Source organism: Sphingomonas sp. Leaf9, from assembly GCF_001421355.1.
Taxonomy (GTDB): Bacteria; Pseudomonadota; Alphaproteobacteria; order Sphingomonadales; family Sphingomonadaceae; genus Sphingomonas.
The window spans coordinates 338829-449554 of the sequence record NZ_LMKC01000004.1; the positions used below are offsets into that span (position 1 = coordinate 338829).

Below are 110726 nucleotides of genomic sequence, written 5' to 3' on the forward strand. Positions count from 1 at the left end.
GGGGTGTCGGCATCCACCGCGGTTGCGTTGCGAGGCGCCCCCCCTCCACCCCTCGCTGGCGCGAGCGGTCCCCCTCCCCGCGGAGCAGGGAGGATCTGGAGGTCGAACACCGTCACCTTCCGGGTCGCGAGGACGACCTCTTCCCCCTTGCGGGCAAGATCATATGCGCGCTCGCCATCGACCTTCAGCGCGGAATAGATCGGCGGCACCTGCTCGATCGGCCCGGTGAAGCGCGCCAACACCGCCGCGACGTCGGCAAACGTCGGCCGCACCGGCGACTCGGCGATCACCTTGCCCTCAAGGTCCAGCGTATCGGTCTGCGCCCCGAAGCGGATCGTGAAGTCATAGCGCTTCGACGCATCGAGCATCCGCCCGGCCAGCTTCGTCGCCTCACCGATCGCCACCGGCAGCACGCCGGTCGCCAGCGGGTCGAGCGTGCCGCCATGGCCGACCTTGTGCTTGCCATAGCCGCCCTCGCGCAGCGCGCGCTTGACCGCCGAGACGATCTGGGTCGATCCCGGCCCCAGCGGTTTATCGATGATGATCCAGCCGTGCATCAGCGCATCGCCTCACAAAAATGGCGGCGGCACAGCGCGACATAGCGGTCGTTGCCGCCGATCTCGGTCTGTTGCCCGTCGCGTACCGCCCGACCTTCGCTGTCGACGCGGAGATTCATCGTGGCCTTGCGACCGCAGGTGCAGACCGATTTCAGCTCGATCAGCGCGTCGGCGATCGCCAGCAGCCGCGCCGACCCTGCGAACAACGCGCCGCGAAAATCGGTGCGCAGGCCATAGGCGAGGACCGGGACGCCGAGGTCGTCGGCCACCTGCGCCAGTTGATCGACCTGGGCCGCCGACAGGAACTGCGCCTCATCGACCAGCACGCAGCCGACCGCGTGCTGGCGGTGCTTTGCGGCAATGCTTTCGAGCAGGTCGGTGTCGGCATCGAACGGCGTCGCCGGCGCGGACAGGCCGATTCGCGAGCCGATCGTCCCTGCCCCCTCACGCGTGTCGATCGCGGCGGTGAACAGCATCGTCGTCAGCCCGCGCTCGCGATAGTTGAAATCGGCCTGCAGCAGCGTCGTCGATTTACCCGCATTCATCGACGCGTAATAGAAATAGAGCTTGGCCACTCAGTCCTCGGTCCCGCCCTCGTCGCCGCTACCTTCCAGATCGCGCGCGACCTTGGGATCGCGCAACAGCTGCTCGATGCGCGTGCCTTCGTCGAAGCTCTCGTCGATCAGGAACTTGAGTTTCGCGGCGTATTTCAGGTTCACCCGCCGCGCGACCTCCGACTGGAGATAGGCGGTGTTGGTGCGCAGCGCCTTCAGCACGATCTGTTCGTCCTTCCCGAGCAGCGGCTTCACGAACACGGTCGCATGGCGCAGGTCGGGCGACATGCGGACTTCGGTGACGGAAACAAGATGCTTTTCCAGCACGTCGTCATGCACGTCGCCGCGCGCGAGGATTTCGGACAGGATGTGGCGGACCTGTTCGCCGACGCGCAGCAGGCGGACGGAGCGGGTTTCGGGCGTGGTGTCTGACATGATCTAACCGAATTGACAGTGGAACCAGTGGCTGTCGAGTCGCTGGCACCAGATGGTGTGGCTGTTGGGGAAACTGCGGCGGATATCGGGCGCGACCGGCCCGCCATTCCAGCCGCGCGCGGCGGCCATGCGGTCGGTCGGGTCGTGAACGATAGCGGCCCAGTCGCCATCGAAACCGATGATGGTGCGAAAGGCGGTGCGCGGCGGGGCCCGCAACATTCCGGTGATACCCGTCGGCATCGATCCACCGATCAACGCTGCATCGAAGGCGGCACGGTCTGACCGGAGCGTCAACCAGGACGGCGCGACATGCGACCAATAGAGTGCATGATTGGCTGCGAACGCCGCGAACGGCAGCGAGATCACTGGAATAAACAGGAAAAGGAAGGCCGGGATGCCCGCCGATCGCCAGCGCCATGCCTGAACCGCGCCTTCCAGCATGAGCGCCGGCCACAAGGTGCCGAACACCGGCACGACGATCAGCATCGCCGTGCCGGATAACGCGTTGGCGACGAACAATGCCGCCGCCCCGCCGATCACCCACGCAACCGCAAAACGGAGCCGGGGGCGGAGGGTGGCGGCAAGGGTTGCCCCCTGCCGCCTGTCACTCACAGCGTACGATCGCGCAGTTCGACTTCGTAGGTTTCAAGGAAGTCGCCCGCCTTGATGTCGGTGAAGTTCTGCGTGAACGTGACACCGCATTCCAGACCGGCGCGCACTTCGGGAACATCGTCCTTGAAGCGACGCAGCGACGCGATCTCACCCTGATAGATGATGACGTCGTTACGCGTGATGCGTGCCTTGAGCGCCTTGCGGATGATCCCTTCGACCACCAGCAGACCCGCGGCCCGACCATGCTTGCCCGCCGAGAAGACCTCGCGGATTTCGGCGCGGCCGACGACGGTTTCGAACGCTTCGGGACCCAGGGTACCGGCCATGCCCGCACGGATATCGTCGGTCAGCGTGTAGATGACGTCGTAATATTTCAACGCCACCTTGTTCCGCTCGGCGATCTCGCGTGCCTTGGCGTTCGGACGGGTGTTGAAGCCGATGATCGGCGCACCCGATGCCGCTGCCAGCGTCACGTCGCTCTCGGTGATGCCGCCCACGCCCGAATGCAGGATGCGCACCCGGATATCGTCGGTCGAAATCTTGTTGAGCGACCCGACAATGGCTTCGACCGACCCTTGCGTATCGGCCTTCACCACCAGCGGATATTCGATCGCCTGCTTCGACTTGAGCGCGGAGAACATGCTCTCGAGGCTGGCCGGCGCCTGGGTCGTGCGCTTCTGGAGCAGCACGCTCTGGCGATATTCGGCGACCTCGCGGGCACGGCCCTCGCTCTCGACGACCTGCAGCGGATCGCCCGCCATCGGCACGCCCGACAGGCCCAGCACCTCGACCGGGGTCGACGGGCCAGCTTCCTTCACCTGACGCCCCTTGTCGTCGATCAGCGCGCGGACCTTGCCGCTTTCCGCGCCGACCACGAACACGTCGCCGACCCGCAGCGTACCGCGACGAACCAACACGGTCGCAACCGGACCACGGCCCTTGTCGAGCTTCGCCTCGATCACGCTGCCTTCGGCGGCGCGGTCGGGGTTGGCCTGCAACTCGAGCAGTTCGGCCTGGAGCTGGATCTTCTCGATCAGCTCCTGCAGGCCGGTCTTCTTGAGCGCCGACACTTCGACGTCCTGGGTTTCGCCGCCCATTTCCTCGACCTGCACGTCATGTTCGAGCAGGCGTTCGCGGATGCGCTGCGGGTTCGCCTCGTGCTTGTCGACCTTGTTGATCGCCACGATCATCGGCTTGCCGGCGGCACGCGTGTGATGGATCGCCTCGATCGTCTGCGGCATCAGCCCGTCGTCGGCGGCGACCGCGAGGATCACGATATCGGTCACGTCGGCACCGCGTGCGCGCATTTCGCTGAACGCTTCGTGGCCGGGCGTGTCGAGGAAGGTGATCTGCGACTTGTCCTTCATCGTCACTTGGTACGCGCCGATATGCTGGGTGATGCCACCGGCCTCCCCACGCACCACGTCCGTACCGCGCAGCGCGTCGAGCAGCGAGGTCTTGCCGTGGTCGACGTGACCCATGATCGTGACGACCGGCGGACGCGGACGCAGCGATTCTACCGCATCCTCGACCGTGTCGAGCGCGAGGTCGATATCCGAATCGCTGACGCGCACGATGTTGTGGCCGAATTCGGTCACCAGCAGTTCGGCGGTATCCTGATCGATCGTCTGCGTCATCGTGACGGGCGAACCCATCTTGAACAGCATCTTGACCAGGTCCGCGCCCTTTTCCGCCATGCGGTTGGCGAGTTCCTGCACGGTGATCGTTTCCGGCACCTGCACGTCGCGGACCTGCTTGATCTGCGGTTCACGCGGGCCGCCAAAGCCACGCTTTTCCTTTTCACGGGCGCGCTTCAGCGCGGCGAGGCTGCGCGAACGCGCCCCGTCGTCGCCAAGGGCGCGGGTGACGGTCAGCTTGCCCGACTGGCGACGGTCATCGCCCTTGCGGTCACGCGACGGTGCGGCACCGCGTGCCGGTTCGTTGCGACGCGGAGTCGCCTGACCGGTACCCGACGGGGTCGGACGCGCGGTCTGGCCACCGGCGGCGGGACGGGCAGCCGGAGTCGTAGCGGCGGCGGCGGCAGGCGCGGGGGCCGGCTCGGGCTTGGGCTGCGGCTTCGGGATTTCCGGACGCTGTACCGGGGTAAAGCGACGCGGTGCCGGCCGGTTGGGATCGGCGGTCAGGATGATCGGCTGCGGCGCGGGGGCCGGAGTCGGGGCCGGACGCGGTGCGGGCTTGGCCTGCACCGGTGCCGGGGCGGGCTTTGCCTCGACCGGCGCGGGCGCGGGGGCAGGCGTCGGCGCAGGGGCCGGCGTTTCCGCGACCGGCGTCGGTGCTACCGGCGGAGGCGTCGGTTCGGGCGCGGGCGTCGGCGCGGCTTCGACCGGCTTCGGCTCGGGCGCCGGAGCAGGTGCGGGCGTTTCCACGACAGGCGCCGGGGTCGGCTCGGCAGCCGGGGCCGGAGCCGGCGTCGGCTCGGCGGCGGCGCGCGCCTTTTCCTCGACGCGGGCACGTTCGGCCTCGGCGGTTTCCCGCGCGATCCGTTCGTCGCGACGACGATGTTCCTCGGCCGCGTTCATGCGTGCCTCCTCGGCCTCGCGCAGCAGCTTGGCCTGCAGTTCGAGCCGCGACAGGCCGGCATTGGCATTGCTGCTCGCCGCCGGGCGGGGCGCGGGTGCTGCCGGAGCAGGTGCCGGTGCACGCTGCGGGGCGGGTGCCGCCGCTGCTGCCTCGGGCGCAGCCTGCTGCTCGCCGCCCTGCTGTTCCTCGCCGGGACGGCCGAGCACACGGCGGCGCTTCACCTCCACGACCACCGTATTGGAACGGCCATGGCTGAAGCTCTGCTTCACCTTGCCGGTCTCCACGGTGCGCTTGAGGCCGAGCGGCGCGCGGGTGCCCAGCTTCGGCTTGTCGTTGTCGATGTCGCTCATCCGGTTACTCAGAGTCCTGCTTCAATTGGTCGACGCCCAGGTGACCGGCATCGTCCATGCCGGAAAATTGCGCGGTCGATGCGCCCTGCGAAGGTGTTTCGCAAGCCGCAGGGATAGGTTCGGGTCCGATAAAGTGCAGCCAGCGGGACAGCGCGTCATTGGCTCGCTGTGCCGCTCGTGCGTCGGTCAGTCCGACATGTACCACATTTTCGCGCCCAAGCGCCAATGACAATATGGTGCGTGGGACCGGCAATGCCAATCCCCTGCGCCCCGATCCTTCGTCATCGGTGCCGACACGCCATGCCTGGGCCAGTTTTCCGGCGCCGTCGGGTGCGGCGTCGGAGGCATGGTACAGCGCGTACAGCTTGCCGCTGCGCGCCGATTTCTCGATGGCGGTGCCGCCGATCACGACATAGCCCGATTTCGCCTCCAGCCCCAACCGGTCGAGCGCATGACGCCGCAGCGCATCCTCGATCAACTGTGGCAGGTCAGCGGGAATCGCCAGCGTCGCGCCCTTGAACGCGCGCGCCAGTGCACCCTTCAGCTTGCCCTTAGCGATTGCCGTTTCCAGCTCGGCACGGGTCACGCCGATCCACGCGCCACGGCCGGGGGCCTTGGCACGGACATCGGGCAGGATGTCGCCATCCGGCGACAGGGCAAGCCGCACCAGCCCGTCGCGTGCGCCATGCTCACGCGACAGGATGCAGCTGCGCTCCGGGCCTTCGGTCAGCCGCGCGGTGTCATTGTTCGGATTCCGCAACGGCGTCCTCCGAAGTCTCTGCTGCAACGTCCTCATCGGCGAACCAATGGGCACGGGCGGCCATGATGATCTCGCTGCCCTGCTCGTCGCTCAGGCCATATTCGGCCAGGATGCCACCCTTGGGCGCTTCGCGCTTCGGGGCGTCGTCGCCGCGACGGCGGGGTTCGGCCTTCTTCTTTTCAACCAGCTCGTCGGTCGCCAGGTCGGCGAGGTCGTCGAGCGTCTTGATGCCCGCCTTGCCCAGCGTGACCAGCATCGCTTCGGTCAGGTACGGCAGTTCGGCCAGCGCATCCTCGACGCCGAGCGCGGTACGCTCTTCGCGCGATGCCTGTTCGCGACGCTCCATCGCTTCCTGCGCACGGCTTTGCAGCTCCTGTGCGAGGTCTTCGTCGAAGCCTTCGATGCTCGCCAGTTCGTCGATCTCGACATAGGCGACCTCTTCCAGCTCACCGAACCCTTCGGCGACCAGCAGCTGCGCCAGCGTCTCGTCGACGTCCAGTTCCTTCTCGAACATGCCCGAGCGTTCGACGAATTCCTTCTGCCGCTTCTCCGACGCATCGGCTTCGGTCAGGATGTCGATCGCCTTGCCGGTCAGCTGGCTGGCAAGCCGCACATTCTGGCCGCGACGACCGATGGCGAGGCTCAGCTGATCGTCGGGAACGACGACCTCGATCCGGTCCTCTTCCTCGTCCAGCACCACGCGCGCCACGTTGGCGGGCTGAAGCGCGTTGACAACGAAGGTCGCGGTGTCGGGCGACCACGGGATGATGTCGATCTTTTCGCCCTGCATTTCCTGCACGACGGCCTGCACGCGGCTGCCCTTCATGCCGACGCAGGCACCGACCGGATCGATCGAGCCGTCATGCGAAATGACGCCGATCTTGGCGCGGGAACCCGGGTCGCGGGCGGCGGCCTTGATCTCGATGATGCCGTCGTAGATTTCGGGCACCTCCTGCGCGAACAGCTTCTTCATGAAGTCGGGGTGCGCGCGGCTGAGGAAGATCTGCGGCCCGCGGTTTTCGCGGCGGACGTTCAGGATCAGCGAGCGGACACGGTCGCCGACGCGCACCGCTTCGCGCGGAATCTGCTGGTCGCGGCGGATGACGCCTTCGGCACGGCCGAGGTCGACGACGACGTGACCGAATTCGACACGCTTGACGACACCGGTGATGATCTCACCCTGGCGATCCTTGAACTCTTCGAACTGGCGCTCGCGCTCGGCGTCGCGGACCTTTTGCAGGATGACCTGCTTCGATGCCTGCGCCTGGATGCGGCCGAATTCGATCGGGGGCAGCGGATCGACGATATAGTCGCCGACGACGGCGCCCTTCTGCAGCCGCTGTGCGTCCTTCTCGCCGATCTGCTTGAAATGGTCGTCGACCAGCTCGGTCACTTCGAGTACGCGCCACAGGCGCAGGTCGCCGGTGTTCGGATCGAGCTTCGCGCGGATGTCGTTTTCCGAGCCATAGCGCGTCTTGGCGGCGCGCTGGATCGCGTCTTCCATCGCCTCGATCACGATGGCCTTGTCGATCATCTTTTCCGATGCGACCGCATTCGCGATCGCGATCAGTTCCGCCCGGTTGGCGGTGACGGCGGTGGCCATGTCAGTTCTGTCCTTCTGCGTCAGCCGGTTCGTCGTCGGCAGGTTCGTCTTCGAATTCGTCGGCGCCCTCGGCAGAGAGCGGCGCAGTCGCCTTCAGCAAGGCGTCGGTAATCAGCAGCTTCGCATCGATGATCGCCGAAAACGGCACGGTCATCGCCTTATGCTTGCGCACGTCGATGCTGATCTGATCGCCGTCGGCGCCCAGCAGGATGCCGGTCAGCTGCTTGCGATTGTCGATCGGCGCGTCGAGCGTCACGCGCGCCTCGAACCCCTTCCAGTCGTCGTAATCGGCGAGGCGCGTCAGCGGCCGGTCGATACCGGGCGACGAAACTTCCAGCCGATACGCCTCCTCGATCGGATCGTTCTCGTCCATCAGGTCGGAGATGCGGCGCGACAGTTCGGCGCAGTCGTCGATGGTCAGCTGGCGCGTGTCGGGCCGTTCGGCCATGATCTGCAGCGTCGGGTCCGACTTGCCGCCCATCATCTTCACGCGCACCAGCGCGAAACCGAGCGCCTTCGCCTCGGGTTCGATCAATCGCGTCAGTTCGGCGATATCCGCCATGCCGTCTCCATCAGATGCGCCGCTTCGTTGCCGGCTCCTTTGGGAACCGGCCTCGGCACGTTGGCGATGTCGAGGAAGCAACGCTCATATATGTAAAAAACCATGTCTGGGCAAGGGCCGCCGGATCGGCCGTGCCCGCCGGCGCGTTGCCGTGGGCAAGAACGATATTGCGAGAGGATTTTTTACGATGCTGCCGATCCATGCGCTGATTCCCGCCGCGATGTTGCTGGTCGCGTGCAATGGCGGCGGTAGCGATGCGCCGGGTACGGTGTCGCCCGCCCCCACCGCCACGCCGACACCGACACCGACCGCGACCACCCCGACCGGGGGCGTGCCGTTCGCGACTCGCGAGGTGACGACCTTCAACGCGCCATGGGCGATGACCTTCCTGCCCGACGGGCGGATGCTGGTGACGGAGAAGGGCGACACGCTGGTGTTGGTCAGCGCCGATGGCAGCCAGAAGACGACCGCCGCGACGATTCCGGTCGATTCGGCCGGGCAAGGCGGGCTGATGGACGTCGTGCTCGCCCCCGACTTCGCCAGCAGCCGGCGGGTGTATCTGAGCTATTCGGTCGCGGGCGACGGCGGAAAGGGCGTGGTGTTGGCGCGCGGCGTTCTCGACGGCAACCGCGTGACCGGCATCACCGAACTGTTCCGCGCCACCCCGTTCGTCAGCGGCGACGGCCATTATTCGGGCCGCATCGCCTTTGCCCCCGATGGCCAGCACCTGTTCTTCACCAATGGCGAACGGCAGAAATTCGATCCCGCGCAGGACCCGAAGGCGACGCTGGGCAAGGTGCTGCGCCTGACGCTCGACGGAAAGCCGGCGGGTGATCCGGGGCTGACTGCGAAGGGGTTCCATCCGGCGGTGTGGTCCTATGGCCATCGCAACCTGCTGGGGATCGCCTTCGACCGGCAGGGTAATCTGTGGGAGCAGGAAATGGGGCCGAAGGGCGGCGACGAGGTGAACCTGATCGTCGCGGGGCGCAACTACGGCTATCCGCTGGTGTCGGAGGGCGATCATTATGACGGCCGTCCGATCCCGCGCCACAGCACCCGCCCCGACCTGGAGGCACCCAAGGTCGCGTGGAACCCGGTGATCTCGCCCGGCGGGCTGATCGTCTATTCGGGCAAGCTGTTCCCGCAATATGCCGGCGACCTGTTCATCGGCGGCCTGTCGAGCGAGGCGCTGGTCCGGGTCAACGTGAACGGTACCAATGCGGCCAAGGGCGACCAGTGGCCGATGAACGCTCGCATCCGCGAGGTCGAGGAAGGCCCCGATGGCGCGATCTGGGTGTTGCAGGACGGCGCGAACGCCAAGCTGCTGAAGCTGACGCCACGGTGATCACGCGGCTGCCGCCGCCCGACCCCGCCCCGCTGGCGCCGTTCGCGGCGGTGTTCGATACGCCGGGGTTCGCGTGCGGATCATGGGGCGGCGGCGGATCGTCGGATGGGATGGTGGAGATGTCCTATTTCCAGCTGTCGCGGGAAGCGGGGGCATTTGTCGTCGCCGCCTACGCCGCACATTGGGTTCGCCCCGATATCGCATGGCCCGACTTTGCCGCTGGCCCCGACTATCGCGCGCTGCGGGGCGATCCGACGCGAATCGCGCTTGCCGACGCCCATCGGCTGGCGGAACTGTTGACGACCCTGATCCGGGGCGACCGGTTCAACGAAGGGCTGCTTGCCAGCGCCTTCGACGGCGGCACCCTGCCCGCCGTTGCCCGGCGGATGGCGGTCCTAGCCGAGCAGGCGTAGCGTCGCCGGGTCGCGCTCACCGCCGTAAAAGGCATCGAGGATCGCGGTGAAATGTCGCGCACCCCCAGCAGCCTCGAACAGCGTCATCGACGACCGTAGTTTCATCGCATCGACGTCGCCAAGGATGGCGGCGATGTCGGTCCCGCGATGCCCGAGCAACGCGTCCACCGATTCGACCAGCCGGGCACTGAGCAACGGATGCGCGAGATAGGCCCGCGCTTCGGCACGGTCGGCGATGGCGTAGGCCTGCGCTATCGCGCTGTGCCCCAGCCCGCGAATCTGGGGAAAGACGAACCACATCCAGTGGCCGCGCTTCGCACCCGCGCGCAGTTCGGCCAGCGCGGTGGGATAGCTGTCGCGTTGGGCGTCGACGAAGCGGGCGAGCGGATCGGTCATGTCGCTGACATGGGAGACCCTGCCGCCCATCGCAAATTCTGACAACGTTGACGGTTGATCCGGCGATACGGATACGATTAGCATCGCGTCCTCGATAAACATGCCTTGGGAGGGGTTATGCACAAGGGTTGGATGGTGGCCGCAGCGGTCGCCATGGTTGCCGCGCCGGTCGTCGCGCAAACGGCCGAGGATTTCGCCGCAAAGGTCATCAACGCGCCGCTGCCTGCGAGCCTGAACGTCTATGGCCTGCCCAAGCCGCCACTGGCGCGCGTGAAGGAGGTCGATGGCGGCAAGGTCATCCGCCTCGCCATTCCGGGTGCGGACAAGGATGCGTGGAAGATCCAGCTCCAGTCGCCGACCAACGCGCCGGTGGCAAAGGGCGACCGCCTCGTCCTCGCCTTTCACGCGCGGGCCAGCGGGATGACGCCGGGCGCCAAGGCGCGAATTGCGGTCGCCGGTATCCAGCTGAACAAGGAACCCTATAGCCAGGTCATCGGCGGCCCGATCGAGGTCGGCGAGGCATTCGAATTCCACCAGGTCGCGGGCAAGGCCGATCGCGACTATGCGGCGGGCGAGCTGATGGCGTCGCTGCAACTGGCGACGGGCAAGCAGGTGTTCGAATTCGGGCCGATGTTCGTCATCAACCTCGACAAGAAGTGACGTGGCAGCGGCGCGGGGTCAGCCCCGCGTCGCCGTCAGGAAATAGTCGAGCGAGATATCGTCCGACAGCGTGAAGCCCCGCGCCGCCGTGAACGAAAGGCCGCTGGGCGGCGAGACCGTCATCCCCGCTGCCGCCAGATGCGCGGTCAGTTCCGGGGGGGTGAGGAATCGGTCCCAATCATGCGTGCCGCGCGGGATCATGCCGAACCCTTCGGCGACGGTAATCATCGCGAGGCGCGACAGCGCGGTGCGGTTGGGCGTGGAGACGACCAGCAGCCCGCCCGGTGCCACCGCGTCGGCCAACCCGCGCGCAAAGGCGACGGGGTCGGCGACATGCTCGATCACCTCCAGCGAGGTGACGAGATCGAACTGCCGCCCGGCGATCGCCTCCACGCCGCCCGCCAGATATTCGATCGACAGACCAGTGAGCGCGGCATGAGCGGCGGCGGCACCGATATTTTCGGGTGCGGCATCGACGCCGGTCACCTGCCCGCCCAATCGCGCGAGCGGTTCGGCGAGCAACCCCGCGCCGCAGCCGACATCGAGCACGGTCTTGCCCGCCAGCGGGGTGAAGCCCGCGGTATCGCCGTCCCAGTGCGAATCGATCGCCGCGCGGACAAAGGCCAGCCGCACCGGGTTCAACCGGTGGAGCATCGCCGAGCTGCCCTTCGGGTTCCACCAGTCGGCGGCCATCTCGCCGAAATGGGCGGCTTCACGAGCCACGACGCTTGATTGCGTCGACGTGGCTTTTGGCGACATAAAGATTGCTTCGCTTGCGTTCGTCATGGCGCTCTCCTATCAGCCGCCGCCATTCCCCCCAAGGATGAATGGCAAAACGCATGGCGCGGATCGTGATGAAGTTCGGTGGCACCTCGATGGCGGGGATCGAACGTATTCGGAGCGTCGCCGCGCGCGTGAAGCGCGAGGTGGAGGCCGGCAACCAGGTCGCGGTGGTCGTGTCCGCCATGGCCGGCGATACCGACCGGCTGGTCGGCTTTTGTCGCGAGGCGTCGGCACTGTACGACCCGCGCGAATATGATGCCGTCGTGTCGTCGGGCGAACAGGTGACCAGCGGGCTGCTGGCAATTGCGTTGCAGGCGATCGGCGTGCCGGCGCGCTCGTGGCTCGGCTGGCAGCTGCCGATCCGCACCAGCGACGCGCATGCCACCGCCCGGATCGAATCGATCGACACGACCGCGCTCGACGAATCGCTGAACAAGGGCGAAGTGGCGGTCATCCCCGGATTCCAGGGCGTGACCGACGCCAACCGCATCACCACGCTGGGCCGCGGCGGGTCGGACACGTCGGCAGTGGCGATGGCGGCGGCGATGCAGGCCGACCGCTGCGACATCTACACCGATGTCGACGGCGTCTACACCACCGACCCGCGCATCGTACCGCGCGCGCGCAAGCTGGCGCGGGTGACGTATGAGGAAATGCTCGAGCTCGCCTCGGTGGGCGCAAAGGTGCTCCAGACCCGCTCGGTCGGGCTGGCAATGAAGGAAAAGGTCCGCGTGCGGGTGCTGTCGTCGTTCGACGATACCCGCGACGAGGATGGTTATCGTGGAACGCTGATCGTCGGCGAAGAGGAAGTGACGGACATGGAACGGCAGCTCATCACCGGTATCGCCCACGACAAGAACGAGGCGAAGATCACGCTGGTCGCGGTGCCCGATCGCCCCGGCGCGGTGGCATCGATATTTGCGCCGCTGGCCGGCACCGGCATCAACGTCGACATGATCGTGCAGAACATCGCCCATTCGACCGGATCAACCGACGTGACCTTTACCGTGCCGTCGGCCGAACTGGCCCGCGCGCTCGACACGCTGGAAAAGGCGAAGACCGACATCGGGTTCCAGAAGGTGCTGCACGACACCCGCGTCGCCAAGGTGTCGGTGGTGGGCGTCGGCATGCGCAGCCATGCCGGTGTCGCCTCTACCATGTTCACCGCGCTGGCCGATCGCGGGATCAACATCCAGGCGATCACCACGTCGGAGATCAAGGTCAGCGTGCTGATCGAAGAGGATTATACCGAACTGGCGGTGCGCGTGCTGCACACCGCCTACGGGCTGGACGCCGAATAGGTCAGTCGGCCACGGTCACTTCTTCGACCGTGCCGGTCGTACCATAAGGATAGACGGCGGCGGAGAATGCTCCACTGACGTACAATACTTTGCCGCCCGGCATCTGCTGAACGAACCCCTGCTGGAACCGATCAAGGCGCTCCCAGCGGTTCAGCCGTTCCAGCTGGGCGCGGTCCATCATCGTTGCGGTGACGGCATCGCAGGGCTCTTCCCAGAATACGCCCTCCGCCTCTCGCCCGGCATAGACGAAGCGGATGTCGCACACAGCGTCGCCGCCGACGAGCGTCCGGTCGCGCTTTCCCAATACCTGTGACACCGTGTAACGATTCGAGCTGCGTGGCGCCGGGCCGGGCGCGCCGGTCGGTCGAAGCGCATCCGCTTTGTTTTCGGCTAGGCCGGCTTCGGCCGCGGCAGTCGATCTGGCGTCGTTCGACAATCGCCGTTCGCCTGTCGCACGGCCAGCAACCGCTTCGCTTCCGTCGTTGCCGGGCGGCGGTGGGACCGCAGCCGAACAACCGGCAATCGCCGCGCTGCACAGGACCGCTGCCATCGCTGTGACACAACGGTGCACCCAACCGCCGTCAGTTCGGGTCATGTTCGACGCGCAGGTGGTTGTTCGCCGGATTCGGAAAGGTTTCAAACAGGACATCATAGTCGTTCCCCAACCGTTGGCGGACTGCCACCTGCAAGGCTCGCCCCTGCGCCACGGTAATATTGTTGCCGCGGAAATCGAGTGCCCGATCGGCATAGTGGAGGGATCGACGACCGTGATGGCTGTCGTTCCCGGACGTGATGACCGGGGTCGGCAGATTCTGTTGCACAGCGATCTCGGCAACCGCACGGATCACTAGGCTCATGGCAGGATCAAGGCGCCCGATCCGAACTCCGGCATTTTTCACCTGGACGCCGTTCGCTGCGGCTACGGCATTCCCATCGATCGTGTTAGCCGTTGCCGGCGGCCGATGGTCCGGCTCCGCAGTTTCGGACAAAACCACGCGAAACCGGCCAGGGCGGCGGCGTTGCAGTTCGGGCACAGTGCCATGATAGTGGACGGCATCGCCACGACCGAGCCGTGGACCATCCAAAGCGTTTATCCACTTGAGGTTCTTTGCATCCGAATATTTCGGGTTGGCATAATTCAAATGCGTATCGACGATCGATGCCCGCCCCGCGGCTCGCAGTGCGAGATAATCATCTACTGTCTGATGAACTCGCGTACTGATCGAGCTTGCGGGATACTGCTCTACGGAACGGCGTCCATGCCGTCGAGAAATGGGGCCATTGATGTCCGAGAACTGGAACGGAGCGTTCACTACGCTGGCAACGGTTGATCCCCAACGGCCAGATGCCGTGCGATTCAAAATGGTATCAATGATGCCGTGCGCCTGCGCAGCACCGGCCCATTGTACCCATTCGGTCTGCACCGTCTTTTTGATGTTCAAGACATCAATCGCCGTCAGCTCCAGACGCCCGCCGCCGATCTGGGTCGTTTGTCGGGAAGGCCGCGGCGCTGTCCGGCGCGTTGGAGGCGATAGCGCACCTGGAAGCAGCAACCGCTGACCGATGCCGATCCGATCGGGATTGCGAATCCCGTTGAGACGGGCGAGCGTCCGAACACCGGTGCCATAGCGTCGTGCGATAAGCGACAGGGTTTCTCCCTGCCCTACGATGTGAATACGTCCGCCTGCCATAGCGTACTCGCTTCGTCAGCTCAGCCCTGCTCCCTGAACGCGCGGAGCGAACTGCGTATCCGCCGTTGGCTACTCGCCGATCAGGTGGACCGCGACGCGCCGCCGGTGCGCGGCTCTCCGGTGTTCGAACAGGTAGATACCCTGCCAGATGCCCAGCACCGGGCGGTAACCGACCACCGGAATCGACAGCGACACGCCGGTCAGCGCGGTGCGCAGATGTGCGGGCATGTCGTCCGGCCCTTCCTCGGCATGGGCATAGCGGTCGCTTTCGGGCGCGATGTGGCGGAAATAGCGCTCCAGATCGTCGCGCGCCGTCTCACTGGTATTTTCCTGGATCAGCAGCGAGGCGGAGGTGTGGCGGCAGAACAGGGTGAGCAGCCCGTCGGCGATGCCGGTCGATTCGACCCAGTGGCGCACCTGCCCCGTTACCAGCACCAGCCCCTGCCCGTTGGTGACCACCACCAGCTCGCCATGTTCCTGTCGCATCATCGTCCCTGCTTGCCCGAAGCGGTCGCCCCGCGCTAGGCGGGAGCCATGACCAACGCATCGATCGGCGCCGAGCGCCTGGCGCGCCGCATGGCGCGCGGCTGTGAATTCCTTGGCTCCGACACCGCGATCCTGTGCGGCGCGATGTCGTGGGTGTCCGAACGCAACCTGGTGGCCGCCATCTCCAACGCCGGCGGGTTCGGCGTGATCGCGTGCGGGGCGATGACGCCCGAGCTGCTGGATGCCGAGATTACCGGGACCAAGGCGCTGACGGACAAGCCGTTCGGCGTGAACCTGATCACGATGCACCCGGCGCTGTTCGACCTGATCGACGTGTGCGGCCGCCACCGCGTCACCCATGTCGTGCTGGCCGGCGGCCTGCCGCCCAAGGGGTCGCTGGAGGCGATCAAGGCGACGGGGGCTAAGGTCATCGCGTTCGCCCCTGCCCTCGCGCTTGCCAAGAAGCTGATCCGGTCGGGCGCCGATGCGCTGGTGATCGAGGGGATGGAGGCCGGCGGCCATATCGGCCCCGTCTCTACCAGCGTGCTGGCGCAGGAAATGCTGCCCGAGGTCGCCGAGCAGGTCCCGGTGTTCGTCGCCGGCGGGATCGGCCGGGGCGAGGCGATCGCCGGCTACCTCGATATGGGTGCGGCGGGCGTGCAGCTCGGCACGCGATTCGTCTGCGCGACCGAATCGATCGCGCATCCGGCGTTCAAGAAGGCGTTCCTGCGGGCGTCGGCGCGCGATGCCGTGGCCAGCGTGCAGATCGATGCGCGGCTGCCCGTCATTCCGGTGCGCGCACTGAAGAATGCCGGGGGCGAGCTGTTCACCGCCAAGCAGCGCGAAGTGGCGCAGTTGCTCGACGAAGGCAGCGTCGCGATGGCCGAGGCGCAGTTGCAGATCGAACATTATTGGGCCGGGGCGCTGCGCCGTGCGGTGATCGACGGCGATGTCGAGCATGGCAGCCTGATGGCCGGGCAGTCGGTCGGCATGGTGACGAAGGAAGAACCGGCGGCCGAGATCATCGCCACGCTGATGGCGGAGGCCGCGCAGGCGCTGGAAAAACGGGCGGCCTGAACCCCAAAGTTCACAAAGTTCACACTCGCCACGGTTTCGCACGCGGCGTGGCGTTTACCGTGGCGGGGGTCACGCGGTCACGATGCGAAAGAGCGTGACCGGAGTGTCGCAGGGCGTGGGGCTGTAGGAAAGCCCGGCATGAACGTCACCCCGGACTTGATCCGGGGTCCCGCTTCTTCTTCTGGCGCTGGGCAAGGCAGCGGGACCCCGGGTCAAGCCCGGGGTGACGTTAGTGGGAGGGTCAGGCCGCTTCCTCTTCGCGCAACCATGCCAGCGCTTCCTCACGCGAATCGAACATCGGCAGGTGGGGCAGCGCGCGCTTCGCCTGCATCGACAGCAGCGCGCTGTTGCGCACCAGCGCGATCTTGCGCGAGGTCGTGCGCGAACGGTCAGCGATGGCGCCGATCGCGGCGAGGACGTCGGGCGACTGGACCGCGAAGCCGGTGATGTCGAACAGCGCGACCTGCTCCCCCGGCCGGACGCCGAGCGACGGCAGCCGCATCACCGCGTCGCGAATCGCCGCGCCGAAGCGCCCGACGGTGCCGAGGTCCCAATGCCCGAACAATGCGAAGTCCAGCATCCACGGCGCGGAAGTGATGGCCCCGCGAAAGGCGGGATCGTCGGCGATCTGCATGGTTGTCCTGTAGCGTGGCGGCGCACAGCGTCGTGCGCGGCACGAAATGTCACAGGATATTGTTTATAAAGCGTTTCCTGCCGAATCGTATCCGGTTCAGTAGGCGCGGCGGATCGCGAACTCGACCGCTTCGATCATCGCATCCTTCGCCGGACCATTGGGGAAACGCCCGATCGCATCGATCGCCCGCTGGCCATAATGGCGGGCGCGCGCCAGCGTGTCGTCGACCGCACGGGTCGACCGGATCAGGGTGATCGCGTGCGCCAGATCGGCGTCGCTCGCCCGCTTGCCCGACACCGCGTCGCGCCAGAACGCCCGCGATTCCTCGTCGCCGCGCGCATAGGCGAGGATGACGGGCAGCGTCATCTTGCCCTCGCGGAAATCGTCGCCCGCGTCCTTGCCCATGGTATCGGCGTCGGACACGTAATCGATCGCGTCGTCGACCAGCTGGAACGCGATGCCGAGGTTGCGGCCATAGGCGTCGAGCGCGGCTTCGTCGGCGTCGGAGCGATCGGCGACGATCGCGGCGATGCGGCACGCGGCGGCGAAGAGCGCGGCGGTCTTCGCCCCGATGATGTCGAGATAGCGATCCTCGGGCGTGTCGATCCGGCGGATCGCGGTCAGCTGGTTGACCTCGCCCTCGGCGATCACGGCGGAGGCACCCGACAGGACGCGCAGCGCCTTCAGGCTTTCCGCCTCGACCATCAGTTCGAAGCTCTTGGAAAACAGGAAGTCACCGACCAGCACGCTGGCCGGATTGCCCCAGATGATGTTGGCAGTGCGCTTGCCCCGGCGCAGATCCGACCCGTCGACCACATCGTCGTGCAGCAGCGTCGCGGTGTGGATGAACTCGACCGCCGCCGACAGCAGGTGATGGCGCGTGCCGCCATAGCCGATCAGCCGTGCACTCGCGAGCGTCAGCATCGGCCGCATCCGCTTGCCCCCGCCGGCGATCAGGTGACCGGCCAGTTCGGGGATCAGCGGGATTTTCGACTGCATGCGATCGAGGATGACCGCGTTGACGCGATTCATGTCGTCGGCGACCAGCGCCATCAGCGGATCGAGCGAGGGGTCGGTGCGCTTGTCGAGGCGGTGCAGGGTAGCCGTCATGTCCCAAGCGATGTGGCCGTTCGCACACGCGAACGCAAGGGAAAGGCGGGTTGCAACCCACGTCCCGTCGCGCGAAAGGGGCAGTCCCCGGCTCCCGCCGCCGATCAGGAAGGACATCATGCCCGACGCGACGCTGCAACGCTTCCGCCAGAGCATCGACAATATCGATGCGGCGCTGGTCTTCCTGCTCGCCGAGCGGTTCAAGGTGACGCAGGCGGTGGGCCACTACAAGGCCGAGAACGGCCTGCCTCCCGCCGATCCGGGGCGCGAGGAATCGCAGATCGCGCGGCTGCGGTCGCTCGCCCGCGATGCCGATCTCGATCCCGAATTTTCCGAGAAGTTCCTGCGCTTCATCATTGACGAGGTGATTCGCCATCACCAGTCGCTGCAGGACGACGGGGCGGCACGGTGAGCGACGACCGCATCGTCTTCGCGCCCGACGATGTCGACCTGACCCGATCGCCGCTGCGGCGGGGCATCGCCGAGCCGACCTTCGTGCTGGGGGCGTTCAACCCGGCGCTGACGCGGTTGCCGAACGGCAACCTGCTGCTGCTGGTGCGGGTCGCCGAGGCGCTGAGCGAACCGGTGCGGGACGGCCATGTGCGCTCGATCCGCTGGACGGCCGGACGCTATGTCCTCGACGCATTTCCGGCGGATGCGGCGGATGTCAGCGATCCACGCTTCTTTTCGTTGAAGGGCGGGGCGTACCCGTTCCTCGGCCTCACGTCGCTGTCGTGGCTGTTGCCGGTCGAGCTGTCGGCCGATGGGCAGCGGGTGGTGGCGGTGCATTACGACCGCGCGGTCGAACCGTCGGCGCCTTACGCGCAGTACGGCGTCGAGGACCCGCGCATCGTCCTGATCGACGGCACCTACTGGATGACAGTGTGCGGCGTGTCGGGTGGGCGGCTGTGCACCGTGATGTACCGGTCGGAGGACGGATTCGATTGGCGGTCGCAGGGGATCGTGCTGGACCATGGCAACAAGGACATGGTGCCGTTCGAGGGGCGGGTCGGCGATCGCCATGTGTCGCTGACGCGGCCCTTGTCGGATGCGTGGTTCGTCGCGGCCCCCGATGGGGCGGAGGGCAGCGGGCCGAGCATCAACCTGGCGACCTCCCCCGACATGCTGCACTGGCGGCCGTTGAGCGAACCGGCGCTGCGGCCGTTGAAGGGGGCGGCGGCGTACAAGCTGGGCGGGGGCACGCCGCCGGTGCGGACGCAGCGCGGGTGGATGCTGCTGTATCACGGTGTCGAGAAACAGGGCGCGGTCGGGGTGTATCGCACCTATCGCGCGCTGATCGATGCGGAGGCACGCACGGTGCTGGAGCGCGACGAATCGCGACCGGTGCTGGAGGCGGCTTCGGCACTGATCGCGCCGATCGCGCATCAGGCGTATCTGCCGCAGCCGGTGGTGTTCACCACGGGCATCGTGGCGGATGGAGCGGACTGGATCGTGGCGTCGGGGGAAGCGGACCTGGCGTGCCGGTTGACGCGGATTGCGGGCGCGCGGCTGGACTGATCTCCTCCTCCATCATTCCCCACCCCGTTCGCTTCGAGCGCAGGTTCGAGCTTGTCGAGAACCGAAGTCGAGAAGGGGTTGCCCCGAACGGCCAAGTTCTCGACGGACGCTTCTCGACAAGCTCGAAGCTGCTCGAACCGAACGGGAGAGAGCTACACCCCCAGCCACACCCGCAGCGGATTGGCCGGGTCCGCGACCAGCTTCACCGTCAGCGCCAGCGACACGACCACCAGCAGCGGCCGGATCGCCTTCCCGCCGAAACGGATCGCCAGCGCCGCGCCGAGCTGTCCCCCGGCGATGCTGGCGACCGCCATGGCGAGGCCCAGCGTCCACCACACATGGCCGCCCGCGACCAGCACCGCGACGCCGGCCAGGTTGCTGGCGAGGTTCAGCAGCTTGGTATGCGCCACCGCCCGCGTCGCGCCCATGCCGGCGGCGGTGACCAGCAGCAACGTGAAGAACGATCCGGTGCCGGGGCCGAAAAACCCGTCATAGGTGCCGATCCCTGCCACCGCGAGCAGCAGCCCGGCGGGTGCGAGCCGGACATGGGTGTCGACATCGGACAGGCGCGGCCCGAACAGGAAATACAGCGCCATCACGACCAGCAAGATCGGCAGCAGCCCGGCAAGGAAATGCGGGTCGATCCGCTGCACCAGCGCCGCGCCGACCGCCGCCCCGCCGAACGAGGCGAGTGCGAGCCGCCACGACCGGTGGAGGTCGATATGCCCCTTGCGCCAGAAGGCGAAGGTTGCACCGGCGGTGCCGAACGCGCTTTGCAGCTTGTTGGTGCCGAGCGCCACGACCGGCGGGACGCCGGCGGCGAGCAGCGCCGGGATGGTGATGAGCCCGCCCCCGCCCGCCATCGCATCGATGGTACCGGCGCAGAACGCGACCAGCATGAGCAGGGCGATGAGTTGGGTGTCCATGGCGCGGGGCGTAGCGTGGATGCCGCGCGCGGGGAACCTCCCGGCCCGTATCCCGTCGTCATTCGACGTCGACCTTTCGACGAAGCGCCCCTTCCGTCACCCCGGACTTGATCCGGGGTCCCGCTATTCACAGCGGTTGGAAAAGAAGCGGGACCCCGGATCAAGTCCGGGGTGACGATGGAAGAGGGCGGATTCTGGAAGGATGGCGCATGGCGGTCAAAGACCCCAACCTGCGCCGCCTGCCGTCCAGATCAAATTCGTGGACAGGTGGGGAGCTTCTGTTGCCCGGTGCTCCCCGTACCGCTGGAATCCGATTCTGTTGCCCGGTTCGGTCCAACCGCGCTATTTTAGAGTAACTTCAGGCCGTGAGGCCCTTAGTTACGCTGCAATCGCGAGTGCTTCGTTATCGTTGGCACTTGTGTGTATGGGCCGTTGCGGTGGTCCCATTCCGAACGAAAACAGCGCTTTTCAACACACGTCGATCCTGGTTCGGCCCCGTCAGAAACGGTGTCCAGAAACACCACCTTATGGTGGAGCCGCCGGGTACTGCCCCCGGGTCCGCTGCGTCTATTGCACGCCGCAGTTTATCGTCATAGCCGGCTGGAAGCCGACAAAAGGGCATATAGGCGTTCGGAAGCGCTTTGAAAAGAAGCGGACTTCCCTTGCGCGCGATGCGGTGGCATGGGCAATCGGATCATGCTGACCCAGCGTTCCCGCTATGCGCTTCGCGCGATGCTGTTTCTGGCCGAACAGCCTGCGGGCGAGGCACCGATGCCGATGCACCGCATCGCCACCGCCGCGAATGTGCCGCGCAAGTTCCTCGAACTGATCCTCGCCGACCTGCGCGAGGCGGGGTTCCTGTCGTCGACGCGCGGCAAGGCGGGCGGCTACCACCTTGCCCGGCCGGCGCACCTCATTTCGCTGGGCGAGATCATCCGCGTGATCGAAGGACCGCTGGCGCTGGTGCCGTGCGTCAGCCGCACCGCGTACCGCCCGTGCGGCGATTGCAAGGACGAGGCGAGCTGCGCCATCCGCCACGCGATGGCGCGGGTGCGCGACGAAACCGCGCGCATCCTCGATGGCACCAGCTTGGCAGCGGCGGCTGCGCAGGAACTGGCCGCGGCCTGACCCTCCCGTACCCCTGCGCAGGCGGTGGTCCAGGGTTCCACGCATTGCCGCCGCGTTCCTGGCGCTGGACCCCCGCCTGCGCGGGGGTGCGGCATTATTCGGGCAGCTTCTTTCCGGCGCGCAGTTCGTCGCGGATTTCGCGCAGCAGCGCGACTTCGGGCGGATCGGCGGCGGGGGGCACGTCGCCGGTCTTCTGTTCCTGATGCACCGTCGCGATCGCACGGTTCACGAACTTCACCAGCAGGAACACGATGAACGCGAGGATCAGGAAATTGATGATCACGCTGACGAACTGGCCATAGCCGAACAGCGGCACGCCGGCTTCCTTCAGCGCGGTGTAGTTGTCCGGGCTGCCCGTATAGGTCGCGGGGATCGGGCCCAGCTGGACGAAATAGCTCGAAAAATCGAACCCGCCGAACAGCCAGCCGATGACCGGCATGATGATGTCGTCGGTCAGCGATTTGGTGATCGTGCCGAACGCCGCGCCGATGATGACGCCGACCGCGAGGTCGAGCACGTTGCCGCGCGCGACGAAGGTGCGGAACTCCTTGAGCATGGACTTGGACCCTCCCGTCTCTGCTTGAGGGCGCCATAGTGCTTCGATACGATGGCAATAGGCAAGGTTCAGGTGGGAAGACATGCACATGCGGCGGGCGATGATGGTGATGGCGGCGGTGCCGCTGGCGGCGTGCGGCGTAAACAGCGTGCCGACCGCCGAGGAAGAGGTGAACGCCAAATGGGGCGAGGTGCAGAACCAGTATCAGCGCCGCGCCGACCTGATCCCCAACCTGGTCGCGACGGTGAAGGGGTTCGCGAAGCAGGAAGAGCGCGTGCTGACGCAGGTGACGCAGGCCCGCGCACAGGCGACGTCGATCAACGTCACTACCGACGACCTGTCCGACCCGGCAACCTTTCAGAAGTTTCAGGCAGCGCAGAACCAGCTGACCCAGGCGCTGGGCCAGTTGCGCACCGTGGTCGAGGCGTATCCGCAGCTGACCAGCAACCAGAATTTCCTGGCGTTGCAATCGGAGCTGGAGGGGACCGAGAACCGCATCACGAATGCGCGGCGCTACTACAACGAAGCGGTACAGGCCTATAACACGCGCATCCGCACCTTTCCCGACGCGATCGGGGCCAAGGTCTTTTACGGCGCAAAACCCAAGCAGAGCTTCCAGGCGCAGGCCGGGGCCGAGGTCGCGCCGCAGGTCGATTTCGGCAACGCGAACTGACGCGTAGCCCCATGCGGCGCATCCTGTTCGCCCTGTGGATAACGTTGTGGACAATGGTTGCGCTGCCGGCGGCCGCGCAGACATTTCCGAAGTTTTCCGGGCTGGTCGTCGACGACGCCAACGTCCTGCCGGCGGAGACCCGTGCCGACCTGACGCAGAAATTGCAGGCTTTACAGCGGGATACCAAGCGGCAGCTGGTCGTCGCCACGATCGGCGACGTGCAGGGCTATCCGCTGGAGGAATATGCCAACAAACTGCTGCGCGCCTGGGGGGTCGGTCTGAAGGGTGTGGATAACGGCGTCATCCTTCTGATCGCGCCGAACAATCCCGCCGGGCAGCGCGGACCACGGCTGGAGGTCGGCTATGGACTGGAGCCGGTGCTGACCGACGCGATGTCGCGTACGATCATCGAACAACAAATGATGCCGAAGCTGAAGTCGGGCGATGTTCCGGCGGCGATGACGGCGGGCACCGATGCGGTGATCGCGCTGCTGCGTGCCAGCCCGGAAGAGGCGCAGGCAAAGGTCGATGCCGCCGCCGACGCGTTCGACCGGGGGCGTCGCCAGCAGACATCGGACCCGGATGGCGGTGCGGTGATCGGCATCGTGTTCTTCATCGGGGTCGGCCTGTTGATCTTTGGTATCCTTGCCGTGTCGCGCCGGCGGCGGCGGGGCCCATGGGGCCAGCCGCATCGGAGCAGCACGGCGGGCGATGTCGCGCAGGTCGTGCTGTGGTCGATCGCCGACGAATTGGCGCGCAGTGCCGCGCGCGGCGGCAGTCGTGGCGGGGGATGGTCCGGCGGATCGTCGCGCGGCAGTTCGGGTGGCGGCTGGAGCGGTGGCGGCTTTACCGGCGGGGGTGGCGGCTCCGGCGGCGGCGGCGGCGCGTCGGGGAATTGGTGATGCAGCTGACCGATACCGATCGCGTGCGCATCCGCGATGCCGTGGCCACCGCAGAGGCAACGACCGAAGGCGAGATCGTCGTCGTGCTCGCCCGGCGGTCCGACGCCTATCATGATGTCGGGCTGCACATGGCGGTGCTGGCGATGTTGCTGGTGCTGGCCGCGACCGCGCTGTGGCCGGGATGGCTGCTGGCGTTCCATGGCTGGGCCGAGCCGTGGGGCGATGCCCCTGCCCCGCTGTTCCTGCTGACGACGATGGCGTGGGTGCAGGCCGCGGTGTTCCTGATCGTGCGCTATGGCTGCGCGTGGATGCCGCTGCGCATGGCGCTGACCCCGGCGTCGACCAAGGCGCGGCGGGTCCATACCCGCGCGCTGCTGCTGTTCCGCGCCGCCGCCGAACGCCGCACGGTGGCGGCGACCGGCGTGCTGCTCTACCTCTCGCTCGACGAACATCGTGCCGAACTGATCGCGGAGGCCGCGATCCACGACCGGGTGGACCAGGCGGTGTGGGGCGACGCGCTGGCGGCGTTGCTGGTCGCGCTGAAACAGGATCGCCCGGCCGACGGCATCGTTCAGGCGGTGGGCGCGATCGGCCAGGTGCTGACCGAACATTTTCCGACAGGAGACAGGCAAATGAACGAACTCCCCGACCGGTTGATCGAACTATGATCGACGCCGATGCACCCGAAGAGGTGATGTGGGCGGGCCGCTTCATCACCGCGAAAAAGCGCGGCCGCTGGGAATATGTCGGCCGGGCGAACGGCATCGGCGCAGCGGTGATCGTCGCGGTCGATGACGGTCATGTCCTGCTGGTCGAACAATATCGCGTGCCGCTGGGCCGCAACTGCATCGAACTGCCCGCCGGGCTGGTCGGCGACGATGCCGCCGGCGAAGCGGCGGCGGTGGCGGCGACGCGCGAGCTGGAGGAGGAAACCGGCTATCGCGCGGGCACGATGGTGTCGCTGGGCGAATATCATTCCTCGCCGGGGATGGTGTCGGAGAGCTTCACGCTGTTTCGGGCCGGTGCGCTGGTGAAGGTCGGCGACGGCGGCGGGGTGCCGGGGGAGGATATCGTGGTCCACCGGGTGAAGCTGGCGGACGTGGCCGCGTTCATCGCGGACCGGCGCGCGGCGGGCAAGGCGGTCGATGTGAAGCTGTTGTTGCTGTTGGCGCCGTATCTGTTGGGGTGAGCCTCCTTTCGTCACCCCGGACTTGATCCGGGGTCCCGCTTTGTTGGCGGTTGGCGACGAAGGAAGAAGCGGGACCCCGGGTCAAGCCCGGGGTGACGGGTGGGGATAGGTTCGCTGCCTACGCTCCGCTCTCGTTTTCCGATTCTCCCGTGTGCTTCGAACCAAACGGAAGCGCGGTGGGGAGGGAGAGATCAGCCCTTGGCCGCAGGCGTCGCCGCCGGCACGCGGCACGGTACGATGTTCTTCGGTTCCGGGCGTCGCCCGTCCGGCGTGAACATCGCGATATAGCCGCCGGCCGAGGGCATCTTCTGCAGCTCGACCAGCCGATATCCGACCGCTTCGAATTCGCATTTCAGCAGCGCGGGCGGGGTGCCGTGGTTCTGCGTGCGGCGGTCGGCGTCGACCACCACCACCTGCCCGCCGGGACGCAGGCTGGGGCGCAGGTTCCACAGGAACGCGTATGGCTCGGCGATCTCGTGGTACATGTGCACCATCAGCACCCGGTCGAAGCTGCCGATCGGCAGTTTCGCATCGTCCGGTTCGCCCAGCCGGACGCTGACATTATCCAGCCGTTCGCGCGCCACGCGCTGCGCCAGCGCGTCGCGAATCTGCGGAATGATATCCTCGGCCAGCACGCGGCCGTCGGCACCGACCCGCTGGGCGAGACGGATGGTGTAATAGCCCTCGCCCGCGCCGATATCGGCGACGGTCATGCCGGGCGCGATGCTGGCCTTGTCCATCACCAGTTCGGCTTCGTTCAACCGGTCGCGCGATTCCTCGGTCGACCAGCGTGCCGACACGATCGTCGCCACCGGCCGGTCGGCCCGGGGGAACACCGGCTTGTCCTCCCGCTGCGCATTGGCGATCGGGTTCGGCTGCGTCGCGTCGCAGCCGGCCAGCATCAGCAGCGCAAGCGGAAGGGCGTGGCGCATCTCAGTCGACATCCTCGACATCGACCGATTCGCCGGTCACCCGCTGCGACAGCGCGGCGGCCATGAACGGGTCGAGCGCGCCGTCGAGCACGTCGCCCGGCGCGGTGGAGACGACGCCGGTGCGCAGGTCCTTCACCATCTGATACGGCTGCAGCACGTACGAGCGGATCTGGTGGCCCCAGCCGATATCGGTCTTGGTCGCGTTTTCGGCATTGGCCTCCGCCTCGCGGATCGCCAGCTCGCGCTCGTACAGGCGGGCGCGCAGCTGGTTATAGGCCTCGGCCTTGTTCTTGTGCTGCGAACGCTGGTTCTGGCACTGCACCACGATGCCGGTCGGGATATGCGTGATACGCACCGCCGAATCGGTCGTGTTGATGTGCTGACCACCGGCACCCGACGCGCGGTAGGTATCGATGCGCAGGTCGCTTTCGTTATATTCGACCTCGATATTGTCGTCGATCACCGGATAGACCCAGATCGATGCGAACGAGGTGTGGCGGCGCGCGGCGCTGTCATACGGGCTGATGCGGACCAGGCGGTGGACCCCGCCCTCGGTCTTGGCAAAGCCGTAGGCATTCTCGCCCTTGATGAGCAGCGTCGCCGACTTGATGCCCGCCTGTTCGCCCGAATGCTGATCGACCAGCTCGACCTTCATGCCGCGACGTTCGGCCCAGCGGGTGTACATGCGTTGCAGCATGCCGGCCCAGTCCTGGCTTTCGGTCCCGCCGGCACCGGCGTTGATCTCGATATAGGTGTCGTTGCCATCGGCCTCACCCGACAGCAGCGCCTGTACCTTGTCATGGTCGGCGCGCTTCGCCAGTTCGGCAAGGTTCGCGACGCCTTCCTCGGCCATCTCGCTGTCGCCCTCGGCATCGGCCATCTCGATCAGCTCGACGGTGTCGGACAGGTCGCGTTCGATATCGCGGGTGGCGGTGATCGCCTCGTCCAGCCGGCGGCGTTCGCGCATTACGTCCTGTGCGGCCTTGGGATCGTTCCACAATGCCTGATCCTCGACGCGCGCGTTCAGCTCGTCCAGCCGGCGCAGCGCGCGGTCCCAGTCGAGAAAGCGGCGCAGCAGCGCGAGGGCATCGTTGATCTTGTCTACATGGGCTTGCGCTTCGGCGCGCATGGGGAAAACTCCGGGGATAAGTAATCAGGGGGAATGCCGCCGATATGGGCGGCGCGCTAGTAGATTCCCCCTTCGCGTTGCAAGAAGTCGCTGTCGCGCGGCTGCGCCTGTTGCGCGGGGCGCGCGGCGCGGGTCGGATCGCGGGTAACGGGCGCGCGCGCTTCGCCAAGGCGTCCGGTGGCGCGGCGTGCCTCGGTCTCGGGCTTGAACGCTTCCCAGATGATCCCGGCCTTGGGATCGGTCGTCGGCCAGCCGCCATAGACCGGGCGGCCGCTGGCGCGGTCGATGCGGACCATGCGGATGCCCGCCGGCGCGCGGAACGGCAGCACCTCCATGTCCTGATACGCCTTGACCGCGAAGCTCTTGTAGATCGGCGCGGCGATCGTGCCGCCCTGTGCATAGCCGCCCAGGTTACGCGGCGTGTCGAAGCCCAGATACAGCCCGGCGATCATCTGCGGCGATCCGCCGACGAACCACACGTCGGTCGGCCCGGTCGAGGTGCCGGTCTTGCCCATGATCGGCCGGTTCAGGTCGCGCAGCGTGGTCGCGGTGCCGCGCTGGATCACGCCTTCCATGATGTGCACCATCTGGTACGCGCTCATCGCGTCGACCACCTGTCGCGCCTTGATCTGCGGGCGGGGCATCGGCTTGCCGTCCCAGTCGGGCGCGTTGCAGCGGTCGCAGGCGCGCCAGTTTTCGGGCAGGATCACCTTGCCGCGCCGGTCCTGCACGAAATCGATGACGGTGGGGTCGAGTTCGCGGCCCTGGTTCGCCAGGATCGAATACGCGTTGACCATGCGCAGGACCGTCGTCTCCCCCGCGCCCAGCGCATAGGAGAGGTACGGCGGAAACTTTTCATCGCTGACGCCGACGCGCTGGATCAGGTCGTTCACCTTGTCCATGCCGGTCTGTGCCGCCGCGCGCACCGTCATCAGGTTGCGCGACTGCTCGACGCCCCAGCGCATGGTGTGCGGGCCCGCCCCGCCGCCGCCGAAGTTGCGGAAGCATTTCTGGCCCAGCCGCCCGCCCTGGTTCACGCAGAACGGGCCGTCGACGATGATCGACGCCGGGGTCATCCCCGCCTCCAGCGCGGCGGCATAGACGATCGGCTTGATCGTCGATCCGGGCTGGCGCATCGCCTGCGTCGCGCGGTTGAACGACTGGATGCGGCTGTCGAAGCCGCCCTGCATCGCGAGGATACGGCCGGTGCGCGGGTCCTCGACCACCATGCCGCCCGACACGCGCGGGACCGAGCGCAGCGACCATTGTGAGCCGGCCGGCGCCACCGCGAGGATATCGCCGGGCTGGATCGCGGCGAAGGCGGTGCCGCCGACCCCGCGCACCGGCATCACTGCATTGCCACGCGGCAGGACGCCGGTGCGCCCGTCGGCAAAGCCGATCCGCGCCTCGCCGCTGTCCTTTGCGATGACGATCGCTGCCTGCCAGTCCTGATAATCGAGGGCGATGTTGGTGTTGAGCAGCACCGACTGCCAATTATCCTCGTCGACCTGCGCGCGCGGCTTGTTCAGCGGGCCCGACCAGCCGCGCCCCGAATCGAAGCGGATGAGGCCGGCGCGCAGTGCGTCCTGCGCATCCTGCTGCAGCTTGGGGTCGAGCGAGGTGCGCACCCACAACCCGCCGGCATAGACGCTGTACGGGCCGTCCTTCGCATTCTCGCCGAACTGGTTCATCAGCTGGCGGCGCACTTCCTCGATGAAATAGCCGCCGGCGGTTTCCTTGCGCGGGGTCTGGCGCGGGATGGTGCCGAGCGGCTGGGCGACCGCAGCTGTGCGCTGGCTCGCGGTGATGAAGCCGTTGCGCTCCATTTCGCCCAGCACCCAGTTGCGCCGCTTGATCGCGCGGTCATAGCCGCGTTCAGGCGTGTAGTTGGACGGCCCCTTGGGCAGGATCGCCAGATACGCCATTTGCGGCAGCGTCAGCTCGCGCAGTTCCTTGCCGAAATAGGCGTGGGACGCCGCCTCCACGCCGAACGCGTTGCGGCCGAGCGCGATCTGGTTGAGATAGAGTTCGAGGATCTGCTGCTTGGTCAGCGCGCTTTCGATGCGATAGGCGAGCAGCGCCTCCTTCGCCTTGCGGACATAGCTGACCTCATTGGTCAGCAGCAGGTTCTTTGCCACCTGTTGCGTGATTGTCGACGCGCCGATCGGGCGGCCGCTCCGCGTCAGGTTGCTGAACATCGCCGCGGCGATGCCGGGATAATCGACGCCGTGGTGTTCGAAGAAGGTGCGATCCTCGGCCGCCAGGAACGCGCGGACCAGCAGCGGCGGATATTCGGCATAGGACAGCTGCACGCGGCGTTCGCGGGCATAGCTGTGGATCGGATCGCCCTCGATCCCGCGCACATTGGTTGGCAGCGGCGGTTCATAGGCGCGTAGCGAATCGACCGACGGCAAGGTGCGCCACAGCAGCAGCCAGATGAGGAACACGCCGATGCCCGCCAGCAGCAGCGCGACGGCAGGCAGGCGGAACCACCACCGCCGCCGGATACGGGCGAAACGGGCGCGCCGGCTGGGGCGCGCGGTGTCGGGGGTGGCTTCGGTGTCGGATACGCTCATCGCCCGCGCGGTTTAGCAGGTTTGGCCGTGGGGGAAAGGGAGAGGCCGCGCGACGGCGAACATGCCACGACATGTGAAATCGTTCGTGCTGAGTAGGGGCTGAGCTTGTCAAAGACCCGTATCGAAGCACTGGTGGCGACGGTCCTTCGATACGCCGCTTCGACAAGCTCAGCGGCTAATCAGGACGAACGGGGTGAACAGGCAACCAGAGTCATCGATCCGCCGCCAGCGCGTCGGACAGCAGCGCCCGGACGGCGCGCAGTTCGGTGATGCGCGCGGCGCGGCGGGGGGCCGGGGCGACCGGCAGCGGGGCCTTCGCCTCCTGCGCCAGCAATTGCTGCACGCCGCGCACGGTGTAGCCCTGTTCACCGAGCAGAGTGTGGATACGGCACAGCAGCGCGACATCCTCCGGCCGGTAATGGCGGCGGTCGCCGGCACGGGTCAGCGGCTTGATCTGCGGGAAGCGCCCTTCCCAATAGCGCAGCCGGTGCTGCGGTACCCCCAGTTCGCGCGCGACCTCGCCGATCGAGCGATAGGCGCCGGCCGATTTGTCGACGGGGGGCGCCAATCCGGCCCGATCAGCTCGCCGCGACGATGCGGTCGCGCATCATCTGGCTGGCGCGGAAGGTGAGGACGCGGCGCGGGGCGATCGGCACTTCGATCCCGGTCTTTGGATTGCGGCCGACACGTTCGCCCTTGTCGCGCAGGACGAAGCTGCCGAAGCCCGAAATCTTGACGTTCTCGCCCTTGGACAGTGCTTCGCACATCGCGCCGAGAATCTGTTCGACCACGCGGGCGGAATCGGCGCGCGAAAGGCCGATTTCGCGGTGCATTTCCTCGGCGAGATCCGCGCGGGTCAGCGTGCCATCGGTTGCCATCGGTTCTTCTTCCCCTTCGAACAATGTCGAAGCGCTAGCACGGCGTATACGAAGATTCAAAAATACGAAAGGATTACCAACGTACTACGGCGGCGCCCCAGGTGAAGCCACCCCCCATCGCCTCCAGCACGACGATATCGCCGCGCTGGATCCGGCCGTCCTTCACCGCGACGTCGAGCGCGAGCGGAACGGAGGCGGCCGACGTGTTGGCATGGCGGTCGACGGTGACGACGACCTTTTCGGGCGCGAGGTTCAGCTTGCGCGCGGTCGCATCGAGGATGCGGGCATTGGCCTGATGCGGCACGACCCAATCGACATCGGCCGGGGTCAGCCCGGCCAGCTCGAGCGATTCGCCCATGACGGCGGCGAGGTTCACCACCGCGTGGCGGAACACTTCCTTGCCCTTCATGCGCAGCTTGCCGACGGTGCCGGTGGTCGACGGCCCGCCATCGACATAGAGCAGGCCATTGTGGCGGCCATCGGCGTGGAGCCGGGTCGACAGGATGCCGCGCCCGTCCGCCTCCTCGGTCGCCTCCAGCACGATCGCGCCCGCGCCGTCGCCGAACAGGACGCAGGTCGTGCGATCCTCCCAGTCGAGGATGCGGCTGAAGGTTTCGGCCCCGATGACGAGCGCTTTGGCGTGAACGCCGGCGCGCAGCATCGAATCGGCGACCTGCACCGCATAGAGGAAGCCCGAACACACCGCCGCCACGTCGAACGCGACGCAATCGTCGATGCCGAGCGCCGCCTGCACCTTGGTCGCGGTCGCCGGAAACGTCTGGTCGGGGGTGGCGGTCGCCAGCACGATCAGGTCGATCTGCGCGGGGTCGAGGCCCGCGGCGGCGATCGCTTCGCGCGCGGCATCGGTGGCGAGCGTCGAGGTCGTCTCATGCTCGGCGGCGATGTGCCGGAAACGGATGCCGGTGCGCTCGACGATCCATTCGTCGGTGGTATCGACCCGCGCGGCCAGTTCGGCATTGGAGACGCGATGGGCGGGGAGCGCCGATCCGGTGCCGGTGACGATCGCGCGAATCATGCTGCCTGTGCCTCGATTGCGGCCAGATCGCTGGCGATGCTGCGGGTCAGGTCGTCGCGGACCATTTTCGCGGCGACCTGGATCGCGTTGGACACGCCGATCGCATTGGCGCTGCCATGGCTCTTCACCACCAACCCGTTGAGGCCAAGGAAGACCGCGCCGTTATGGTTGTTGGGGTCAAGATGATGGCGCAGCAGGTCGGTCGCGGGCTTCGAAATCAGGAACCCGATCTTCGAACGCACCGACGAACGGAACGCGCGCTTGAGCAGGTCGCCGACGAAGCGTGCCGTACCCTCGGCGGTCTTGAGCGCGATGTTGCCCGAGAAACCGTCGCACACGACGACATCGACCTGTCCGCGCGACAAGCGATCCCCCTCGATATAGCCCGAAAAGGTCATCGGCAGATGCGGCGACGCGCGCAGCGTGGCTGCCGCCTCCCGCACGCTGTCGATGCCCTTCAGCTCCTCGGTGCCGATGTTCAGCAACGCGACGCGGGGGCTTTCGAGGTCGAGCGCGGTGCGGGCATAGGCTGCCCCCATCACCGCGAACTGGACGAGGTTGCGGGCATCGCACTCGGCATTGGCGCCAAGGTCGAGCATGACCAGATCATTGTCGCCAAGGCTAGGCAGCAGCGCCGCCAGCGCCGGACGATCGATGCCAGGCATGGTGCGCAGCGCGAGCTTCGCCATCGCCATCAGCGCGCCGGTATTGCCCGACGACACTGCGGCGGCGGCGCGACCCTGCTTCACCAGGTTGATGGCAATCCCCATCGACGTGGTTTTCGCACGGCGAATCGCCTGGCTGGGCTTGTCGGAAGAACCGACGACCTCAGGCGCGTGGACGATCTCCGACGCGGCACTGAGGTTCGGGTGCGATTCGAGACCGGCGCGAATCGCCGCCTCGTCACCGACCAGCAGGAAGCGCATCGATTCGTGGCGTCGCCGGGCATGGGCGACGCCAGCGAGCATGGTGGCAAGCCCCTCGTCACCGCCCATCGCGTCGATGGCGATCCAGGAACCGTCAGCCATGCGTGCTTTCCTGTCCGGTTGAGCGGTTTACGCTTCGACCGAGACGACTTCGCGACCGTTATAATGGCCGCAAGCGGTGCACAGGTTGTGCGGACGCTTCAGTTCGCCACAGTTCGGGCATTCCTGGAACGACTCGATGCTCAGCGAGTCGTGGCTGCGACGCATACCGCGCTTCGAGGGCGAGGTCTTTCTCTTGGGAACTGCCATTTCGGCACCTTTATCACTTGGGTATCAGTTGGTTTCGCTACCAACTGACGACGCGGCCCAGGCAAGTGCCGAACCGCATAACTGCGACCGGCGACCCGCCGGACCGGCAGACAGGCTGGTCGCGAAGCGAACCGCGCCTATAGCGTTTTCGTGCGCGGTTGCAAGCATTGGGTTGGACTTCGCCGCCACCAATGCCGACGATATCCCTGCGCAGGCGGGGAGACGGTGCGGCGCTACTTACCCATTACCGCGTCACCGACAAACGGATTCGTCGCGCGTTCGTGACCGAAGGTGCTGCCGGGACCATGGCCCGGTACGAAGGCGATATCGTCGCCCAGCGGCCACAGCTTGGTGACCACCGATGTGAGCAGCGCCTGATGGTCCGACAGCGGAAAGTCGGTGCGGCCGATCGATCCCTGGAACAGCACATCGCCGACCAGCGCGAATCGGGCTTCCTCGTGAAAGAAGATGACATGGCCCGGCGTGTGGCCCGGCGTTTCGTACACCGACAGCACCGCTTCGCCCACGGTCACCGTATCGCCCTCGACCAGCCAGCGGTCGGGTTCGAAGGGGACACCGCGCAGGCCCCAGCGCTTGCCGTCTTCGTCCAGCCGGGCGATCCAGAAGCGATCCGCCTCGTGCGGGCCCTCGATCGGCACGCCCAGCTGCTCGGCGAGCGGCTTCGCCTCGCCGCAATGGTCGATATGACCATGGGTCAGCAGGATTTTCTCGATCGTCACGCCCTGCTGCTCGGCGGCGGCGAGCAGGCGCGGCAGGTCGCCGCCGGGATCGACGAATGCGCCGCGCATCGTCTTCGTACACCACAGGAGGGTGCAGTTCTGCTGGAGCGGGGTCACCGGGATGATCGCCGCGCGGATCGGGGATGGGGTCATCGCACAGGCCATATCGCTTAACGCTGCGTACACAAAGGTGTCACGATGCTTGCCCCGCGCGCGCGCAACCGGCAAGCGTGGGCGGATGTTCGACACGACCCGGCCCTTCGTGCTGTTCGACGATGCCCGGCCGGGCGGAACCGCACGGCTGTACCGCGCACCCACGCGCCTGATCTGCGCCGACCGGGTGGACGAAGTCGCAGGCGCGCTGACCGCGCTGCAGGCGGCGACGGCGGCGGGTCAGAGCGTCGCGGGCTATCTGACCTATGAAGCCGGGGCGGCATTGGTGCCGGGGGCGCCGGAGCGCCGCGGCGACGGGCCGCTGCTGTGGTTCGGAGTGTTCGACGCGGCCGAGACGGTCGATCTGGGCGACCATCTGCCCGATCCGGCGGGGGCGTGGATCGGTTCGGTCGCGCCCGACATCGCCGCCGATGCCTATGCCGCGCGCTGTGCCGACATCCTCGACCTGATCGCGGCGGGCGATATCTATCAGGCGAACTTGACCTTCGGCGCGACCGTGCCGCTGATCGGCGATCCACTGGCGCTCTATGCCGCGATCCGCCCGCGCGCCGCCGCCGGGCATTGCGCGGTGGTGTGGACCGGCACCGACTGGCTGTTGTCCTTTTCACCCGAGCTGTTCTTTGCGGTCGAGGGCGGTCGGATCACCGCGCGGCCGATGAAGGGCACCGCGACGCGCGATCCCGATCCGGCGCGGGACCGCGCCGCGGCGCAAGCGCTGGCGACCGATCCCAAGCAGCGCGCCGAAAACCTGATGATCGTCGACCTGATGCGCAACGACCTGTCGCGCGTCGCGAAACCGGGCAGCGTGCGGGTGCCCGAGCGCTTCGTCGTCGAAACCTATCCCAGTATCCATCAGCTGATCTCTTCAGTCACCGCCGAGCTTGCGCCTGACAAGGATGCCGTGGATGCGCTGGCGGCGCTGTTTCCCTGCGGATCGATCACCGGTGCGCCGAAACGGCGCGCGATGCAGGCGATCGATGCGGTCGAGGGCCGCGCACGCGGCATCTATACCGGGTCGATCGGCTGGATCGACGGCGCGGGCGATGCGTCGTTCAACGTGGCGATCCGCACCCTGCACCTGCCCGCCGGCGCATCCCACGCAACGCTGGGGCTGGGATCGGGGGTCGTCGCCGATTCGGTGGCAGACGCCGAATGGCGCGAATGTCTGGCCAAGGCGCGCTTCCTTGACGCGCCCACGGCGCGGTTCGACCTGATCGAGACGATGGCGTTCGATCCGCATAGCGGCATTCCGCTGCTGGAACGGCATCTGGCGCGGCTGACCGACAGCGCCCGCGCGCTGGGCTTTGCGTTCGACCGGCATGCGACGCGCAACGAATTGCAGGCGGCGACCTTTCGCCTGCGAATCCCCTCGCGCGTGCGGCTGTTGCTGTCGCGCAGTGGAGCGATCGCGGTCGATGTCACGCCGCTGCCCACTGCCCCGGCCGGACCGGTCGATGTCGCGCTGGCCCCGTTGCCGCTCGACACGCGCGACCTGCGCCTGGCGCACAAGACCAGCGACCGGCGTTTCTGGCCCGCCCCGCCCGCCGGATGTTTCGAAACGATCTTCCTCAACGACCGCGGCGAGCTGACCGAGGGCAGCTTCACCTCGATCTTCGTCGATGGCGGCGCGCAGTTGCTGACCCCGCCGCTCGACCATGGGCTATTGCCAGGCGTGCTGCGCGGCGAACTTATCGCGCGGGGCGAGGCGGTCGAAATGCCGCTGGCCCCGGCCGATTTGGCGCAAGGATTTTACATCGGTAACGCGGTTCGCGGATTGATTCGTGCGCGGTTGGTTGCGGAGGCGGATCGGGAGGGCTAGAGCGCCGCCATCTGTTCCTTCTCAGCATCGGACGTCCCATGAAGCCCTCCGCCGCGCTCGATCGCATCAACCCGTCGCCGACCCTCGCCATCACGTCGAAGGTCCTCGAACTGAAGCGGCAGGGCGTCGACGTCATCGGCCTGGGCGCCGGCGAACCCGATTTCGACACGCCCGATTTCGTGAAGGACGCCGCGATCGAGGCGATTCGCGCCGGCAAGACGAAATACACCAACGTCGACGGCACGCCCGAGCTGAAGGAAGCGATCGCCGCCAAGTTCAAGCGCGACAACAGCCTGACCTATGCCGCGAATCAGATTTGCGTGAACGTCGGCGGCAAGCACACGTTGTTCAACGCGCTGGTCGCGACGGTCGATGCCGGTGACGAGGTGATCGTGCCCGCGCCCTATTGGGTGAGCTATCCCGACGTCGTGCAATTCGCAGGCGGCACCCCTGTGTTCATCGCCGCCGGGGCCGACCAGAACTACAAGATCACGCCCGAACAGCTCGAAGGGGCGATCACCGCGCGGACCAAGTGGGTCATCCTCAATTCGCCATCCAACCCGACCGGTGCCGGTTACACCCGCGACGAACTGCGCGAGCTGGGCAAGGTGCTGGAACGGCACCCGCATGTGTGGATCTTTGCCGACGATATGTACGAGCACATCGTCTATCCCGGCTTCGAATTCGCGACGATCGCCGAGGTGAACCCGAGCCTGTACGACCGTACGCTAACGGTGAACGGCTGTTCGAAGGCCTATGCGATGACCGGTTGGCGCATCGGCTATGCCGGCGGTGCGGCGTGGCTGATCAAGGCGATGGCGAAGCTGCAGTCGCAGTCGACCAGCAATCCCTGTTCGATCGCACAGGCCGCCGCCGTCGCCGCGCTGAACGGCGACCAGTCGTTCCTGGCCGAGCGTAACGATGCATTCCAGCGCCGCCGCGACCTGGTGGTGGCCGAACTGAACGCGATCGATGGCGTCACCTGCCCCACGCCCGAAGGTGCGTTCTATGTCTATCCCGACATTTCCGGGCTGATCGGCAAGACGACGCCGGGCGGCAAGCGGATCGATACCGACGAGGATTTCGTCGGCTATCTGCTGGAGGATGCGCGGGTCGCGGCGGTGCAGGGCGCGGCGTTCGGCCTCTCGCCCGCGATGCGGATCAGCTATGCCACGTCGGACGACCTGCTCCGCGAAGCCTGTGTACGTATCCGTACGGCCTGTGCCGCGCTGCGGTAATTCCGCTGTAGAAACGGACTATTAGGGGCTGGTCCCTATCACGATCCGCATTGTGATAGGGACCGCATGCTGCTCGATATCTCCACCCTGTATGTGATGGTCGCGCTGTGTTCGGTCGTAGCCGGCATCGTGCACCTGACCGCTGCCGCCGGGGGACGGTTCGGTTCGTGGGCAAACTGGTGGGGCGGCGGGCATCTGTTGCTCGGGGTCAGCGCGGTCATGCCGCTGCTGCGCGGCCTGGGCGTGCCCGGCCTCCTGACCATCGGCAATACGGCAGCCGCGCTCAGCTATGGCGCGATCTATGTCGGCATGCACCGCTTCGCCGACCCCGCCGCGCCGATCCGGCGATGGATCGTGCTGACGGGAATCGTTGCGCTGCCGCTGCTGTTCTGGTCGTTGCCGCAGGATTTTGGCGATCGCATCGCCTATCTGAACGTCCTGCGGTCGCTGTTCGACGTTGCGACGGTCCTGCTGGCGATACGTATCGCGCGTCGCGAAATGCTGCGCACCGGATGGATCGTGGCGGTGATGTTCGCCATGACCGTGCCGATGTTCCTTGGCCGGGCGTGGTTCGCAGCCACCGGACAATTGGGCGGCGATCCGACCGGCATGCATGGCGGGCCGGCGGCGTGGATGGCGGCGGGGGCGATCGCCTTCATCATGTTCCGCGGCTTTTCGCTGCTGACGATGGATGCGGAACGGTGCGAACGGCGGCTGGCGACGCTGGCCGAACGCGACGGACTGACCGGCGCGGGCAACCGCACCGCGTTCGACCGGGCGCGGTCGGGGTGGCGCGGCGACGGTGCGGTGCTGATGATCGACCTGAACCGGTTCAAGGCGCTGAACGATCGCCATGGCCACATGACGGGCGACGCGGCGCTGAAGATCGCGACGCGCGCGGCGGTCTGTTCGATCCCGATGTCGGGCCGGGTATTCCGCTGGGGCGGCGACGAGTTCGTCTGCGTCCTCCCGGGCCTGAACGATGCCGCGGCACAGGCGATAGCCGGGGAAATCGCCGCCCGCTTTACCCAGGGTACCACTGCACTGATCGGCCCGGACGAGGTGGCGGACCTGAGCGTCGGCTGGGCCACGGGACCGTTGGTGATGGTCGACACGCTGGTCGGACAGGCCGATGCGCGAATGTATGCCGAAAAGCGGCGGGGCCGGTCGGCATCACCGGTTTTGCAACGCAGCGTTGCCGAAAGCGCACCCCCGGCCATCTTGATTTCGCAGTCGCAACATGGTTGAGGCTGTGCGCAACATGAACGGACGCGCCAGCGCCGGTTCAGCCCCGCAACCTATATCTTGCACCCAGTGATGGGCGATCCTCTCCTTTTGCGGGGTTCGTCCGATGCCGCATCCCATCCGGGGCACGGCCGGGCAAGAGGACGAGACAGATGACGACCAAGCGCACCGGATTCCTTCGCCATTTCATCAGCGGTTTCGCGCTGGGTGCCGTCGCGCTGGTCGCGGTGCAGGTGGCGGATCGCAGCGATGCGAAGTCGGTCCATCCCGCACCGTCGGTCGTCCAGCGCATCGGTTGATCCGGGGCTGATCTGGCGGTGCGCGGTGGCGCACCCCATCTCGGTTCCCGGCATTGTTCGAGGAACCTTCCCATGAAAGTCCTGCTGCCCGTCGCCATCGCCGCCATCGGCGTGGCCGCCCTGTCGATCCCCCCGGCTACGGCCGAGCGCGCGGTCCCGATCCCCGTCGTCACCAGCGACGTGCCCCCCACCCCCGGCCTTGCCACCGCCGTGCTGGCGGGCGGCTGCTTCTGGGGCATGGAGGCGGTGTTCGAACGGGTGAAGGGCGTGAAATCGGTCGTCAGCGGCTATGCCGGCGGCACGCGCCAGAGTGCGACCTACGACCAGGTATCGACCGAACGCACCGGCCATGCCGAGGCGATTCGCATCACCTACGACCCGCGCATCGTCAGCTATGGCACGTTGCTGCGCGTCTATTTCTCGGTTGCGCACGATCCGACGCAGCTGAACGGGCAGGTCCCCGATTCGGGGCCGAGCTATCGTTCGGCGATTTTTCCACAGAACCCGTCCCAGGCGCTGACCGCGCGGCGCTATATCGCGCAATTGACGCGGGCGAAGGCGTTCCCGAAGCCGATCGCGACGAAGATCGAGACCGGTGCCTTCTATCCGGCGGAGGCCTATCATCAGGATTTCGCCCGGCGGAACCCGTCCCACCCCTATATCGTGCGATGGGACAAGCCGAAGATCGCGGCGGCGAAGGCGGCGTATCCGGGGTTGGTGATCTGATGTCGTAAGCGTATCGGCCAATCCCCGACCGTTCGTGCTGAGTAGGGGCTGAGCGAAGTCGAAGACCCGTATCGAAGTACTTTGGCGCGGGCGGCCCTTCGATACGCCATTTCGATAAGCTCAATGGCTACTCAGGACGAACGGGTTGATGGCAGGAGGTCACACTTCACAGCAACCCCAGCGCCATCAGCTCGCCGATCAGCCGCGGCGGCAGTTCATCGGCACCGGTGCCCTCCCCGCCCAGATCGGCGGGGGCATCGGCCTCCTCCAGATAGCGCCAGCCCTGGTGCGCGCGCTTCGGTCGTCCCTCGACCAGTACCAGCTTCGGCCCCAGGTGGATCGCGACGCGTCCGCCCTCCGCTTCACCAAAGCCGAGGATTGGCGAGCGGGCGACCAGCCGGTGCTTTAGGATCCAGAACAGCGACCCGCCCTCGATCTCCGCTGCCCGTTTCGGCAGGTAGCGGGTGGTTAGGAACCCGCCTTCGGCATGGCGCGTGGCCAGCCGCTCGGCGAGCTGTTCGACCGATTCGATGGCGAAGGCGACTTTGGTGAGATGCAGCGGCACGCGCCCCAGATGGGAAGCGCGGTGGCCCGGCTCAACCCGCCAGCCTCAACCGGCAAGCCCGCTGACGGTCGCCAGCCCGAGGAAGACGAGGAACCCCATCGAATCGGTCGTCATCGTGACGAAGATCGACGACGCGACCGCGGGATCGGCGTTGAACCGGTCGAGCGTCAGCGGGACGAACACCCCCGCAAACCCGGCGATGACGACATTCAGCAGCATCGCGGTGCCGATCACCGCGCCCAGCTGTGGATTGCCGAACCACAGGGTGACGCCGGTGCCGATCAGCGCGGCGACGGTCGCGCCGTTCATCAGCGCGATAATCATCTCGCGCCGGATCGCGCGCACCGTGTTCGACTGTGTCAGCTGGTTGGTGGCGAGCGCGCGCACCGTCACCGCCATCGTCTGCGTGCCCGCATTGCCGCCAAGGCCGGCGACGATCGGCATCAGCGCGGCCAGCGTCACCATCTTGTCGATCGTGGCGCCGAACGCGCCAATGATCGTCGCGGGCAGCAATGCGGTCATCAGGTTGGTGATGAGCCAGCGCACCCGCGCCTTGTACGAATCGCGGATCGGTTCGTTGATGTCGCCTTCGCCGGCACCCGACAGCAACAGCGCGTCCTCGCCCGCTTCCGCCTGGATGATGTGCACCACGTCGTCAACGGTAATCATGCCGACCAGCCGTCCGCTGCCATCGGTGACCGCTGCCGAGATCAGCGCGTATTTCTGAAAGCGCAGCGCGACCTCTTCCTGGTCCATGTCGACCGGGATAAGCGTCTGTTCGCGCGCCATCACATCGGCGATCGCGACCGAGCGCGGGGTGCGGAGAATCCATGACAGCTGGCAGGTGCCGACCGGCTTGTGCGCCGGGTCGACGACGAAGATTTCCCAGAAATCGGTGGTCAGCACTTCGTCTGCGCGCAGGTAATCCAGCGCGTCGCCGACGGTCCAATGCTCGGGCACCGCGACCAGCTCGCGCTGCATCAGGCGGCCGGCGGATTCCTCGGGATAGGACAGTGCCTCCTCGATCGCGGCACGATCGTCGGGGTCGAGCGCGCGCAGCACCGCGCGCTGTTCCGCATCGTCGAGATCCTCAATGATCGCGACCGCGTCGTCGGTGTCGAGCTGCGCGGCTAGATCGGCGACCTGGGTCGCGGTCAGCGCGTCGATGACCGCCTCGCGCACCCAGTCGTTCATTTCCGCCAGCACGTCGCCGTTCAACCGTTCGGCGATGGCGGCGGCCAGGGCGGCGCGCTGTTCGCCGGGCACCAGTTCGAACAAATCGGCCAAGTCGGCGGGGTGGAGCGGTTCGACCAGCTCGCGCACGGCCTCGTCATCGCCGCGATCCACCGCGTCGCATACTGCGCGGACGAATTCGGGCTTCAGCCGGTCGTCCTCGTCCAGTTCGCTGGTCGTATCGGGAAGGTCGAGTTCGGTCATGGTCGCAACCCTCCACGCGCGGTTTCGCCCGCTGTAGCCATGCTGCACCGCCGTGCCAACGCCTGTGCGGTTGTCCTTGGCCGTTCGAACCCCTAGCTAGGCGGGCGCGTTGCGGTACCGGCCCGCTCCCCCACCCGACCACCCAAGCCAGTATCCTGATGGGTGGTCGGGTGGGGGAGCGGGCCGGTACCGCAGCGATCCGGCATCTCCGGATCGACAAACAAGGTTTCAAGGAGCTTTCAATGGCCGATACCCCCAGCACGCTCGTGATGACGCTCGATACCGGCGAAGTCCGCATCAAGCTGCGCCCCGACCTCGCGCCCAACCACGTTGCGCAAATCGTCAAGCTTGCCGACTCGGGCTTTTATGACGGCGTGCCGTTCCACCGCGTGATCGACGGTTTCATGGCACAGGGCGGCGACGGCGGTCGGCGCGACGGCACCGGCGGGTCGAAGGAACCGAATCTCAAGCAGGAGTTCAACGCCGAACCGCATGTGCGCGGCGTGTGTTCGATGGCGCGGACGTCGGACCCGAATTCGGCCAACAGCCAGTTCTTCATCTGCCTCGACGATGCGACCTTCCTCGACCGCCAGTACACGGTCTGGGGCGTGGTCGAGAGCGGCATGGATGCCGTCGACGCGCTGCCCAAGGGCGAGCCGCCGCGCAATCCGGGCAAGATCGTGACCGCGCGCTCGGAAGCGTAAGGACCTCCGCCTCGTCGTCATTCCCGCGCAGGCGGGGGTGACGAGCGGGGCAGCGACTGCCCCCTCGTCCGTCATCCCGGCGCAGGCCGGGATCCATGGATGGGGGGACGTCGGCGAACAATCCAAAAACACCCGACACAATGGATTCCGGCCTTCGCCGGAATGACGAAGCGTCGGTGGTCTCCCTATTCCGCCGGCGCGTTCAGCGCCGTGACCAGCCAGTCGTGGAACAGCTTCACCGGCCGCTGCTGCAACAACCGCGGGCGGCACACGAACCAATGGCTGTAGGTCGAATCGACCGCCATATCGAACAGTGGCACCAGCCGGTCGTCGCGCGCCGTTTCGAAATGCGATTCGAGCATGAAGGCGACGCCCAGCCCCTGCGCCGCCGCCTCCAGCATCAGCGTGCCCGAATCGAACCGGTCGATCGCGACCGGCTCGATATCGGGAACCCCGGCGGCGTGCATCCAGTCGGCAAAGGTGTCGGGCATGTCACGGTGGATCAGCGCGGTATGCTGCGCCAGCTGCGACGGATCGGTGATCGGCGTACGATCGATCAATGCGCGTCCGGCGATCGCATAGACCCGGTTGCGATCGAGCCGCCGGGCATAGAGCGCCGGGTCGATGGCATGGTCCAGCACGATCGCGACGTCGATCCCCTCGCCCAGCCGCCCCAACCCGTGATGCGCGGTGTCGAAATCGAGGTGCAGTTCGGGATGCTGGTCGTGCAGGTCGCCCATGCGCGGCATCAGCCGCTGGATCGCGAACAGCGGCAACACGCCCAGCCGCAGCCGCAACACCTCCACCGCGCCCGACATCTGTTCGACCGCGTCCGACAGCGTGTCGAGCGCGCCCGACAACAGCGTCAGCAGCCGTTCGCCGTCGTCGTTGAGCTTCAGCGCCTGATGCCGGCGCTCGAACAACGGCTTGCCGATGAAGCGCTCCATCGCCTGCACCCGGCGGCTGAGCGCGGGCGACGACAGCGCCAGTTCGTCGGCGGCGAGCTTGACCGAGCCCAGCCGTGCGACATGCACGAACGCTTCGATCGCGGTGAGAGGTGGCAGGCGACGCATCCGATACCCTAACTTGGTTGCGGTGCGGTACACGCTGCACCGCGATCGTCTCGCTTGCAACCAGACTCCCGTATAGCGTTGCATTTTATGCAATGCGAATTGCTTTGTTCGCACTTGCACAAAAACGTGCCGCACCGCACATAGGACGTGCCTTTCAGGCATCCTCTCCTAAAAACTTTCCGGCCGGTCGTTTTCGATCGGCCTTTTTTTTCGCCTTGTTGCCGGCAACCCACCGCCCATATCCGCCGTTCCTTGGCGTTCAGTTCAGGACGGAATTTGATGGCGGACAGCGAAACAGGCGGACGGCGGTTGCAGGTGGCGAATGCCCGGCCCGAAGATAGCGGGCGCGGCATCGCCCATCTCCCCCGATCGGTGATGGCGCTGCTGGGCATCAACGAGGGCGACGTCGTCGAGATCATCGGCAAGAAGACGACGCCCGCACGCGCCATCGCACCCTATCCCGAGGACGAGGGCCTCGACATCGTGCGCATCGACGGGTTGCAGCGCGCCAATGCCGGCGTCGGATCGGGCGATCAGGTCGAGGTGCGCAAGGCCGAATCGCGCCCCGCCACTCGCGTCGTCTTTGCCCCCGCCCAACAGAATCTGCGGCTGCAGGGGTCGGCGAACGCGCTCAAGCGCACCTTTTTCGGGCGGCCGCTGTGTCAGGGCGATATCGTCGCGACGACCGGGCACCAGCGGGTCGACAATTTGTCGCCCAATGTCCGCCGCTATGTGAACGCGCCCGCCTTCTCCTTGCAGGAAATTCGTCTCGCCGTGGTGTCGGCCACGCCCAAGGGCGTCGTCCACATCGACGAATCGACCGAGATCGAGCTGCGATCGGAATATGAGGAACCGCGCGAGGCACGCCGCGCCGATGTCACCTATGACGATATCGGCGGCATGGGCCAGACGATCGACCAGCTGCGCGAGATGGTCGAGCTCCCCTTGCGCTATCCCGAACTGTTCCAGCGGCTGGGCGTCGATCCGCCCAAGGGGGTGTTGCTGCACGGCCCGCCCGGCACCGGCAAGACGCGGCTTGCCCGCGCCGTCGCCAATGAATCCGACGCCGAATTCTTCCTGATCAACGGTCCCGAGATCATGGGATCGGCGTACGGCGAATCAGAAAAGCGGCTGCGGGAGGTGTTCGAGGAAGCGACCAAGGCATCGCCGTCGATCGTGTTCATCGACGAGATCGATTCGATCGCACCGAAGCGCGGCCAGGTATCGGGCGAGGCGGAGAAGCGGCTGGTCGCGCAGCTGCTGACACTGATGGACGGGCTGGAATCGCGCGCCAATATCGTCGTCATCGCCGCGACCAACCGCCCGGAAGCGATCGACGAGGCGCTGCGCCGCCCCGGCCGGTTCGACCGCGAGATCGTGGTCGGCGTGCCCGACGAGCGTGGCCGGCGCGAAATCCTCGGCATCCACACCCGCGGCATGCCGCTCGACGACAATGTCGATCTGGGCGAGTTATCGCGTACCACCTACGGCTTTGTCGGTGCCGATCTGGCGGCGCTGACCCGTGAGGCGGCGATCGATTCGGTGCGACGGATCATGCCACGCATCGACCTGTCGGCGGGCACGATCCCGCAGGACGTGCTCGACAGCCTGTCGGTCACCCGTGACGATTTCGTCGAGGCGCTCAAACGCGTTCAGCCGAGCGCCATGCGCGAGGTGATGGTGCAGGCCCCGACCGTCCGCTGGGACGATGTCGGCGGGCTGGACGATGCGCAGATGCGGCTGAAGGAAGGCGTCGAGCTGCCGCTCAAGTCCCCTGAGTCGTTCCGCCGCCTCGGCATTCGTCCGGCGAAGGGCTTTCTGCTCTATGGCCCGCCCGGCACCGGCAAGACGCTGCTGGCAAAGGCGGTCGCACGCGAGGCGGAGGCGAACTTCATCGCCACCAAGTCGAGCGACCTGCTGTCGAAATGGTATGGCGAGAGCGAGCAGCAGATCGCCCGGCTGTTTGCCCGTGCGCGACAGGTGGCGCCGACGGTCATCTTCATCGACGAACTCGATTCGCTGGTGCCCGCGCGTGGCGGGGGGCTGGGCGAACCGCAGGTGACCGAGCGGGTGGTCAACACGATCCTGGCCGAGATGGACGGATTGGAGGAGCTGCAATCGGTGGTCGTGATCGGCGCGACCAACCGTCCGAACATGGTCGACCCCGCGCTGTTGCGGCCCGGCCGGTTCGACGAACTGATCTATGTCGGCGTACCCGATCAGGCGGGCCGCGCGCGCATCCTGGGCATCCAGACTCAGAAGATGCCGCTGGCCGCCGATGTCGACCTCGACGCGATCGCCGCGCGAACCGACCGGTTCACCGGTGCGGACCTCGAGGATGTGGTGCGTCGTGCCGGCCTGTTCGCGCTGCGCGCCTCGCTCGACACGCGCGAGGTGACGATGGCGCATTTCGAATCGGCGCTGGCCGACTCGCGCGCATCGGTGACGGCCGAGATGGAGGAGGAATATCGCGCCATGTCCGCCCGGCTGAAACAGGATGCGGTCTCGATCCAGCCGATCGGCTTCATCGCCCCCGGCATGGTCGAAGGGCGCGGGCCGAAGGGATAGCGCGTGCGGGGACCGTCGGCACCGGCCGGCCCCCCACCCGATCGGTACCGACATTCGTCGCAGCGCGAAACCGATCCGCTTGCAAGTTCGTTGCGCTTTTGCGACGACGCGCTGACCATGGCCTTTCGCGCCATCCGTTCGAGGATTTGCATGACGACGAGTTCCAACGCCGCGACCCGACGGAAGCCGCGCGGCGTACCATCGCCGGCCGGCATCTTCCTGCGCGGGTTCGTAAAGCATCCGGTGATGGTCGGATCGGTCATCCCGTCGTCGAACAAGCTGATCCGCAAGATGCTGGCCCCGATCGACTGGGCCAATGCCAAGGTCGTGGTGGAATATGGCCCCGGCGTCGGCACCTTTTGCCGCCCGATTTTGCAGCGTCTTGCGCCCGATGCGCAGCTGATCGTGATCGATACCAACCCCGACTTCATCGATTATCTGAACGCGACAATCCTCGATTCGCGGTTCTCGGCCGTCCATGGATCGGCGGCGGACGTAGAACAGATCGTGGCGGACCATGGTCACCCCCATGCCGATTACGTCCTGTCGGGCCTCCCGTTTTCCACGCTGCCGCCGGGCATCGGCGACCGGATCGCGGCGGCGACGCAGGCCGTGTTGCGGCCGGGCGGCGCGTTCCTCGTCTATCAGTTCAATCCGCGCGTGCGCGATTTTCTCGACCGGCAATTCGCGCGGATCGACCATGACATGGAATGGTGGAACGTACCCCCCGCCCAGCTTTGGTGGGCGTGGAAGGATTGATCCGGTAGCATCCGGCTTGCCCGCGCGTTGATCGCCGGATGACCCCACCCCCCGCACCCGTCGCCTGGCTCAATGCCGTGGCGACCGCGACCCCCTCGCACGATATTCACCACGCCTTTATCGGCTGGGCACGGCGTCGGTTGCCCGATCGGGAGGCGAAGCTGTTCGACCGGATGGTCGAGCGCGCCGGGATCGGCCATCGCTGGTCGGTGCTGCCGATCGGGGATGATGGCGGATCGCCGGTCGCGCCCGGCGGCTTCTATGCCGATGCGATGCCGGGCACCGCCGCGCGCATGACGATCTATGCCGATGCCGCGCCGACGCTGGCGATCGCCGCGATCGACGCGTTGGCGAACCGGGTGGCGCTGGACGGGATCACCCATCTGGTCGTCGCCAGCTGCACCGGATTCGTGGCACCGGGCATTGACCAGATCATTGCGGCGCGCATCGGCCTGTCGCCGAAGGTCGAGCGGCTGCTGGTCGGGTTCATGGGTTGTTACGCCGCTGCCGCCGCGCTGCGCAGCGCCCGCCATATCGTCCGGTCGCAGCCCGAGGCGCGGGTGCTGGTCGTCACAGTCGAGCTGTCGACGCTGCACCTGCAACCCGCGACCACGCTGGAACCGCTGCTGGCCATGCTGCAGTTCGGCGACGGCGCTGCCGCTGCGCTGGTGACAAGCGAGGCGACGGGCTTTGCGATCGAGGCGCCGTTTGCCGCGACATTGCCTGATTCGGCGGCGCTGATCCGCTGGGACATTACCGATGCGGGCTTTGCGATGCATTTGTCGGGCGAGGTACCGGGCCGAATCGCACACGCCCTGACCGATCCCGATTTCGCGAGCGCGGCGACCGGCGGGCGAGCGCTGTCGGAAGTCGACGGCTGGGCGGTCCATGCCGGCGGGCGGTCGATCCTCGATGCGGTGGAGCGCAGCCTGTCCTTATCGCCCGATGCGCTGGCAGCATCGCGTGCGGTACTGGCGGCCAATGGCAACATGTCGTCGGCGACGTTGATGTTCGTGCTGGCAGCGATGCTGGACGGGCCGCCGGTTCGAAACGGCATCGCGCTGGCGTTCGGTCCCGGTCTCGCTGCCGAAGGCTTCGGCTTTCGGAGCGCGCCATGAGTTTCCCCCGGTCGCACGCCGAAGAGGCAATGGACGATCCCGCGCTGCCGCCCGAAACCTATGCGGCGGTGCTGCGCGATCTGGCGCAGGTCAATGTGGTGACGATGGCGGCGCGGCCGACGCTGGCGTTCCTCGACAGCCTCGTATCACGGGGCGAGCGGCTGAAGCTGCTCGACGTCGGCTATGGCGATGGCGACATGCTGCGCCGGATCGCGCGGTGGGCGGGCAAGCGCGGGGTGGCGGCCGAGCTGGTCGGGATCGACCTGAACCCGCGCAGCGAAGCGATTGCCCGTGCCGATACGCCGCACGACCTGCCGATCACCTATCGCACCGGCGACTATGCCGATCTGGCGGGTGATGGATGGGATGTGATCGTCTCCAGCCTGGTCGCGCATCACATGACCCACCGACAGCTGGTCGCGTTTCTCCGCTTCATGGAGGCGGAATCGGCGCGTGGCTGGCTGGTCAACGACCTGCACCGCCACCGTTTCGCCCATCGCGGCTATCCGCTGCTGGCGATGGTGCTGCGCTGGCACCCGATCGTTCGCGCCGACGGTACGCTGTCGATCGCGCGCTCCTATCGCCCCGACGAATGGCCGCCGATCCTTGGCGAGGCGGGAGTCGACGGGGCCGAGGTGCGGCGGCACTTTCCGTTCCGGCTATGCGTCGAACGCCGGCGCTGATCGCGGGCGGCGGCCCGGCGGGGTCGGTCGCCGCGCTGCTGCTGGCACAGGGCGGTGCCCAGCCGCTGGTGCTGGAGCGATCGCGTAGGTCCCAGGACGCGCTGTGCGGCGGGTTCCTGTCGTGGCGCACGCTCGAATCGCTGGCTAGCGTCGGGATCGATCCGGCAAGGCTGGGCGGCCATGTCGTGCGTCGGGTCGTGCTGTTCACCGCCAGAGGCCGCGCCGAATCGTCCCTGCCCGCCCCCGCCATCGGTCTGTCGCGGCTGCGACTCGATGCGCTGTTGCTGGATGCTGCGCGCAATGCCGGTGCGGGGGTCGAGCGCGGGGTGACGATTCGGTCGGCGGAGGGCACTACGCTCCACACCGGCGACGGCGCTGACGTGACGGGTGAGACGCTGTTCCTCGCCACCGGCAAGCACGACCTGCGCGGGGCGATGCGCGATGCGGTGGTCGGCGACGATCCGGCGATGGGCGTGCGCGTCCGGCTCGCCCCGCATCCGTCGCTCACCCGGCTGGTCGGTGATGCGATCGAACTGCACGCCTTTGCCGGGGGCTATGGCGGGCTGGTGCTTCAGGAGGATGGCAGTGCAAACCTGTGCATGGCGCTGCGCCGGTCGCGCCTCAAGGCGGCGGGCGACCTGCCCGCGCTGCTGCGGGTGCTGGGCGACGAATTGCCGGCACTGGGCGAGCGGCTCGCGCATATGGGGGCCACGCCCGCGATCGATGCCATCGCCAACGTCCCCTATGGCTGGCGCGCGGCGGGTACCGTGCCCGGTGTCTATCGGCTTGGCGATCAGGCCGGGGTGATCCCGTCGCTGGCCGGCGAAGGCATGGGCATCGCCATCGCCAGCGCGATTCGCGCGGCGCGGCAGTGGCAGGCGCAGGGGCCGGCGGGGGCGCCGGTATTCCAGCAGGCATTGCGCGGGCGGCTGCACCGCCCGATCGCGATCGCCGGGCTGCTCAGGACGCTGGCCGAACATCCCGCGACCCACCCGCTGCTGCTGGTCGGTGGGCGGATCGCGCCGCTGGTGGCCATGGCCGCGCGCTGGACCCGGATCGATTCCGTCAGCCGCCGTTCATCGCGGCCCGCCTAGCGCGCGCCATTCCCAATGCGCCGTGCGTCCGGGGCTTGTGCCGCCGGGGGCCGGCGCGGTATCCGGCGCATTCCCATGGCACGCACTCCCCAAAGCCCGCAGAAGCGGCCCACCGCCGCCCGTTCCCGCTGGTGGCGCATCCTGCGCTGGGTGCTGGGGATCGGGGTGGGCGTCGCGGTGCTGGGCGCGATCGCGCTGATCGTCGCGGTCTATAACGCCAAATCGAACCTGCCGAGCTTCGGCCAGCTCAAATCTTCGCCCAACGGACAGATGATCCGCGTGCGCGCAGCGGACGGGTCGATCCTCGTCTCGTTGGGGCCGAGCTATGGCGAATGGATCCCCTATGCCCAGATCCCGGCGGCGATGCGCGACGCGATGGTGTCGGTCGAGGATCGCCGCTTCCGCTCGCATCTGGGCGTCGATCCGGTAGCGCTGGCCCGCATCACCAAGTTCGCGATCGAGACGCGCGGCACCGGGCGCCGGTTGCAGGGCGCATCGACCATCACGCAACAGGTCGCGCGCACCATCTTCCTGTCGAACAGCTACACGGTCGGGCGCAAATTCCGCGAGATCATCCTGGCGCTGGCGCTGGAGCGGAAGTTCACCAAGAACCAGATCCTCGAGCTGTATCTGAACAAGGTCTATTTCGGCGGCGGGGCATATGGGATCGACGCGGCGTCACGGCGCTTCTTCAACCATCCCGCGACCAGCCTGTCGCTGTCGGAATCGGCGGTCATCGCGGGTCTGGTAAAGGCCCCGTCGCGCTATTCGCCGACCGCCGATGCCGAGGCCGCCGTCGGCCGTGCGGGCGTCGTGCTGAAGCTGATGCAGGAAACCGGCGCGATCACCGCCAGCCAGGCGATGGATGCCGATCCGCAGGCGATCAAGCTGGCCCCCGAGCCGCAGCAGAACAGCGTGCGCTATTTCACCGACTGGGCGCTGCCGCAGCTCGAAACACTGATCGACGAAACCGAAGCGCCGCTGGACGTGTGGACCACGCTCGACCCGGCGATGCAGAAGAGCGCCGACACCGCGATCCGCGCCAATGCCCCGGCCGGGGTGCAGGGCGCGCTGGTCGCGCTCGACCGCGATGGCGCGGTGCGCGCCATGGTCGGGGGCAAGGATTATGTCTCGTCGATCTACAACCGCGCGACGCAGGCGACGCGCCAGCCGGGATCGGCGTGGAAGCTGTTCGTGTATCTGGCCGCGCTGGAAGCGGGGATGAACCCCGACAGCCAGGTCAACGACGCGCCGATCACCATCGACGGGTGGAGCCCGCGCAACAGTTCGCGGCGGTTCAGCGGGCAGGTATCGCTGCGCACCGCCTTTGCCTATTCGCTCAACACCGTGTCGGCGCGGCTGGGGCAGGAGGTCGGCTTTGCGACCGTCGCCGACATGGCGCGGCGCTTTGGCATCACGACGCCAGTCAACACGAAGCCGGCGATGGTGCTGGGCACGTCCGACGTGCGACTGCTCGACCTGACCCGGGCCTATGCCTCGGTCGCGAGCGGCGGGACGGCGGTCGCCCCCTACGGCATCACCCGCGTCACCGCCAACAGCCAAGTGATCTACCAGCATCAGGTCGACAACTCGCGCGTGCTGGTCGCCCCCTATGTCGCGCAGCAGATGACCGACCTGCTGCAGACCGCGGTCAATACCGGCACCGGCCGCGCGGCACAGATCGGGCGCCCGGTCGCGGGCAAGACCGGCACGACCACCTCGTACAAGGACGGCTGGTTCATGGGCTTTTCGTCGGGCATCACCACCGGCGTGTGGATGGGCCGCGACGATGCGAAGGCCGTCACCGGGTTGCAGGGCGGCACCGCCCCTGCCCGCGCCTTCGCCGCATTCATGCGGCAGGCGGTGGCGAACCGCCCGGTCGAGGAATTCAATACCAAGGTGACGCTGCCCGAATGGCAGGAGGAGCCGGACGCGGAGAGCTATTACGGCGCGCCCGACGACCGGGTCTATGTCGATCCCGACGGCAATCCGGTCGAACAGCCGGGCGCAACCCCGCCCGACGCCCCGACCGACGATGGCGACGAGACGATCCCGCCGCCGCAGCAGCAGCGCGCGCCCGACGAACAGCTCGACCAGGAATGGATCGACCGTGCGCTCGGCCGGGGACAGCGGCCCGACCAGCCGGTTCCGGCGCAGCGCCGCCCGGCCCCCGATCGCCGCCAGCCGCCGCCGGCCGACCGTTATCCCGAAGAGGACGCCCGCCCGTACCAGTGAAGCGCGGCACCCTCCGCACGTAACCAGCGGCGGGAGTCGTCGGGGTCGCCCTCGAACAGGTCGGCGACCAGCGCGTGGAATTCGGGGCCGTGGTGCATGTGGACGCGGTGCGCGACCTCATGTGCCACGGTCGCGCGACGGACGAAGCCGGGGGCGAGCAGCAGCCGCCAGCTATAGCGGATCGTGCCGTCGCCGCTGCAACTTCCCCAGCGCGCCTTCGGATCGCCGATCGCGACCTTGGCGACGGTGACGCCGGCCTTGGCGGCATAGTGCGCGGTGTCTTCGGTTAGAAGGCGCAAGGCTTCGCGTTTGAGCCAGCGTTCGATGCGGACGGGGAATTGGTCAAGCGGGCCGCCGCCGACAAGCATCCATTCGTCATCCGCCCCCGTATCCCCGCGCAGGCGGGGATCCAGAGCGCCAATCGCTGACGGTGGTTCCGCTTGGCCCTGGGCCCCCGCCTGCGCGGGGGCACGGCTTGGCTGGGGCACGAACTGCACCGTCCGTGTCGCCCCCTCCCGCCATATCAGCCGCACCGCGCGATCCGCGACCGGAACCACCGCACCATCGACGAACGGTCGCCCCATGGGCAGCTTCGCGCGCTGCGCCGCGATCCAGTCGGCCTTTTCACCGGCCCATGCTACCGCCTTGGCCAGCGCCATGCGCTTCGGCACGGTCAGGCGCACGCGGCCGGTGGCCGGATCGACCGACAGCCGCGCGACGCGGGCGCGGGGGTGGCGGACGACCTCCAACCCGTCAATCACAGCGTCCGGTCGGTCAGGTGATGTTCGAGGTCGCCGACGTCGTTTTCCGACACCGTCCAGCCGCGCGTCGACTGGCCGGCGGCATGCACGCTCTCCCGGTCGCCGCTGTTCAGGTAATGCCAGTCGGGCAAGGGCTTGCCTTCATTACGCAACCGATAGGCGCAGGTGGAGGGCAGCCATTCGATATCGCCGACATTGCGCGCGTTCAGCCGGACGCATTCGGGGACGTAGGCGTGGCGGTGGCGATAGTCGCTGCACTGGCCCATGCGTCGGTCGAGCAGCTTGCATGCGACATTGGTCGCATGAATCTCGCCGGTGTCTTCATCCTCCAGCTTGTGCAGGCAGCATTTTCCGCAGCCGTCGCACAGCGCCTCCCACTGCGCACGGTCGAGCGCGGCAAGCGGCAGGTCCTCCCAGAAGCGCCCGCTCACCGGACCCACTTCTTCAGCTCGGCGGCGACCGCCTCGCCGCTTTCGTCCTGCGGCAACAGCGCGACCGGCTGGCCCTTCGGGTCCATCAGGATTGCGGTGCGGCTATGGTCCATCAGATATTCGGTGGCACCGGGCGACTGCTGTTTGGCATAGGTCACGCCGTACGCCCGCGCGGCATCAGCGATCGCCTGCGCGCTACCGGTGAGGCCCACCATACGCGGGTGGAAGGCGGAGACGAATTTCCCGACCACCGCCGGCGTATCGCGTTCGGGATCGACCGTGATGAAGATCGGCACGACCTTCGCGCCAAGCTCCGGCTCCTCGCCCTCGAACGCCTTCACGCCCGCCGCGATATTCTGCACATCGACCGGGCAGACATCGGGGCAATAGGTATAGCCGAAATACATGATCCGCCATTTGCCGGCGAAATCGGTATCGCGCACCACCTTGCCCGCCGAATCGGTCAGCACGAACGGCCCGCCGATCCGTGCGCCGGCCAGCGGCGGCGTGGCGGCCGGTTCGGGCGCCCCCCCGCAAGCGGCAAGGGCCAGCGCGAGCGCCGGGGCAAGGGTACGCAGGATGCTGTTCATGGTGTTGCCAGCCATGATCTGATAGGCGACGCCTTGCAAGCCACGTCACGTCCTTTGGAGCTTCCCCCATGTCCGTCCTCCGCCTCGCCCTCGCCGCCGCGCTGATGCTGCCCGCTGCGGCGCACGCGCAGCAGATGTCGCCGGGCTATCTGTTCCTGAAGGCGATCCGCGACGAGGACGGCAACAAGGTCAACGATATTCTCGGCCAGCCCGGCCAGACGATCATCAATACCAAGGACCGCTCGACCGGCGAGGGCGCGCTGCACATCGTCGCGAAGAACGGAAACCTGACCTATCTCCGCTTCCTGCTGGCGAAGGGCGCGAACCCGAACCTGCAGGACAATCGCGGTAACACGCCCGCGCTGCTGGCGGTCGAATCGGGGGCGGTCGAGGCGATCAACGCGCTGGCCGCGCGCAATGCGAACCTGAACCTGGGGAACAGCAGCGGCGAAACCCCGCTGATCCGCGCGGTACAGCTGCGCAACCTCGACATGGTGCGCACGCTGATCGCCGCCGGGGCCAATCCCGACCAGGCCGACGTGATGGCCGGCATGTCGGCGCGCGATTATGCCAAGCGCGACACCCGCACGCCGGCGCTGCTCAAGCTGCTGGACGAAACGCCGGCGAAGAAGCCCAAGGCGGCGGTGGCGGGGCCGCGGTTCTGACACGGTTTCCCACAAGGTTATCCACAGGCTGATCCACCGGGTCGCGAGCCGATCCAGCCAACGAAAACGGCCCGCCTTCCCATCGGAAAGCGGGCCGTTTTCCTGTCGCCGAGGGTAACGGGCGATCAGAACGGAACGTCGTCGTCCAGATCGTCGCCGAAGCCGCCACCCGAACCGCCACCGAAATTGCCGCCCTTGTTGCCGCCCGAGTTGAACCCGCCGCCGCTGCCGCCGCGCGATCCACCCGAGGCACCACCGCCATAGCCGCCGCCCGACCCGCCGCCGAAATCATCGCCGCCGCCAAAGTCGCCACCGCCACGGCTGCCGCCGCCGCCACCCTGACCGCCACCAGGACCGTCGAGCATCGTCAGGACGCTGTTGAAGCCCTGCAGCACGATTTCGGTGCTGTACTTGTCCTGGCCCTGCTGGTCCTGCCACTTCCGCGTCTGCAGCTGGCCCTCGATATAGACCTTCGAACCTTTACGCAGGAATCGCTCGGCGACGTTGGCAAGGCCTTCGTTGAAGATCGCGACCGAATGCCATTCGGTCTTTTCCTTCTTCTCGCCCGAATTGCGGTCCTTCCACGATTCCGACGTCGCGATGCGCAGGTTCACGACCTTCCCGCCATTCTGGAACGACCGCGATTCCGGGTCGCGACCCAGATTGCCCACGAGGATGACTTTATTGACGCTGCCGGCCATGGCGCTTCTCCGAGAAAGATACAGCCCGGCTTCCTATGCCAGCGCGCGGCGCGACGCCAGTGCTTGCCGCAAGGCCGGCACGGGTTCAGACTATGTGCGTCAGGGAGGAGCCGCGCATGGGCGACGTCATCAACCTCAACCAGTTCCGCAAAGGGCGCACCAAGGCGGCGAAGACGCAGGAAGCCGACGCCAATCGCCGCAAGTTCGGCCGGACCAAGACGGAAAAGGCGGTGGAGGAGAGCGAGGACGCACGGCGCAAGGCGTTACTCGACGGGGCGAAGCTGGAGGAATAGCGACCCGCCTACCCCAGTCCGAACGCCACCGCCGTCCAGTAGGTCGCCCCCGCCGCGATATAGGCGAGCGCGAACAGATAGCCGATCATCACCAGCGGCCATTTCCAGCCATTGGTCTCCCGCCGGGCGACCGCGATCGTCGACAGGCACTGCGGCGCGAACACGAACCACGCGAGGAAGGCGAGCGCGGTGGCAAGGCTCCAGCGGCCGCGCAGCCGCCCGCCCAGTTCCTGCGCGCCCTGTTCCTCATCCGCTGCGTCGATCGCATAGACGGTCTGGAGCGCCGACACCGCGACCTCGCGTGCCGCCATGGCCGGGATGACGGCAAGGCTCATTTCGTGGTTGAAGCCGATCGGCCGTAGCACGACCTCCAGCCCCGATGCGATCCGGCCGGCGATCGAATATTCCGACTGCTTCACCCCCGCCGGTGCCACAGGATAGGAGGTGAGCAGCCACAGCGCGACCGTCACCTGCAGGATGATCGTGCCCGCGCGGCGCAGGAAGACATAGGCGCGCTGCCACAGCCCGATGGCGATGTCGCGGATCGAGGGCAGCTGATAGCGCGGCATTTCCATCAGGAATCCGCCGCCCACGCCCTTGGTCGCGGTGCGGCGCAGCACGAATGCGGCCAGCACGGCGCCGATGATCCCGGTCAGGTACAGCACCAGCAGCACCAACCCCTGCAACCCCACGCCCGGCAGCACCGCCCGCGCCGGGATGAACGCCCCGATGATGACGGCGTAGACGGGCAGCCGCGCCGAACAGGTCATCAGCGGCGCGATCAGAATCGTGGTCAGCCGTTCCTTGGGATCGTCGATCGACCGCGTGGCCATGATGCCGGGAATGGCGCAGGCAAAGGACGACAGCAGCGGGATGAACGCACGCCCCGACAGGCCGACGCCGCTCATCAACCGGTCCATCAGGAACGCGGCCCGCACCATGTACCCCGATGCCTCCAGCAGCAGGATGAACAGGAACAGGATCAAAATCTGCGGCAGGAACACCACGACCGATCCGACGCCGTTGATGATCCCTTCGACCAGCAGCGACCGCAGGAAGTTGTCGGGCAGCGCGGCAGTCGCCTGATCGGCGAGCCAGGCCTGCAACCCCTCGATCCAGCCGATCGGTGCTTCGGACCAGCTGAACACCGCCTGGAACATCACGAACAGGATCGCGAGCAGCAGGATCGGGCCGATGACCGGATGCAGTGCCACCCGGTCCAGCCCGCGCGTGACGGCACGCATCCGCGGCTGTTCGACGGTCGCGGCGCGGGAGATGCGCCGGGCCTCGCGCTGGAAATGGCGGATGTCCGACTCGACGGCCTCGATCGGTACGGTGCGCGGCGCGGCGGCGAGGATCTCGGCCAGCGCCATGCGGAGTTCGTCGAGGCCGCGCTTGCGCACCGCGACCGTCGCCACGACCGGCAGGTCGAGTTCGGCGGACAGCGCGGCCAGGTCGATCTTCAACCCGTCGCGCGCCGCCATGTCGATCATGTTGAGCGCCAGCACCATCGGCCGCCCGAGCGACTTCAGCTGCAGGACGAAGCGCAGGTGATTGTCGAGGTTGGTGGCGTCGGCGACGACGATCAGCGCGTCGGGAAGCCGCTCCCCCGACTGTCGCCCCAGCACCACGTCGCGCGTGACCGCTTCGTCGGGACTGGAGGGATCGAGGCTATAGGTACCGGGCAGGTCGACCAGCTCGATCGGCCGCCCGTCGTCGAGCGCGAGGCGGCCCGAATGGCGTTCCACGGTGACGCCCGGATAATTGCCGACCTTCTGCCGGGCACCGGTCAGCGCGTTGAACAGCGCCGTCTTGCCGGCATTGGGATTGCCGACCAGCGCGACCAGAGGTGCAGCGTTCACTGTGGCGGGACCGTCGGCGCCGGGTAAATCAGCTCGCCAGCGGCGCGACGCGGATCGCCCCGGCGACATGCGCCCGGAGCGCTACCGTCATCCGCCCGATGCGGCAGGCCAGCGGCCCGCCCGACAGCATCGCACGGTGGAGCAGTTCGATATCGACCCCTTCGTCGAGGCCGAATTCGCGCAACCGCCGCGCTTCCCCAGGGGACATGCCCTCCCAATCGACCGATGCGACCGTTGCCCGGCAGGTGCGGGGCAGCTGGGTTAGGTGCAGATTGGGTGACAACATTGCGACTAATTAGCAATAAGCCCGGCGCAAGGAAAGCGGATTCTTTGCCACCCGCGTCCGCCGGTCAGACCGCCGGATAGCGCAGCCGTCCGATGAAGCGCGACAGGCTGAGCCGCCGTTCGGGATCGCGCGACGCGAGGATGCGGCCCTTCAGCTTTTCGAAGCGCATGATCCCGTCGATCCGCCGCGCCAGGAACGCGCGGGTATCGGCATGGCCGCCGCTTTCGTCGTCGAGGAAGACGGCGATGGTGCTGCCATAGACCGCGCCGAGCATCGCCCGCTTGGTGTAATGATTGTAATCCGTCGCCTTGTCGCCGGCCAGCCGCCAGATCAGGTCGACCGTCCGCCAGCCGAGCTTCGTCGCGCGCGCGACATTCTGCGGCATCGCGAGGATCGCCAGCGCCCGGCGCAGCGCCTCACGCTCGCTCGCCACCGCCGCCAGCCGCGCCTCGACCAGCGCGGTGATGCGTTCGCGAATCTTCATCGCGGCAAGGGCATCGGCGCTGACCACCGCGATCATCCGCTGGTCGATGTCGGCGAACCATGCGTCGATCATCTCGACCGCACCGCCCGAAAAGGCGAGCCGCGCGACATCGGGATCGGCACCGAAGGTGCGCGCAGCCGCCTCCACCGCCTTGTCGTTCCAGCCGTCGAACGCGGCATTGGCGGCGACCAGCGGCGCCAGCGCGGCGCGCAGTTCGTCGAGTGTCAGGTCGGCAGGTGCCAGCGGGGCCATCGCATCCTCCATCATCGCCTCTAGCTAGGGCGCGCGGGGTCAAACGGCAACGGCGGAACCCGCTCCGGTCCGGTACGCTATGCCACCATCCTCCCCGATCACAAGGAACCACCCATGTCCGATACCCGTGAAGCGACGCTGTACCGCATGGTCCTGCCCGACCACACCTGTCCGTTCGGCGTGAAGGCGAAGCAGCTGCTGCAATCGGCGGGCTTCACCGTCGACGACCAGATCCTGCGCAGCCGCGAGGACGTGGACGCGTTCAAGGCCGAACATGGCGTCGAGACCACGCCGCAGACCTTTATCGACGGACAGCGCATCGGCGGCAGCGACGATGTGGAACGCTATCTCGCGAACCTGTGATCGAAGCGCCACGCCCGGCGCCATTTCCGTACCCGGAGATAGGGTTTTACCTGCCCTTTGCCGCATGGATCGGCCTATAGGCAGCCGATCACCCCATCTCCGGGAGTTCCCATGCCGTTCCGTTCGCTGGTCGCCCAGCCCGCCGATTCGTTGCTCCGACTGATCGGGGCGTTCCGCGCCGATCCCCGCCCGCACAAGATCGACCTGGGCGTCGGCGTGTTTCGCGACGACCATGGCCATACCCCGGTGATGCAGGCGGTAAAACAGGCCGAGATGCGCCTGATCGCGACGCAGGACAGCAAGGCGTATCTGGGGCCGGAGGGCGACAAGGGCTTTGTCGCGCTGCTCGAGCCCGTGGTATTCGGGCGCGATTTCCCGGCGGAGCGGCGCTGCGGATTGCAGACGCCGGGCGGCACCGGCGCGCTGCGGCTGGGTGCCGAGCTGCTGGCCAAGGCCGGGGTGCGTCGCATCCTGGTCGGCCAGCCGAGCTGGGCTAACCACGCGCCGGTCTTTGCCGCTGCCGGGATCGTCGTCGTGCCGCACCCGATGTTCGACATGGCCGCACAGACCATCGACCTGCCCGCGATCCGCGCCGCGATCGGCCAGGCGGAGGCGGGCGACGCGATCCTGCTGCACAGTTGCTGCCACAACCCGACCGGTATCGATCCGACGGCGGAGGAATGGCAGGCGATCGCCGATGCCATCGCCGACAGCCGGCTCGTGCCGTTCATCGACCTTGCCTATCAGGGGCTGGGCGACGGGATGGAGGCGGATGCCGCCGGCACGCGCCGGGTGCTGGAGGCGGTACCGTTCGCGATCGTCGCCTATTCCTGCGACAAGAATTTCGGGCTGTACCGCGAACGCACCGGTGCATTGTGGGCGACCACCCCCGATGGCGAGGCGCGCGACATCGTGCTGTCGAACCTGCTGGCGCTGGCGCGCGCCAACTGGTCGATGCCGCCCGATCACGGTGCCGCCGCCGTGCGGATCGTGCTGGAAAACGAACAGCTGGCCGCCGACTGGCGCGGCGAGCTGGACGCGCTGCGCACCCGGTTGCAGGGTTTGCGCGGCGAACTGGCCGGGCTGGGCCAGTGCGGATCGGTCGATCTCGCCCCGCTGGCGCACGGCAAGGGCATGTTCGCCACGTTGCCGCTCAATCCGGCGCAGATCGAATGGCTGCGCGCGACGCACGGCATCTACATGGCTGGATCGGGCCGCATCAACATCGCCGGCTTCGCACCCGGCGACATCGCCCGCTTCGGCGAGGCGCTGGTCGATCTGGGCCGCGCCGGGATCGCCTGATCCTATCGCTCGGGGGAGCGGCGTGCGCTGACGATCACCAGCGCCGCCGCCACCAGCGCGCCGCCAACCGCATCCATCGGCCCCAGCCGCTCGCCATAGGCCAGCCAGCCGATCGTTGCGCCGACCAGCGGCTGGACAAGCAGTGCCAGCCCGACGACCAGCGGGCTGAGATGCCCCAGCGCATAGATCATCAGCCCCTGCCCCGCGATCTGGCTGACTAGCGCCAGTGCGAACAGCGGCCCCCAGTGTTGCGGCAGGATCGTCTCACCCAGCGCCAGCGCAAACAGCAGCAGCGGCAGCACCCCCGCGATGCTCGACAGCGCCAGCGCCGGCAGCGGCGCCATCGTCTGGCGCACCCCGCGCATCGCGATGAAATAGACGGCGTAGAGCACCCCGGCGAGCAGGCAGAACAGATCGCCCGCCAGATGCCGCGACGACAGTTCCGCCGAGCGGCCGAGCAGCAGCACGCCGCCAACCGCCGCCAGCGATAGCGCCAGTCCCTGCGTCCGGGTCGGCCATCGGCGCATCGCAATGAAGCCATACAGCGGAAAGATCAGCACCGCGCAGTTCCCGAACAGCGTGGCATTGGCCAAGGTCGTCCGGCGGATGCCGATGTGCCACGCCCCCAGATCGACCGAAAAGGCCAGCCCGCCGACCAGCAGCGGCAGCCACAGGCCGCGCGGCGGCAGCATCGCCCGCCCGTCACGTCCGGCGGCGGCGACCAGCAGCACCGGCAGCGCCAGCGCGATCCGCCAGAACCCCGCCGCGACCGGCCCGGTATCGGCCAGCCGCACGAACCATGGCCCAAAGGCGAGCGCGATATTCGCACCGACCACGGCAACAATCGCGCCACGCGGCGTTCTTGGGGACGGCAAAATATTTGTTTCAGGCGGTACCGGCTGCATGCCGCCCCCTACCGCCCTATCTTTTCGACGTCGCCTGTATTTGCAGGGATTCAGGAGTTTTCAGTTATGCCCAGTCTGTTCGACCCCATCACGCTGGGGGATATTCAGGCACCCAATCGCGTGCTGATGGCGCCGCTGACGCGCGGTCGCGGTACGCGCGAACATGTGCCGACCGCGATCATGGCGGACTATTATGCGCAGCGTGCATCCGCCGGCCTGCTGATTTCCGAAGGAACCGGCATCAGCCGCGAGGGGCTGGGCTGGCCGTTCGCGCCGGGCCTGTGGACCGATGAACAGGTCGAGGCGTGGAAGCCCGTTACCGATGCCGTCCATGCCGCCGGCGGCCGGATCGTGACCCAGCTTTGGCATATGGGCCGGGTGGTGCATCCCGATTTCCTGGGCGGTGCCGCGCCGCTGTCGTCCTCGGCCACGACCGCACCGGGCCAGGCGCACACCTATGACGGCAAGAAACCCTATGCGCAGGCGTTCGCCGCGACGCTCGACGATATCGCCCGCGTCCTTGACGATTATTCGCGTGCCGCGCGCAATGCGAAGGCCGCCGGCTTCGATGGGGTGCAGCTGCACGCCGCCAATGGCTATCTGATCGACCAGTTCCTGCGCGACGGCGCCAATCAGCGCGACGACGATTATGGTGGCAGCCCGGAAAACCGCATCCGCCTGCTGGGCGAGGTGGTCGACCGGTTGATCGCCGAGGTCGGTGCCGGCCGCACCGCCGTCCGCTTCTCGCCCAATGGCGATACGCAGGGCGTGATCGACAGCGATCCGGCATCGGTGTTCGTGCCCGCCGCAAAGCTGCTGTCGGACAAGGGCATCGCCTTCCTCGAATTGCGCGAACCCGGCCCCGACGGCACCTTCGGCAGCGCGACCCAGCCGCGCGTATCGCCCGAGATCCGCAAGGTCTTTGCCGGCCCGCTGGTGCTCAACCAGGACTATGACGGCGAAAAGGCGCAGGCCGAACTGGATGGCGGCGTCGCCGACGCGATCGCCTTTGGCCGCCCGTTCCTCGCCAATCCCGACCTGCCGCTGCGGCTGGAGCGCGGTGCAGCGCTCAACAAGGACGAGATGGCGACGTGGTATTCGCATGGGCCGGAAGGGTACACCGATTACCCGACGCTGGCGCACGAACCCGCCTGATGCCGTGCGCGGATAGCTGGTGGCCTTGGCCCCGGCTATCCGCAGCGGATCGTCGCGCTGCCCTGCGTCCGGCAGCGCGGCGTGCCCGCGACCGTCACCATGCCCGACCCTTGCGCGTTGACCTCGGCGGTATAGCGCGCGCGATACTTGCCGGTACCGGTCCCCTGGCTGTGGACCAGCAGCGCGTCGATCGTCAGCCGGTCGGCATCGATCGTGCCGGGGCCGTTGACCAGAAATTGCGCGTCATCGCCACGTCCGGCCAGCGCCAGCCGCCCCGATCCGATCAGCATCGCCTCGATCCGTCCCGCCTCCAGGGTGCCGACCTCGATAAATCCGTCGCCGGTCAGCGACAGGTCGACCTGCGCGGCGGCCATCCGCTCGACCCGGACCTGCGCCGGACCCCGCACTGAAATGCCGATCACCCGGTCGCTGGTCAGTTCGATCACCAGCGGTTCAGCCGACGCGGCATTGGGACGACCGCGATCGTCGCGGGCCGGCGCGACGATCAGCATCTGCCCCTCGACCCGCACATCCACCGCATCCAGCGCACGCGGCGTGCCGACGATCCGGCCGCCGATCGCCGCCCCCGCCGCGACGCGCACCGTGAACGGCCCGTCGACCTGTATCCGGTCGAACCCGGTCAGCATCAAGCGACGCTCGGCCTGCAGCGGCGGCACGGCAGCGGCGGCGGGCGTGAGCAGGACAGCGGCGAGCAGCGATGCGATCATCCCGCTTGCATCCCGCGTTATCGCCTGCGTGACAAGCCGGTCAGCCGCAATGCGCCTCACCGGTGCCGACCCGGTTGACGGTACAGCGGGCACCGCGCCCCAGCATCGCGGAGCCACTGCCGGTCAGCGACACCCGCGCCGGGCCATCGATCGCAGCCTTGATATCGCCGCTGCCGGTGATCGACACCGCCGCGTCGGCCGCCTGTACCTGTCGCACATCGATATCGCCTGAGCCGACAATGGTCAGCGTCAGCGACCGCACCGATCCCGCAGCGGCGATCGTGCCCGTACCGGCAACGGTCAGCGTCGTCCGGCCGCCCTGTAGCTGCCCGATGGTCATGTCGCCCGATCCACCCAGCGTCCCGGTAAACGGATCGCCTGCCTGGTCGATCGTGATGTCGCCCGACCCCGACAGCGTGGCCGCGGCGATCACCGGCATCGTCACCACGATTCGTGCAGCATCACGATCGACGGCCCACAGCCCGCCTTCGCTGCGACTAATCCGCAGGATATGGCCATCGCGGCGGAGTATCAGGCCGGCGCGGCGTTCGGCTGGACCTTCGACCCGGACGGCAAAGCCCTCGCCCCGGCGGACTTCCACCGAATCGCGACTGTCGAGCGCAACGGTGTCGAAATCGCGCAAAATGGCCAGCTGCTCGTCCGTGGCGGCGTCAGGAACGGCGCTATCGCCGCCGCATGCCGTCAGGCCGAGCATGGCCAGGACCATCCAACGATGCATCGCCCCCTCCATGTGTTGCTGTAGTAATACACTATGTTGGGGCGGGTCGCCAGCAGGCTGACCATAAAAAAGGGGCGACCGTTGCTGGCCGCCCCTTTTTTACCCGGTCTGGATCACACACCCGTCAGGCGGCGGTCTTTTCCTTGTTATAGATCGCTGCAGCGTCGCGCAGGATCTCGATGATCCGCTCCAGCGCCTTGGGCTCGTCAACCTGCTCCATTGCGGCCAGTTCGCGGGCGAGGCGGCTGGCTGCCGCTTCGAAAATCTGACGCTCGGAATAGCTCTGCTCGGGCTGGTCGTCGGCACGGAACAGGTCGCGGACCACTTCGGCGATCGACACCAGGTCGCCCGAATTGATCTTCGCTTCATATTCCTGCGCACGGCGCGACCACATGGTCCGCTTGACCTTGGGCTTGCCCTTCAGCGTTTCCATGGCCTCGCGCATGGTCTTGTCCGACGACAGCTTGCGCATGCCGACGCTTTCCGCCTTGTTGGTCGGAACGCGCAGCGTCATGCGTTCCTTTTCAAAGCGCAGCACATAGAGTTCGAGTTGCATGCCAGCGATCTCACTACGCTGGAGTTCGATCACACGGCCAACGCCGTGCTTGGGGTACACGACATAATCGCCGACATCGAAGGACAATGCCTTGGCAGCCATTGGTAACCTTTCCGTGGTCGTCGTCCCTAAAGCATCGATTCCTGCCATCGCTATATCCGGCGGCGGCAGGTTGGACGACGTGGGACGTTGCTAAAGGTGGTCTCCGGGCGGGGCATCAAACTGCCGCCGTCACGTGGGATTATAGCAACGTTGCAACAAAATTACCAGCGCAAAGCCAAAGGCCGGAACCGCTGTCGCGGCCCGGCCATGGTTTCACGTGGAACATGATCGGCTGGGCTTAGTCGCCCGCGCCGGGTTCGGCCGAGAAATGCTCGATCTTGTTCTCGACGCCCTTCCACTTGTCGGCATCAGGCGGGGTCTGGTTGGCGTTGCGGGTGACGTTGGGCCACTGCGCCGAATAGGTATTGTTCAGCTCCAGCCACTGCTCCAACCCACTCTCGGTGTCGGGCAGGATCGCTTCCGCCGGGCATTCCGGTTCGCAGACGCCGCAGTCGATGCACTCGCTCGGGTTGATGACGAGCATGTTCTCGCCCTCATAGAAGCAATCGACCGGACACACCTCGACGCAGTCCATGTATTTGCAGCGGATGCAGGCGTCGGTGACGACGTAGGTCATGGGTCCGTCCAAACTCCGAGAAAGCGGTTCCCCAACGCGTTATGCCGGGTCGTCGCCCCCGTCAACGGGGCCCGACCCACTCGGTTCCAGCAGGGTGTACAGCGCCTGCGCTTCGGCGGGCGGGCCACGCCGGATCGGCAGCGCCTGAACCCGCAGGATATGGACCCGGCCGCCCTGGGGAAAGGCGATGACCATGCCGACCCGCACCGGACAATGCGCCCGTTCGATCCGCCGACCATCCAGCCGCAACGTGCCCTTTTCGGCGATCGCCTGCGCCGCGCTGCGGGTCTTGGCAAAGCGCGCGTACCACAGGAACATATCGAGCCGCATGTGCGGCACCGGTTCCGGTGCGCGCGCCGCCATCAGCGATCGAACCCCAGATCGGCCAAGGCAGCAAAGGCGCTGCCGGGACGCGCAACGGCACGCGGGGGCGGTGCCGGCGCCCGACGCCGGGCCGGCGCCCAGCGCCATTGCGGCACGTCGCCTGCCGGGGCAGTGGGTCGAAAGCCCAGCTGCGCCATCAGCCGCGCGATCGTCTCCGCCTTCAATCCCATCGATACCGCCAGCGCCGGATCGGGCGCGAACGGTGCATGCCCCCTGCGCGCGTCATGTGCCGCCTGCGCCAGCCGCTCGATCAGGTCGACCCGCACCGCCTGCGGCCCGAACCGGCGAAAGCCCCATGCCCCCTGCCCGACCGGCAACACGGTCGCACCGGTCGGCGCCAGCGCCTCGACCGGATGACCGTCGCGCGCCGCCAGCAACGCCGCGCGCCACCTGGCCGCCGCCGGCTTGAACAGGCGCGCATCGAACAGGTCGAGCGCCCCGATCACCACCCCTGCCTTGCGCAGCCGCCGCCGGTCATCGCCAGTCAGCGGCACCAGCATCGCATCGAACCCGTCGCGCGGGGCGATCCCGCCGACTTCGGTCAGCGCCGCCGCCACTGCGCGCAATGATCCGCTCGCCGCCGGATCGCGCGCCAATGCCGCCAGCGCGCCCAATGTCGGCGCACGTCGGGCAACGTCAGACTGCACCCAAGCCGCCAGCCGCTCGCGCACCTCGCCTTGCGCCGGGCGGTCGAGGACCTGCAGGCTGCGGTCGAGTGTCACCACCGGCCGGTCGAGCGTGGTACCACCGGTCAGCGCGGCGACGGTCAGCCCGTTCCACGTAATCTCGGGGATCGCGCCCGGCTCGGCGGCCAGCGCCAGCTCGGCATCGGCTGCCGCGATCAGCTCGCTGCCGCGCTTGCGCAGCTCGCTGGCCAAGCCCTTTTCCGCCGCTGCGATCAGCAGACGTTTGTCGGCGACCCGCGTGTCGGGCGACACGTCGAACCGGAATCCGGTTAGCCGGCCCAGCGCATGGCCATCGACGCTGACCGCGCCATCGGCGGCGACATCGACCGGCAAATCCGCCGCCCCCGCGCCGATCCGGCGCAGCAGCACCGTCGTCCGCTGATCGACGAAGCGCTGCCGCAACCGGTCATGCAGTGCATCGGACAGCTTTTCCTCGACGCCGCGCGTCCGCGCCGCCCAATGTTCGGGATCGAGCAGCCAGTCGGCGCGGTGCGCGATATAGGCCCAGCTGCGTGCCGCCGCGATCCGCCCGGCGATCGTCTCGACATCGCCGTTCATCTGGTCCAGCCGCTGCAATTCGTCGGCGAACCACTGGTGCGGGATATGCCCCGCCCCCTCGCTTAAATGGCTGAAGACCCGCCCGACGAAGCGGCTGTGCGGATCGGGCCCCAGCTTGCGGAAATCGGGCAGGCCGCATGCCGACCATAGCCGCCGGACCATCATCGGCGAGCGGGTGCGCGCCCGAACCCAATCCTCCTCGGCCAGCCGCTTGAGCACGATCAGGTCGATCGCTTCGGGCGCGGCGGTCAGCACCGGATGGTTTGGTCGCGCTTCAAGACTCTCGATCAGCGCGTCGATACTGGAGAAATCCGGCTCACCACTACGCCAATAGAGTCGCTCCAGCGGCGGAACGTGATGCCCCTCGATTGCCAGCACTTCCTCCGGCGTGAAGGCGTTCGGCCCCTCCTCGACCAGCGCGCCGAAGGTGCCATCACGGTGATGCCGCCCCGCCCGGCCGGCAATCTGCGCCATTTCGGCGACGGTCAGCCGCCGCTGTCGCCGACCATCGAACTTGCGGAGCGAAGCAAAGGCGACATGCGCCACGTCGAGGTTCAGCCCCATGCCGATCGCATCGGTCGCGACCAGGTAATCGACCTCGCCCGACTGGAACATCGCCACCTGGGCATTGCGCGTGCGTGGGGACAGCGCCCCCATCACCACTGCCGCGCCACCGCGCATCCGGCGGATCGCCTCCGCCACGGCGTACACTTCTTCGGACGAAAAGGCGACGATCGCCGAGCGGCGTGGCAGGCGCGATAGCTTGCGCGCGCCGGCATAGCTAAGCGTCGAAAAGCGCGGGCGCGAGATGATTTCGGCATCCTTCACCAGCGCACGGATCATGGGTTTCAGCGAATCGGAGCCGAGGATCATCGTCTCCTCCCGCCCTCGCGCGCGCAACAGCCGGTCGGTAAAGACATGGCCGCGTTCCGGATCGGCGCCCAGCTGTGCCTCGTCCAGCGCGACGAACGCCGTCTCGCGCTCCAGCGGCATCGATTCGGCGGTGCACAGGAACCAGCGCGCCTTGGGCGGGACGATCCGTTCCTCGCCGGTTACCAGCGCGACATTCTCCGCGCCCTTCATCGCGACCACGCGATCGTAATTCTCACGCGCCAGCAGTCGCAGGGGGAAACCGATCATCCCCGACGCATGGCCGCACATCCGCTCGATCGCGAGATAGGTCTTGCCGGTGTTGGTCGGCCCCAGAACTGCCGTGACCGGGCTACGCGCGAACTGGCTCATCCCCTGCAACATCGGGTGTGCCGCGCCTGCACGCAACGGGTTTTGCGGGTTCCGCAAAAGGATTCATCCGGTCGCAGCGCAGCCACGCTCCATCGCACGCGCTGGCGCCATCCGCGTGGTTCATTTGACTTTAAATATTTGGCTTCACAGGGGAAGAGGACCGGGCCGGGTCGGGCGGCCGATACTGGGGGCTGGGCGTGTTCCTGCGCACCGATCATGGACTGGAACTGGCCGGCGGGACCAGCGCGCTACGCTTCGGTCGTGCGCCGATCCTATCCGCCCCGGCGCGCACCGCCCCATGGCGCGGCCGCATCGAATCGTTCGACTGGACCCCCGATCTGGGCGCCGCGATCGGATCGCGCGACTGGTGGCGGGGGCTGGCCACCTGCACCGGGCTGTGCGCCGCCGTCTGGGCACTGGCGCCATCGTGGAACCGCCCGATCCTGAGCGCGGTGCCCGCCCCGCTCGACGGCACCGCGCTTGACGAAGCACGTAGCCTGTCGTTCGGCGCGAGCGCGCTGGGCGGGACCAGCGGGATGCGGCTGGCGGCTACCGCGCGCGTTGTCCCCCTCGCCAATACGCCCGAACGCCCGATCGTCGAGGCGACGGCAACGCTCGGCAGCGGCATCGCCGGCGCGCTCGAACGCACTGGCGTCGGTGCCGGGGAAGCGCGGCAGGTTGCCGCCCTCGTCGCCGGGCGGGTCGATCCGGGCGAGCTGACGCCGGGGACCCGGCTCGACATTACGCTTGGCCGCCGCGACAGCCTGTCACAGCCCCGCCCGCTCGAAAAACTCGCCTTTCGCGCGAAATTCGATCTCGCGATCGATATCGTCCGCGATGGGGGTGTGCTGCGCCTCGACGCGCGGCCGATCGCGATCGACCACACCCCGCTGCGCATCCGCGGTCGCGTCGGCGCCAGCCTGTACCGCGCCGCCCGTGCCGCCGGTGCCCCGGCCAAGGCGGTCGAAACCTATATCCGCACCGTGTCCGGTCTCGTTCCGATGGGACAGGTCGGCCAGGACGACGGTTTCGACCTGATCGTCGAACAGGCCCGCGCCGCCACCGGCGAAGTACAGCTCGGCCAGCTCCTCTACGCAGGTCTGAATGGCCGTCGCGACGTCCGCCTGGTCCGCTGGCAGGATGGCAGCCGAACCGAATGGCTCGATCCCAAGGGCGTGGGCGAACGCAAGGGCACGATGATGTGGCCTGTTGCCGCGCGCATCTCGTCCAACTTCGGCTGGCGCGTCCATCCGGTGCTGGGCTTCCGCCGGCTGCACAAGGGCATGGATTTCGCCGCCGCCTATGGCAGCCCGATCCGCGCGACCACCGACGGCCGCGTCGCCAGCGCCGGATGGCATGGTGGCTATGGCAATTTCGTGAAGCTCGACCATGGCGGCGGCCTGGCCACCGGCTATGGCCATATGAGCCGAATCGTCGTAGGCGCCGGCAGCCGCGTGTCGCAGGGGCAGGTGATCGGCTATGTCGGCTCGACCGGCCTGTCGACCGGCCCGCATCTGCATTATGAGCTGTGGAAGAACGGCGTGCCGGTCAATCCGCGCTCGGTCGCCTTTGCAACGGTGCAGCAATTGCAGGGCGACGAACTGTCGCGCTTCCGCCAGCATGTCGCCCGGTTGATGGGGGTCGGCGCGCGGTAGGCCCCGGTTCGCCGGCACAGCGGCCGCGCGAACCTCCCCTTGTTAGCCCCTACCGCCCCTGCGTGCGCCAGCGACGGATCGTCCGGTCCAGCATCGCATCCTCGCCCCCCTCCTGCTGCCACAATTCCGTGAAGGACGGTGAGGCGGAGGCCGGACAGCGCGATGCTTCGAGCATGTCGAACGATACCCGGATCGGCGTGGCGACCCCTTCGCCGACGATGATGCATTCCCGGTTGCGCAGCGCCGGAATGGCGTCGAGGAATCCGCGCGCATCCTCGGGCATCGCCGCGCGGACGAAAGCCTGGTCGCGTTCGTTGTTCAGCCGCATGGTCAGGATCGTGCCGCACTGCGACAGCACCCCTTCGGCCAGATCGGACGGACGCTGGGTGATGAGGCCCAGCGACACGCCATATTTGCGGCCTTCCTTTGCGATCCGGCTGAGGATGCCGGCCGCCGACGACCCCGATCCGACGCGTTCGTTCGGGACGTAGCGATGTGCCTCCTCGCACACCAGCAGCACCGGCTTGGGACTTTCCCCCCGCGACCAGATGGCGAAGTCGAACACCAGCCGCGACAGGACGGCGACCACGACCGACGTGATTTCGGACGGCACCGCCGACACGTCGACGATCGAGATCGGCTTGCCCTCTGCCGGCAGGCGGAACACCCGCTTCAGGAAGGCGGCCATGGTGTCGGCGACGAGCATGCCTGAAAACATGAATGCGTAGCGCGGGTCGGCGCGTATCTCTTCCAGCCGCGCCTTCAGCCGCAGATAGGGCGCGTTGTCGCTGCCCCGGTCCATCCGCGTCATTTCCGCCTGTAGAATCGTCATCAGGTCAGACAGCAGATAGGGGATCGGCGCATCGACGGTCATGCGGGGGATTTCCTGCGCCATCCGGCTCTTGGCCTTTGCCGCCAGGATGCAGCGCGCGAGAATGTCCGCCTCGATCTGCCGCGCCGACCCTTCGGACGTCAGCAGGATGTCGCAATGTTCGTGAAAGTTGAGCAGCCAATAGGGCAATTGCAGATTGGATGCGTCGAGCAGTTCGCCCTTGTCGGCAAAGGCCGTCGCATACTCACCATGCGGATCGATCACGACAATGTGGCCGTGCGGGCTGAAGTCGCAGATCCGGTGCAGGATCAGCGCGGCCGAGGTCGACTTGCCGGTCCCGGTCGATCCGACCAATGCGAAATGCTTGCCGAGCAACGGATCGACATACAATGCCGCGCGCAAATCCGGTGCCATATGGACCGTGCCGATGGTGATATGCGGGCGGTCCTGCATCGCATAGATTCGACGCAGCGCATCGCGTGACACCGGATGTACCGCTGATCCCGGCAAGGGATACCGCGTCACGCCGCGGCGAAATCCGCGCATGCCCTGCCCGGGTTCGGGTTCATAGCCCTCCCCCATCAGATCGACTTCGGCGATCAGGTTCAACCCGTCGTCCGCCAGCCGGGTCGACCGGATACTGGCAACGACCCAGGTCCGGCCGATCTGCAGCTTCACCAGCGACCCGACCTGTCCGGCAGATTCGGTGTCCGGTCCCTGTCGCGATGCAAAGTCCGACACCGCCTGCATATCGAGCAGCAGGCGGCTGGAGGCACCGGAGATATCCAGCAGGACACCGATCGTCGGTACGCTGTCGGTCGTACCGGCCAAAGGCGGGCGAATCGGCATGTTCATATCCATAGCATGCCGGCCTACCCGTAAATTTTGCGTATCAGATGCGTTCGCCGCTTAACCTTTGGCAAACCATATCGAGCTGGCCGAGCGTGGAATAGCCGATCGTGATTGCCCCACCCTTCTCGCCATGGTTGATCTGAATCTTCAGCCCCAGCACGTCGCCCAACTGCCGCTCCAGCGCGCGCAGGTCGGCATCGGTCGCGCCGTCCGCCCCGCCGTCGCCCATGGCCGGATCGCGCGGCGTGCGCACCCGCTTCGGCTCGGGATCGCGTGCCTGCCGCGCCATCCGCTCGACATCGCGCACCGACAGCCCCTTCGCCACCACCTTTTCGGCGATGGTTTCGGCACCGGGCACATGGATCAGCGCGCGGGCATGGCCCATGCTCAGCCGCTGGTCGCCCACCATATCCTGAATCGGCTTGGGCAGTTCGAGCAGGCGCAACAGGTTGGTGACATGGCTGCGCGACTTGGCGACCAGATTGGCCAGCGCTTCCTGCGTATGACCGAATTCGTCGATCAGCCGGCGATAGCCCTCGGCCTCCTCGATCGCGGTCAGGTCGCGGCGCTGGATATTCTCCACCAGCGCGATTTCCATCGTCTCGGCATCGGTGAAGTCGCGCACGACCACCGGCACCTCGTGCAGTCGTGCCCGCTGCGCCGCGCGCCAGCGGCGCTCGCCCGCGACGATCTGATAACCCTTGCCGTGCGGGCGAACGACGATCGGCTGAATCACGCCGCGCGCCGAGATCGATTCGGCCAGTTCGTCGAGCGCAGTTTCGTCGAAAAACCGACGTGGCTGTCCAGGCAGCGGCGCAAGCGCGGTAACCGGCAGCTGGCGCACGCCGCTGGGCGGGGTGGCGCCACGCGCGGTGGACACTTCCCCTTCCGGGTCGCCGAGCAGCGAACTCAGCCCCCGGCCGAGCCCACCCATGCGCGGACGACGCGGTGCTGCCTGCTCGCTCATGCCGCCTCCGCCAGCGACGGCAGGCGAGCGATCACTTCCCGCGCCAACGCGATATAGGCTTCCGATCCGGCGCAGCGATAATCATAGATCAACGCCGGCATGCCGTGGCTGGGCGCTTCGGACAGGCGCACGTTGCGCGGAATCACCGTATCGAACACTACTTTCCCCAACACCGCGCGCACATCGTCCGACACCTGATCGGTCAGCCGGTTGCGCCGGTCGTACATCGTCAACACCACGCCGAGGATCGACAGTCCCGGATTGAACCGGCCGCGAATCCGTTCGACGGTGCTCAGCAGCTGGCTGAGCCCCTCCAGCGCGAAGAATTCGCACTGGAGCGGTACCAACAGCGCATGGCTCGCTACCATTGCGTTAATGGTCAGCAATCCCAGCGACGGCGGGCAATCGATCAGGATCACGTCCCAACGGCCGCCACTCGCCTCGACCACCCGGTCAAGCCGATGGGTCCGCTCCTCGAACTCGATCAGTTCGATCTCCGCGCCCGACAGGTCGACGGTGGCGGGAACGATCGACAGCCGCGGCACCTTCGTCGCGATCGCCGCTTCGTTCAGCATCAGATCGCCAACCAGCAGGTCATAGGTCGAATAGTCGCGATCGTTGCGACCGATGCCGAGCCCGGTCGACGCGTTCCCCTGCGGATCGAGGTCGAGGATCAGCACCTCCAACCCGGTTGCGGCCAGCGCGGTCCCGACGTTGATCGCCGTGGTGGTCTTGCCGACGCCCCCCTTCTGGTTCGCGATGGCAATGCAAATCATGCTTGGCGCACTCCCCTGGCGACCACGATCGACGATGTCGGATCGGTAATGCTATGTTCCACGTGAAACATTCCGCGCCAGTCGGCCTTGGCCTCGACCAGCTCCTCGGCGGCGGAACGTCCTTTCGGCAACACCCATATCGTATCGGAGTCGCTATGCCGATGGCCGATCGCAAATAACGCGGCCAATCGTGCCACCGCACGCGCGGTGATGATCGCCGCCGGACGATCCGCCGCCAGCTTCTCGATCTTCGCCTGATGGACCACGACGTTGGACAGACCTAGATCGGCCGCCATCTCCCTCAACAGCGTGGCGCGTCGCGCGCGCGGTTCGACCAGCACGACCCGCCGGTCGGTCAGGATCGCGGCAACGATACCCGGAAAGCCCGCGCCCGATCCAATGTCGATCCAGTCGCCAACCCCCGCTCCTTCGGCAAGCGGCACCAGCTGCGCGGAATCGAGCAGATGCCGTTCCCAGATATGCTCGATCGTCGACGCGGCGATCAGGTTCTGATGGGCGGTCTCAGCGACGATCCGCTCGGCAAACCGCGCGAGCAGGCCGGTGCGCTCTGCCCCGAACCGCTGCTCGATCCAGCTGCGTGCATCCGCTTCGGTCATGCCGCCAGCTTGCCCCCACGATGGTGCAGCAGGATCGCGACCAGCGCCGCCGGCGTCACCCCCTGAATACGCCCCGCCGCCGCCAGCGTTTCCGGCGCGGCGGAGGTCAATCGCTCGACCATTTCGTTCGACAGGCCGGGCACCGCGCCATAAGCAAAGTCCGCCGGCAACGAGACATGATCAACCCGCGCCGCCGCCAGCTCTGCTGCCTGCCGCTCCAGATAGGGCGCATAGCGCGCATCCTCGATCAACTCGCCCAACACCTCGTCCTGCCCCTCGATCCCCAGATGTTGCGGCGTGACGCCGGGCACCAGCAGCCATTCGCCGCCGCTGCGGGTGTCGGTACCGCTGACCGGCGCGCCCTTCGCAGCCAGCGCATTGGCGATATGCCGCGTCGACAGCGCCCCGGCCAAGTCCGCCCGCCGTACTTCCCGCGCTGCATTGAACGCCAGCCGCTCCGCCGACAACAGCCCGGCCTGCGCACCGATTGCGCCCAGTCGCGTGGCGGCATTGTCCGACCGTAGCCGCAACCGATACTCCGCCCGCGCGGTCATCATGCGATAGGGTTCCGACACGCCCTGCAACACCAGGTCGTCGATCATCACCCCGATATAGCTCGACTCGCGCGGCAGGATCAGCGGCTCCACTTCCAGCGCCTCGCCCGCCGCATTGGCACCGGCGACCAGCCCCTGCCCGCCCGCTTCTTCATAGCCGGTCGTGCCGTTGATCTGCCCGGCGAAATACAGCCCACCCAGCGCGCGCAACCCCAGCGTCGCCGACAGCGCACGCGGGTCGATATAGTCATATTCGACCGCATAGCCTGGCGTGACGATCTCGACCCGCTCCAGCCCTGCGACGCTGCGCAGCATCGCCAGCTGCACATCGGTCGGCAGCGAGGTCGACACGCCATTGGGATAGACCAGATGCGTATCCAGTCCTTCGGGTTCGAGGAAGATCTGATGCCCGTCGCGATCGCCGAAGCGATGCACCTTGTCCTCGATCGACGGGCAATAGCGCGGCCCCCGCCCCTCGATCGATCCGCTGAACAACGGCGACCGGTCCAGCCCGGCACGGATGATGTCATGCGTCTCCGCCGTTGTCCGCGCAATGGCACAGGCAAGCTGCGGCAGGCGCCGGGCAGGATCGGACAGCGGCGACATGGTCCACGCATCGGCATCGGACGGCTGTTCGGGCAGTGCCGCCCAGTCGATCGTCCGCCCGTCGAGGCGCGGCGGCGTGCCGGTCTTCAACCGCGCGATCGGCAGCGCCAGGTCGCGCAACTGCTGTCCCAGCCGGGTCGCCGCGCGTTCGCCAACACGGCCCCCGACGGCGCGCTCCTCGCCCCGGAACATCGTTCCGCCGAGGAACGTGCCCGTCGCCAGCACCACCGTCCGCGCCGCGATCCGGCTGCCATCGGCCAGCTCGACCCCGGCGACCCGATCACCATCGGTGACCAGCGCCACCGTATCGCCACACAGCACCGTCAACTTCGGATGCGCCAACAGGTCGCGCACCGCCGCGGCATAGCGTACCCGATCCGCCTGGACGCGCGGACCCTGCACCGCCGATCCCTTCGACCGGTTCAGCATCCGGTGATGGATCGCCGCCGCATCCGACGCCCGCGCCATCAGCCCGTCGAGCGCGTCCATCTCGCGCACGATATGGCCCTTGCCGAGCCCGCCGATCGCCGGGTTGCACGACATCGCGCCAATTCGGGTCGGGTCGAAATCGATCAGCAGCGTGGTTGCGCCGCGTCGCGCCGCCGCTGCGGCTGCTTCGGTGCCGGCATGGCCGCCGCCGACGATCACTACATCAAAGGTCATGCTGCTCGTGGTTCCACGTGGAACATTATTTGCCGATACAGAAGCGACCGAACAGATCGTCAAGAACGGCCTCGGTCGCGCGCATTCCGGTCAATGCCGCGAATGCCTGCACCGCATAGCGTAATTCCTCGGCCAGCAACAGCGGGTCGTCCTGCATCGCCGCACGCTCCAGCGCAGCCGCCGCCGTCCCGGCGTGCTGCGCCTGTCGTCGATTGAGCGACAAGTCGTCGACCTTGGGCAGCAGCAGCGACGCTTCCCGCGCCAATGCCGACCAGACGGCATCGATCCCGTCGCCCGTCGCAGCAGACACGGCGATACGCCCATCGGGTGCCGCCTCCCGAATATCCGACCGGGGATGGAGCGCGATTATGCGTTCCGTTGCCGGCGGCGCGTCGTCACCCAGCCACAACAGGACATCCGCGCCCGCAATCGATCCCTCCGCCCGCGCGATCCCGATCCGCTCGATCGGATCGTCGCTGTCGTCGCGCAATCCGGCGGTGTCGAGGAACAGCCACGCCACGCCCTCGCGTGTCACCGGAATCTCGATCACGTCGCGCGTCGTACCGGCCATCGGCGAGACGATCGCCGCCTCCCGCCCGACCAGCGCGTTGAGCAAGGTCGATTTGCCCGTATTGGGCGGCCCGGCCAGCACCACGCGGATGCCGTCGCGCAACCGCTCGACCGGCGGCACCGCCAGCACCGCGCCGATCGCGCGCGCTAGTTGACCGGCCTGCACGCGAACGCCGGTCAGCACGTCGTTACCGGCGTCGACATCATCCTCGTCGGCATGGTCGAGCACCGCCTCGACCACCGCCGACAGCCGGGTAGCGGTCGCGGTCCACTCGGCCACCGCGCGCCGCAGCCGGCCATCGCTGTTCGCCAGCGCCATCTGCCGCTGCGCCTCGGTCTCGGCGGACAACAGGTCGCCCAGCCCTTCGGCCTCGGTCAAATCGATCCGGCCATGGGCCAGTGCTCGGCGGGTGAACTCGCCCGGCTCCGCGGCACGCAGGCCCGAAAGCCGCCCCAGCGCCCGCTCGACACTGGCGACGACCGCGCGGCCGCCATGCAGGTGCAGCTCGACCAAATCCTCGCCGGTCGCGGTCGCCGGCCCCGGAAACACCAGCACCAATGCCCGATCGAGCAACCGGTTATCCACAGGGTCACGCAACGCCCGCACCGCAGCGCGGCGGGGCGGCGGGAGGCTGCCGGCCAGCCGGGTCGTCGCCTCCAGCGCGCCTGCGCCCGAAACTCGCAGCACGGCGATGGCGGCGGGCGGACGGCCGCTCGACACCGCAAAGATTGTGTCAGCCGCCACGGCCCGTCGTTTCGAACATCTTGCGCCAGAAGGCCATGCCCGCCTCGCCCATCGGCGCCCAGCTCTTCATCAACTGGTCGAGCAATTCGGGGCTGGCGCCCTTCTCCATCGTATCGGTCAGCATCGCGACATAGCGTTCATGGACCGGCGTGAAGTCGGGCAAGCCCATCGCGCGGCGCGCTTCCTCCGGCGTGCAATCGACTTCGACGTTGATCTTCATGGGCGTTTTCCCCTGTGGTGTGAGGGCACGATAGGGGGAAAAGCAGTGGATGGCGATAAGGGTGCGGGGTTTGCCGCTCCGTCGCGGAAGTTATCCACAGCTTTGTGAACAGGGTGGATACGACAACGCCCGCCTTTTCGCTGTGGAAAAGACGGGCGGTTCGTGGGGCGGACGCCGGCTTCGCCCGCGTCGTCGGTCGGGTTTTCAACCCGCCGGCCGGATCGGCGCGTCTCCTGCGACAGCATGTCGCAGGGCGCATTCGATCACTGATTCATGCTATCGAAGAAGTCCTCGTTGGTCTTCGAATTCTTCATCTTGTCGAGCAGGAACTCCATCGCGTCGATGGTGCCCATCTGCATCAGGATGCGGCGCAGGACCCACATCTTGCTGAGCTTGGTCTTGTCGACCAGCAGCTCTTCCTTGCGGGTGCCCGACTTGCCGACGTCCAGCGCCGGGAAGATGCGCTTGTCGGCGACCTTGCGATCAAGGACGATTTCCGAGTTACCGGTGCCCTTGAACTCTTCGAAGATCACTTCGTCCATGCGGCTGCCGGTATCGATCAGCGCGGTGGCGATGATCGACAGCGAACCGCCTTCCTCGATGTTACGCGCCGCGCCGAAGAAGCGCTTCGGCCGCTGCAGCGCGTTCGCATCGACACCGCCGGTCAGCACCTTGCCAGACGACGGCACGACCGTGTTGTAGGCGCGGCCGAGACGGGTGATGCTGTCGAGCAGGATCACGACGTCCTTCTTGTGCTCGACCAGCCGCTTCGCCTTCTCGATCACCATCTCGGCGACCTGGACGTGGCGCTGCGCGGGTTCGTCGAAGGTGGAGGACACGACCTCGCCCTTCACGCTGCGCTGCATGTCGGTCACTTCTTCCGGACGTTCGTCGATCAGCAGAACGATCAGGAACACTTCGGGGTGGTTGTCGGTGATCGCCTTCGCCATGTTCTGCAACATGACGGTCTTGCCGACGCGTGGCGGGGCGACGATCAGCGTGCGCTGGCCCTTGCCCTGCGGGCTGACGATGTCGATGACCCGCGCCGACTTGTCCTTGACCGTCGGGTCGAGCTGGTCGAGCGTCAGCTTGCTCTCGGGATAGAGCGGGGTCAGGTTGTCGAAATTGACCCGGTGGCGCACCGCATCGGGATCGTCGAAATTGACCGACACCAGCTTGCTGAGCGCGAAATAGCGTTCGCCGTCCTTGGGCGCACGCACTTCGCCCTCGACCGTGTCACCGGTGCGCAGGCCGTGCTTGCGGACCTGGTTCGGCGAGACATAGATATCGTCCGGCCCGGCCAGATAATTCGCCTCCGGGCTGCGCAGGAAGCCGAAGCCGTCCTGCAGCACTTCGATGGTGCCGACGCCCATGATCTGTTCGCCATTCTCGGCACGTGCCTTGAGAATCGCGAACATCAGGTCCTGCTTGCGCATCGTCGACGCGCCTTCGACGCCCAGTTCCTCGGCCATCGAGACCAAGTCGGCGGGCGCATGTTTCTTTAAGTCTTTGAGATGCATCGGGGGGTGGTCCAGATCAGCGATGGTGAGGCAAGGTCGGCAAACAAGGCGGACACAAGCGGCTGGGACGGGCGCACCGAGGACCGGGCACCACTGTCTCCGACCTAGGTTGCGGTAGTCGACAAGTCAAGCAGCCCGCCGCCCGGCCAGTGCGACCGCCGGTCACGCGGTGACGTTTAGCGGGGTTCGTCCGGCTCGGGTGCCCGGTCAAGCAGGGCGTCGCTCCGGTCGTGCAGCACGGCGCTGCATCGTGGCAATTCGGCACGCAGTCGCGCTTCGCCGCCCGGCTGAGCAATTAATCGCTTCATCTGGCTGGTGAAGTCCAGCGTTGGGGCCGCGTGATCGATCCGACCGAGGAAGTACATCATCCCCGCCCCCATCGCGCCCTGTCGATCTGCCGGCATTTCGGGCGCCGCCAACGAGATAGCCGCCATGCATTTCAGGTCGTTTTCGACCTCCGCCGGCAACGGTGTCACCGTCGCCTGCATCACTGCCGCCATGATCCACATCGCTAGATCCCTTTAGAACGGCTTGACCACCGCCAGCACCACCGCCGCGATCGCCGCCAGCGCCGGCAGTTCGTTCGCCAGCCGCAACTGCTTCGCCGTCAGCGTCGGTCGCCCCGCCGCCAGCTTCTTCGCATAGCCGACCGCCCAGCCGTGATAGCCGCTGAGCAGCACGACGACGAGCAGCTTGGCATGCAGCCACCCCAGCCCGGCCCCGCCATCGAACAGCCCGACATTGGCAGCCAGCAGCAACCCCAGCATCCACACGATGACCATCGCCGGGGTCAGGATCATCCGCTTCAGCAGCGCCTCGCGCTTGATCCAGCGCGGCGGCTCGGCCGGATCGGCCAACCCCTCCTGGTGATGCACCAGATAGCGCGGCAGCATGAACAGTCCGGCCATCCAGAAGATGACGAACACGATATGCGCCGCCTTTATCCACAGATAGGCGCCGCCCAGGAATCCGCTCATCTGCCCCGCACCCGTGCCACCAGCTGCTCGACATGCGCGATCGGCGTATCCTGCTGGATACCATGCCCCAGGTTGAAGATGTGCGGGCGATCGGCAAAGGCGGCCAGCACCCGGTCGACCCCGGCGTCCAGTGCGTCGCCCCCGGCGATCAGCAGCAGCGGGTCGAGATTACCCTGCACCGGCAAGCCTGTGGGTAACTGGGCATGTGCCCACACCGGATCGACCGTTTCGTCCAGCCCGATCGCATCGACCGTCGTTTCGCGGGCATAGGCGGCAAGCTTGCCCCCCGCCCCCTTGGGGAAACCGATGATCGGCACCTGCACCCGCGCGCGCAGCCCCTCGACGATCGCGACCGTCGGCGCGATGACCCAGCGTTCGAACTCGGCCGGGGCAAGGCTGCCCGACCAGCTGTCGAACAGCTGCACCGCTTCCACGCCCGCCGCGACCTGTCCCGCCAGATAGTCGATCGTCACGTCCACGATCCGGTCGATCAGTTCCTGCACCGCCGCCGGGTCGCCATAGGCCATGCGCCGCGCCTCCGCCTGCTCGCGGCTGCCCTTGCCCGCGATCATGTAGGTCGCGACCGTCCATGGCGATCCGGCGAACCCCAGGAACGTCGTCTGCGCCGGCAACGCCGCCGCGACACCACGCACCGTCGCATAGACCGGATCGAGGATCGCCATATCGGGCACCAGAGCCTCGATAGCGGCCCGTGTGCGCAATTCGGGTGCCAGGCGAGGCCCCTCGCCCGCTTCGAACCACAGCCGCTGTCCCAGGGCGCCCGGGACCATCAGGATGTCGCTGAACAGGATCGCCCCGTCGAACGCGAACCGGCGCAGCGGTTGCAGCGTCACTTCGGTCGCGGCTTCGGGATCGTTCACCAGATCGAGGAAGCCACCCTTCTCTGCCCGCAGAGCGCGATACTCGGGAAGATAGCGCCCGGCCTGTCGCATGAGCCAGAGCGGCGGGACGGCAAGCTTTTCCCCGGCCAGTGTCCGGAGAAGCGGTTTGGGATCAGGAGAACCGGTCAGCGTCGTCGCTCCTTCTACTATTAAAGTAGAATCTAAATAGGTGGTTGAAGGGAGTTGGGGCGTGGATAGCGGGGCTTATGGTGGATTACCCGAAATGCCAACAGATTGACCCCGCAGGACTCGCTCGAATCCGTCGATTCCCGCCAGGCCATCCACACTATCCACAGGCTGTGGGCTGAATCGCTCCCTGTGTCGGGATTGTGGATAGTTTGGGTATGAAACCGGGCTTTCCCACAGCTTGGCGGATCGACCGACTTACGCTAGCCCCTGCCCCCGACTTATCCACAGCCTTGTGCAGAAAGGCGGCTGATGCGGCTGCACCTCCACCTCCTGTCCGACTCCACCGGCGAAACGCTGGAGAATATCGCCAAGGCGGCGCTGGCGCAGTTCGACGATGTCGACACGATGCGCCATTTCTGGCCGATGGTGCGCTCGGAAACCCATCTCGAACGCATCCTGGCCGAAATCACGGTCAATCCCGGACTGGTGCTGTTCACGCTGGTGAACCCGGCGATCCGGCGGACGCTGGAGGCGCGTTGCGCCGCGCTCGGCCTGCCGATCGTCGCGCCGATGGATGCGGTCAGCAACGCGCTGTCCAGCCTGTTGGGGCAGGAGGCCAAGGCCCGGCCGGGGCGGCAGCACAGCCTCGACGCCGCCTATTTCGCCCGCGTGGATGCGATCCAATGGACCATCGGCCATGACGACGGCATCGCGTCGGAGGATTGGGAAGAGGCCGATATCGTGCTCGCTGGGGTGTCGCGGTCGTCCAAGACGCCGACCTCGATCTATCTCGCCAATCGCGGGTACAAGACGGCGAACATCCCGATCGTCGTCGAAAGCCCGCCTCCGGCGATCCTGTTCGGATTGCAGAAGCCGCTGGTGGTCGGGCTGACCACCAGCGCCGACCGGCTGATCGCGATCCGGCGCAACCGGCTGCTGTCGCTCAACCAGATGCCCGACACCGATTATGTCGAACAGGATGCGGTGGTGCGCGAATTGTCCTATGCGCGGCGGATGTTCGCCGACAATGGCTGGCCGGTGATCGACGTCACCCGCCGCTCGATCGAGGAAACGGCGGCGGCGATCATCACCCTGTGCAACGATCGCCGGCTGGAGGCGCGGCCATGAGCTTCGTCCTCGCCTCGATGAGCGCCACCCGCCGCGCGATGCTCGACGCCGCCGGCATTCCCCATGACGCCATGGCGAGCGGGCTGGACGAGGAAGCGGCCAAGGCGGCGCTGGCAGCCGAAAACCTCAAGCCCCGTGACCTCGCCGATGCACTGGCGGAGATGAAGGCGATGCGCGCCGCCACCCGCGTCGCCGGGGCGATGGTGCTGGGCGGCGATTCCGTCGTCGCGCTGGCCGACGGCACGGTCCTCGACAAGCCGGTCGACCGCGCCGATGCCGCCCGGCACCTCCGCGCGATGTCGGGAGGGCGCCACGACCTGTTCAGCGCGGCGGTGTTCGTCGAAGGCGGTCGCCCGGTCTGGCGGCATATCGGTCATGCGAAGCTGACCGTCCGCCCGCTGTCCGATGCGTTTATCGACACCTATCTCGACGCCGAATGGCCGGCGATCGCCGGCTGTGTCGGCTGTTTCCGGATCGAGGGGCCGGGGGTGCAGTTGTTCGACCGGATCGATGGCGATCAATGGACGATCCTCGGGATGCCCCTGCTCGAAATCGCGCGCTATCTGCGCCAACGGGGGAAACTGCCCGCATGAAACCTTATGCAGAGGTGATCGGTGATCCGATCGCCCATTCCAAATCACCGCTTATCCACAGCTTCTGGCTGGATCAGCTGGGCCTCGACGCCGAATATCGAAGGTTCCACGTGAAACCTGACGATCTAGGTGCCTATTTCGACAGCCGCCGCGCCGATCCGCACTGGCGCGGGTGCAACGTCACCGTGCCGCACAAGCTGGCCGCGCTCGATCATGTTGCCGATCCGGGCGACGTGCGCGGGTCGATCGGCGCGATCAACACCGTGTTTCGCGGCGAAGGCGGCGACTGGATCGGCACCAACACCGATGCCGCCGGTTTCCACGCGCCGATCGCCGGCCTCGATCTGACGAAACAGCCGGTCGCGGTAATCGGTGCCGGCGGCGCGGCGCGCGCGATCCTGTTCGCGCTGTCGCGGCTGGGCGTCGGGCGGGTGACCGTGCTGAACCGCAATCCGCTGAAGGCCGCCGCGCTGCTGTCGACCTTTGGTCTGAAGGGCGACGCGTTACCGCTCACCGCCCCGCTGCCAGCGGCGAAGCTGCTGGTCAACGCCAGCACGCTCGGCATGACCGGCCAGCCGCCGCTCGACATCGACCTCTCACCGCTGCCCGACGATGCCGTGGTCTATGACGCGGTGTATGCCCCGATCGAGACGCCGCTGCTGGCGCAGGCGCATGATCGTGGACTGGATACGATCGATGGCCTCGAAATGCTGGTGGGACAGGCGGCGCTGGCGTTCGAGCTGTTTTTCGGCGTTGCTCCGCCGCGCGACCGGGATGACGAATTGCGCGCGCGGTTGCTGGGGTGAAGCGCACCACCTTCCCCCGACGACCACGTACCCCCGCGCAGGCGGGGGTCCAGAGCGCCGAACGCCAATCCTGTGTTGTTTGGCCCTGGATCCCCGCCTGCGCGGGGATACGGCAGCGGCCCTGAATCGATGACCCACATCCTCGGCCTGACCGGATCGATCGGCATGGGCAAGTCGACCGTCGCGCAGATGTTCCGCGACCTCGGCGTGCCCGTCTTCGACGCCGACGCGACCGTTCACGCACTGCAAGGGCCAAACGGCGCACTGCTCCCCGCGATCGAAGCGGCCTTCCCCGGTACCACCGGCCCGAACGGAATCGACCGCCCCGCCTTACGCGACCGGATTTTCCACGACCCGGACGCGCGCCGCCTGCTCGAATCGATCGTCCACCCGGCGGTCGCGATCGAGCGTCAACGCTTCCTCGAAACCCATGCCGCCGCTCCGCTGGTCGTCCTCGACGTCCCACTCCTGTTCGAAACCGGCGGCGACTCGCGCTGCGATTCCGTCGCGGTCGTCTCCGCTGCGCCAGAGGTTCAGCGCGCCCGCGTCCTCGCCCGCCCCGGCATGACGGAGTCGGCATTCGCGGCGATCCTCGCCACGCAACTGCCCGACTCGGAAAAACGGACGCGCGCGCGGCATGTTATCCATACCGACACGACACTCGCCGCGACGCAGCGCCAAGTCGCCGCGCTGGTCGCTTGCATGGGGCCACGTGAAGGCGGATAAGGTGGGAATGCGTGAAATCGTGTTCGATACCGAAACCACCGGCTTCAAATTTTCGGAAGGCGACCGGCTGGTCGAAATCGGATGTGTCGAGCTGGTGAACCGGGTCGAAACCGGTGCCACCTTCCACCGCTACTTCAATCCCGGCCGCTCGATGCCGAAGGAAGCGGAGGCGGTGCACGGCCTGTCCGACGCCTTCCTGTCTGACAAGCCGGCGTTCCACACCGCGATCGACGAACTGCTCGAATTCCTCGGGGACAGCCCACTGATCGCGCACAATGCCAGTTTCGACTTCGGCTTCCTGAATGGCGAGCTGGGTGCGGCCCGGCGCGATCCGATCAGCCTGACCCGCATGGTCGATACGCTGGCGATCGCGCGCAGCCGCCATCCCGGTGCCAAGCACACGCTCGACGCGTTGTGCGTCCGCTTCGGCATCGACCGCAGCCGGCGCGTACTGCACGGCGCACTGCTCGACGCGCAATTGCTGTCGCAGGTTTATGTCGAGCTGATGGGCGGTCGCCAGATCGGTTTCGGCCTCGATGCGACGCCTGCGACCGAGTCCGAAGCGGTGGAAACCGTCGCGCCGTCGCGCGCGCGCCCGCCGCGCCATTTTTCGGCCAGCGAGGCCGAACTCGCCGTCCACGCCGCCTTCGTCGGCACGTTGAAGGACCCGTTATGGGGCCAGTCGCCGACCTGAGGCGTTGACAACACCCGCTTTGAGCGGCTCACACGACTTCACAATGACGGAGGATTACATGGACATCCGGGTTTCGGGGCACCAGGTCGACACCGGGGACGCGCTGAAGGAGATGGTCCAGGAGCGACTCCAGGGCATCGCCGACAAATATTTCCAGCGCGCGATTTCGGCGAACGCGACCTTCAGCAAGGGTCCGCACGACAACGGCTTCGTCTGCGACATCGTCTGCCACGTGACCCAGGGCCTCGTCCTGAAGGGGCACAATAGCGGACAGGAGGCACAAGGCGCGTTCGTCGGTGCCGCCGACAAGATCGAAAAGCAGCTGCGCCGCTACACCCGCCGCCTGAAGGATCGTAACGCCGCACAGGTCGTCGCAATGAACGAGGCCGGCGGTTACGACAACGGCTTCGACAATGCCGGCTACACCGTGTTCGGTGGCGAACCGGAAGAGGAAGAGGTCGCCGACGCCCCGCTCATCATTGCGGAAACCCGTGTCGACGTGCCGGATGCCAGCGTATCGGACGCGGTGATGATGCTCGACCTGCGCAACACCAATGCGCTGCTGTTCAAGAACAGCGGCACTGGATCGTTCAACATGGTCTATCGTCGCCATGACGGTACGATCGGCTGGGTCGAACCCAATCGCGCGGCCTGACTTGTTCGATTTCCATGATCTCGTGACGCCGGAAACGGTGCTGGCGGACGTTTCCGCCGGCACCCGCAAGGCATTGTTCGCGTACATCGCCTCCGTCGCGCAGGTCGCGGCGGGGGTCGATCCGAAGCTGGTCGCCGATCGCCTGTCCGATCGCGAAAAGCTCGGCACCACCGCATTCGGCGGCGGCATCGCTATTCCCCATGCGCGGATCGACGTGCCGCAGGGGGTCTGCGGCATCTTTGTCCGGCTCGACCGCCCGATCGATTTCGGCGCGGTCGACGAATTGCCCGTCGACCTGATCTTTGCGCTGCTCTCGCCTCCCCAGGCGGGCAGCGACCATCTGAAGGCGCTGGCGCGGGTGTCGCGCGCGCTGCGCGATGCCGGCTTCCGGGCGAAACTGCGCGGTGCCGGATCGGCCGATGCGCTCTATGCGCTGCTGTCGGGTGTCGAGGCGCGTGACGCAGCCTGAGGTGCCCGCCGGCGAAGCGGCGCATTTTCGGGCATTGGAGGCACTCTACGCCGCCGCCCCGATCAACCGCCTGTTCGATTCCCGGCTGGAAATCGTCGAGGCCGGGGTGGCGCGCATCCACTTCACCATCGACGAACGCCATTTCCATGCCGCCGGGGCAGCGCATGGCACGACCTATTTCAAGATGCTCGACGACGCCGCCTTCTACGCCGCCAACAGCCTCGTCACCGATCGTTTCCTGCTGACCACCGCGTTCAACCTGCTGCTCCAGCGCCCGTTGGGGCCGGGCCGGGTGATTGCCGAAGGGCGCTGGGTATCGGGCAAACGCCGCGTGTTCATCGCCGACGCCCATCTGATCGACGGTGATGGGGAAGAGGCGGCGCGCGGCACCGGCACCTTCATGAAAAGCCGCATCCCGCTCGCCACCCTGCCCGGCTACGCCGCCCCGTGAGCGACTGGCCGACCGCGCTGCGCGTCAACGCCTTCACGCGCGCGGTGGAAAATGCGGGCGGCAGCGCCATGATCCTGGCGCGCGGCGACCGGGATTCAGGCGTCGTCCTGCTGCTGGCGATCGAGCGCGACGGTAGCGCCCGCCTGCTGGAGCGCGAACGCGACCTCGACGGGCATGCCCGCATTGTCCATCGCAAACCCGATCTGGTGGCCGAAGCGGACCTCACCCCCTATTGGCGGGAACGCCGGCAGCGCGATCCCGATTTGTGGGTGGTGGAGGCGATCGTCGCACGCCCCGAACCGCTCGCCGCTGAAACGCTATGGGCCGATTGACCCCGCGACTCGGGCACCGGTAAGCGCCGGGTATCGGAGACAAGCGCTGTATCGGCCGGGTTGGGGTCGGTGGCGCAGTCGGGGGGCAGGCGCTCAGGTTTCGTGGTGGACCAAGGTTCCACGTGAAACGTGTCGGGTGCGGGTCGACCGCAGATATGTGACGATCGATGAAGCTGCGCTTCCCCATGGCGATCCTTGCCGCCATGACCCTGTTCGCCGGACTACCCGCTGCCGTTTCGGCGGAGGAAGCCTCGCCCGGTTTGATCACTAATCTCACGGCCGCGCCGAAGGTTCCTGTCCGCTTCGCCCCCCAACAAGAAATCGTACAGGACATTGCGTCGAAGCCGGTCGCTGCCACCGCCGACGCGACCATCGACCCCGCCGCCGATGACACCGACCACGCAACCCTCGCCGCCGCCGTCGCCGCACAGCCCGCGACCATCGATGACGCAGAGCTCAACTGCATCGCCATCGGCGTATATTATGAATCGAAAGGCGAGCCACTCGCCGGCCAGCTCGCCGTCGCCGACGTTATCCTCAACCGCGCCAGCTCGGGCCGCTTCCCCGCCTCGGCCTGCGGCGTGTTGACCCAGCGCAGCCAGTTCTCGTTCGTGAAGGGTGGCCGCCTGCCCGACGTCGACACCAGCCGCCCGGCATGGAAGACCGCCGTCGCCATCGCCCGCATCGCCCGCGACGACCTGTGGAAAAGTCCGGCACAGGGCGCCTTGTTCTTCCACGCCCGCCGCGTCAGCCCGAACTGGGGCAAGACCCGCGTCGCCTCGCTCGGCAACCACATCTTCTATCGCTGAGCCTGCACTCTTTCCTTGTTCGCTTAATGTTCCTATACTGCGCCGATGGCCAGTATCGCCCTTGGCATCCAGCCCCCCGCCCCTGACACCCATCCGCTGATCGCGGCAGAGGTTGCGCGCGGCGTCACCCGCATGCTGCTGGCGCATGACCTGACTGCGATGGCCGAAGTGCCCCTCGATGGCGGGCGCCGCGCCGACCTGATGGCGCTCGACGCGCGCGGACAGATCGTAATCGTCGAGATCAAGGTATCGCGTGCCGACCTGCTCGGGGACGGCAAATGGACCGACTATCTGGCGTCGTGCGACCGCTATTTCTGGGCAGTCCCCGCCGGGTTCGACGTGACGCCGCTATCGGGGGAGGCGTTCCTGCCCGATCGTACCGGGATCATCGTCGCCGACCGGTACGAAGCGACGATCCTGCGCGAGGCATCGACCACCCCCCTGCCCGCGCACGTCCGCAAACGCTGTACCCTCGCCTTCGCCCGCCGCGCCGCCCGCCGCCTGATCGGCGCGGTCGACCCCGAAGCAATCCAGGGATTCTAGCACGTCCCTCTCCCATCGGGAGAGGGAGGGAGGCGCGCAGCGCCGGAAGGGTGAGGGTGATCCCGACGATACCCTTTCCTATTGCGCACGAGTGTGAACTTTGTGAACTTTGAAGCACGACCGGAAATTTTACCAAACGATCATAATATCTTACCGATCGCCCCTTAAAATCGCCGCCACAGCGCTCCGGCAGCCCAGCCGAAGCCGACCGACAGTAGCACCGCCGCTAGCCCATAGAGCACCGACGCACGGTTCGCGGCGATCGCCACGAAGCGTTCGAACCCCGATTTGCGAATCTCGATCTCGCGCACCGCCGCCGCCAGTACCCGACCGTCGCGGATCAGGAAGGTTTCGGCAGTGAACTTCCCCACCGGCACGCGGGCGGGGATGGTGATCGCCGCGCGGTACAGCACGTCGTCGGTAATCTCGACCGCGCCCGGCGTCTCGCGGTACAGCCCGGCCCGTTCGCGCAAGGCGACAAACCCCTTCGCAAAGCGCGCCTGATCCTCGGCCGACGTCCCGGCGGCGGGCGACAATTGCAGGCTGTCGAGCCCCAGTTCGTAGATTGCCCGCGTCCGCTCATCCACCATCCGCTCGATCGGCCGGGCAGAGGCGATGGCGTAAAAGGATGGGGCCGAGCGATAGCGCATCCGGTCGGCATTGACCCAGATGCCGGCGACCTTTTCCTTTTCGCGCACCACGATCGATTCGGGCGGCCCTTTCACCACCACCACGATTTCCGCCGGGCGGTCGCCCTGCGGCACGCGCCCGCCGGGATAGAGGATTGCACCGAACAGCAGCAGCTCGGCGCCGGTGAAAGAATAGGCGATCTGCACATCGCGCGTCGACACATCGGGCACCAGCACCGGGGCGGCGGCGCCCATCGTCAGCGGGGCCAGCAGCGCGAGGGCCAGCGCGCGCCTCACGCCGGCTGTACTGTATAGATATCGTCGGGCCGCCAGCCGAGGCCGAGTGCCATGCGAAACGCCACCGCCAGCACGATAATGGCGAGCGCCAGGCGCAGATATTCGGGCTTCGCCTTTTGCGCGAACCGCGCACCGATCTGCGCGCCGGTGACCGATCCGATCAGCAACAGCACCGCCAGCACGATATCGACCGCCTTGGTCGTCAGCGCATGGACCATCGTCGCCGCGGCGGTCACGAACAGGATTTGGAACAGCGAGGTGCCGACCACGACCCGCGTTCCCATGCCCAGCAGATACAGCATCGCCGGGACCAGGATGAACCCGCCACCGACCCCCAGCAGCACGGTCAGCATCCCCGTGGCAAACCCCAGCAGCAACGGCGCGAGCGGCGAGATATACAGCCCCGACGCATAGAATCGCCAGCGCAAGGGGAGCGCCGCGACCAGCGGATGATGCCGCCGCCGCGCCGGCCTGGGCGGGATCGCGCCGCGCAGCATGCGCACCGCGCCGATCGCCTCCTTCAGCATCAGCCCGCCGATCGATCCCAGCATCACGACGTACAGGATGGCGATGACGGTATCGATCTGCCCACTCGCCTGCAGCAGCCGGAAGACGCCCGCACCGGCGATCGACCCCAGCACGCCGCCCGCGACCAGCACCCATCCCATGCGGAAATCGACCCCGCCACGCCGCAGATGCGCGAACACGCCCGACACGCTCGCGCCCGTCACTTGGCTGGCGGCCGACGCAGCGGCGACGGTCGGCGGAATGCCGTAGAAGATCAGCAGCGGCGTCGTCAGGAATCCGCCGCCGACCCCGAACATGCCCGACAAGAACCCCACCCCGCCGCCCAGCAGCACGATGACCAGCGCATTGACCGACAGGTTGGCGATGGGGAGGTAGAGGTCCATGGGCCTTCCGGTTACCGCTTTCGGTGCCAGCGTGCCAGCAACGCGTTTAAAAGTCGCTGCCGAGCGTCAGCGCCGGTCCCGATCCCGGCGATGCGGCCCCGCCGATCCGCTGCCGCCAGTCGAGCGACAGCCGCACCGTGCCGCGCCCGACCGGCACCGCCGCCACGGCGGACGGCCCGATATCCAGCCGCGCACCCTCGCGCTGCGCCCCACCCCAGCCACCAATGCCCAGCCGGAGCGTCCCGCGCCCGACCGTGGCGACCGGATGCAGCAGCCGCGCCGCGCCATCGGCATAGGGTTCGATCCCGTTGCGCGCGACCGCGCCAGCCTGGCCATAGGCTTCGATCGCCAGATCGCCGGGCAATCCCCGGTCGATCCCGGCGATCAGCCCCATGCCGGTCCCGCTGCGCCCCCGGTCCAGCGCGACCCGGCGTTCGACCACCATCGCCACCGGCGCGGGCAACGGCCGCCATTCGACGCCCAACGCGGCCTCCCGCCCCTGCCCTGCCAGCGGCGTCGCGATGCGCCCGGCGATCGCGGCATGCCCGTCCGCCGTCACCGGCATCCGCAGCCGCATCCCCGCCTGTCCGCCGCCCAGCTGCACCGGCCCACCGCTCGCCGCGCCCGGCCGGGCCAGCGCCCACAGGCTGATCGTCATGCGTGGTCCCGCAGCCGGCGGCAGCGGCGGCATCTGCAGCGGTGCGATGCTGCCGTCGACCGGTTCTGCCGAGGCAAAGCCGACCAGGCCGAGCAGGGCCAGCCGCACCCGATCCGCATCGGCCGGCATGGGCGCTGCGCCCCGTGCCGTCGCCACCGTCGGCAGGTCGATCATCGCCAGCGTGGTCCGGCTGACGGCCGACCGCACAACGTCCCGCAGCGGCAGCGTCACCGGCCGGTGCAGCGCCACCTCGGGCTGCGCAACCGCCACGGCCCGCACGCCCGGCAGCACGAGTCGCACCCAATGCTCCGGCGGCAATCCGTCGGGCCATAGCAGCGCGACCCGCATCCCGACCCAGCCGACCGTGACGACCGCCAGAAAGCGCAACGGGCGTCCGCGGGCCGGGGTCACGCGCCGGGCAGCCCAGCGATGTCGGGGAAATGATGCGCGGTCTTGTCCCACCGTACCGGGCGTCCGCGCAGCGTGGCGGCATAGCGCATCACCGCCCGTCGTGCGGCCAGCAGCGCGACCAGATTGCCGACCAGCATCCGCGGGATCGATCGCCACGCCTCGTCCCGGCCATAGCTGTGCCGCACCAGCGCCCATCGCATCGCCGTACGCCACACCAGCAGGCAGAGGTTGATCGCCAGCACCAGCTGCAACGCCGGGTCCAGCGGCGTCGCATCGCTCCCGCGCAGGGTGTGCGCCGTCCCGCCCAGCCCCCACGCGACCAGCGCGATATAGGCGACCGCCAGCACCGGAATCGCCAGGATCGCCCGCCGGTCGCGCATCCGCATCCAGTGGTCGTGCGGCCCCCCGCCAGCCTGCCACCCGATCCGGTCCCATCCGGCCAGTGCGATCCCGGTCATCCACCGCGCCTTTTGCCGGACGGCGGCGTCCAGTCGCGCGGGGAAATAGGCGCGCACCGCGACCGGCGGCCCGCCCGGCGTTTCCCGCACCCGCACGAACACCCCCCGCCCGCCCAGCGCGCGAACGGTCAGCCCCAGCTCGTAATCCTCGGTCAGGCTGGTTTCGTCGAACGGCAGGCCCCCGCGCCGCGCGGCGATACGCGACAGCATGGCCGCCGAAATGGCGCAGCCCACCCCGGCCAGCGGCAGCTCGGCACCCAGTGCACCGCGCACCGGCAATTGCCGGCCATGCGCCTCGGCGAATTCGTCGATATAATGTCCCGATACCCAGCGCGATTCGGGATCGGCCAGCGGCAGGACGGGGATCTGTACCGTATCGGCCGTGGTCAGCAGGTGATCGTACACCCGCAATTCGCCGGGATGCACCACGTCCTCGGCATCGTGCAGCACCATCGCGGTAAAGGGGCGCCCCTCGGCCGCGCCATCGGCGATGATCGCCCGCCATAGCGCGTTCAGGCAGTCGGCCTTGGTCGTCGGCCCCGGAGCGGGCGTCAGCGTCAGCCGCACCCGATCGTCCTCGGTCGCCACCGCGACGATCGCGGCAATGGTCGCGCGGTCGTTGGGATAGGCCCCGGCATAGAGCCGCCAGTCGGGATGGTCGAACCGCGCCAGCGTCGCGCGCAGCATCGCGCCGATGACGACCGCCTCATCCCATGCCGGCACCATCACCGCGATCCGTCCGGTACAGCCGCTACGGGGAAAGTCGTCCAGCGTCGGTTGGGACGCACCACGCCACCAGCGGCGGATCGCGCGGAGCAGGAATGCGCCGTCGACCGCCAGATCGTCCAGCCCGCCGATCAGGAATCCCACGGCGGCGAACAACATGGTCTCGCGCGCGATCGCATCAATCCATGCGATTACTGCATCCATGCCCGTTTCCCCCGAACCGTTCCTGGATATGGTCTACGACGCGGCGGCGATGCCCGACAAGCCGTTCGCTGTCGCAGCATCGCCGCCATCGTTAATTTTTATCGTGTCCGATTGAACCGCCGGGGAATCGGGACGTTGGCGAAAACGGTCCTTAATCCCCCTTTCGGGACTGGTGCTTCGCGCACCGGCCGCGCCGAGCGTATCGACGGCGCGGCCGAACCGCGCGCTTACCAATAAAAGTTGCGGATCACGTCGATCACCCGCCCGCGCCGGTAATCGACCAGCACGACGTCGTTATAATGCCGCACCCAGCGCTGGTTCACGCGGGCCGGGGGCAGGCGATAGCGGCCGGGATCGGCGATCCAGTAACGCTGCGCATAATAGGGGCGCCCGATCGCGATGCCGGGGCGGAACGTCTGATACCGGAACGGCGCGTTCCAGTTGCCGCGGGCATAGACGCCGCGATGTCCCTGGCGATAGGCGCGCCAGTCGTTGCGGCCCCATGCCCGGTCGCGGCGGTCCTCGCGATATTCACGCCGCGCACGGTTCAGGTCGCGGCGTTCGTCGCGGATGTCGCGCGGGTCGCCACGGCGCAGCGCCTGGGCATATTCGCGGCGTTCTTCGCGAATATCCCGCCGGTCGCGGCGTAGTTCATGGCGCGACTGGGCCATGGCCGGGGTCGCGACGGCGGGGAGGGCGACGGTCGCCGCCAGTGCTGCCAGAATGATCTTTCGCATCGGGATTGCTCCTGTCCTCTTGATGAGGACAGGGATGCCCGGGTCGCGCTGAACGCGCGGCGAATGCGATCGTCAGCGTTCTGAAAGGGTCAGGAGTCGCCGGGATGCCGGCGACCCCCTGTCGGGAACGCCGCTTACCGGTTCTGCGCCGGCCCGCCGGTGCCCGGTGCGCCGACCGTGCCGATATTGCCGAACAGGTCGCGGAAGAAGTTCGATTCGCGGCCCAGCGTCGGGGTCTTCTTGTCCCACGGGCTGATGCCGACGACCTGATCGACGCCGGTACGGTCGATCTTGGTCACGTTGCCGGCCTGGTCGAAACTGATCTTCAACGTCGTCTGGTCGACGGCACGCGGGCGGTTGAACGCCAGGTTGCGGCTGTCGCGCGACAGATAGAACCATTCGCGATCGGAAAACTGCCCGACGAAAGTGGGCGTGCCCAGCGTCTGCAGCACCGACTGGCGGGTATCTACGCCCGGCTGGACCGCGTTGACCAGATCGGGATCGATGACATAGCCCTGGTGGCTGCGCAGCTTCGTGCAACCTCCCAGGCCCGCCGCGGCACAGGCGATCATCAGCGCCACTGCGCCACGGGTGGGGAAGCGAACCATAAAATCTCCGTCCAGCGAACGCGCGACCGGGCCGACGCGATTGCATCGCGCAGCCACGCGTTCAATATGACGGACCCGCGTTATCCACAAGCGCGCCCTTCATCTGCCCGGAGAGTCATGCCGCTATCCCGCCTGTTCCGTCGCGAACCGCCGCCGCGCATCGCCACCACCCTGTATACTGCGGTCGTGGCGCGCGGGCGGATGCCGCACTGGTATCTGGCCGGCGGGGTGCCCGACACGCTCGACGGGCGGTTCGACATGATCGCCGCCGTCTTGTCGATGGTGATGCTCCGGCTGGAGGGCGAGGGGGCAGGGGCCGCCCCTGCCGCGAGCCTTGCCGAATGTTTCGTCGACGACATGGACGGGCAGCTGCGCCAGATCGGTTTCGGCGACATGGTGGTCGGCAAGCATATCGGGCGGATGATGGCGGCGCTGGGCGGGCGGCTGGGCGCGTATCGCGACGGATTGTCCGATGGCGGTTTCGAATCGGCGCTGGTCCGCAACCTCTATCGCGGGGTCGAACCCGCCCCCGACGCGCTTGCTCATGTCGCGGCCGAATTGCGCGCCCTTCGCGTCGCGCTCGACACCGTGTCCATCGACGATCTCCTTGCCGGAACCCTGCCATGACCCCTGAATTCCACCGCCCCGTGCGCATCGACCAGATCGGGGAGGGCGAGCTGAAGCAGCACATCAGCGCCGATGCCGACGAACGCCGCCGGTTGATGGGCCGCTTCAACCTGCTCGAACTCGATTCGCTTGAGGCAGATTACAGCCTGCGCCGCGACGCCGCCGGCATCGTCGCCACCGGGCGACTGACGGCCAAGGTCGCGCAGCCTTGCGTCGCCAGCGGCGAACCGGTGCCCGAAACGGTCGACGAAGCCTTCACCCTGCGGTTCCTGCCCGAAGGCAGCGTGGAACATGGCGAACTCGAACTCGACGACGATGCGCTCGACACGATGTTCTACACCGGATCGGCGATCGATCTGGGCGAAGCGGCGGCGGAAACGCTCGCGCTGGCGCTCGACCCCTATCCGCGCAGCCCCCATGCCGAGGAAGCGTTGCGCGCGGCTGGCGTGCTGAAGGAGGAGGAGGCGGGACCGCTGACGGCGCTCGGCGGCCTGGCCGACCTGCTCAAGAAATAGGCGAAGGGTCAGCCGATGCCCTGCGCCAGCAGTGCGGCGATGGTATCGGCCACCGCCTCCGGCGTGCGATCCTCGTCCCACACGCCGTAACGCAGGCCCAGGAACACGTTCATCCCCATGATCGCCCAGGCGTGGATCTCCGCCTGGGTATCGTCCGGCCCGATGCGGATGCGCGCGGCGATGCGGTCGGCAGTCGTCGCATAATGCTGGCGGAAGCTGGCGGGATCGACGAACTCCGCCTCGTCGATGATGCGATAGATTTCCTTGTGACTCCGCACGAAACGGATGAATTCCAGCAGGCCCGCGCGTTCCGCCGCGATGCGCCCGTCCGCTTCGCGAATCGCCGGGCCGACATGATCGCGCACCTGCGCCGACATGTCGGCGACCAGCGCGCGGAACACCGCGTCCTTCGAATCGAAATAGGTGTAGAAACTGCCCAGCGCCACGCCGGCCCGCCGCGTGATCCCGCTGATCGATCCTTCGTGAAATCCCTTTTCCCCGAACTCGGCGGCGGCGGCGTCGAGGATGGCGCGCTGCGTCCGGCGACCGCGTTCGGTGCGTGGCACCTTGTCCACCGATGCAGGGGCACCGGGACCGGCAGCGTCGGTCGCCATGATTTTTCTCCTCTCCTGTCGGGCGCAAGTTGAAACCCGGTTCAGCTTTCAGTATAGCGAAGCGCAAAGACGTACAACCCGGCCAACGGGTGGCGTTCATATCAGGGAGAGGTCGATGCGCCGCACATTCGGAATCCGCGCCAGTCTGCTTTTGGGGGCGGCACTCGCCGCATCGCCCGCACTCGCGCAAACCACGGAAACGCCGCCCGCTGCCCCGGCCGACTCGGCATCGGTGGTTGAGGATCAGGGCGACGGCGATATCGTCGTCACGGCGCGTCGCCGTGCCGAAAGCGTCATCGACGTGCCGATCGCAATGTCGGTCGTCACCGGCGACCAGCTGACCCGCACCGGCGCAGTCGACATCACCGCCTTGCAGGACAAGACCCCCAACCTGACGCTGCAGATCGCGCGCGGGTCGAACTCGACGCTGATCGCCTTCAGCCGCGGCGTGGGACAGCAGGACCCGCTATGGGGCTTCGAACCCGGCGTCGGTCTCTATCTCGACGACGTCTATGTCGCCCGGCCGCAGGGCGCGGTACTCGATATCTTCGACGTCGAGCGCGTGGAAGTGCTGCGCGGGCCGCAGGGCACGCTGTACGGCCGCAACACCATCGGCGGCGCGATCAAATACGTGACCAAGCGGCTGGGCCACGACTATGCCGCCACCGCCCGTGCCTCCTACGGCGCGTACAACCAGTTCGATCTGGTCGGGCAGGTGACGGTGCCGATCGGCGACACCCTCGCGATCGGCGGCGCGATCGCCCGCTACAAGCGCGACGGATACGGCACCAACCTGACCACCGGCGCCGATCAGTATGACAAGGACGTGCTGGCCGCGCGCGTGTCGGCCGAATGGACCCCGACCGATGCGATCTTCGTCCGCGTCGCGGGCGATCGCACGCTCGACCGCTCGAACCCGCGCCACGGCACCCGCCTGACCGGCAACGGCAACGACGCGCGCTATGCCCCGACCGGCAATGTCTATGACACCCGCGCCGGCATCGGCGACCGCAACCGCGTGGTGGCGCAGGGGGTGTCGCTGACCGGCGAGTTCCAGCTCTCCGACCTGCTGACCTTCAAATCGATCAGCGCGTATCGCGAAGGCGCGACCAACACCGTCATCGATTTCGACAACACCGCGCTGCCGACGTTGGACGTGCCGGCGGAATATGACGACAACCAGTTCACGCAGGAACTCCAGCTGCTGGTGCAGGGCGACCGGGTGCAGGGGGTCGTCGGTCTCTATTACCTCAACGCCACCGCGTCGGGCGCGTTCGACACGGTGCTCGGCGGCCTCAACCTCACCACGCTGACCTCGGGCGAGGTGAAGACCAAGAGCTATGCCGCGTTCGGCGACATCAGCTTCGACGTGACCGACCAGCTGAAGATTTCGGGCGGCCTGCGCTATACCAAGGACGACAAGACCGGCACGGTGTTCCGCCGCAACTATACCGGCATCCGGTCCCCACGCTTCGGCAATGCCAATGCCGTACCCGGCCTGATCCGCACCGATTACACCAACGACCGCAGCTTCGACCAGTTCACCCCGCGCGTCTCGATCAGCTATGAGCCGCGCAAGGATCTGAACCTCTATGCGTCATGGGGCAGGGGGTTCAAATCGGGCGGGTTCGACATGCGCGGCGATGCGGTGTTCACGCCCACCACCGTCAATGGCTATGATCCCGAAAAGATCACCAGCTACGAAGTCGGCATGAAGGGCGCGTTCCTCGACCGCACGCTGTTCCTCAACATGGCCGGCTATTATTCGCGCTACACCGACCAGCAGGTCACGGTGCAGGTGCCCAACATCAACGGCGGCATCGCCAGCTTCGTGGATAACGCCGGCAAAGCGGACATTTACGGCCTGGAGATCGAGGCGCGGATGGTCCCGTCGCGTGAATTTTCGGCGCAGGTGTCGTTCGGCTACACCAATGCCGACTACAAGGAATTCCTGACCTTCATCAACGGCGGCACGACCCCGGTCGATGTGTCGAACCAGCGCGTGTTTCAGAATACGCCCGAATTCACCGCCGCCGCGTCGTTCACCGCCTCGACCGACTTTGCCGGCGGCGCGCTGTCGGTCACCCCCGAAGTGACGCTGCGCAGCGATTATTCGCTGTTCGAAATCCCGACCCCCGCGCTCGACCAGGACGGCTATGCGCTGGTCAATGCCTCGGTGAACTGGCTGTCAGGCAATGGCCGATATCGCCTCGGCATGGCGCTGCGCAACCTGACCGACGAACGCTACCGGGTGGGCGGCTACAACTTCCCCGGCGCGCTCTTCGGCAATTCGATCATCGGCTATTACGGCCCGCCGCGCACGGCCACCGCAACGTTCGAAGTGAAGTTCTAAATCCTCCCCGGCACGGGGAGGATCTTCGAGGAAGTGCATGAAAAACCCCCGCATCACCCTCGCCATGTTGCTGCTGGTCTACAGCTTCAACTTCCTCGACCGGCAAATCCTTTCGATCCTCGCGCAGCCGGTGCAACGCGACCTCGGCCTCGACGACGGGCAGATGGGGATGCTCGGCGGCCTCGCCTTTGCCGCGCTTTATTCGACGCTGGCGATCCCGCTGGCGCTGATCGCCGACCGCACCAGCCGCACCTGGGTCATCACTATCAGCCTCGGCGTGTGGAGCGCGTTCACCGCGCTGTGCGGCACCGCGCAGAATTTTACCCAGATGTTCCTGTTCCGCCTGGGCGTCGGGGTAGGGGAGGCCGGCGGCGTCGCGCCGTCCTATGCGCTGATCGCCGACACCTTCCCGCCCGAACGCCGCGCCCGCGCGCTCGCCATCTATTCGCTCGGCATCCCATTGGGCGCAGCCGGCGGCGTCCTGCTCGGCGGCTATATCGCGCAGGCGGTGGAATGGCGCACCGCCTTCTACACGGTCGGCCTCGCCGGCCTCGTCATCGCCCCCTTCTTCCGGTTGCTGGTAAAGGACCCGCCGCGCGCGGCGGCCAGCGCCGACCGTATCCCCGTCGGCCGGGTGTTCGGCATCCTCGCCCGCAAACCCAGCTTCTGGCTGATGGCGTTCGGCGCGGCGGCGGGGTCGATGTGCGGGTACGGGGTGGCGTTCTGGCTACCCAGCCTGATGATGCGCAGCTTCGGCCTCGACCTGATCCAGACCGGCCAGTTCTTCGGCGCGCTGCTGCTGACCGGCGGGGTGGCGGGTATCCTGCTCGGCGGATCGCTCGGCGACCGGCTGGGCCAGCGCAACAAGCGCTGGTACGCGCTGCTCCCCGCGCTCTGCTATGTGCTGGGCACGCCGCTGTTCATCGCTGGCGTGCTGTCGAGCGGCTGGGTGGCGGCGTTCGCGCTGTTCCTGCTCCCGCAGGCACTGGTCTATGTGTGGCTCGGCCCGGTGCTGACCGCCGTCCAGCATCTGGTGCCGGCACACATGCGGGCCACCGCCTCGGCCTGTTTCCTGCTCATCAACAACCTGATCGGGCTGGGCTTGGGCAGCTGGGTCGTCGGCCAGCTGTCGAAGGGGCTGGCCCCGACCTACGGCACCGAATCGCTACGCTACGCCATCGCGGGGGCACTGTGCCTGTATCTGGTCGCCGGCGCCCTGATGGCTCTCGCCAGCCGCCGCCTCAGCCGCGACTGGGTGGCGTAACCTCCCCCACAACGTCACCCCGGGCTTGACCCGGGGTGACGAAGGGGCAAGCGTGCGCGAAACGCCAAGCCGTATCCCCGCGCAGGCGGGGATCCAGGGCCAAGCAATCCAACGTCGCGTTCGAAACCCTGGACCCCCGCCTGCGCGGGGATACGGATCAATAGGTGATGCCTTACCGCTCCCGCGTCGCCGCGAACTTCACCTTCGAATATTTGTCGGCGATATACCCGACCTCCCACGCACTCTTTGCCAGGAACACCGGATTCCCGTCGCGATCCTTTGCCATCGCGCTGCGATGCAGGTCGGTAAACGCCTTCAGGTCGACCGGATCGCCCGCCGACACCCAACGCGCGGTCTCGAACGGTGCCATTTCCAGCCCCGCCGCGACCTTGTACTCAACCTCCAGCCGGCTCAGCAGCACTTCCAGCTGCAACTGCCCGACCACCCCGATCACCCAGTTCGACCCGATGTCGGGATAGAAGACCTGCGTCACGCCTTCCTCGGCCATGTCGTCGAGGGCTTTCCGCAACTGCTTGGTCTTGGTCGGGTCCTTCAACACCACGCGGCGCAGGATTTCCGGCGCAAAGTTCGGCAGCCCGGTAAAGCGCACATCGGCCCGCTCCGACAGCGTATCGCCGACGCGCAGCGTGCCATGGTTGGGAATGCCGATGATGTCGCCGGGATAGGCCTCGTCCGCCAACTCACGTTCGCGCGCGAAGAACAGGATCGGCGAATGGATCGCGATCGGCTTGCCATGCCCCGTCGGGGTCAGCTTCATGCCGCGTTTGAACACCCCCGAACACAGCCGCATGAACGCGATCCGGTCACGATGGTTGGGGTCCATGTTCGCCTGCACCTTGAACACGAACCCGGTCACCCGATCGTCGGTCGGGTCGACCGGTGCGGGCTCGGCCGGCTGCGGGCGGGGCGGGGGGGCGTGGCGGGCGATCGCGTCGATCAGCGAATCGACGCCGAATTCCTTCAGCGCCGACCCGAAATAGACCGGGGTCAGGTCACCCGCGCGATACGCCGCGCCATCGAAGCTCGCATAGCCGCCGGTCGCCAGCTCGGCCTCCTCGCGCAGCCGCTCGGCCCCTTCCGCCGACAGCACCGAATCGATCCGTTCGTCGTCGAGGCCGGTGAACTGCTCCACCTTACCCTGGAAGTCCTTGGTCCCGGCCTCCGGCTGCAACAGCCGATTGTCGACCAGGTCGTAAATCCCCTCGAACTGCCCGCCCATGCCCGCCGGCCAGGTCATCGGGCATACGTCGAGCTGCAGCATGTCGGCGACTTCATCGAGCAGCGCGAACGGATCGCGCCCTTCGCGGTCGACCTTGTTGACGAAGGTGATGATCGGCACGCTGCGCAGCCGGCACACTTCGAACAGCTTGCGGGTCTGCGGCTCGATGCCCTTCGCCGCGTCGATCACCATCACCGCCGAATCGACCGCGGTCAGCGTGCGATAGGTATCTTCGGAAAAGTCTTCGTGGCCCGGCGTGTCGAGCAGGTTGAAGGTCAGGCCGTTCCGCTCGAACGTCATCACCGACGACGTGACCGAAATCCCGCGCTGCTGCTCGATCTTCATCCAGTCCGACCGCGCGCGACGGGCGGCACCACGTGCCTTCACCTCGCCCGCCAAGTGAATAGCGCCGCCGAACAGCAGCAGCTTTTCGGTCAGCGTGGTCTTGCCGGCGTCGGGGTGGGAGATGATCGCAAAGGTGCGGCGATCGGAAATATGGTCCATCGCCGGCCTTTAGGGCCGCAGGGGGATTCCCGCAACGGAGCGTTGTCGAACGCTACACCCGGCCCCACGTCACCCCGGACACGATCTGGGGTTCGATCACTCCACCAACGTCACCGACATCGCCACCCGATGCGTCGCCCCCGGCGCGACCCGGTGGATGCCCGGCTTGTCGAAGATGTCCCCGGCAAAGCCTTCCGGATCGGCGATCCCGTCCCACGGCTCGATGCACACGAACGCCGACCCCGGCTTGGTCCAGATGCCGAGCTTCGGCATCCCCGGAAAATCGACGCGCAGCTGCGGCCCGTCCTCGGCGCCATAGGTAACGCTGTCGCTCTGCACCGGATCGAACACCAGCGCGTCATTGGCGAACAGCGCGTCGTTCAGTTTCAGCAGCTTGCCGTCCAATAGGCTGGGCCGCCGCTCCGCCGCGATCGTCCCGTTGGCAGCGATCGCCGCGACGGTGCCAACTTCCGCGTCCGAAAATACCATCCGGTGCGCCGCCCGGTCGCGCCCGTAGGGCAGCGGCCAAGCGAACGCCGGATGGAAGCCGATGCTCGCCGGCAGGTCGCGGTCACCGCTATTGGTCACCGTCACCTCGGTATGCAGGGTCGCCCCGTCCAGCCGATGTTCCACGTGAAGCACGAACGCGAATGGATAGACCTTCCGCGTCTCGGCATCATCGACCAGCTCGAACCGCACCGATGTGTCGGTCTGCCCAACCTTCACGAACATCGACCGCCGCGCAAAGCCATGCTTGGCGAGGTGGTAGACCGTGCCATCGACATGATAGCGATCGTCCTGCACCGCGCCGATGATCGGGAACAGGATCGGCGCATGGCCAGTCCAGTATGCCGGATCGGCATTGGTCATCAGCTCGCGACCGTGCGGGTCCTTGATCGAATGCAGTTCGGCACCGAGCGGCTCGACGGCGACGGTCAGCGTTCCGTTGGTCAGGGTCACGGTCATGCGCGCAGGCTCCCACCGATCTTCTTGGCCGCCGCGACGATCTTGTCCGAAATCGCCTTCAGCTCGACATCGGTGAAGCTCTTCGCTCCCGGCTGCAACGTGACCTCGATCGCAAGGCTCTTGTGCCCCGGCTCGACGCCCTGCCCAGCAAACACGTCGAACAGCCGCGCATCGACGATCGCCGCCTTGTCGGCCCCCCGCACCGCCCGCACCAGCTGATCGCCGGTCACGTCGTCCGCCACCAGGAACGCGAAGTCGCGCGTCACCCCCTGCAACGACGGCGGCGCATAGGCCGCGCGCATGAAGCCCTGGCCCCGCTTGGCCGGCAGCGCGTCGAGATAAATCTCCGCCGCCACCACGCCGCCGCCCAGGTCGAACGCCTTGGCGGTGGTCGGGTGCAGCACGCCGAAGCTCGCCAGCACCGTCTTCGGCCCCAGCCGCAGCGTCGCCGACTGGCCCGGATGGAACACGTCGCCAGCGCCGTCCATCACCTGCAAATTGCCGACCGGCGCGCCGGCAGCTTCCAGCAACGCCAGTACCTCGGCCTTGGCATCGAACGCATCGAAGCCCTGTGCCTTGCCCGTCCGCCAGTTGCGCGGAGCCCGCTCGCCCGCCAGCACGACGCCCAGCGTCGCGCGCTCGCCCTCGGCCAGATAGCGCCGGCCGATCTCGAACAGCCGCACGCTCGATTGCCCCCGCTTGGCATTGCGCGCGGCGGCACTGAGCAGTCCGGGCAGCAGCGACGGGCGCATGACCCGCATGTTGCTGGCAATCGGGTTCACCACCTCCCATGCACCGCCGCCGAACGGCGCGGCTTCGTCATCGGCGATGAAGCTCCACGTGATCGCCTCGGCCAACCCCCGTGCCGCCGCCGCGCGGCGCATCCGCCGCTCCAGCTTCTGCTCGGGCGTCGCGGTCGGCACCGCCACCCCGGCGGGGCGGTCGAGCGGGGTGGACGGCACCTTGTCCAGCCCCTCGATCCGGATCACTTCCTCGACCAGATCGGCGGTCCCCTCGACATCGCGCCGCCACGTGGGCACGGTCACCTGCCAGTTGTCACCAACGATGAAGCCCAGCCGTTCGAGAATTGCGCGCTGCCGGTCCTCGGCCACGTCCAGCCCGCCCAGCGTCGCGACGCGGCCCGGCTGATGGATGATCGTGCGGGCCTCGGTCGGCGGCGTGCCGGCCCTGGTCACGCCGCTGGCCTGTCCGCCGCACAACCGCAGGACATAGTCGGTGGCGATGGCCAGCCCCTGCTCGACGAACGCCGGATCGACCCCGCGTTCGAACCGCGTACGCGCATCGCTGGTCAGCGCCAGCTTCTGCCCCGTCCGCGTGATCGCTTCAGGGGTGAAATAGGCACATTCGATCAGCACGTCGGTGGTCGTGTCCGACACGCCCGAATGCTCGCCGCCCATGATCCCGCCGATGTCGTGCACCGCGCCGGCATCGGCGATTACCGTTTCACCGCCGCTCAGCGTGTACGCCTTGCCGTTCAGCACGACGACGCTCTCGCCCGGAATTGCGACCCGCGCGACCAGCCCGCCGTCCAGCTTGGCCATGTCATAGACGTGGAGCGGCCGCCCCAGATCGAACATCACGTAATTGGTAATGTCGACCAGCGTCGAAATCGGCTTCTGCCCGATCGCGTTCAGCCGGCGGCGCATCCATTCGGGCGACTCGCCATTGGTCAGCCCCCGCACCGCCTGCGCATAAAAGGCCGGGCAGCCCGCCGCATCCTCGACCCGCACGTCGGGGCCGGCACCTTCGCCGGCAACCGCCGGCACCGCCAGCGGCTTCAACGTGCCATAGCCCGCTGCCGCCAGATCGCGTGCGATTCCGCGCACGCCCATGCAATCCTGCCGGTTCGGCGTGACGCTGATGTCGATCACCGGATCGTCTAGCCCGGCATAGGCGGGGAAGGCGGTCCCGACCGGCGCATCGGCGGGCAGCTCGATGATCCCGTCATGATCCTCGCCCAGCTCCAGTTCGCGGGTCGAACACATCATGCCGTTCGATTCGACGCCGCGGATCGCCGCGACCTTCAGCACCATGCCATTGGCCGGCACCGTCGCGCCGGGCATCCCGAACACGCCGACCAGTCCCGCGCGGGCGTTGGGCGCACCGCACACGACCTGCAACGGGCCGTCGCCGGCATCGACCGACAGGACCTGCAGCTTGTCCGCCTGCGGATGTGGTTCGGCGCTCAGCACGCGGGCGACGCGGAACGCGGCCAGCTTCTCGCCCGGATCCTCGACGCCCTCGACTTCCAGCCCGATCGCGTTCAGCGCGCCGAGGATCGTGTCCAGCGAGGCATCGGTATCGAGATGCTCGTGCAGCCAGCTCAAGGTGAACTTCATGCGCCTACTCCCCCCGACAGCGTGGGGACGTCCAGCGCCGCAAATCCATAATGTTTCAACCAGCGCAGATCGCCGTCGAAGAACGGGCGCAAATCGTCCATGCCGTATTTCAGCATCGCCAGCCGGTCGACGCCGGTGCCGAACGCGAACCCCTGCCACTCATCGGGGTCGAGGCCACAGGCCGCGATGACCTTGGGGTGGACCATGCCGCTGCCCAGCACTTCCATCCAGCCGCCATTGCCCTTCGCCGGATCACCGCCGACGACGCGCCGGCCCTTTTCCAGCGTATAGCCGATATCGACCTCCGCCGAGGGTTCGGTGAACGGGAAATAGCTCGGGCGCAGGCGCAGCACGATGTCATCGCGCTCGAAATAGGCTTTCAGGAACGTCTCCAGCGTCCATTTGAGATGCCCCATATGGATGCCGCGATCGATCACCAGACCCTCGATCTGGTGGAACATCGGGGTGTGGGTCGCGTCGCTGTCGCTGCGATAGACCCGGCCCGGCGCGATGATGCGGATCGGGGGTTGCTGTGTCATCATCGTGCGGATTTGGACGGGGCTGGTATGCGTTCTCAGGACGTAGCGTTCGGGGGCGCCGGTGGCGGAGCCGCCGTCGTCGGACGGCGCTTCGGCGCCGCCGGCCGCGCTTGCGCTGGTCTCGCCCTGCGGGCTTCGGCGCTGCGCGTAGAACGTATCATGCATCGCGCGCGCCGGATGCGTCTCCGGAATGTTGAGCGCGGTGAAGTTGTGCCAGTCGTCCTCGATCTCCGGCCCCGTCGCGACGGCAAAGCCCAGATCGGCAAAGATTTCGGCCAGCTCGTCCATCACCTGCGACACCGGGTGCACCCCGCCGGTTGCGATGCGGTCGGCGGGCAGGGTCAGGTCGACGCGTTCCGACGCCAGCTTCGCCGCCAGCGCGCGCGCCTCCAGATCGGCCTTGCGGGCACCGATCGCGCTGGTCACCGCCTCACGCAGCGCGTGGATGCCCGGCGCTACGGTCTGGCGTTCCTCGGGCGACAGGCTGCCCAGCGTCTTCAGCAGGCCGGTCACCGCCCCCTGTTTGCCCAGCGCATGAACACGCACCGCCTCCAGCGCGTCAACGCCCGCAGAGGCATCGATGGCGGCGAGCAGGTCGGCACGCAATTGGTCGAGATCGGGGGTCACGGTCGCTCCGGTGGTCGGGATAGGCGACCGGCTTTATTGCGGAACGGCGGAGAAGCCTAGCCCCGAGGCGAGGTCGTGCCAGTGGGGGTTGTCCTGCTCGACCAGATTCTGCTTCCAGTCGCGGTTCCACTTCTTGATCCGCTTTTCCCGCTGGATGGCAGTTTCCATCGTGTCGTGGCGTTCGAACCAGACAAGACGGTGGCAATCGTGCTCCGCGGTAAAGCCGGGGCAGGTGCCGGTGCGATGCTGGTGCAGGCGCTGGATCAGGTTGCTGGTGACGCCGGTATAGATGGTGCCGTTGCGGCGACTGGCGACGATATAAACGCAGGGTTCAAAGATGCGCACCAATCCCCACCCCTTCGTCGTTCCCGCGTAGGCGGGAACCCATACACGCCGACGTTGATACTGGAGCCGAGACGGTAGCGTCTATGGATTCCCGCCTGCGCGGGAATGACGATGAAGGTGAGGCTGCCTTCGCCGGGATGACGATGGGCGGGGCGGGCAGACACAACGAAAAACGCCGGCGGGTTACCCCACCGGCGTTTCGCTTACCTTCAAACCGTTCGCTTACGCGGCGGCCTGTTCCGGCAGGGCGGCCTTCGCCTGCGCGACGATCGCCTTGAAGGCGGCTTCCTCGTGCATCGCGATGTCGGCCAGGACCTTCCGGTCGAGTTCGATGCCGGCCAGCTTGCAGCCGTGCATGAACTGCGAATAGGTGATGCCTTCCGCGCGGACACCGGCGTTGATGCGCTGGATCCACAGACCACGGAAGGTCCGCTTCTTAACCTTGCGGTCGCGATAAGCGTACTGACCGGCCTTTTCGACGGCCTGGCGAGCGATGCGGATCGTGTTCTTGCGACGGCCATAATAGCCCTTCGCCTGATCCAAAATACGCTTGTGCTTCGCCTTGGTGGTCGTGCCGCGCTTGATACGTGCCATTGCTCAGTACTCCTTAACGAAGGCCGTAGGGCGCCCACGCCTTGACACGGGCGGTGTCGGCGTCGGCCAGGACCGAAGTCCCGCGGTTCTGGCGGATGTACTTCGCGTTGTGCGAGATCAGGCGGTGGCGCTTGCCCGCGACACCGTGCTTGATCTTGCCGGTGGCGGTGAGCTTGAAGCGCTTCTTCACGCCGCTCTTGGTCTTGAGCTTGGGCATTTTGGTCTCCTCAAATATCACGACGTGCGGATTGCCGCGGCAGCCCCAGATGGCCGGGCGAATCCCTGAAAGGTCGTGGAAAGAGCGCGCCCCTAACCCGCCCGTCACGAAAACGCAACCGCCGGAACTCGTTTCGCCCCCGAACGCTTGTGGACGCGATGGCCGAAGTTTCCGCAACGACCGGCACCCCCGATGCCCCACGCCGCCGCGACTGGCGGCGAATCGCGATTCGGACATTGCTCGGCATCGTCGCGGCGATCATCCTCGCCTGGGCAATCCTGTTCGTTACCAAGGGCCGGTTCCTGAAGGGCACGTTCGAGCGCGTCGCGTCGTCGCAGAGCGGTCGGACGGTGCGGGTGGCCGGCGATTTCCAGTTCTATTTCAACCCGTTGAACCTGAAATTCCTTGCCGAAGGGCTGTCGGTGTCGAACCCCGACTGGGCCGGCGGCGGCAATCTGTTCGAAGCGAAGAAGATCGACAGCTCGGTTGCGACGCTGACCTTCGTGGTCGGGCGGCGGCGGGTCAACTGGCTCGAACTCGATGGCGCACGTGCCGATCTCCACTGGGATGCCCAGCGCAAGCGCAACACCTGGACCTTTGGCGATCCCGACAAGCCGGGGAAAAAGCTCGAACTGCCGATCGTGCGCAGCGGCATCTTTCGCGATACGCGGATACGGTACCGCGACCCGCAATTCCGGCTCGACGGGACGTTTGACCTCGACACGACGATCACCGCGGGCGCGCAATTCGAAAGCGCGATTCGCGCCACCGGACGCGGCACGGTGCGCGGACGCCCGTTTCGCCTGACCGGGCAGCTGCAATCGCCGAACGCGACGATTCGCGGCGGTAAAAATCAGCTGACCGCGCGGATCGAGGTTGCCCGGTCGGTCGCGATCCTCGCCGGCACGCTGCCCGGCCCTACCCAGCTCGACGGATCGAACCTCGCCGTCCGGCTGCGCGGGGCAAATCTGGCCGATGTGTTCGCCACGCTCGGCATCCTGACGCCCAATACCCGCCGTTACCGCCTGACCGGGCGCATGACCAAGGACGGGGCGGACTGGAAGTTCACCCGGCTGAAGGGGGTGTTCGGCGACAGCGACCTGGCGGGCAGCCTGACCGTCACGCAGCGCGAACCGCGCCTGTTGCTCACCGCCGACCTGACGTCGCGCACGCTCGACATCGTCGATATGTCGGCGTTCGTCGGCTACGATCTCGAACGGGTCGAGGCACAGGGCGCGGCGGGCGTGATCGCGCGTGACGGTGGCGCGCCGCGCCTGCTGCCCGACGCGAAGCTGAACGTCGAAGCGCTGCGCAATTTCGATGCGAAGGTTCGCTACAAGGTCGGCACGGTTCGCGCGCGCAGCCTGCCAGTGTCGGACGTCGACCTGACGCTCGACCTGAACGACCGGCTGCTGAAGCTGTCGCCGCTGACCTTTGCCATGGCGCGCGGCAACGTTGCGTCGGATATCGTCATCGACGCCCGCCGCCGCCCCGCCGTCACCGATTACGACATTCGCCTGTCGCCGACGCCGATGGGGCGGCTGCTGGCCGGCTGGGGTGTCGAGGAGGCAGGCACCAGCGGCACGGTCAAGGCGCGGGTGAAGCTAACCGGCACCGGCGATACCGTACACGACTCGCTGGCGGCTTCCAACGGCCGCATCGCGATCATCCTGCCGGCCGGCAGCTTCTGGACCCGCAATATCCAGTTGTCAGAACTCGACCTCGGCACCTTTGCGCAAAAGATGTTCGAGGGAAAATTGAAGGAGCCGGTGCGGATCAACTGCGGGCTGATCGGCTTTACCGTGCGCGGCGGCGTGGCGGCGGCGGACCCGATCCTGATCGATACGCAGAAGAACGTGATGATCGGGCGCGGCGGATTCAGCTTCCGCAACGAATCGATCGACCTGGCGGTGCGCGCCGATTCGAAACGCTTTTCGCTGTTCGCCGGCCAGTCGCCGGTCGGCATCGGCGGCTATTTCGCCGCCCCGCGCTATTCGGTCATCAGCCCGGAATTACTGGGGCGCGCCGGGGCCGGGCTGGGCCTCTCGATCGTGGCGACGCCACTGGCGGGCGTGCTGGCGTTTGTCGATCCCGGCGATGCGAAGGGCGCGGCGTGTGGTCCGATCCTGTCCGGCGCGACCGCCCGCGCACAGCGGACCAAGGATGGCGAAGCGCGCGACGATGTGGGGCGTGGCACGACGGCGAAGGCGGAGGATGGCCGTTCCAACCGGGGTGAGCGGAAGGAACAGCGCAAGAAGTTTTTGGGCATCTTCTGACCGGGATCACATAATTCCCGGAAACGCCCCGCCATCGATCAACAGGCTCTGCCCGGTAATGAACCCGGCCTTGTCCGAACACAGGAACGCGCACGCTGCGCCGAATTCCGCCGGATCGCCGATCCGCTTGGCGGGAATCGATTCGGCCCGCTTCGCCTTTTCCTCGGCCGGGGTCGTGCCGTTCTTTGCCGCCGCCGCCTGCGTCATCGACGCGATACGCGCGGTGTCGAACGATCCGGGGAGCAGGCCGTTGATCGTCACGTTCGACCCCGCCACCTGCCGTGCAATGCCAGCGACGAAACCCGTCAGCCCAGCGCGCGCGCCGCTCGACAGGTCGAGGCCGGGCAGCGGCATCTTGACCGATCCGGAGGTGATGTTGACCACCCGCCCGAACCCGCGCGCCACCATGCCCGGCAACACCGCCTGGATTAGCAGCGCGGGCGTCACGAAATTGGCCTCCACCCCGGCGCGGATGCCGTCGGCCTCCAGCTCGGTATAGGGTTTGAGCGGCGGGCCGCCGTTGTTGTTGACGAGGATGTCGGGGTCTGGACAGGCGGCCAGCAACGCCGCGCGGCCTTCCTCGGTCGACAGGTCGCCGACGACCTCGGTCACCGTCACCCCGGTTTCGGCGCGAATCGCTGCCGCCGTCTCATGCAGCTTCGCCGCATCGCGCCCGTTGACGACGACATCGACCCCGGCCCGCGCCAGTTCGAGCGCGCAGGCGCGGCCAAGGCCGGCACTCGACGCGCACACGATCGCTTTGCGACCGGCAATTCCCAGATCCATCGCGTTGGTCCTTATTTCTTGAGCCGCCATCCGGTGCGGAAGATGACGGTGATGACGCCCACGCAGATGCACAGAAAACCGAAGGTCGCGCCCAGGCTCGCCTCGACCGGCACGTCGCCGGTGCCGAAGAAGGTCCAGCGGAACCCGCTGATGAGATAGACGATCGGATTGAACAGGCTGATCGTCCGCCAGACGCCCGGCAGCATGTCGATCGAATAGAAGGCACCGCCCAGGAAGGTCAGCGGAGTGACGACCAGCAGCGGGATGACCTGCAACTGTTCGAACCCCTTGGCCCATAGTCCGAGGATGAAGCCGAACAGGCAGAAGGTGGCCGCGACCAGCACCAGATAGCACAGCGCCCAGATCGGATGCGCGACCTGCACGTCGACGAACAGGTGTGCGGTGGCGAAGATGACCAGCGCGACGATCACCGACTTGCTCGCCGCCGCCCCGACATAACCGACTAGGGTCTCCAGCGTGGAGACCGGGGCGGAGAGCAGTTCATAGATCGTGCCCGACCATTTGGGCATGAAGATGCCGAAACTGGCGTTGAAGATGCTTTCGGTCAGCATCGTCAGCATCATGAGGCCCGGCACGATGAATGCGCCGTACGGCACGCCCGACACCTCGTTCATCCGGCTGCCGATCGCGGTGCCGAACACCACGAAATAGAGCGAGGTGGTGATGACCGGCGTCATCAGCGAGGTCCAGATCGTCCGCCCGAACCGCGCCAGTTCGAAGCGATAGATCGCCAGCACGCCATGCCAGTTGAACGTCATGCCCGGCCCTCCTGTTCATGGACCAGCCCGACGAAGATATCCTCGAGGCTCGACTGTTTGGTGGCGATATCCTTCCACGCAATCCCGGCCTCGTCGGCGGCGCGCAGCAGCGCGCGCACCCCGTTATCCTCGGCCTTCGCATCGAACGCGAAGGTCAGCGCATGGCCTTCGTCGGACAGCTCCAGCGGCCAATGCGCCAGTGCCGCCGGCACTTCGGGCAACGGGTCGGGCAGCGTCAGCGTCAGCGTCTTCTTGCCCAGCTTGCGCATCAGCGCCTGTTTCTCCTCGACCAGGATCAACCGGCCCTTGGCGATCACGCCCACCCGGTCGGCCATCTCCTCGGCCTCCTCGATATAGTGCGTGGTCAGGATGATGGTGACGCCGCGCTGGCGCAGATCGTGGACCAGCCGCCACATGTCGCGGCGCAGCTCCACATCGACGCCGGCGGTCGGTTCGTCGAGGAACAGGATGTCCGGCTCGTGGGACAGCGCCTTGGCGATCATTACCCGCCGCTTCATGCCGCCCGACAGCTCGGTCATCTTCGCATCGCGCTTGTCCCACAGGGTCAGGTCGCGCAGCAGCTTTTCGATGAACGCCGGGTCGCCATGCCGCCCGAACAGCCGGCGGGAAAAGGTGACGGTCGCCATCACCGTTTCGAACGCATCGGTCAGCAGCTCCTGCGGCACCAGCCCGATCCGTGTCCGCGTCTCGCGATAGTCGCCGACCGTATCGAACCCGGCGGCGGTGATCGTACCCGCGCTGGCGGTCACGATGCCGCAGATGATGCTGATGAGCGTCGTCTTGCCCGCGCCGTTCGGCCCCAGCAGCGCGAAAATCTCGCCCTTCGCGATGTCTAGGTCGGTCGGCTGAAGCGCGACGGTACCGGACTTGTACGTCTTGGCGATGCCCCGGATCGAAAGAATGGTTTCCATAAGAACGGCTTGTTTCACGCTTCGATGACCGGGGGAAGTCGCTATCCCAACACGTCGGTTAACAAACGCCGCCAGTTGCCGCCCATGATCGCATCCACTTCCCGGCTACGGAAGCCGACGGCGGTGAGCGCGTCGGCGATACGCCGCATCCGGTCGATATGGTTCAGCGCGGGAATGACGACATGTTCCGGTGTCCAGTCGAACCCGGCAATCCCCTGCGACCGCATCGCCCGCCACCATTCCAGATATTCGGCGACGCCGCGGGCATTGTCGTTGTTGAGCGTCAGCAGGTTTTCCTGGCCACCCATCGGAAAGTCGTTGGCGACGCCGACGGCATCGATCCCGCCGACCCGCACGACATGCCGGACCTGCGCGACATAATCGGCCACGGTCGGCACCTTTTTGCGCGTCAGCCAGAAGCTCATCATGAAAATGCCCATCACCCCGCCACGCTCCGCAATCGCACGGATCACGGTGTCGGGGGCGCAGCGCGGATGGTCGACGATCGCGCGGACGGCGCCGTGGCTGAGCGCGATCGGCGTGGTCGATCGCGTCGCCGCCTCCAGCATGGTCGCGTCCGACCCGTGGCTGACATCGGGCAGGATGCGCAGCCGGTTCATTTCGGCAAGCCCGGCGATGCCGAGCGGCGTCAAGCCGCTTTGCTTGGGCTGCAGCGCGCCGCCGGCAAACCGGTTGTCGTTGTGGTGGGTGAATTGCAGGACGCGCAGGCCCTTGGCGTGAAACCGTGCGATCCGGCCCAGATCGTCCTCGATCATCTCGGTCGACTGGAATTGCAGGAACGTCGCACAGCCCGGCCGGCTGCCGATATCGCTGCCCTTCAGCGCGAGATAGGCATGGGGCGATTGGTGCAGCCGGGCCACCGCCTTGTCGATCGCGGCGTCATTGGCGCGAAAGCCGCGCAGGTAGCGGGGAATGCCCGCTGCATCGCGAACCTCCTCGACCTCCGATATGTCGGCGATCATCGCGTTCAGTCCGGCGCGACCGATATCGGCCAGGTCCTTCGGCAGGAAACTGAGCGAATCGATGAAGAGGCGGTGGGAACGGCCGGTGCGAGGCACCGCAATCGCCATGCCCGGCGCGATGCCGCCTG

118 protein-coding genes and 1 other RNA gene (2 of these 119 cut by a window edge) are annotated in these 110726 nt (G+C 67.1%); 46 read left to right on the plus strand and 73 right to left on the minus strand.

Annotation, left to right across the window (positions count from 1 at the left end; translation table 11 throughout):
• The 8 genes in view from truB to rimP are tightly spaced (at most 4 nt apart) and all read right to left on the minus strand, a layout consistent with a single transcriptional unit that may run on beyond the window.
• A protein-coding gene (gene truB / locus ASE58_RS12560; protein WP_055821806.1) for a tRNA pseudouridine(55) synthase TruB crosses the window boundary here: on the minus strand, positions 1-557 show its 5' portion. Its footprint begins 514 nt before the window's first position; the window shows 557 of its 1071 coding nt (coding positions 1-557); the start codon lies at positions 555-557; the stop codon falls past the left edge of the window.
• Positions 557-1132 (minus strand): thymidine kinase, encoded by a 576-nt coding sequence (locus ASE58_RS12565; RefSeq protein WP_055821809.1) that lies wholly within the window; start codon positions 1130-1132, stop codon positions 557-559. The genes truB and ASE58_RS12565 overlap by 1 nt, the downstream gene beginning before the upstream one ends.
• Positions 1133-1546 carry a 30S ribosome-binding factor RbfA gene (gene rbfA, locus ASE58_RS12570; RefSeq protein ID WP_055757409.1) on the minus strand — a complete coding sequence of 138 codons (414 nt, stop codon included), beginning with the start codon at positions 1544-1546 and terminating at the stop codon, positions 1133-1135.
• Between the two features lie 3 nt (positions 1547-1549).
• Positions 1550-2158 (minus strand): hypothetical protein, encoded by a 609-nt coding sequence (locus tag ASE58_RS12575; protein ID WP_156347729.1) that lies wholly within the window; start codon positions 2156-2158, stop codon positions 1550-1552.
• Positions 2155-5049, minus strand: coding sequence for a translation initiation factor IF-2 (infB, locus tag ASE58_RS12580; RefSeq protein WP_055821816.1), 2895 nt, complete (start codon positions 5047-5049; stop codon positions 2155-2157). Before infB ends, ASE58_RS12575 begins: the two co-directional genes overlap by 4 nt.
• Before the next feature lie 4 nt (positions 5050-5053).
• Entirely contained in the window at positions 5054-5845 is a 792-nt protein-coding gene (locus tag ASE58_RS12585; protein ID WP_200909359.1) for a DUF448 domain-containing protein, read from the minus strand.
• Positions 5790-7412 (minus strand): transcription termination factor NusA, encoded by a 1623-nt coding sequence (gene nusA / locus ASE58_RS12590; protein ID WP_055757403.1) that lies wholly within the window; start codon positions 7410-7412, stop codon positions 5790-5792. The genes ASE58_RS12585 and nusA overlap by 56 nt, the downstream gene beginning before the upstream one ends.
• A gap of 1 nt (position 7413) precedes the next feature.
• Positions 7414-7974: a ribosome maturation protein RimP gene (gene rimP / locus ASE58_RS12595; protein ID WP_055821819.1), complete on the minus strand. Its 561-nt coding sequence runs from the start codon at positions 7972-7974 to the stop codon at positions 7414-7416.
• Between the two features lie 187 nt (positions 7975-8161).
• Between rimP and ASE58_RS12600 the strand changes: the two genes are divergently transcribed.
• Complete coding sequence (locus ASE58_RS12600) at positions 8162-9319, plus strand: PQQ-dependent sugar dehydrogenase (RefSeq protein WP_200909360.1); 1158 nt, start codon at positions 8162-8164, stop codon at positions 9317-9319.
• Complete coding sequence (locus ASE58_RS12605) at positions 9316-9732, plus strand: DUF6508 domain-containing protein (protein WP_055821822.1); 417 nt, start codon at positions 9316-9318, stop codon at positions 9730-9732. Before ASE58_RS12600 ends, ASE58_RS12605 begins: the two co-directional genes overlap by 4 nt.
• Here ASE58_RS12605 and ASE58_RS12610 read toward each other — a convergent pair.
• Entirely contained in the window at positions 9715-10128 is a 414-nt protein-coding gene (locus ASE58_RS12610) for a DUF1810 domain-containing protein (RefSeq protein ID WP_055821825.1), read from the minus strand. The genes ASE58_RS12605 and ASE58_RS12610 overlap by 18 nt on opposite strands.
• Positions 10129-10245: 117 nt before the next feature.
• On the opposite strand from ASE58_RS12610, the gene ASE58_RS12615 reads away from it, so the two are divergent.
• Entirely contained in the window at positions 10246-10788 is a 543-nt protein-coding gene (locus tag ASE58_RS12615; RefSeq protein WP_055821829.1) for a hypothetical protein, read from the plus strand.
• Between the two features lie 18 nt (positions 10789-10806).
• On the opposite strand, the gene ubiG is transcribed toward ASE58_RS12615, so the two are convergent.
• Positions 10807-11574, minus strand: coding sequence for a bifunctional 2-polyprenyl-6-hydroxyphenol methylase/3-demethylubiquinol 3-O-methyltransferase UbiG (gene ubiG / locus ASE58_RS12620; protein WP_443024663.1), 768 nt, complete (start codon positions 11572-11574; stop codon positions 10807-10809).
• A 53-nt stretch (positions 11575-11627) separates the two neighbouring features.
• Here ubiG and ASE58_RS12625 point away from each other — a divergent pair, with 53 nt between their 5' ends.
• Entirely contained in the window at positions 11628-12872 is a 1245-nt protein-coding gene (locus tag ASE58_RS12625) for an aspartate kinase (RefSeq protein WP_055821836.1), read from the plus strand.
• Position 12873: 1 nt separating this feature from the next.
• Here the strand turns inward: ASE58_RS12625 and ASE58_RS12630 are convergent, their stop codons facing one another.
• The 3 genes from ASE58_RS12630 to ASE58_RS12640 all read right to left on the minus strand — a co-directional run bounded on the left by ASE58_RS12630 (position 12874) and on the right by ASE58_RS12640 (position 15049).
• Positions 12874-13308, minus strand: coding sequence for a hypothetical protein (locus ASE58_RS12630; protein ID WP_156347730.1), 435 nt, complete (start codon positions 13306-13308; stop codon positions 12874-12876).
• 145 nt (positions 13309-13453) lie between these two features.
• The gene (locus ASE58_RS17570; RefSeq protein WP_200909361.1) at positions 13454-14563 is read right to left on the minus strand and encodes a LysM peptidoglycan-binding domain-containing protein; all 1110 of its coding nucleotides are present in this window, start codon (positions 14561-14563) and stop codon (positions 13454-13456) included.
• 69 nt (positions 14564-14632) lie between these two features.
• Entirely contained in the window at positions 14633-15049 is a 417-nt protein-coding gene (locus tag ASE58_RS12640; RefSeq protein ID WP_055757391.1) for a secondary thiamine-phosphate synthase enzyme YjbQ, read from the minus strand.
• A 90-nt stretch (positions 15050-15139) separates the two neighbouring features.
• Here ASE58_RS12640 and ASE58_RS12645 point away from each other — a divergent pair, with 90 nt between their 5' ends.
• On the plus strand, positions 15140-16126 hold the full coding sequence (locus ASE58_RS12645) for an NAD(P)H-dependent flavin oxidoreductase (RefSeq protein WP_082468036.1): 987 nt from the start codon (positions 15140-15142) through the stop codon (positions 16124-16126).
• 241 nt (positions 16127-16367) lie between these two features.
• On the opposite strand, the gene ASE58_RS12650 is transcribed toward ASE58_RS12645, so the two are convergent.
• Both ASE58_RS12650 and ASE58_RS12655 read right to left on the minus strand, forming a co-directional pair.
• A complete protein-coding gene (locus tag ASE58_RS12650) occupies positions 16368-16760 on the minus strand; it encodes a hypothetical protein (protein WP_055821848.1) in 393 nt (130 codons plus the stop codon).
• A gap of 96 nt (positions 16761-16856) precedes the next feature.
• Positions 16857-17870 (minus strand): polyprenyl synthetase family protein, encoded by a 1014-nt coding sequence (locus ASE58_RS12655; RefSeq protein ID WP_055757384.1) that lies wholly within the window; start codon positions 17868-17870, stop codon positions 16857-16859.
• Between the two features lie 118 nt (positions 17871-17988).
• Here ASE58_RS12655 and ASE58_RS12660 point away from each other — a divergent pair, with 118 nt between their 5' ends.
• Together ASE58_RS12660 and ASE58_RS12665 are read left to right on the plus strand one after the other, a co-directional pair.
• Positions 17989-18282 (plus strand): chorismate mutase, encoded by a 294-nt coding sequence (locus ASE58_RS12660; RefSeq protein WP_055821852.1) that lies wholly within the window; start codon positions 17989-17991, stop codon positions 18280-18282.
• Positions 18279-19388 (plus strand): glycosidase, encoded by a 1110-nt coding sequence (locus ASE58_RS12665; RefSeq protein WP_055821854.1) that lies wholly within the window; start codon positions 18279-18281, stop codon positions 19386-19388. The genes ASE58_RS12660 and ASE58_RS12665 overlap by 4 nt, the downstream gene beginning before the upstream one ends.
• 152 nt (positions 19389-19540) lie before the next feature.
• Here the strand turns inward: ASE58_RS12665 and ASE58_RS12670 are convergent, their stop codons facing one another.
• Positions 19541-20314: a TSUP family transporter gene (locus ASE58_RS12670; RefSeq protein ID WP_055821857.1), complete on the minus strand. Its 774-nt coding sequence runs from the start codon at positions 20312-20314 to the stop codon at positions 19541-19543.
• 305 nt (positions 20315-20619) lie between these two features.
• Positions 20620-20966: a transfer-messenger RNA gene (gene ssrA, locus ASE58_RS17575) on the minus strand.
• A 44-nt stretch (positions 20967-21010) separates the two neighbouring features.
• On the opposite strand from ssrA, the gene ASE58_RS12675 reads away from it, so the two are divergent.
• On the plus strand, positions 21011-21442 hold the full coding sequence (locus tag ASE58_RS12675; protein WP_055759141.1) for an RrF2 family transcriptional regulator: 432 nt from the start codon (positions 21011-21013) through the stop codon (positions 21440-21442).
• A 94-nt stretch (positions 21443-21536) separates the two neighbouring features.
• On the opposite strand, the gene mscL is transcribed toward ASE58_RS12675, so the two are convergent.
• The gene (mscL, locus tag ASE58_RS12680) at positions 21537-21998 is read right to left on the minus strand and encodes a large conductance mechanosensitive channel protein MscL (RefSeq protein WP_055821859.1); all 462 of its coding nucleotides are present in this window, start codon (positions 21996-21998) and stop codon (positions 21537-21539) included.
• Positions 21999-22080: 82 nt separating this feature from the next.
• Between mscL and ASE58_RS12685 the strand changes: the two genes are divergently transcribed.
• The 4 genes from ASE58_RS12685 to ASE58_RS12700 are packed head-to-tail and all read left to right on the plus strand — an operon-like array spanning position 22081 to position 24762.
• The gene (locus ASE58_RS12685) at positions 22081-22671 is read left to right on the plus strand and encodes a LemA family protein (protein ID WP_055821863.1); all 591 of its coding nucleotides are present in this window, start codon (positions 22081-22083) and stop codon (positions 22669-22671) included.
• A gap of 53 nt (positions 22672-22724) precedes the next feature.
• Positions 22725-23573: a TPM domain-containing protein gene (locus ASE58_RS12690; RefSeq protein ID WP_235515921.1), complete on the plus strand. Its 849-nt coding sequence runs from the start codon at positions 22725-22727 to the stop codon at positions 23571-23573.
• Positions 23573-24241, plus strand: coding sequence for a TPM domain-containing protein (locus ASE58_RS12695; protein WP_055821870.1), 669 nt, complete (start codon positions 23573-23575; stop codon positions 24239-24241). The genes ASE58_RS12690 and ASE58_RS12695 overlap by 1 nt, the downstream gene beginning before the upstream one ends.
• Complete coding sequence (locus ASE58_RS12700; protein WP_055821873.1) at positions 24238-24762, plus strand: NUDIX hydrolase; 525 nt, start codon at positions 24238-24240, stop codon at positions 24760-24762. The genes ASE58_RS12695 and ASE58_RS12700 overlap by 4 nt, the downstream gene beginning before the upstream one ends.
• 191 nt (positions 24763-24953) lie before the next feature.
• Here the strand turns inward: ASE58_RS12700 and ASE58_RS12705 are convergent, their stop codons facing one another.
• The 9 genes from ASE58_RS12705 to ASE58_RS12745 all read right to left on the minus strand — a co-directional run bounded on the left by ASE58_RS12705 (position 24954) and on the right by ASE58_RS12745 (position 33441).
• Positions 24954-25706, minus strand: coding sequence for a class I SAM-dependent methyltransferase (locus tag ASE58_RS12705; RefSeq protein WP_055757364.1), 753 nt, complete (start codon positions 25704-25706; stop codon positions 24954-24956).
• Complete coding sequence (gene prfB, locus ASE58_RS12710; RefSeq protein WP_055757362.1) at positions 25696-26823, minus strand: peptide chain release factor 2; 1128 nt, start codon at positions 26821-26823, stop codon at positions 25696-25698. Before prfB ends, ASE58_RS12705 begins: the two co-directional genes overlap by 11 nt.
• Before the next feature lie 56 nt (positions 26824-26879).
• Positions 26880-29399, minus strand: coding sequence for a penicillin-binding protein 1A (locus ASE58_RS12715; protein WP_055821876.1), 2520 nt, complete (start codon positions 29397-29399; stop codon positions 26880-26882).
• A gap of 211 nt (positions 29400-29610) precedes the next feature.
• Positions 29611-29967 (minus strand): MerR family transcriptional regulator, encoded by a 357-nt coding sequence (locus ASE58_RS12720; RefSeq protein ID WP_055821879.1) that lies wholly within the window; start codon positions 29965-29967, stop codon positions 29611-29613.
• Between the two features lie 10 nt (positions 29968-29977).
• Positions 29978-30277 (minus strand): integration host factor subunit alpha, encoded by a 300-nt coding sequence (locus ASE58_RS12725; protein ID WP_055757356.1) that lies wholly within the window; start codon positions 30275-30277, stop codon positions 29978-29980.
• A gap of 73 nt (positions 30278-30350) precedes the next feature.
• The gene (locus ASE58_RS12730; protein WP_055757354.1) at positions 30351-31313 is read right to left on the minus strand and encodes a beta-ketoacyl-ACP synthase III; all 963 of its coding nucleotides are present in this window, start codon (positions 31311-31313) and stop codon (positions 30351-30353) included.
• Entirely contained in the window at positions 31310-32341 is a 1032-nt protein-coding gene (gene plsX / locus ASE58_RS12735) for a phosphate acyltransferase PlsX (protein WP_055757351.1), read from the minus strand. The genes ASE58_RS12730 and plsX overlap by 4 nt, the downstream gene beginning before the upstream one ends.
• A 27-nt stretch (positions 32342-32368) precedes the next feature.
• Positions 32369-32548, minus strand: coding sequence for a 50S ribosomal protein L32 (rpmF, locus tag ASE58_RS12740; protein WP_055757350.1), 180 nt, complete (start codon positions 32546-32548; stop codon positions 32369-32371).
• Between the two features lie 233 nt (positions 32549-32781).
• Entirely contained in the window at positions 32782-33441 is a 660-nt protein-coding gene (locus tag ASE58_RS12745; RefSeq protein WP_055822409.1) for an MBL fold metallo-hydrolase, read from the minus strand.
• Positions 33442-33526: 85 nt separating this feature from the next.
• On the opposite strand from ASE58_RS12745, the gene pabB reads away from it, so the two are divergent.
• The 5 genes from pabB (at position 33527) to msrA (ending at position 38789) form a co-directional block, all read left to right on the plus strand.
• A complete protein-coding gene (pabB, locus tag ASE58_RS12750; protein ID WP_200909367.1) occupies positions 33527-35281 on the plus strand; it encodes an aminodeoxychorismate synthase component I in 1755 nt (584 codons plus the stop codon).
• 38 nt (positions 35282-35319) lie between these two features.
• Positions 35320-36519 carry a pyridoxal phosphate-dependent aminotransferase gene (locus ASE58_RS12755; RefSeq protein WP_055821882.1) on the plus strand — a complete coding sequence of 400 codons (1200 nt, stop codon included), beginning with the start codon at positions 35320-35322 and terminating at the stop codon, positions 36517-36519.
• A gap of 66 nt (positions 36520-36585) precedes the next feature.
• Entirely contained in the window at positions 36586-37767 is a 1182-nt protein-coding gene (locus ASE58_RS12760) for a GGDEF domain-containing protein (RefSeq protein ID WP_055821885.1), read from the plus strand.
• A gap of 149 nt (positions 37768-37916) precedes the next feature.
• Positions 37917-38063 carry a hypothetical protein gene (locus tag ASE58_RS17965; protein WP_156347731.1) on the plus strand — a complete coding sequence of 49 codons (147 nt, stop codon included), beginning with the start codon at positions 37917-37919 and terminating at the stop codon, positions 38061-38063.
• A 72-nt stretch (positions 38064-38135) separates the two neighbouring features.
• The gene (gene msrA, locus ASE58_RS12765) at positions 38136-38789 is read left to right on the plus strand and encodes a peptide-methionine (S)-S-oxide reductase MsrA (protein WP_055821888.1); all 654 of its coding nucleotides are present in this window, start codon (positions 38136-38138) and stop codon (positions 38787-38789) included.
• 166 nt (positions 38790-38955) lie between these two features.
• Here the strand turns inward: msrA and ASE58_RS12770 are convergent, their stop codons facing one another.
• Together ASE58_RS12770 and mgtE are read right to left on the minus strand one after the other, a co-directional pair.
• Entirely contained in the window at positions 38956-39354 is a 399-nt protein-coding gene (locus ASE58_RS12770) for a DUF1489 family protein (protein WP_055757340.1), read from the minus strand.
• A 45-nt stretch (positions 39355-39399) separates the two neighbouring features.
• Entirely contained in the window at positions 39400-40791 is a 1392-nt protein-coding gene (mgtE, locus tag ASE58_RS12775) for a magnesium transporter (RefSeq protein WP_055757338.1), read from the minus strand.
• A 242-nt stretch (positions 40792-41033) separates the two neighbouring features.
• Between mgtE and ASE58_RS12780 the strand changes: the two genes are divergently transcribed.
• Positions 41034-41495 carry a peptidylprolyl isomerase gene (locus tag ASE58_RS12780; protein WP_055757336.1) on the plus strand — a complete coding sequence of 154 codons (462 nt, stop codon included), beginning with the start codon at positions 41034-41036 and terminating at the stop codon, positions 41493-41495.
• Between the two features lie 185 nt (positions 41496-41680).
• Here ASE58_RS12780 and ASE58_RS12785 read toward each other — a convergent pair whose 3' ends face one another.
• Positions 41681-42568: a LysR substrate-binding domain-containing protein gene (locus tag ASE58_RS12785; RefSeq protein ID WP_055821891.1), complete on the minus strand. Its 888-nt coding sequence runs from the start codon at positions 42566-42568 to the stop codon at positions 41681-41683.
• 279 nt (positions 42569-42847) lie between these two features.
• On the opposite strand from ASE58_RS12785, the gene ASE58_RS12790 reads away from it, so the two are divergent.
• The 6 genes from ASE58_RS12790 to ASE58_RS12815 all read left to right on the plus strand — a co-directional run bounded on the left by ASE58_RS12790 (position 42848) and on the right by ASE58_RS12815 (position 51025).
• The gene (locus ASE58_RS12790; protein ID WP_055821893.1) at positions 42848-45136 is read left to right on the plus strand and encodes a CDC48 family AAA ATPase; all 2289 of its coding nucleotides are present in this window, start codon (positions 42848-42850) and stop codon (positions 45134-45136) included.
• Positions 45137-45286: 150 nt separating this feature from the next.
• Positions 45287-45895 carry a class I SAM-dependent methyltransferase gene (locus ASE58_RS12795; protein WP_055821897.1) on the plus strand — a complete coding sequence of 203 codons (609 nt, stop codon included), beginning with the start codon at positions 45287-45289 and terminating at the stop codon, positions 45893-45895.
• A 38-nt stretch (positions 45896-45933) separates the two neighbouring features.
• On the plus strand, positions 45934-47013 hold the full coding sequence (locus ASE58_RS12800) for a type III polyketide synthase (RefSeq protein ID WP_055821900.1): 1080 nt from the start codon (positions 45934-45936) through the stop codon (positions 47011-47013).
• Positions 47010-47696: a methyltransferase domain-containing protein gene (locus tag ASE58_RS12805; RefSeq protein WP_055821904.1), complete on the plus strand. Its 687-nt coding sequence runs from the start codon at positions 47010-47012 to the stop codon at positions 47694-47696. The genes ASE58_RS12800 and ASE58_RS12805 overlap by 4 nt, the downstream gene beginning before the upstream one ends.
• Positions 47675-48790, plus strand: a complete 1116-nt coding sequence (locus ASE58_RS12810) for an NAD(P)/FAD-dependent oxidoreductase (RefSeq protein ID WP_055821907.1) — start codon at positions 47675-47677, stop codon at positions 48788-48790. The genes ASE58_RS12805 and ASE58_RS12810 overlap by 22 nt, the downstream gene beginning before the upstream one ends.
• Positions 48791-48865: 75 nt before the next feature.
• Positions 48866-51025: a transglycosylase domain-containing protein gene (locus ASE58_RS12815; protein ID WP_082468001.1), complete on the plus strand. Its 2160-nt coding sequence runs from the start codon at positions 48866-48868 to the stop codon at positions 51023-51025.
• On the opposite strand, the gene ASE58_RS12820 is transcribed toward ASE58_RS12815, so the two are convergent.
• The 3 genes from ASE58_RS12820 to ASE58_RS12830 are packed head-to-tail and all read right to left on the minus strand — an operon-like array spanning position 50992 to position 52822.
• A complete protein-coding gene (locus ASE58_RS12820; protein WP_055821910.1) occupies positions 50992-51786 on the minus strand; it encodes a M48 family metallopeptidase in 795 nt (264 codons plus the stop codon). The two genes, ASE58_RS12815 and ASE58_RS12820, sit on opposite strands and share 34 nt — an antisense overlap.
• Positions 51783-52217: a YcgN family cysteine cluster protein gene (locus ASE58_RS12825; protein ID WP_414889018.1), complete on the minus strand. Its 435-nt coding sequence runs from the start codon at positions 52215-52217 to the stop codon at positions 51783-51785. Before ASE58_RS12825 ends, ASE58_RS12820 begins: the two co-directional genes overlap by 4 nt.
• A complete protein-coding gene (locus ASE58_RS12830) occupies positions 52214-52822 on the minus strand; it encodes an SCO family protein (protein ID WP_055822418.1) in 609 nt (202 codons plus the stop codon). The genes ASE58_RS12825 and ASE58_RS12830 overlap by 4 nt, the downstream gene beginning before the upstream one ends.
• A 53-nt stretch (positions 52823-52875) precedes the next feature.
• Between ASE58_RS12830 and ASE58_RS12835 the strand changes: the two genes are divergently transcribed.
• Positions 52876-53472 (plus strand): ankyrin repeat domain-containing protein, encoded by a 597-nt coding sequence (locus ASE58_RS12835; protein WP_055821915.1) that lies wholly within the window; start codon positions 52876-52878, stop codon positions 53470-53472.
• 125 nt (positions 53473-53597) lie between these two features.
• Here the strand turns inward: ASE58_RS12835 and ssb are convergent, their stop codons facing one another.
• Entirely contained in the window at positions 53598-54173 is a 576-nt protein-coding gene (gene ssb / locus ASE58_RS12840; RefSeq protein WP_055821918.1) for a single-stranded DNA-binding protein, read from the minus strand.
• Between the two features lie 116 nt (positions 54174-54289).
• Between ssb and ASE58_RS17580 the strand changes: the two genes are divergently transcribed.
• Complete coding sequence (locus ASE58_RS17580) at positions 54290-54466, plus strand: DUF4169 family protein (RefSeq protein WP_082468003.1); 177 nt, start codon at positions 54290-54292, stop codon at positions 54464-54466.
• 8 nt (positions 54467-54474) lie between these two features.
• Here ASE58_RS17580 and feoB read toward each other — a convergent pair whose 3' ends face one another.
• The 3 genes from feoB to ASE58_RS12855 all read right to left on the minus strand — a co-directional run bounded on the left by feoB (position 54475) and on the right by ASE58_RS12855 (position 57365).
• The gene (gene feoB, locus ASE58_RS12845; RefSeq protein WP_055821922.1) at positions 54475-56328 is read right to left on the minus strand and encodes a ferrous iron transporter B; all 1854 of its coding nucleotides are present in this window, start codon (positions 56326-56328) and stop codon (positions 54475-54477) included.
• 28 nt (positions 56329-56356) lie between these two features.
• Positions 56357-56614 (minus strand): FeoA family protein, encoded by a 258-nt coding sequence (locus ASE58_RS12850; protein ID WP_055757311.1) that lies wholly within the window; start codon positions 56612-56614, stop codon positions 56357-56359.
• Positions 56615-56678: 64 nt separating this feature from the next.
• Complete coding sequence (locus ASE58_RS12855) at positions 56679-57365, minus strand: COQ9 family protein (RefSeq protein WP_055821925.1); 687 nt, start codon at positions 57363-57365, stop codon at positions 56679-56681.
• 99 nt (positions 57366-57464) lie between these two features.
• On the opposite strand from ASE58_RS12855, the gene ASE58_RS12860 reads away from it, so the two are divergent.
• Positions 57465-57713 carry a glutaredoxin domain-containing protein gene (locus ASE58_RS12860; RefSeq protein WP_055757308.1) on the plus strand — a complete coding sequence of 83 codons (249 nt, stop codon included), beginning with the start codon at positions 57465-57467 and terminating at the stop codon, positions 57711-57713.
• Positions 57714-57824: 111 nt separating this feature from the next.
• Positions 57825-59015: an amino acid aminotransferase gene (locus ASE58_RS12865; RefSeq protein ID WP_055821928.1), complete on the plus strand. Its 1191-nt coding sequence runs from the start codon at positions 57825-57827 to the stop codon at positions 59013-59015.
• Between the two features lie 2 nt (positions 59016-59017).
• Here the strand turns inward: ASE58_RS12865 and ASE58_RS12870 are convergent, their stop codons facing one another.
• The gene (locus ASE58_RS12870) at positions 59018-59851 is read right to left on the minus strand and encodes a DMT family transporter (RefSeq protein ID WP_327196341.1); all 834 of its coding nucleotides are present in this window, start codon (positions 59849-59851) and stop codon (positions 59018-59020) included.
• Positions 59852-59986: 135 nt separating this feature from the next.
• On the opposite strand from ASE58_RS12870, the gene ASE58_RS12875 reads away from it, so the two are divergent.
• On the plus strand, positions 59987-61075 hold the full coding sequence (locus ASE58_RS12875) for an alkene reductase (protein ID WP_055821931.1): 1089 nt from the start codon (positions 59987-59989) through the stop codon (positions 61073-61075).
• Positions 61076-61110: 35 nt separating this feature from the next.
• Here the strand turns inward: ASE58_RS12875 and ASE58_RS12880 are convergent, their stop codons facing one another.
• The 6 genes from ASE58_RS12880 to ASE58_RS12905 form a co-directional block, all read right to left on the minus strand.
• Positions 61111-61803 carry a GIN domain-containing protein gene (locus ASE58_RS12880; RefSeq protein WP_055821933.1) on the minus strand — a complete coding sequence of 231 codons (693 nt, stop codon included), beginning with the start codon at positions 61801-61803 and terminating at the stop codon, positions 61111-61113.
• A gap of 40 nt (positions 61804-61843) precedes the next feature.
• Positions 61844-62542: a GIN domain-containing protein gene (locus tag ASE58_RS12885; RefSeq protein ID WP_162233527.1), complete on the minus strand. Its 699-nt coding sequence runs from the start codon at positions 62540-62542 to the stop codon at positions 61844-61846.
• A gap of 124 nt (positions 62543-62666) precedes the next feature.
• Positions 62667-63200 (minus strand): CarD family transcriptional regulator, encoded by a 534-nt coding sequence (locus tag ASE58_RS12890; RefSeq protein ID WP_055757298.1) that lies wholly within the window; start codon positions 63198-63200, stop codon positions 62667-62669.
• A 238-nt stretch (positions 63201-63438) separates the two neighbouring features.
• Positions 63439-63777, minus strand: a complete 339-nt coding sequence (gene fdxA / locus ASE58_RS12895) for a ferredoxin FdxA (RefSeq protein ID WP_055757295.1) — start codon at positions 63775-63777, stop codon at positions 63439-63441.
• A gap of 39 nt (positions 63778-63816) precedes the next feature.
• A complete protein-coding gene (locus ASE58_RS12900) occupies positions 63817-64140 on the minus strand; it encodes an RNA-binding S4 domain-containing protein (protein ID WP_235513615.1) in 324 nt (107 codons plus the stop codon).
• Positions 64140-66647 (minus strand): helicase-related protein, encoded by a 2508-nt coding sequence (locus ASE58_RS12905; RefSeq protein WP_055821940.1) that lies wholly within the window; start codon positions 66645-66647, stop codon positions 64140-64142. Before ASE58_RS12905 ends, ASE58_RS12900 begins: the two co-directional genes overlap by 1 nt.
• A 197-nt stretch (positions 66648-66844) precedes the next feature.
• On the opposite strand from ASE58_RS12905, the gene ASE58_RS12910 reads away from it, so the two are divergent.
• Positions 66845-68302, plus strand: coding sequence for a M23 family metallopeptidase (locus tag ASE58_RS12910; RefSeq protein ID WP_055821942.1), 1458 nt, complete (start codon positions 66845-66847; stop codon positions 68300-68302).
• Positions 68303-68351: 49 nt separating this feature from the next.
• Here the strand turns inward: ASE58_RS12910 and ASE58_RS12915 are convergent, their stop codons facing one another.
• From ASE58_RS12915 to hemE, 11 genes are all read right to left on the minus strand, one after another.
• A complete protein-coding gene (locus ASE58_RS12915; RefSeq protein ID WP_235513616.1) occupies positions 68352-69983 on the minus strand; it encodes an ATP-binding protein in 1632 nt (543 codons plus the stop codon).
• A gap of 43 nt (positions 69984-70026) precedes the next feature.
• Complete coding sequence (locus ASE58_RS12920) at positions 70027-70953, minus strand: ParB/RepB/Spo0J family partition protein (RefSeq protein ID WP_055757288.1); 927 nt, start codon at positions 70951-70953, stop codon at positions 70027-70029.
• Complete coding sequence (locus ASE58_RS12925) at positions 70950-71729, minus strand: ParA family protein (RefSeq protein ID WP_055757286.1); 780 nt, start codon at positions 71727-71729, stop codon at positions 70950-70952. The genes ASE58_RS12920 and ASE58_RS12925 overlap by 4 nt, the downstream gene beginning before the upstream one ends.
• The gene (gene rsmG, locus ASE58_RS12930) at positions 71726-72346 is read right to left on the minus strand and encodes a 16S rRNA (guanine(527)-N(7))-methyltransferase RsmG (protein ID WP_055821944.1); all 621 of its coding nucleotides are present in this window, start codon (positions 72344-72346) and stop codon (positions 71726-71728) included. Before rsmG ends, ASE58_RS12925 begins: the two co-directional genes overlap by 4 nt.
• Complete coding sequence (mnmG, locus tag ASE58_RS12935) at positions 72343-74169, minus strand: tRNA uridine-5-carboxymethylaminomethyl(34) synthesis enzyme MnmG (protein ID WP_055821946.1); 1827 nt, start codon at positions 74167-74169, stop codon at positions 72343-72345. Before mnmG ends, rsmG begins: the two co-directional genes overlap by 4 nt.
• Positions 74170-74194: 25 nt before the next feature.
• On the minus strand, positions 74195-75484 hold the full coding sequence (gene mnmE / locus ASE58_RS12940) for a tRNA uridine-5-carboxymethylaminomethyl(34) synthesis GTPase MnmE (protein ID WP_055821949.1): 1290 nt from the start codon (positions 75482-75484) through the stop codon (positions 74195-74197).
• Complete coding sequence (locus ASE58_RS12945; RefSeq protein WP_055821952.1) at positions 75474-75704, minus strand: DUF6489 family protein; 231 nt, start codon at positions 75702-75704, stop codon at positions 75474-75476. Before ASE58_RS12945 ends, mnmE begins: the two co-directional genes overlap by 11 nt.
• 263 nt (positions 75705-75967) lie before the next feature.
• Entirely contained in the window at positions 75968-77224 is a 1257-nt protein-coding gene (rho, locus tag ASE58_RS12950; protein ID WP_055757276.1) for a transcription termination factor Rho, read from the minus strand.
• Between the two features lie 176 nt (positions 77225-77400).
• The gene (locus tag ASE58_RS12955) at positions 77401-77733 is read right to left on the minus strand and encodes a hypothetical protein (protein ID WP_055821955.1); all 333 of its coding nucleotides are present in this window, start codon (positions 77731-77733) and stop codon (positions 77401-77403) included.
• Between the two features lie 12 nt (positions 77734-77745).
• Positions 77746-78201: a CopD family protein gene (locus ASE58_RS12960; RefSeq protein ID WP_055821957.1), complete on the minus strand. Its 456-nt coding sequence runs from the start codon at positions 78199-78201 to the stop codon at positions 77746-77748.
• Positions 78198-79232, minus strand: coding sequence for a uroporphyrinogen decarboxylase (gene hemE, locus ASE58_RS12965; protein ID WP_055821959.1), 1035 nt, complete (start codon positions 79230-79232; stop codon positions 78198-78200). Before hemE ends, ASE58_RS12960 begins: the two co-directional genes overlap by 4 nt.
• Before the next feature lie 309 nt (positions 79233-79541).
• Here hemE and ASE58_RS12970 point away from each other — a divergent pair, with 309 nt between their 5' ends.
• The 11 genes from ASE58_RS12970 to ASE58_RS13020 all read left to right on the plus strand — a co-directional run bounded on the left by ASE58_RS12970 (position 79542) and on the right by ASE58_RS13020 (position 86438).
• Positions 79542-80360 carry a pyruvate, water dikinase regulatory protein gene (locus ASE58_RS12970; protein ID WP_200909363.1) on the plus strand — a complete coding sequence of 273 codons (819 nt, stop codon included), beginning with the start codon at positions 79542-79544 and terminating at the stop codon, positions 80358-80360.
• On the plus strand, positions 80357-80953 hold the full coding sequence (locus ASE58_RS12975; protein WP_082468007.1) for a Maf family protein: 597 nt from the start codon (positions 80357-80359) through the stop codon (positions 80951-80953). Before ASE58_RS12970 ends, ASE58_RS12975 begins: the two co-directional genes overlap by 4 nt.
• The gene (gene aroE / locus ASE58_RS12980) at positions 80950-81759 is read left to right on the plus strand and encodes a shikimate dehydrogenase (protein ID WP_055821962.1); all 810 of its coding nucleotides are present in this window, start codon (positions 80950-80952) and stop codon (positions 81757-81759) included. Before ASE58_RS12975 ends, aroE begins: the two co-directional genes overlap by 4 nt.
• 129 nt (positions 81760-81888) lie before the next feature.
• Complete coding sequence (coaE, locus tag ASE58_RS12985; protein ID WP_055757263.1) at positions 81889-82485, plus strand: dephospho-CoA kinase; 597 nt, start codon at positions 81889-81891, stop codon at positions 82483-82485.
• Positions 82486-82492: 7 nt separating this feature from the next.
• Complete coding sequence (gene dnaQ / locus ASE58_RS12990) at positions 82493-83179, plus strand: DNA polymerase III subunit epsilon (RefSeq protein WP_055821965.1); 687 nt, start codon at positions 82493-82495, stop codon at positions 83177-83179.
• A gap of 58 nt (positions 83180-83237) precedes the next feature.
• Entirely contained in the window at positions 83238-83834 is a 597-nt protein-coding gene (gene hpf / locus ASE58_RS12995; protein WP_055821968.1) for a ribosome hibernation-promoting factor, HPF/YfiA family, read from the plus strand.
• Between the two features lies 1 nt (position 83835).
• Entirely contained in the window at positions 83836-84303 is a 468-nt protein-coding gene (locus tag ASE58_RS13000; protein ID WP_055821971.1) for a PTS sugar transporter subunit IIA, read from the plus strand.
• Positions 84263-84754, plus strand: coding sequence for a PaaI family thioesterase (locus ASE58_RS13005; RefSeq protein WP_055821973.1), 492 nt, complete (start codon positions 84263-84265; stop codon positions 84752-84754). Before ASE58_RS13000 ends, ASE58_RS13005 begins: the two co-directional genes overlap by 41 nt.
• Positions 84751-85086: a DUF1491 family protein gene (locus ASE58_RS13010; protein WP_055821977.1), complete on the plus strand. Its 336-nt coding sequence runs from the start codon at positions 84751-84753 to the stop codon at positions 85084-85086. The genes ASE58_RS13005 and ASE58_RS13010 overlap by 4 nt, the downstream gene beginning before the upstream one ends.
• Before the next feature lie 167 nt (positions 85087-85253).
• A complete protein-coding gene (locus ASE58_RS13015) occupies positions 85254-85895 on the plus strand; it encodes a cell wall hydrolase (protein WP_055821980.1) in 642 nt (213 codons plus the stop codon).
• Positions 85896-85940: 45 nt separating this feature from the next.
• Positions 85941-86438 (plus strand): MmcB family DNA repair protein, encoded by a 498-nt coding sequence (locus tag ASE58_RS13020; protein WP_055821983.1) that lies wholly within the window; start codon positions 85941-85943, stop codon positions 86436-86438.
• 164 nt (positions 86439-86602) lie between these two features.
• Here ASE58_RS13020 and ASE58_RS13025 read toward each other — a convergent pair whose 3' ends face one another.
• The 6 genes from ASE58_RS13025 to ASE58_RS13050 form a co-directional block, all read right to left on the minus strand.
• A complete protein-coding gene (locus ASE58_RS13025) occupies positions 86603-87364 on the minus strand; it encodes a TIGR02186 family protein (protein ID WP_055821988.1) in 762 nt (253 codons plus the stop codon).
• Entirely contained in the window at positions 87361-88275 is a 915-nt protein-coding gene (locus tag ASE58_RS13030) for a sulfite exporter TauE/SafE family protein (protein ID WP_055821991.1), read from the minus strand. Before ASE58_RS13030 ends, ASE58_RS13025 begins: the two co-directional genes overlap by 4 nt.
• A gap of 46 nt (positions 88276-88321) precedes the next feature.
• Complete coding sequence (locus ASE58_RS13035; protein ID WP_055821994.1) at positions 88322-89344, minus strand: hypothetical protein; 1023 nt, start codon at positions 89342-89344, stop codon at positions 88322-88324.
• Positions 89341-90732: a glycosyl transferase family protein gene (locus tag ASE58_RS13040; protein ID WP_055821997.1), complete on the minus strand. Its 1392-nt coding sequence runs from the start codon at positions 90730-90732 to the stop codon at positions 89341-89343. Before ASE58_RS13040 ends, ASE58_RS13035 begins: the two co-directional genes overlap by 4 nt.
• A gap of 227 nt (positions 90733-90959) precedes the next feature.
• The gene (locus ASE58_RS13045) at positions 90960-91469 is read right to left on the minus strand and encodes an RcnB family protein (RefSeq protein WP_055822001.1); all 510 of its coding nucleotides are present in this window, start codon (positions 91467-91469) and stop codon (positions 90960-90962) included.
• Between the two features lie 134 nt (positions 91470-91603).
• Positions 91604-92077 carry an outer membrane protein assembly factor BamE gene (locus ASE58_RS13050; RefSeq protein ID WP_055759115.1) on the minus strand — a complete coding sequence of 158 codons (474 nt, stop codon included), beginning with the start codon at positions 92075-92077 and terminating at the stop codon, positions 91604-91606.
• Positions 92078-92194: 117 nt separating this feature from the next.
• Here ASE58_RS13050 and ASE58_RS13055 point away from each other — a divergent pair, with 117 nt between their 5' ends.
• Together ASE58_RS13055 and ASE58_RS13060 are read left to right on the plus strand one after the other, a co-directional pair.
• A complete protein-coding gene (locus ASE58_RS13055; protein ID WP_055822003.1) occupies positions 92195-92704 on the plus strand; it encodes a ubiquinol-cytochrome C chaperone family protein in 510 nt (169 codons plus the stop codon).
• Positions 92701-93219, plus strand: a complete 519-nt coding sequence (locus ASE58_RS13060; RefSeq protein ID WP_055822005.1) for a YceD family protein — start codon at positions 92701-92703, stop codon at positions 93217-93219. Before ASE58_RS13055 ends, ASE58_RS13060 begins: the two co-directional genes overlap by 4 nt.
• Positions 93220-93227: 8 nt before the next feature.
• On the opposite strand, the gene ASE58_RS13065 is transcribed toward ASE58_RS13060, so the two are convergent.
• Entirely contained in the window at positions 93228-93833 is a 606-nt protein-coding gene (locus ASE58_RS13065; protein ID WP_055822008.1) for a TetR/AcrR family transcriptional regulator, read from the minus strand.
• A 115-nt stretch (positions 93834-93948) separates the two neighbouring features.
• Between ASE58_RS13065 and ASE58_RS13070 the strand changes: the two genes are divergently transcribed.
• Both ASE58_RS13070 and ASE58_RS13075 read left to right on the plus strand, forming a co-directional pair.
• Positions 93949-96186, plus strand: a complete 2238-nt coding sequence (locus ASE58_RS13070) for a TonB-dependent receptor (RefSeq protein WP_055822011.1) — start codon at positions 93949-93951, stop codon at positions 96184-96186.
• Between the two features lie 37 nt (positions 96187-96223).
• Positions 96224-97450 (plus strand): spinster family MFS transporter, encoded by a 1227-nt coding sequence (locus tag ASE58_RS13075; protein WP_055822014.1) that lies wholly within the window; start codon positions 96224-96226, stop codon positions 97448-97450.
• A gap of 172 nt (positions 97451-97622) precedes the next feature.
• On the opposite strand, the gene ASE58_RS13080 is transcribed toward ASE58_RS13075, so the two are convergent.
• The 7 genes from ASE58_RS13080 to rpmI form a co-directional block, all read right to left on the minus strand.
• The gene (locus ASE58_RS13080; RefSeq protein ID WP_055757225.1) at positions 97623-99194 is read right to left on the minus strand and encodes a peptide chain release factor 3; all 1572 of its coding nucleotides are present in this window, start codon (positions 99192-99194) and stop codon (positions 97623-97625) included.
• A 96-nt stretch (positions 99195-99290) separates the two neighbouring features.
• The gene (locus tag ASE58_RS13085) at positions 99291-100160 is read right to left on the minus strand and encodes an aldose 1-epimerase family protein (RefSeq protein WP_055822017.1); all 870 of its coding nucleotides are present in this window, start codon (positions 100158-100160) and stop codon (positions 99291-99293) included.
• On the minus strand, positions 100157-102520 hold the full coding sequence (gene pheT, locus ASE58_RS13090) for a phenylalanine--tRNA ligase subunit beta (protein ID WP_055822020.1): 2364 nt from the start codon (positions 102518-102520) through the stop codon (positions 100157-100159). The genes ASE58_RS13085 and pheT overlap by 4 nt, the downstream gene beginning before the upstream one ends.
• On the minus strand, positions 102517-103686 hold the full coding sequence (pheS, locus tag ASE58_RS13095; protein WP_055822023.1) for a phenylalanine--tRNA ligase subunit alpha: 1170 nt from the start codon (positions 103684-103686) through the stop codon (positions 102517-102519). Before pheS ends, pheT begins: the two co-directional genes overlap by 4 nt.
• 33 nt (positions 103687-103719) lie before the next feature.
• Positions 103720-104034, minus strand: coding sequence for a GIY-YIG nuclease family protein (locus ASE58_RS13100; protein ID WP_055822026.1), 315 nt, complete (start codon positions 104032-104034; stop codon positions 103720-103722).
• Positions 104035-104253: 219 nt separating this feature from the next.
• Complete coding sequence (gene rplT, locus ASE58_RS13105) at positions 104254-104625, minus strand: 50S ribosomal protein L20 (RefSeq protein ID WP_055757215.1); 372 nt, start codon at positions 104623-104625, stop codon at positions 104254-104256.
• Positions 104626-104638: 13 nt separating this feature from the next.
• Complete coding sequence (gene rpmI, locus ASE58_RS13110; protein ID WP_055757212.1) at positions 104639-104842, minus strand: 50S ribosomal protein L35; 204 nt, start codon at positions 104840-104842, stop codon at positions 104639-104641.
• Positions 104843-105000: 158 nt separating this feature from the next.
• Between rpmI and ASE58_RS13115 the strand changes: the two genes are divergently transcribed.
• Positions 105001-107118 carry an AsmA family protein gene (locus ASE58_RS13115; protein ID WP_055822430.1) on the plus strand — a complete coding sequence of 706 codons (2118 nt, stop codon included), beginning with the start codon at positions 105001-105003 and terminating at the stop codon, positions 107116-107118.
• 6 nt (positions 107119-107124) lie between these two features.
• Here the strand turns inward: ASE58_RS13115 and ASE58_RS13120 are convergent, their stop codons facing one another.
• The 4 genes in view from ASE58_RS13120 to ASE58_RS13135 are tightly spaced (at most 41 nt apart) and all read right to left on the minus strand, a layout consistent with a single transcriptional unit that may run on beyond the window.
• Positions 107125-107904 (minus strand): SDR family oxidoreductase, encoded by a 780-nt coding sequence (locus ASE58_RS13120; RefSeq protein ID WP_055822028.1) that lies wholly within the window; start codon positions 107902-107904, stop codon positions 107125-107127.
• An 11-nt stretch (positions 107905-107915) separates the two neighbouring features.
• The gene (locus ASE58_RS13125) at positions 107916-108683 is read right to left on the minus strand and encodes an ABC transporter permease (protein WP_055822030.1); all 768 of its coding nucleotides are present in this window, start codon (positions 108681-108683) and stop codon (positions 107916-107918) included.
• A complete protein-coding gene (locus ASE58_RS13130) occupies positions 108680-109615 on the minus strand; it encodes an ABC transporter ATP-binding protein (RefSeq protein WP_055822033.1) in 936 nt (311 codons plus the stop codon). The genes ASE58_RS13125 and ASE58_RS13130 overlap by 4 nt, the downstream gene beginning before the upstream one ends.
• Before the next feature lie 41 nt (positions 109616-109656).
• Positions 109657-110726 carry the 3' portion of a membrane dipeptidase gene (locus ASE58_RS13135; protein ID WP_055822038.1) on the minus strand. The gene runs 43 nt beyond the window's last position, so only the last 1070 of its 1113 coding nucleotides appear in the window; its start codon lies beyond the right edge, outside the window — the gene reads right to left on this strand; its stop codon occupies positions 109657-109659.

Coding starts and splice junctions, on each gene's coding strand:
- ASE58_RS12815 (WP_082468001.1), top strand. CDS start 48,866: ATGGCACGCACTCCCCAAAGCCCGCAGAAGCGGCCCACCGCCGCCCGT.
- ASE58_RS12745 (WP_055822409.1), bottom strand. CDS start 33,441: ATGACCCCATCCCCGATCCGCGCGGCGATCATCCCGGTGACCCCGCTC.
- ASE58_RS12690 (WP_235515921.1), top strand. CDS start 22,725: ATGGTTGCGCTGCCGGCGGCCGCGCAGACATTTCCGAAGTTTTCCGGG.
- ASE58_RS12785 (WP_055821891.1), bottom strand. CDS start 42,568: ATGCGTCGCCTGCCACCTCTCACCGCGATCGAAGCGTTCGTGCATGTC.
- ASE58_RS12885 (WP_162233527.1), bottom strand. CDS start 62,542: ATGCATCGTTGGATGGTCCTGGCCATGCTCGGCCTGACGGCATGCGGC.
- ASE58_RS12660 (WP_055821852.1), top strand. CDS start 17,989: ATGCCCGACGCGACGCTGCAACGCTTCCGCCAGAGCATCGACAATATC.
- ASE58_RS12655 (WP_055757384.1), bottom strand. CDS start 17,870: ATGACGGCTACCCTGCACCGCCTCGACAAGCGCACCGACCCCTCGCTC.
- ASE58_RS12865 (WP_055821928.1), top strand. CDS start 57,825: ATGCCGTTCCGTTCGCTGGTCGCCCAGCCCGCCGATTCGTTGCTCCGA.
- ASE58_RS17965 (WP_156347731.1), top strand. CDS start 37,917: ATGACGACCAAGCGCACCGGATTCCTTCGCCATTTCATCAGCGGTTTC.
- ASE58_RS12675 (WP_055759141.1), top strand. CDS start 21,011: ATGCTGACCCAGCGTTCCCGCTATGCGCTTCGCGCGATGCTGTTTCTG.
- ASE58_RS13020 (WP_055821983.1), top strand. CDS start 85,941: ATGGCCAGTATCGCCCTTGGCATCCAGCCCCCCGCCCCTGACACCCAT.
- ASE58_RS13030 (WP_055821991.1), bottom strand. CDS start 88,275: ATGGACCTCTACCTCCCCATCGCCAACCTGTCGGTCAATGCGCTGGTC.
- mgtE (WP_055757338.1), bottom strand. CDS start 40,791: ATGACCGAACTCGACCTTCCCGATACGACCAGCGAACTGGACGAGGAC.
- coaE (WP_055757263.1), top strand. CDS start 81,889: ATGACCCACATCCTCGGCCTGACCGGATCGATCGGCATGGGCAAGTCG.
- ASE58_RS12700 (WP_055821873.1), top strand. CDS start 24,238: ATGATCGACGCCGATGCACCCGAAGAGGTGATGTGGGCGGGCCGCTTC.
- ASE58_RS12860 (WP_055757308.1), top strand. CDS start 57,465: ATGTCCGATACCCGTGAAGCGACGCTGTACCGCATGGTCCTGCCCGAC.
- ASE58_RS13050 (WP_055759115.1), bottom strand. CDS start 92,077: ATGGTTCGCTTCCCCACCCGTGGCGCAGTGGCGCTGATGATCGCCTGT.
- ASE58_RS12585 (WP_200909359.1), bottom strand. CDS start 5,845: ATGAGGACGTTGCAGCAGAGACTTCGGAGGACGCCGTTGCGGAATCCG.
- ASE58_RS12725 (WP_055757356.1), bottom strand. CDS start 30,277: ATGGCAACCGATGGCACGCTGACCCGCGCGGATCTCGCCGAGGAAATG.
- ASE58_RS13040 (WP_055821997.1), bottom strand. CDS start 90,732: ATGGATGCAGTAATCGCATGGATTGATGCGATCGCGCGCGAGACCATG.
- ubiG (WP_443024663.1), bottom strand. CDS start 11,574: ATGACGAACGCAAGCGAAGCAATCTTTATGTCGCCAAAAGCCACGTCG.
- ASE58_RS12925 (WP_055757286.1), bottom strand. CDS start 71,729: ATGATTTGCATTGCCATCGCGAACCAGAAGGGGGGCGTCGGCAAGACC.
- ASE58_RS12900 (WP_235513615.1), bottom strand. CDS start 64,140: ATGGCGGCGCGCGCACCGGAACCGGTGCCGCACATGCGGCTCGATATG.
- ASE58_RS12715 (WP_055821876.1), bottom strand. CDS start 29,399: ATGAGCGTATCCGACACCGAAGCCACCCCCGACACCGCGCGCCCCAGC.
- ASE58_RS12625 (WP_055821836.1), top strand. CDS start 11,628: ATGGCGCGGATCGTGATGAAGTTCGGTGGCACCTCGATGGCGGGGATC.
- ASE58_RS12920 (WP_055757288.1), bottom strand. CDS start 70,953: ATGAGCGAGCAGGCAGCACCGCGTCGTCCGCGCATGGGTGGGCTCGGC.
- fdxA (WP_055757295.1), bottom strand. CDS start 63,777: ATGACCTACGTCGTCACCGACGCCTGCATCCGCTGCAAATACATGGAC.
- mnmG (WP_055821946.1), bottom strand. CDS start 74,169: ATGACCTTTGATGTAGTGATCGTCGGCGGCGGCCATGCCGGCACCGAA.
- ASE58_RS12915 (WP_235513616.1), bottom strand. CDS start 69,983: ATGCCGATTCGCCCGCCTTTGGCCGGTACGACCGACAGCGTACCGACG.
- msrA (WP_055821888.1), top strand. CDS start 38,136: ATGAAAGTCCTGCTGCCCGTCGCCATCGCCGCCATCGGCGTGGCCGCC.
- ASE58_RS12780 (WP_055757336.1), top strand. CDS start 41,034: ATGGCCGATACCCCCAGCACGCTCGTGATGACGCTCGATACCGGCGAA.
- ASE58_RS12600 (WP_200909360.1), top strand. CDS start 8,162: ATGCTGCCGATCCATGCGCTGATTCCCGCCGCGATGTTGCTGGTCGCG.
- rho (WP_055757276.1), bottom strand. CDS start 77,224: ATGCATCTCAAAGACTTAAAGAAACATGCGCCCGCCGACTTGGTCTCG.
- ASE58_RS12695 (WP_055821870.1), top strand. CDS start 23,573: ATGCAGCTGACCGATACCGATCGCGTGCGCATCCGCGATGCCGTGGCC.
- ASE58_RS12800 (WP_055821900.1), top strand. CDS start 45,934: ATGACCCCACCCCCCGCACCCGTCGCCTGGCTCAATGCCGTGGCGACC.
- ASE58_RS12835 (WP_055821915.1), top strand. CDS start 52,876: ATGTCCGTCCTCCGCCTCGCCCTCGCCGCCGCGCTGATGCTGCCCGCT.
- ASE58_RS12890 (WP_055757298.1), bottom strand. CDS start 63,200: ATGGCTGCCAAGGCATTGTCCTTCGATGTCGGCGATTATGTCGTGTAC.
- ASE58_RS13115 (WP_055822430.1), top strand. CDS start 105,001: ATGGCCGAAGTTTCCGCAACGACCGGCACCCCCGATGCCCCACGCCGC.
- ASE58_RS13055 (WP_055822003.1), top strand. CDS start 92,195: ATGCCGCTATCCCGCCTGTTCCGTCGCGAACCGCCGCCGCGCATCGCC.
- ASE58_RS13070 (WP_055822011.1), top strand. CDS start 93,949: ATGCGCCGCACATTCGGAATCCGCGCCAGTCTGCTTTTGGGGGCGGCA.
- ASE58_RS12830 (WP_055822418.1), bottom strand. CDS start 52,822: ATGGCTGGCAACACCATGAACAGCATCCTGCGTACCCTTGCCCCGGCG.
- rpmF (WP_055757350.1), bottom strand. CDS start 32,548: ATGGCAGTTCCCAAGAGAAAGACCTCGCCCTCGAAGCGCGGTATGCGT.
- ASE58_RS13075 (WP_055822014.1), top strand. CDS start 96,224: ATGAAAAACCCCCGCATCACCCTCGCCATGTTGCTGCTGGTCTACAGC.
- ASE58_RS13125 (WP_055822030.1), bottom strand. CDS start 108,683: ATGACGTTCAACTGGCATGGCGTGCTGGCGATCTATCGCTTCGAACTG.
- ssb (WP_055821918.1), bottom strand. CDS start 54,173: ATGGCCGGCAGCGTCAATAAAGTCATCCTCGTGGGCAATCTGGGTCGC.
- ASE58_RS12615 (WP_055821829.1), top strand. CDS start 10,246: ATGCACAAGGGTTGGATGGTGGCCGCAGCGGTCGCCATGGTTGCCGCG.
- ASE58_RS12875 (WP_055821931.1), top strand. CDS start 59,987: ATGCCCAGTCTGTTCGACCCCATCACGCTGGGGGATATTCAGGCACCC.
- dnaQ (WP_055821965.1), top strand. CDS start 82,493: ATGCGTGAAATCGTGTTCGATACCGAAACCACCGGCTTCAAATTTTCG.
- ASE58_RS12795 (WP_055821897.1), top strand. CDS start 45,287: ATGACGACGAGTTCCAACGCCGCGACCCGACGGAAGCCGCGCGGCGTA.
- ASE58_RS12685 (WP_055821863.1), top strand. CDS start 22,081: ATGCACATGCGGCGGGCGATGATGGTGATGGCGGCGGTGCCGCTGGCG.
- pheT (WP_055822020.1), bottom strand. CDS start 102,520: ATGAAGTTCACCTTGAGCTGGCTGCACGAGCATCTCGATACCGATGCC.
- ASE58_RS12805 (WP_055821904.1), top strand. CDS start 47,010: ATGAGTTTCCCCCGGTCGCACGCCGAAGAGGCAATGGACGATCCCGCG.
- ASE58_RS12730 (WP_055757354.1), bottom strand. CDS start 31,313: ATGATTCGCGCGATCGTCACCGGCACCGGATCGGCGCTCCCCGCCCAT.
- ASE58_RS12905 (WP_055821940.1), bottom strand. CDS start 66,647: ATGAGCCAGTTCGCGCGTAGCCCGGTCACGGCAGTTCTGGGGCCGACC.
- ASE58_RS17570 (WP_200909361.1), bottom strand. CDS start 14,563: ATGGCAGGCGGACGTATTCACATCGTAGGGCAGGGAGAAACCCTGTCG.
- ASE58_RS12760 (WP_055821885.1), top strand. CDS start 36,586: ATGCTGCTCGATATCTCCACCCTGTATGTGATGGTCGCGCTGTGTTCG.
- ASE58_RS13065 (WP_055822008.1), bottom strand. CDS start 93,833: ATGGCGACCGACGCTGCCGGTCCCGGTGCCCCTGCATCGGTGGACAAG.
- aroE (WP_055821962.1), top strand. CDS start 80,950: ATGAAACCTTATGCAGAGGTGATCGGTGATCCGATCGCCCATTCCAAA.
- ASE58_RS12975 (WP_082468007.1), top strand. CDS start 80,357: ATGAGCTTCGTCCTCGCCTCGATGAGCGCCACCCGCCGCGCGATGCTC.
- mscL (WP_055821859.1), bottom strand. CDS start 21,998: ATGCTCAAGGAGTTCCGCACCTTCGTCGCGCGCGGCAACGTGCTCGAC.
- rsmG (WP_055821944.1), bottom strand. CDS start 72,346: ATGACCGAAGCGGATGCACGCAGCTGGATCGAGCAGCGGTTCGGGGCA.
- ASE58_RS12810 (WP_055821907.1), top strand. CDS start 47,675: ATGCGTCGAACGCCGGCGCTGATCGCGGGCGGCGGCCCGGCGGGGTCG.
- ASE58_RS12650 (WP_055821848.1), bottom strand. CDS start 16,760: ATGCAGATCGCCGACGATCCCGCCTTTCGCGGGGCCATCACTTCCGCG.
- ASE58_RS12880 (WP_055821933.1), bottom strand. CDS start 61,803: ATGATCGCATCGCTGCTCGCCGCTGTCCTGCTCACGCCCGCCGCCGCT.
- rbfA (WP_055757409.1), bottom strand. CDS start 1,546: ATGTCAGACACCACGCCCGAAACCCGCTCCGTCCGCCTGCTGCGCGTC.
- ASE58_RS13005 (WP_055821973.1), top strand. CDS start 84,263: ATGCGCTGCTGTCGGGTGTCGAGGCGCGTGACGCAGCCTGAGGTGCCC.
- prfB (WP_055757362.1), bottom strand. CDS start 26,823: ATGCGCGCCGAAGCGCAAGCCCATGTAGACAAGATCAACGATGCCCTC.
- ASE58_RS12670 (WP_055821857.1), bottom strand. CDS start 20,314: ATGGACACCCAACTCATCGCCCTGCTCATGCTGGTCGCGTTCTGCGCC.
- ASE58_RS12945 (WP_055821952.1), bottom strand. CDS start 75,704: ATGAAGATCAACGTCGAAGTCGATTGCACGCCGGAGGAAGCGCGCCGC.
- hpf (WP_055821968.1), top strand. CDS start 83,238: ATGGACATCCGGGTTTCGGGGCACCAGGTCGACACCGGGGACGCGCTG.
- ASE58_RS12640 (WP_055757391.1), bottom strand. CDS start 15,049: ATGCGACAGGAACATGGCGAGCTGGTGGTGGTCACCAACGGGCAGGGG.
- ASE58_RS13060 (WP_055822005.1), top strand. CDS start 92,701: ATGACCCCTGAATTCCACCGCCCCGTGCGCATCGACCAGATCGGGGAG.
- infB (WP_055821816.1), bottom strand. CDS start 5,049: ATGAGCGACATCGACAACGACAAGCCGAAGCTGGGCACCCGCGCGCCG.
- ASE58_RS17580 (WP_082468003.1), top strand. CDS start 54,290: ATGGGCGACGTCATCAACCTCAACCAGTTCCGCAAAGGGCGCACCAAG.
- ASE58_RS12790 (WP_055821893.1), top strand. CDS start 42,848: ATGGCGGACAGCGAAACAGGCGGACGGCGGTTGCAGGTGGCGAATGCC.
- ASE58_RS12610 (WP_055821825.1), bottom strand. CDS start 10,128: ATGACCGATCCGCTCGCCCGCTTCGTCGACGCCCAACGCGACAGCTAT.
- ASE58_RS12705 (WP_055757364.1), bottom strand. CDS start 25,706: ATGTCGACTGAGATGCGCCACGCCCTTCCGCTTGCGCTGCTGATGCTG.
- ASE58_RS12850 (WP_055757311.1), bottom strand. CDS start 56,614: ATGTTGTCACCCAATCTGCACCTAACCCAGCTGCCCCGCACCTGCCGG.
- ASE58_RS13015 (WP_055821980.1), top strand. CDS start 85,254: ATGAAGCTGCGCTTCCCCATGGCGATCCTTGCCGCCATGACCCTGTTC.
- ASE58_RS13120 (WP_055822028.1), bottom strand. CDS start 107,904: ATGGATCTGGGAATTGCCGGTCGCAAAGCGATCGTGTGCGCGTCGAGT.
- rplT (WP_055757215.1), bottom strand. CDS start 104,625: ATGGCACGTATCAAGCGCGGCACGACCACCAAGGCGAAGCACAAGCGT.
- plsX (WP_055757351.1), bottom strand. CDS start 32,341: ATGGCTGACGGTTCCTGGATCGCCATCGACGCGATGGGCGGTGACGAG.
- nusA (WP_055757403.1), bottom strand. CDS start 7,412: ATGGCCACCGCCGTCACCGCCAACCGGGCGGAACTGATCGCGATCGCG.
- ASE58_RS12855 (WP_055821925.1), bottom strand. CDS start 57,365: ATGATGGAGGATGCGATGGCCCCGCTGGCACCTGCCGACCTGACACTC.
- ASE58_RS13130 (WP_055822033.1), bottom strand. CDS start 109,615: ATGGAAACCATTCTTTCGATCCGGGGCATCGCCAAGACGTACAAGTCC.
- ASE58_RS13045 (WP_055822001.1), bottom strand. CDS start 91,469: ATGCGAAAGATCATTCTGGCAGCACTGGCGGCGACCGTCGCCCTCCCC.
- rpmI (WP_055757212.1), bottom strand. CDS start 104,842: ATGCCCAAGCTCAAGACCAAGAGCGGCGTGAAGAAGCGCTTCAAGCTC.
- ASE58_RS12970 (WP_200909363.1), top strand. CDS start 79,542: ATGCGGCTGCACCTCCACCTCCTGTCCGACTCCACCGGCGAAACGCTG.
- ASE58_RS13080 (WP_055757225.1), bottom strand. CDS start 99,194: ATGGACCATATTTCCGATCGCCGCACCTTTGCGATCATCTCCCACCCC.
- ASE58_RS13085 (WP_055822017.1), bottom strand. CDS start 100,160: ATGACCGTGACCCTGACCAACGGAACGCTGACCGTCGCCGTCGAGCCG.
- pabB (WP_200909367.1), top strand. CDS start 33,527: ATGTTCGACACGACCCGGCCCTTCGTGCTGTTCGACGATGCCCGGCCG.
- ASE58_RS12955 (WP_055821955.1), bottom strand. CDS start 77,733: ATGTGGATCATGGCGGCAGTGATGCAGGCGACGGTGACACCGTTGCCG.
- ASE58_RS12755 (WP_055821882.1), top strand. CDS start 35,320: ATGAAGCCCTCCGCCGCGCTCGATCGCATCAACCCGTCGCCGACCCTC.
- rimP (WP_055821819.1), bottom strand. CDS start 7,974: ATGGCGGATATCGCCGAACTGACGCGATTGATCGAACCCGAGGCGAAG.
- ASE58_RS12645 (WP_082468036.1), top strand. CDS start 15,140: ATGGCGCGCGGCTGTGAATTCCTTGGCTCCGACACCGCGATCCTGTGC.
- ASE58_RS12960 (WP_055821957.1), bottom strand. CDS start 78,201: ATGAGCGGATTCCTGGGCGGCGCCTATCTGTGGATAAAGGCGGCGCAT.